This is a genomic window from Microbacterium sp. zg.Y1084 (assembly GCF_024623595.1).
GTDB classification, from domain to species: Bacteria; Actinomycetota; Actinomycetes; order Actinomycetales; family Microbacteriaceae; genus Microbacterium; species Microbacterium wangruii.
On record NZ_JANJGV010000009.1, the window covers coordinates 114324 to 228884 of the forward strand.

Sequence of the window (114561 nt, forward strand, 5' to 3'; positions counted from 1 at the left end):
GACGGTCGCCGGCTGGGTCGCCGCGCGCGGCGTCACCCTCATCGACGTCTCCAGCGGCGGACTCGTCGCCCACCAGCGGATCACCACCGGGCCCGGCTACCAGGTCGCCTTCGCCCGCGCCGTGCGAGCCGGTGTCGACGTGCCCGTCAGTGCGGTCGGCGAGATCACCGACGCCGCGCAGGCCCAGTCGATCCTCGCCGCGGGCGACGCCGACGCCATCATGGCCGGACGGGAATGGCTGCGGGATCCCCACTTCGCGCTGCGCGCCGCCGGCGAGCTGGGCGCCGACATGGAGTGGCCCGCTCAGTACGTGCGAGCGCGCCGCCGCTGACACCCGACGCCGCGCACCGAGGGGGATGCCGGCCGACCCGGCATCCCCCTCGGGTCAGCGCAGCCGCCGAGTGGCGTCCTGCACCTCGCCGACGAGTTCTTCGAGGATGTCCTCGAGGAACAGCACGGCGGTGGTGCGGCCTGTCGCATCGCGCACCTGAGCGAGGTGGCGGCTGGAGCGGCGCATCACCGCGAGCGCGTCTTCGAGGTCGGTCGTCTCGGACACCGGCACCATGTGGTGGATGCGCTTGGGCTTGACAGGCTCGGCCGTCACGACCGCGGCATCCGCCCCCTCGGCCTCGCGCAGCACGTCCTTCAGGTGCACGTAGCCCACCGGGGCGCCCTCGTCGTCGACGATCACGTAGCGGGAGAAGCCGTGCCTGGCCACTGCGCGCTCGATCTCATCCGGGGTGGTCGACTGCGGCAGGGTCACCAGCGCGGACAGCGGAACGGCGACGTCGCCCGCCTTCTTGTCGGTGAACTCCACCGCCGCCGCAACCGCGCCGGTGACGTCGTCGAGCACGCCCTCGATGCGGGACTGGTTGACGATCGTGGCGACCTCTTCGAGCGTGAAGGTCGAGGCCGCCTCGTTCCTCGGCTCCACCCGGAACAGCCGCACCGCATGGTTGGCGATCCAGTTGAGGGACACGATGATCGGGTGGAAGAGCTTGGACACCCACACCAGCGGGGTGGCCAGCAGCAGCACCGCACGATCGGGCAGCGAGAACGCGAGGTTCTTCGGCACCATCTCGCCGAACACGACGTGCAGGTACGACACCACCAGCAACGCGACCACGAAGGCGGTCACGTCGACCGCGGCCTCGCCCAGTCCGGTGAGCCCGAGCGGCACCGCCAGCAGGTGGTGGATCGCCGGCTCCGACACGTTCAGGATCAGCAGCGAGCAGATCGTGATCCCCAGCTGCGCCGTGGCGAGCATGAGCGTGGCGTGCTCCATCGCCCACAGCGCGGTCTTGGCCGCCCGGGACCCCTTCTCGGCGAGCGGCTCGATCTGGGAGCGGCGTGCGGAGATGACGGCGAACTCGGCGCCGACGAAGAACGCGTTGAACGCCAGCAGCACGACCAGCCAGGCGAGGCCTGCCCAATCACTCATCGTCTGCCCCTTCCGCTGCGGCATCCGGGGTCGGGCGCGGTGTGAACCTCACTCTGTCGACACGGCGGCCGTCCATGCGCTGCACGGTCAGCGTGCCGTCTTCCAGCTCCACTTCGTCGCCCACCTTCGGGATGCGCTCCAGCACGCTCATGATGTACCCGCCCACGGTGTCGTAGACATCGCCTTCGGGCACCCGGATGCCGGTGCGGTCGCGCACCTCGTCGGGGCGCAGATCGCCGGGGAAGGTCACGAGGTCGGCGGTGCGCACGATGCCGGCGCGACTGCGGTCGTGCTCGTCGAGCACCTCGCCGACGATCTCCTCGACGAGGTCCTCCAGGGTCACCACACCCGCCGTGCCGCCGTACTCGTCGACGACGACGGCCATCTGGTAGCCGCGGGCGCGCAGTTCCGTGATGAGCGCGTCCAGGTGCACCGCCTCGGGCACGCGCAGGGGCTCGGAGGCGATCGCGGCGGCGGGCACCTCGGCGCGCCGCTCCCGCGGCACGCTGACGGCGGCCTTCAGATGCACGACGCCGGTGATGTCGTCCATCGACTCGTCGTAGACGGGGAAGCGACTGTGCCCGGTGCGGCGGGCCAGCTGGATCACATCCTCGACGGAGTCCGACGCCGCCACGGCGTGCACGCTCGGGCGCGGCGTCATCACATCGGCTGCGGTCAGGCGGGTGAAGGTCAGGGTGCGCTGCAGCAGCGAGGCGGTGTCCTGCTCGAGAACGCCGGCGCTGGCGGAGCGACGCACGAGGCTCGACAGCTCCTCGGCGGTGCGAGCGCCCGACAGCTCCTCCTTCGGCTCGACTCCCATCGCGCGCAGCACGCCGTTGGCGCTGCCGTTGAGCAGGCTGATGGCGGGCTTGAACACGGTGGTGAAGCCCACCTGGAACGGGATGACGAGCTTGGCGGTCTGGCGCGGCACCGCCAGGGCGAAGTTCTTCGGCACCAGCTCACCGAGGATCATCGAGAAGATCGTCGCGATCGACACGCCCACGACCGCCGCGATCGGCCGGGACACCGCCTCGGACCAGCCCCACGCCTCGAAGACGGGTGCCAGCAGGTTCGAGATGGCCGGCTCCATCGTGTAGCCGGTCAGCAGGGTCGTCAGCGTGATCCCCAGCTGTGCGCTGGACAGGTGGGTCGAGGTGACCCGCAGCGCCGAGATGGTCATCGCCAGGCGGGACTCCCCCGCAGCCTGACGGGCTTCGAGGTCGGCGCGGTCGAGGTTCACCAGGGCGAACTCACTGGCGACGAACAGACCGGTGCCCACGGTCAGGAGCAGCCCGACGCCGAGCATCACGTAGTCGAGCACACGTCACCCCCGGTCGGAGGCGAGGAGAGTCGGTGGAGCGGGCGTCTGGTACTGGGAGGGTCGTCCATCGTAGAGGGATTCTACGACACGCTCCTCTCCTCTCCCCGGGCGTTTCCCCGCAGCATCCGCCGGCCGCGCCAGGGTCAGCGGCATCACCAGCTGACGGGCAGCGCCTTGCCTTCCTCATAGCCGGCGGCCGACTGCAGGCCGACCATCGCACGCTCGTGGAACTGCGTCACCGTGGCCGCGCCGGCGTAGGTGAACGACGACCGCACTCCTGCGGTGATCATGTCGATGAGGTCCTCGATGCCCGGGCGCAGCGGATCGAGGTAGATCCGCGACGACGAGATGCCCTCGGCGAACAGTTCCTTGCGGGCGAGCTCATACGGGTCCAGCCGACCGAAGCGCCCGTGCACCGCCTTCGTGGATGCCATCCCCCACGATTCCTTGTACGCGCGTCCGGACTCGTCCTCCCGCAGCTCCCCCGGCGCCTCGATCGTGCCGGCGAACCACGACCCGATCATCACCGACGAGGCGCCCGCCGCCAGGGCGAGGGCCACATCCCGGGGATACCGCACGCCGCCGTCGGCCCAGACGTGGGCGCCCTGTTCCGCGGCGGCCTGCGCCGTCTCGTGCACGGCGGAGAACTGCGGCCGGCCGACCGCGGTCATCATGCGGGTCGTGCACATCGCGCCCGGGCCCACCCCGACCTTCACGATCGACGCGCCCGCCGCGACCAGATCGGCCACGCCTTCCCCGGTCACGACGTTGCCTGCCGCGATGGGGAGGCCGAGGTCCAGAGCCGACACCGCGCGCAGCGCCCGCAGCATGCCGTCCTGGTGCCCGTGCGCCGTGTCGATGACGAGCACGTCGACGCCCGCTGCCGCGAGGGCACGGGCCTTGGCCGCCACGTCGCCGTTGATGCCGATGGCCGCGGCGACGATGAGCCGACCGTCACGGTCCACGGCGGGCCGGTACACCGCCGAGCGCAGCGCGCTGCGTCGCGACAGGGTCCCCACGAGCATCCCGTGGTGCAGAACGCACACGACGTCGGTGTCGGCCGCCACGATGAGGTCGAAAGCCTGCCGCGGGGTCTCCACATCGTCGGCGTCGATCGCTGCCGCCCGACCGCGCACCAGGTCACCCAGCTGCGCGTCGGCCAGGGCGGTCCCGAGCCGCGTGGCCGGCACCACGCCGATGACGTCGTCCATGAGGAGGCCGCCTCCGGCCGCCGACCCCGTTGCGGGCGCGACGACGATGCCGTGGCCCTCGGTCGCGGGCAGCAGCCGCCGCGCGTCGGTGACGGTGGCCTCGGGGGGCAGCACGAGCGGGGTGTCCCACCGCACCGGCTGGTCCTTGACCCACCGGATGGCGGCATCCAGCTCCTGGAGCGCCATGTCCTGGGGGAGCACGCCGAGCCCGCCGCGTCGCGCGAGGGTCGCGGCCAGTCGCGCCCCGGTGACGGAGTTCATGTTCGACGACACCAGCGGGATGGTCGCCGGGGTGCCGTCGCCGGGCGCGAGGTCGACCTCCAGACGGCTCTGCACCGACGAATGGCGGGGCACGAGGAACACGTCCGAATAGGTCAGATCCACGGAGGGGCGCTCACCGGAGAATCGCATGGTGCCACGCTAGCCGCGCACGTGCTCCGGCGGGCCAGTATCCGAATCACCCGAAAGGTCAGCACGGGCCTGAGATGGCCCGGCAAAAGGCGTTAGTCTTGACTGTTGTGTGCGCGCAGGCGACGACGAGGCCGCGCGAATCGGAACTTCACCGAAGAAAGCAGGCGATCCAGCGTGTCCAGCCAGGTGACCGGCGTCGGAACCTCGAGCGAAGGCGAGTTCGGGGCAAACGCCTGGCTCGTCGATGAACTCTACGAGCAGTACAAGGCGGACAAGAACTCCGTGGACAAGGCCTGGTGGCCGGTGCTCGAGGCCTATCAGCCCGGGGAGGCCGCGGGCGCAGCGTCCGCCGGGGCCGGCGCACCCGCGCCCAAGGCCGAGCCTCACCCGGTGACCGCTCCGATCCCGGTGATCGGCACGCAGCCGGTGGCGCGCACCACCGCGCGTCCCGCCGCGCCCCAGCCGATCCCCGCCCAGGCGCAGGACCGCAAGCCGCGCGAGGCGGAGCAGGCGGGCGAGGACGTCGTCACTCCGCTGCGCGGCATGACCAAGACCCTCGCGGCGAACATGGACGAATCGCTGACCGTCCCCACCGCGACGAGCGTGCGCACGGTGCCGGCCAAGCTCATGATCGACAACCGCATCGTGATCAACAACCACATGGCGCGCACCCGCGGCGGCAAGGTGAGCTTCACCCACGTCATCGGGTGGGCGATCGTGCAGGCGCTGAAGATCTTCCCCAGCCAGAACGTCGCCTACGCCGAGGTCGACGGCAAGCCGTCGGTCGTGGCCCCCGCCCACATCAACCTGGGCATCGCGATCGACCTGCCCAAGCCCGACGGCTCGCGGTCGCTGCTGGTGCCGAGCATCAAGCGCGCCGAGACCCTGACGTTCGGCGAGTACCTCTCGGCATACGAGGACCTCGTCACCCGTGCCCGCGCCAACAAGCTCACCGCAGCGGACTTCCAGGGCACGACCATCTCGCTGACCAACCCCGGCGGCATCGGCACCGTGCACTCCGTGCCGCGGCTGATGAAGGGCCAGGGCTGCATCGTCGGCGCCGGCGCGCTGGAATACCCGGCGGAGTTCCAGGGGTCGAGCGAGAAGACGCTGGTCAACCTCGGCATCGGCAAGACGATCACCCTCACCAGCACCTACGACCACCGTGTCATCCAGGGCGCCGGCTCGGGGCAGTTCCTCAAGATCGTGCACGAGATGCTCACGGGCGGGCACGACTTCTACAGCGACATGTTCGCGGCGTTGCGCATTCCCTACGCGCCCATCCACTGGGCCAACGACATCAACGTCGACCTCGCCGAGCGCGTGGACAAGACCGCGCGCGTGCAGGAGCTCATCAACTCCTTCCGCGTGCGCGGCCACCTCATGGCCGACATCGACCCGCTGCAGTACATGCAGCGCACGCACCCCGACCTCGAGATCGAGAGCCACGGCCTCACGTTCTGGGACCTCGACCGCGAGTTCGTCACCAACGGCTTCGCCGGCAAGCGCACCATGAAGCTGCGCGACATCCTCGGGGTTCTGCGCGATTCCTACTGCCGCACCCTCGGCATCGAGTACATGCACATCCAGGACCCCGCGCAGCGCACGTGGTTCCAGGACAACGTCGAGTCGAAGTACGAGAAGCCCACCCACGACGAGCAGCTGCGGGTGCTGAGCAAGCTCAACGAGGCCGAGGCCTTCGAGACCTTCCTGCAGACCAAATACGTCGGCCAGAAGCGCTTCAGCCTCGAAGGCGGCGAGTCGCTCATCCCGCTGCTGGACCAGGTGCTGCGCGGCGCGGCCGACGCCGGCCTCGACGGCGCGGCCATCGGCATGGCGCACCGCGGCCGGCTCAACGTGCTCACCAACGTCGCAGGCAAGACCTACGGCCAGGTGTTCCGGGAGTTCGAGGGCTCCGTCGCGATCGGCTCGAAGAGCGGATCCGGCGATGTGAAGTACCACCTCGGCACCGAGGGGACGTTCATCGCCGACAACGGCAAGGAGCTGCCGGTGGTGCTGGCGGCCAACCCGTCGCACCTCGAGACCGTGGACGGCGTGCTCGAAGGCATCGTCCGGGCCAAGCAGGACCGCAAGCCCATCGGCACCTTCTCGTGGCTGCCGATCCTCGTGCACGGCGACGCGGCGTTCGCCGGTCAGGGCGTCGTGGTCGAGACGCTGCAGATGTCGCAGCTGCGCGGCTACCGCACGGGCGGCACGGTGCACGTGGTCGTCAACAACCAGGTCGGCTTCACGACCCTGCCTCAGGATGCCCGCACGTCGGTGTACGCCACCGATGTCGCCAAGACCATCCAGGCGCCCATCTTCCACGTGAACGGGGACGACCCCGAGGCGGTCGTCCGCGTGGCGGAGCTCGCCTTCCGCTACCGCGAGGAGTTCCACCGCGACGTCGTCATCGACCTCGTCTGCTATCGCCGTCGCGGTCACAACGAGGGCGACGACCCCTCGATGACGCAGCCGCTGATGACCAACCTCATCGAGGCGAAGCGGTCCGTCCGGCGCCTCTACACCGAGGCGCTCGTCGGCCGCGGCGACATCACCGAGGAGGAGTACGAGCAGGCCAAGCGCGACTTCCAGGAGCGCCTCGAGATCGCGTTCGCCGAGACGCACGCCGCCGAGACCGGCTCCTCCCCCGTCATCGATGCGGCGACAGCCGCGTCCGCGGTCGAGCCCGCGTCGGGTGAGCCGGAGAGCACGGGCGTCTCGCGCGAGGTGGTGCACCTCATCGGAGACGCGTTCGTGAACAAGCCCGACGGCTTCACGGTGCACAACAAGCTGCAGCAGCTGCTGGACAAGCGCAACGACATGAGCCGGAACGGCTCGATCGACTGGGCCTTCGGCGAGCTGCTGGCCTTCGGCTCGCTGCTGCTGGAGGGCACCAACGTGCGCCTGGCCGGCCAGGACGCCCGCCGCGGCACGTTCGTGCAGCGTCACTCGGTGCTCCACGACCGCGCCAACGGCCAGGAGTGGCTGCCGCTGACGAACCTGTCCGAGAACCAGGGCCGGTTCTGGGCGTACGACTCGCTGCTGAGCGAGTACGCGGCCATGGCCTTCGAGTACGGCTACTCCGTGGAGCGTCCCGACGCACTGGTGCTCTGGGAGGCGCAGTTCGGCGACTTCGCCGACGGCGCCCAGACCGTCATCGACACCTATCTGTCGTCGGCCGACCAGAAGTGGGGCCAGCAGTCCAGCGTCGTGCTGCTGCTGCCGCACGGCTACGAGGGTCAGGGACCCGACCACTCCTCGGCACGCATCGAGCGCTACCTGCAGCTGTGCGCCCAGGACAACATGACGGTCGCGCGTCCCTCGACGCCGGCGTCGTACTTCCACCTGCTGCGGCGCCAGGCGTACGCCCGGCCGCGCCGCCCGCTGGTGGTCTTCACCCCCAAGGCCATGCTGCGCCTGCGCGGAGCGACCAGCGCGGTGGACGACTTCCTCACCGGCAAGTTCGAGCCCGTGCTCGACGACGACCGCGGGCTGGAGCGGTCGGCTGTCAAGCGCGTGCTGCTGCACTCGGGCAAGATCCACTGGGACCTCCGGGCCGAGCTGGAGAAGAAGCCCAACCCCGAGATCGCACTGGTGCGCCTGGAGCAGTTCGCCCCCGCGCCGATCGATCAGCTCAACGCCGTCATCGAGAGCTACCCCGACGCCGAGCTGGTGTGGGTGCAGGACGAGCCCGAGAACCAGGGCGCCTGGCCGTTCATCGCGCTCGAGGTCGTCAAGCACCTGCGCGGCCGCACGATCGCCCGCGTCTCCCGCTCGGCTGCGGCGTCCACCGCGACCGGGTCGTCGAAGAAGCATGCGATCGAGCAGGCCGAGATCCTGCGTCAGGCGCTCACCCTCTGAGGTCGGCGCCGTGGACGGTCAGTGCGCGGCCTGCGCCTCGCGCAGGCGCGCCAGCACCTGGTCGCGCAGCTCCTCGGGAGCCGTCTCCTTGCAGGCACGCGCCACGACGTCGGTCAGTGTCTTGGCGACCAGCGCCTCGTCCTGACAGGCCGGACAGTGGTCGAGATGCTCGGTGATATCGGCGTGCGCCGTCTTGCAGACCTCGTTGCGCAGGTACTCCTCGAGGTCCCGGCGAGCCTTCTCGCAGCCGCAGTCGGTCATTTCGCACTCCTCGTCGCGGTCGTGTCGATCCCGCGTTCTCTCGCATAGTCGGCCAGCAGCTCCCGCAAGAGGCGTCTGCCGCGATGCAGGCGACTCATGACGGTGCCGATGGGTGTTTTCATGATGTCCGCGATCTCCTGATACGCGAAGCCTTCGACGTCGGCGAAGTACACCGCGAGGCGGAAGTCCTCGGGAATCGCCTGCAGCGCCTCCTTGACCGCGGATGCGGGCATGCGGTCGATGGCCTCGGCCTCCGCCGAACGGGCGCTGGTGGCCGTGGTGGACTCCGCACCCCCCAGCTGCCAGTCCTCGAGGTCGTCGAGCGTTCCCTGATAGGGCTCCCGCTGCTTCTTGCGGTAGGTGTTGATGTAGGTGTTGGTCAGGATCCGGTACAGCCACGCCTTCAGGTTCGTGCCCTGGGTGAACGACGCCCACGAGGCGAAGGCCTTCACGAACGTCTCCTGCACGAGGTCGGCCGCGTCGGCCGGGTTGCGGGTCATGCGCATCGCGGCTGCGTACAACTGATCCATGAATGGGAGCGCCTGCTCCTCGAACTGGGCGCGTGCGTCCGCTGCGGCATCCACTTGGTCGCTCATCACCGGCCAGTCTACGTCCGCGCTCAGAACGCCCCACGGGGGTTCGTCAAGGGTGACGGACATCTTTCTCCATTTCCTGGCGCAAACGGCGCGTTTCGTTAGGGTAGAACGCGATGAGCGTCGCTGAGTATTCCTCCCCACCTTCTGCCGATGACGGCGGGTGGGCCGCGCCCACCGCTGAGGCCCCCCTGGATGCCGTTGTGAGCGTCCCCGGATCCAAGTCGCTGACCAACCGGGAACTGATCCTGGCGGCCATCGCCGAGGGCCCCGGGAGGCTGATCTCGCCGCTGCACTCCGATGACTCCGCGCGCATGATCGAGGCGCTGCGGACGCTGGGAGTGGAGGTGCAGGAGGTCGCCGGGACCGGCGACTTCGGGCCCGACCTCGTGGTCACGCCGATCAGCCCGCTGACCGGAGATGCGGTCGTGGACTGCGGCCAGGCGGGCACGGTGATGCGCTTCGTCGCGGCGATCGCCGGCTTCGCCTCGGGCGAGGTGACCCTGACGGCCCACGAGACGGCTCTGCACCGCCCCATGGGCGAGATGATCAAGGCCCTGCGCGCCGTCGGCAACGACATCGACGACGAGGGCACCTGGTCGCTCCCGTTCATCGTGCACGGCCATGGCCACGTGCGCGGCGGCGAGGTCGAGATCGACGCCAGCGGTTCCAGCCAGTTCGTCTCCGGCCTGCTGCTGGCGGCGGCACGCTTCGACGTCGGGCTGACCCTGCGTCACGTCGGGCCGCGCCTGCCCAGCATCCCCCACATCGACATGACGGTCGAAGCCCTCGGGCACCGCGGTGTGCACGTGGAGCGGCCCAGCGCGACGGAGTGGATCGTGCCGGCCGGCCCGGTGCGCGCCAAGGACGTGGCGATCGAGCCCGACCTTTCCAACGCCGCGCCGTTCCTGGCCGCGGCGATGCTCGTCGGCGGTCACGTCTCCGTGACCGGCTGGCCGGCGCACTCGACGCAGCCCGGAGCCCTCCTCACCGAGATCCTCCCCGTCATGGGTGCCCGCACGCAGCGGCGGGGTGGCGCCCTGACCGTCACGGCCGGTGCCGGCGGCATCCACGGCGTCGACCTCGACCTGTCCGCGGCCAGTGAGCTCACGCCCACCCTCTGCGCCCTCGCGGCTTTCGCCGACGGACCCACGACCATCACCGGGATCGGCCACATCCGCGGCCACGAGACCGACCGCATCGCCGCGCTGGTGGGCAACCTGCGCGCACTGGGCGGCGAGGCGCACGAGCTGCCCGACGGCATCCGCATCGTCCCCCGCCCCCTCACCGGCGGTGTCTGGCGCGCACACCACGACCACCGCATGGCGACCACCGGTGCGCTCATCGGTCTGCTCGTGCCCGGCGTCGTCGTCGACGACATCGGCACGACCGCCAAGACGCTCCCGCAGTTCCCGGAACTGTGGGCGGCGATGCTCGGCGCCGACGCGGCGGACACCGCGCGGTGACCGCAGGCAGGAGGAGCCCGCGATGAGCTGGCTCGACCCCGACGACGACGACGAGCCCGACTTCGAGGCCGATATCCGCACGCGGCCCAACCCCAAGGCGAACCGCCCGCGTACGAAGCGCCGCCCCGCCCACACCGACGCCCGCATCGCGCGGGTGCTGGGCGTGGACCGGGGGCGCTACACGGTGCTCGTTGACGAGGATGGTCCCGACGAGCACACCGCCTTGGCCGTGCGCGCGCGCGAGTTGCGCAAGACCCCGATCGTCACCGGCGACCTCGCCCGCATCGTCGGCGACACCTCCGGAGCCGACGGCACCCTCTCGCGCATCGTGGGGCTGCAGGAGCGCACGTCGCTGCTGCGCCGCTCGGCCGACGACACCGACCAGGTGGAGCGGGTCGTCGTCGCCAACGCCGATCAGATGCTCGTCGTCGTCGCCGCGGCCGACCCCGAGCCGCGAGAGCGCCTCGTCGACCGCTATCTCATCGCTGCACTGGATGCCGGCATCCGCCCGCTCCTCGTCGTGACCAAGACCGATCTGGCCGACCCGACCGCGTTCCTGTCCCACTTCGAGGGCGTCGAAGGGCTGCAGGTGTTCACCAGCGCCCAGGGCGCCATGCCCGTGGACGAGATCGGCAGGCATCTGGTGGGACACTCCACGGTGTTCGTCGGCCACTCCGGGGTGGGCAAGTCCACGCTCGTCAACGCGTTGGTCCCGGAGGCCCGCCGGGCCACCGGCCACGTGAACGAGGTGACCGGACGCGGCCGCCACACGTCGAGCTCCACGGTGTCGCTGCGCTACCACGGTGCCGACGGCAGCGGCTGGGTCATCGACACGCCCGGGGTGCGCTCGTTCGGCCTCGGCCACGTCGATCCGGCGAACATCATCGCGGCCTACACCGATCTCGCCGCCGCGGCGGCAGAGTGCCCGCGTGGCTGCACCCACCTGCGCGATGCGCCTGACTGCGCCATCGCGGAGGCACTGGCCGAGGGCCGGCTCGGACCCAACGGCGCCGCGCGCGTGGATTCGCTGCAGCGGCTGCTGGAGACCTTCGCCGAGCGGGACAGGAACGCCGCCTCACGTCCTTAGGCTGGAGGGATGAAGCTCCAGCCCGGCTCCCCCGCGCCCGCGTTCACCCTCGACGACCAGGACGGCACCCCCGTCTCGCTCTCGTCACTGCGTGGCCGTCGCGTGATCCTCTACTTCTACCCGGCCGCCATGACCCCCGGCTGCACGACGCAGGCGTGCGACTTCCGCGACAGCTTCCCGGCGCTGCAGGCGGCCGGCTACACCGTGCTCGGCGTCTCGCGTGACGAGCCGGCGAAGCTGCGCACCTTCCGCGAGCGCGACGGGCTCAGCTTCGATCTGCTCAGCGATCCCGACCACGCCGTGCACGAGGCCTACGGCGCGTGGGGCGAGAAGATGAACTACGGCAAGGTCGTCGAGGGCGTCATCCGCTCGACCTTCGTCATCGACGCGGACGGCGTGATCGAGCAGGCTCTCTACAACGTGCGCGCGACCGGACACGTCGCCCGTCTGCGCACGCTGCTGCAGATCGCCTGAGCCCTCAGGCGCCGGGCTGCGCGTCGTCGCGCGGGTGCCGCGCAGCCGCAGCCCGGACGCTCAGGATGAGCAGCACGAGGGTCAGCAGCGCGGGAGCAGCCAGGGCCAGCGCCAGCGCGCCGTCGCCGAATGTCCCGGTGGCCGCGCCGAGGGCCACGGCCAGCAGCAGCAGCTGCAGGACGATCCCGCCCGAGCGGCCCCACGACTCGTCGCGCAGCACCGCGAACGCGAACGCCCCCATCGCGACCGCGCCGAGGCCGGTGACCACCAGCAGGGCGATCGCCGTCGGCACCGAAAGCGTGTCGCCTCCGGCGAGCGCGGCCGCCTCCCACACGACGAGGGCCGCCACGCCCAGCGCCTGCAGAGCCAGCAGCACACCGGCGACGCGTTCGGCAGGGGTCAGAGCAGGCATTGTCGGCATCCTCGAGTCAGCTTCCGGAATCCAGCGGGTCGTTGTGTGAATCGTCAACCCGCTCCGCCACCGCACAGCAAGTTCCTCGGAACACCCCAGGCTTCACTCTTGCCCGGACTCGTCGCACTGTGAAAGCATTGTCAGGTTGTGTGCTCCCACAGCGCCGTGGGGCGAGCAGAGGCTCGCATTTCCCCAGAGTACCGGATACCCGATTCGGCACACTGACACGCACGTGAACATTCCCCCCGAATAAGGAGCATCCTGATATGGATTGGCGCGACAAGTCTGCCTGCCTGACCGTCGACCCCGAACTGTTCTTCCCTGTGGGCAACACCGGCCCCGCCGTGGAGCAGATCGAGAAGGCCAAGGCTGTGTGCGCCCGCTGCACGGTCACCGAGATCTGCCTGCAGTACGCCCTGGAGACCGGTCAGGACTCCGGCGTCTGGGGCGGTCTCTCCGAGGACGAGCGCCGCGCCCTCAAGCGCCGCGCCGCCCGCGCCCGCCGCGCCAGCTGACGCCGTGCCGTCGCGATGGTGCCGGGGGGCGCCATCGCGACGCAGCGGCATCATCGCTCGACGTCAGCCGGCACTGCGCTTGATGTAGCGCAGGGGGATGTCGATAGTCACCTCGGTGCCGCTTCCCACGATCGTGTGCCAGTCGATCGTGCCACCCAGTTCACCCTGGATGAGGGTGCGCACGATCTGCGTTCCCAGACCGCGACCCACCTGACCCTCCGGCAGGCCGATCCCCGTGTCGCGCACGCTCACCGCGAGTCGGTCATCGGACCGCTCGGCGGCGATCTCCACGTCGCCCTCCTTGCCGGCGAGCCCGTGCTCGACCGCGTTGGTCACGAGCTCGGTCAGCGCGAGGGCGAGCGGCGTGGCGTACTCGCTGGGCAACGTGCCGAAGCGGCCGGTGGTGCGCGTGCGCGCGCGTGTGTTCGGCGCTGCGGCGACCTCGGCGACGAGCTTGAGCACCCGCGCGAAGACGTCGTCGAAGTCCACGTTCTGGGCGAGGCCGCCGGAGAGGGTGTCGTGCACCACCGCGATGGCCGACACCCGCCGCATCGCCTGCGTGAGCGCCTCCCGCGCCTCGTCGGAATGCGTGCGTCGCGCCTGGATGCGCAGCAGCGATGCGACCGTCTGCAGGTTGTTCTTCACCCGGTGGTGGATCTCACGGATCGTCGCATCCTTCGTGATGAGCTCCTGCTCCTGGTGGCGGATCTCCGTCACGTCGCGGCACAGCACGATCGCGCCGATCCGCTGGTCGTGATCGCGCAGCGGAATGGTCCGCAGCGACACTGTGACGCCCCGTGCCTCGATGTCGGCCCGCCAGGGCGCGCGCCCGCTGACCACGACGGGCAGGGACTCGTCGAACTGCCGTGACGCGGGGAGGATGCCGGTGGTGACCTCGACGAGCGACTCCCCTTCCAGCTCCTCCTCGAAGCCCAGCCGGTTGAACGCCGACAGCGCGTTGGGGCTGGCGAACGTGGTCACCCCGTCGGGGTCGAGGCGGATGAGGCCGTCCGAGGCGCGCGGCGCGCCGCGGCGCGGCGAGGTGGGGGCGGTCAGGTCGGGGAAGTCGGCCGAGGCGACCATCGCGAACAGGTCGTCGGCGCAGTCGTTGAAGGTGATCTGCTGGCGCGACGGCGTGCGGGTCTCACCGAGGTTCGTGTGGCGGGTGAGCACGCCGAGCACCCGGGGGGGCTCATCGCCCGTGGCCCGTTCCCGCACGATCGGCACCGCCCGCACCCGCGTGGGGGTCTCCTCGAACCAGTCGGGCGAGGCGGAATCCACGATGCGGGCGCCGGTGAACGCGTCGCGCACCTGCGTGCGCCACTGCGGGCGCATAAGGTCGCCCACGATGTCACGGTAGAACAGCGTGGCCGCGCCGCTCGGCCGGGTGTGCGCCACCGCGATGAAGGAGCCGTCCGCGGTCGGAACCCAGATGACGATGTCGGCGAACGCCAGATCGGCCAGCAGCTGGCTGTCGCCGGCGAGGCGGTGCAGCCACTCCACATCGTCGGCGGTGGCCCATCCCTGGGCATAGACGAGATCGCTGAGCGTCGACATCCTTTCAGCCTAATCGGGTGCACTCAGGCGGTCCGCGCCGACGACCACCCCCTCCGGCCTGCGCGCTCGCGGCGCGGCCGTGCGGCGGGCGCGGACTCCGCAGCCACCGGCGCCAGCGCCTCGCCGACGAGCCGGCGCACCGCCGAGGACAGCGCGCTGCGCCCCGCCACCTCCCGCGCCGGCCGGGACGACAGCATCGCGGCATCCGCGGCGCGGGTGTCCAGCGGAACGAACCACACGTCGCGGATGCCGCAGAACCGCTCGAGCGTCGCCCGCACCTGTCCGCGCGCATCGACCCCCAGCGCACCGGCGCGCAGCCGATTCACCACCACGACCACCGGTGTGGCGCCGATCGTGGCTCGCAGGTCGGCGTGCCCTCGCACGAACCGCGCGATGCCGACGGGGTCTGCCGCGGCCACGGCCACCACGAGGTCGGCAGCCTGCAGCACCGCCAGTGTGGCCGCGTTGCGGCGCGGCCCCGCCAGGTCGCTGACGATCTCCTCGTCGCGCTCCAGCGACGCGGCCACGTCCACGACGATCTCGTCCGCCCACCGGCGGCAGACGTCCAGCGCCGCCGTGATGCGGTCGCCGGTGAGCTCCGGCCAACGGCCGGGGCGGTTCAGCCCGGTGAGCACCTCGACACCGCGGCCGAGCGGCACGCCGATCCGGCTGAGCTCGGCGGGGGTGAGCGTGGACTGCTCCGCCTGACGGCAGGCGGACGCGAACCCCGGCCCCTCATCGGCCAGCCCCAGAGCGAGGGCGAGCGACGGAGCGTGGGTGTCGGCATCGACCAGGCCCACCCTGCGGCCGTCGCGGGCCAGTTCGACGGCGATTTCGACGGCGAGCGTGCTGCGCCCCGGCGCCCCTGTCGGCCCCCACACCGCGATCACCCTGCCCGACGCCGCCGGCGCCGTCGGCGGGGCGGCCGGTACGGCATCCATCGCGAGGGCTCGCGGAAGCGCTTCGACGTCGGTCAGCGGCAGCGGTGCGGCCAGTCCGTAGAGCTCTGCCAGGCGGCCCTCCCCTGCGGCAGCGCACAGCGGCACGATGCGAACCCCGTGCCGGTCGCACAGCGAGACCAGTGCGGGGGCGATCGTGTCCCGCCGCAGCTCGAGGAGGAGCAGGTCGGCGGCGGTGACGACCGCCAGCAGCTCCCGCCCGGCATCGTCCAGAAGAGGGTCCGCCGCCGCGCGCGCGGGAGCGGCCGCGTTCACCGCCGCCGAGGCCTGCACGCCGTGCCGTTCCAGGCTCAGCGCGATGTCGGAGGCGGCGGCGCCGTCGACGGCCACGACCGCGGTGGTCACCGGCCACCGCCCGCCAGGGGCACGACCGACAGTGCGGCCCCACCGGCCACCGCCGCCAGAGCGGCCGCGACGTCGGCGCGCGGGATGATGAGTTCGAGCGCCGCCCCGTCGGAGCCGAGCACGGAGTCATCACGCGTGACGGTGGCGACGGTCGCGTCCGGCACGAGGATGCGGGGCTGATCGAACTGGCCGCGCTCCATCGCGGGCGCCGACCACACCTCGACCCGCGTGCCCGCCGCGACGCTCGCAGGCACATCGGTCGTGGATCGCAGCACCACCGAGGTGAGATCGCCCGACGACGCGGGGCCGACGGCGCTCAGCGGCACCAGCTCTCCCGACGTGATCGTGCGCGTGGCGATCGCGTCCGGCTCGAGCAGTCCCGGGGCGGCGTATGCCTCCCTGACCTGGCCGAGCGCGACGTCGACGACCTGCACGGCCGCGGCGTCGATGGCCTCACCCGGCACGATGGTGCGCACCGCGGCGAACACCGGCACCGTCTGTCGTGACGCCGACACCACGAACCAGACCCCGGCCACCGACGCGACGATCAGGACGACGCCGAGGGCGAACCTGACGTCGGCCCATGGCGCCCGCTTTCGCGCGGGCGGGATCTCCGGTGCGCTCATGCCCCCATCGTGACCCAGAGACTGAGGATGTGCCGAAGGTTATCCACAGCCCGGTGCGGGGGCGCCCGCAACGCCCCCGGACACCGATAATGAGGGCATGCCCCGCATGACCCCCTCCGAGGCGCGCCTGCTCGCCCCCGCGCAGGTCGCCGAGCTGCTGAGCGTGACCGTCGACGAGGTGGTCGCCCTCGTGCTCGACGGCAGGCTCCGCGGTATGAAGGTGGGTTCGCCGGCGCGGTGGCGCATCGAGCACGACAGCGTCGAGGAGTATCTCGACGCCCAGGCGGAGGAGGCGCGGCGCATGGCGCTGTGGCGGGAGTCCAACGCGGCGAGCTTCCCCGAGCTGTGGGGCCGGGGGACGGTGCACCGCCCGGACTGAGGCCCGCCGGCTCACCCCAGCGGGACCGTGGCGTCCAGCCGCACCCACGACACGGCATCGGTCGCGACGATGCGGTGTCCGCTGACCTCTCCCGCACGACGTGGCCGATCCCGATCGTGCAGGGCGAGGTCCAGATGGTCGGCCGCCGCACGGTCGATGGTGCCGGTGAGCACGCGGCCCGGCCCCACGCCCACGGCCACCGGGATGCGCCGTCGCGACAGGTCGCGCAGCACGAACCCCAGTGTCATCCGATCCGCCAGACGTGCGGCCGGCTGCCCGGGTCGCGCGGTGCGCAGCAGCTCTTCCTGCGCCAGCCCCAGCGCCGTCAGGGCCGCCAGCGGCACCAGCATCGCCGCACTGCGGCGGGTGGCCGTGTCCAGTGCGAACCAGTCCGCACCGACGGAAGAGACCGTGCCGGCGGCGACGGTGCCGTCGCGCAGTTCCGCGGAGACGGCGGCATCCGCCCCCGCGAGCGCGCGCAGCCGCTCACGCAGCGTGAGCTTGGACAGCCGCAGTCGCTCGGCCTCGGTGTCGAGCGCCGCCCGCTCGGCTTCCCATTCGGACGCGAGCTGGTCCTCGAGGTCCTCGAACAGGCGGTCCCAGCGCATTCCGCGAATGTAGCGCCCGGCCGCCGTGGTCCCTCCCGGTTGTCCACAGGTTGGAGCATTCTCATCCCGCGCCGTCCTGGCGCTGTGGTTCACTCGTGCCACTTCCCGCTGCGCGATCCGCCGAGAGAAAGGAAGCCCGATGCTCCCCTCCCCCTCTCCGGCGCCGCGAGCCGTCTCGACGAGCATCGCTGTCGACGACTTCCTCGCGCCGCAGCGCACCTCCGCCGAGGATCTTCCCGATCCCGAGCCGCTGCTGCGCAACCTCACCCGGGGCGTGCTGGAGGTGCTGGCGGGAGTGCGCGAAGTCGACCAGCTCGCGCGCTGGTTCACCGAGGAGACCTACCGCGCCCTGGTGACGCGGGCCAACCTCGCAGCGCGTGCCCGCAGCGCCCGCGGAGTGCCCGCCGCCCGCCCGGTGCACACCATCGGCACGATCCGGCAGTCCTCACCGCTGGACGGCGTCGTGGAGGCGGTGGTGGTGGTGTCCGGACCGGCACGCACGCGCGCGGTGGCGATCCGGCTGGAGGGGATGGACCACCGGTGGCGTGCCACCTCGCTGGCGCTCCTGTGACGTCGCGGCCTAACGGTCGCCGTCGTCGATCAACGCCAGCAGGGAGGCGAGCGCGTCGCGGATCTCCGCGTGATCGTACTGTCCGGCGCGACTCTCGCCGGAGATGACCCCGGAGCGGTGCACGCGCTGGAAGTCGCCGAACGGGAACGTGTAGGCCTTCTTGGTCTGCGCGTTCTCGCTGCGGTCGACGCCGAGGTGCCAATGGGAGTACTCGGTCCAGCCGGCCTTGTCGATGAAGGCGTTCTCCTCATCCGCATCGGGCGCGGCCTCGGACCAGTCGTCGCGCTCGTCGCGGACGACCTTGCCGTCGCGGATGAGGGCGCGCGCGTGACGCAGGGCGGGTCTGTTCAGCTCGATTGCCATGCGCCCGACGATAGGAAGCGGCGGCGATGGCCGGCAGAGGCTTGACGGGACGCGGGGCGTCCGCTCCGGTCACTGGCGGTAGGAGGACAGGAAGTTCCCCAGCCGCTCGATCGCCTCGGTGAGCACACGCGCCTCGGGGAGGGTCACGATGCGCAGGTGGTCGGGCGTGGGCCAGTTGAACCCGGTCCCCGGCACCAGCAGCACGTGCTCGGCGACGAGGAAGTCGTAGACGAGGCGGCTGTCGTCGTGGATCTCGTAGACCTCGGGGTCGAGTCGAGGAAAGGCGTACAGCGCGCCGGCGGGCTTGTGGCAGGTGACACCGGGGATCGCCTCCAGGCCCTGCCACGCGGCATCCCGCTGCTCGTGCAGCCGCCCGGACGGGGCGATGAGCGCGTCGATCGACTGCACGCCCGACAGCGCCGCCTGCACCGCGTGCTGCGCGGGGACGTTCGGGCACAGGCGGGTGGATGCCAGCAGCTGGATGCCCTCCAGGAACCCGGCCGCATGCTTCTTCGGGCCGGTGATGACCAGCCAGCCGGAGCGGTAGCCGGCCACGCGGTAGGTCTTGGACAGACCGTTGAAGGTCAGGCACAGCAGATCGGGGGCGAGGGTCGCGAGCGGGATGTGCTCGGCGCCGTCGAACAGGATGCGGTCGTAGATCTCGTCGGACAGCAGCAGCAGCGAGTGCTCGCGCGCGATGTCCACGATCCCCTGCAGCACCTCGCGGCTGTAGACCGCGCCGGTGGGATTGTTGGGGTTGATCACGACGATCGCCTTGGTGCGGGGGGTGACCTTGGCACGGATGTCCTCGAGGTCGGGCTGCCAGCCGGCGGCGTCGTCGCAGCGGTAGTGCACCGGCGTGCCGTCGGCGAGGCTCGTCATCGCCGTCCACAGCGGGTAGTCCGGCGCGGGGATGAGGACCTCGTCACCCTCGTCCAGCAGCGCCTGCATGGTCATCGTGATCAGTTCGGAGACGCCGTTGCCGAGGTAGACGTCGTCGGGATCGAACAGCGGGAATCCCGGCGTCTGCTCATAGCGGGAGACCACGGCCCGCCGCGCCGACATGATGCCGCGGCTGTCGCTGTAACCGTGCGCCTGGGGCACCGCCTCGATCATGTCCCGCACGATCTGGAAGGGCGCTTCGAACCCGAACGCCGCCGGGTTGCCGGTGTTGAGCTTCAGGATCGTGTGCCCGTCGGCCTCGAGCCGGTCGGCCTCCACAAGGGCCTGACCGCGGATCTCGTAGAGGACGTTCTTCAGCTTGCTCGACTGGTCGAGCGTGCGCAGCGGGCTCATCGGATCAGGATATCCCCGTCGCCGGGGCGTCTCCTTCGCCGGCGCCGCAGACACCACCGGCGCAGGAGGCTCCCGTGGGAGTCGTCCTGCGCCGGTGCGCCCTCCCGCCTGCGGCGGGCGGGATGCCTTCGGTGCTACTTCTTCTTGCCGGCGGCGCGGCGCTGTGCGCGGTTCTGCCCACCGCTCGCACCGGGGGCCGCGGCCTCCGTGCGCTGGCCGAACGCGCCGCGGGCGCCCTCCTGCGGCTCGGCGTCGACGACGGCGCCGGGCGCTCCGGCGGCCCGAGCCTCGCGCAGCCGGGCGGTCGCCGCCTGCTGCACCTGGCCGCGCTCGTTGCGCACCTCGACGTCACCGGAGTCGCTGGGCGCGGAGTACTCCAGCCGCGGCTGCTCGGGAGCGACGAGGCCCTTCGCCTCGACCTCGGCCTCCTGGCCGTCGGTGCGACGCACCTCGACCTCGAGGTTGTAGAGGAACCCGACCGACTCCTCCTTGATCTGCCCCATCATCGCCTGGAACATCTGATAGCCCTCGCGCTGGTACTCGATCAGCGGGTCGCGCTGAGCCATCGCGCGCAGGCCGATGCCGTCCTTGAGGTAGTCCATCTCGTACAGGTGGTCGCGCCAGCGGCGGTCGAGCACCTGCAGCACGACGCGACGCTCCAGCTCGCGCATCGCCGGCGAACCCAGCGACTCCTCGCGGCGCTCGTATGCGATCTTGGCGTCGGAGAGGATCTCGCGCTTGAGGATCTCCGGGGTGATGCGGCCCTTGTGGCCGGCTTCGGAGACGACCTCGTCGATCGTGACCGAGACCGGGTACAGGGTCTTCAGCTCCGTCCACAGAGCGTCGAAGTCCCAGCTCTCGGTGTGGCCCGACGAGGTGTGGTCGTCGATGACCGAGCCGATCGCATCCTCGATGAAGTGCGAGATGCGGTCCGACAGGTCATCACCTTCGAGCATGTGACGGCGGTCGGCGTAGATCGCCTCGCGCTGCCGGTTGAGGACGTCGTCGTACTTCAGGACGTTCTTGCGGATCTCGGCGTTGCGGGATTCGACCTGGGACTGGGCGCTCTTGATCGCCCGCGAGACCATGGTCGACTCGATCGCGACATCGTCGGGGAAGTTGGTGCGCGCGAGGATCGCCTCGGCGGCCCCCGACTGGAACAGGCGCATCAGGTCGTCGGTCAGCGACAGGTAGAACCGGCTCTCTCCGGGGTCGCCCTGTCGACCGGAGCGGCCGCGCAGCTGGTTGTCGATGCGGCGCGACTCGTGACGCTCGGTGCCCAGAACGTACAGGCCGCCGGCGGCGACGACCTTCTCGGCCTCCTCCGCGACGGTGTCGCGCACCGCGGTGTACACCGCGTCCCACTCCGCCTCGTACTCCTCGGGGGTCTCGGCGGGGTCGAGACCCTTGGCCTTCATCTCCTGCACCGCGAGGAACTCGGCGTTGCCGCCGAGCATGATGTCGGTGCCTCGACCGGCCATGTTCGTCGCGACGGTCACGGCGCCCAGGCGCCCGGCACGGGCGACGATCTCGGCTTCACGCGCGTGGTTCTTGGCGTTGAGGACCTCGTGCTTGATGCCCTTCTTGGCCAGCAGCCGGGAGAGGTACTCGCTCTTCTCCACGCTCACGGTGCCCACCAGCACCGGCTGCCCGGCTGCGTGGCGCTCGGCGATGTCCTCGACGACCTGGGTGAACTTCGCCTGCTCGTTCTTGTACACCAGGTCGGGCTGATCCTTGCGGATCATCGGCTTGTTGGTGGGGATCGGAACGACGCCGAGCTTGTAGGTCGACATGAATTCCGCCGCCTCGGTCTCGGCGGTACCCGTCATGCCGGCGAGCTTTTCGTACAGGCGGAAGTAATTCTGCAGCGTGACCGTGGCGAGGGTCTGGTTCTCGGCCTTGACTGGAACACCCTCCTTCGCCTCGATCGCCTGGTGGATGCCTTCGTTGTAACGGCGGCCGACGAGGATGCGGCCGGTGTGCTCGTCGACGATCATGACCTCGTCGTTCATCACGACGTAGTCGGCGTCGCGCTTGAACAGTGCGAGCGCCTTGATCGAGTTGTTCAGGAACGAGATGAGGGGTGTGTTGGCCGACTCGTACAGGTTGTCGATGCCGAGGTAGTCCTCGACCTTCTCGATGCCCGGCTCGAGCACGCCGATCGTGCGCTTCTTCTCGTCGACCTCGTAGTCGACTCCCGCTTCGAGCGTCTTGGCGATCTTCGCGAACTCCACGAACCACCGGTTCGCCTCGCCCGAGGACGGGCCGGAGATGATCAGCGGGGTGCGTGCCTCATCGATGAGGATGGAGTCCACCTCGTCGACGATGGCGAAGAAGTGGCCGCGCTGGACCAGGTCCTCCTTGCGCCAGGCCATGTTGTCGCGCAGGTAGTCGAAGCCGAACTCGTTGTTGGTGCCGTAGGTGATGTCGGCGGCGTACTGCTCGCGGCGCACCTGCGGGTTCTGGCCGGCCACGATCGTGCCGTAGGTCATGCCGAGCGCGCGGTAGACGCGGCCCATGAGATCGGCCTGGTAGGAGGCGAGGTAGTCGTTGACGGTGATGACGTGCACGCCCTTGCCGGCGATGGCGTTGAGGTACACCGGGAGCGCCGCGGTCAGGGTCTTGCCCTCACCGGTCTTCATCTCGGCGATGTTGCCGAGGTGAAGCGCTGCGCCGCCCATCACCTGCACGTCGTAGGGGCGCTGGCCCAGGGTGCGCTTGGCCGCCTCACGCACGGCGGCGAAGGCCTCGGGCATGAGCTGGTCGAGCGTCTCACCGGCCTCGTAGCGGGCGCGCAGCTCGGCGGTCTCGCCGCGCAGCTCCTCGTCGGTGAGCTGGGTGTAGTCCTCTTCGAGGGCGCCGACCGCCTTGACGACCTGCTGCAGGCGCCTGAGCACGCGCCCCTCACCGGCACGGAGCAGTTTCTCGAGAGGGTTGGCCACGGGGCATCTCCATCTGTCGTTCGGGCGCGGGTTGCGCCGGCACCGTCACGCTCGGGCGCGCGGGCATACATCGCCATGTTATCCGCCTGTGACCTCGGCGTCGCCCGAACGTCGCGTCGACCCTCTCGCCGTGAGCGAACCTCGGCGCGCGCAGCGGCTGCGCCTTTAGGATCATCACATGGCCGGATTCTGGGGAAAGCGCAAGCGCGAGCAGCAGGAGCTGCAGGAGCAGGACGCTGATCTGGCCCGACGCGCGGGAGCAGCGCTCGTGGCAACGGATGAGCGACTGCGCTCCATCAGCGACGAGCTCGTGTTCGCCGACGCCGAGCTCGGCGCCGACGCCACGGTCGAGCTCCGAGAAGCGCTGGCGGCGGTGCGTCACCACCTCGGCGAGGCGTTCCACCTCAATCAGCTCAACCACGACGACATCCCCGACACCGTCGAGGAGCTGCGCACGCGCAACGCCCGCATCGTCCAGCTGTGCGAGTGGGCGGACGATCTGATCGACGACCGCACCGGCGCCCTGGCCGAGCGCATCGAGCGCGCGCGCCGCGCCCCCGAGATCCTCGCCGGCATCCGTGCCGACGTCGCCCGCCTCACCGCGCGCCTGTCGACCGCCCGCGCCGTGGTCGAACGCGTCAACTCGCGCTACGCACCCGCTGCCGCGCAGCGGGTGTCGGGCAATCCTGACGAGGCCGCTGCGCTGCTGGAGTTCGCAGAGCACGGCGCCGATGTCGCCGAGCGCCGCCGCGACGCCGGTGAGCGCGGGCCCGCCAACGTCGCGCTCGAAGCGTCGATGGAGGCGGTGCGACGGGCGGGAACGCTGCTCGACGCCGTCGACGACTTCGAGGTCGAGGCTCTGCGCGCCCAGTCGACGCTGGCGGCCGTCGTGGCCGACTCCCGCGAGGACATCGTCGTCGCGCGCACCGCACCCCAGGTGCCGGCTGTCACCCGCGCCACGGCGGAGCTGGAGCGCGCCCTCAACGACCTCACCCCTGCCGGTGGCAAGGCCGACCCCTTCGCAGAGCTCACGGTGCTGCGTGAGAAGAACGCCGCGCTGGATGCCGCGATCGCACTGGCGCGCGAGCGGGCGGCGCGCCCGCTCCCCGACGAGGCGCACGTGCGTCACGCCATCGACGACGCCGACCGCCAGCTGGCCGTGGCCCGATCGGTCATCTCCGGCCACCGCGGCTGGATCGGGGCCGACGCGCGCACGCGCCTCGCCGAGGCCGAGAGCCTGCGCCTCGGGCTGGCGTCGGTCGCGGCGGGTCCGATCGCCGAGGACGACAGGGAGCGCGCTCTCGCCGATGCGCGCCGCTGCGGGCTGCTGGCCTCCGAGGCGCTGCAGTACGCCCAGCGCGACATCGACTCCTCCCGCCCCGATGCGGGATGGGGCGGCCCGCAGGGCGGCTGGGGCGGCGGACGCGGCGGCCCCGGCGGCAACAACGTCATGGGCGGAATCCTCGGCGGGCTCGTCATCGGCAGCCTCTTGGACGGCATGTTCGACTGAGCCCCGCGCAGGTCGGCTCCTTCACGGTGCGCCGCCGGCGCCCGCGGCGCTGCCTGCCCCACTCCCCTGCCCGACCCCGTGTCGGGTCGACGCCGGGCACAGAGAAGCGGGGGGGGGCGGGGGGGGGGGGGGGGCCCCGCCCCCCCCCGGGGGGCGGGGGGGACGCCGCCCCCCGCGGCGCGGGGCCCCCCCGCCGCCAACCCACACGCGCCGCCCGCGGCTCGCCTCCCCCCCCCCCCCCCCCCGCTTCGAGGTCTGCTGCTACGACGCAGCCGGCGGCGCGGCGGCGGTCAGCGAGATGACGCCGTAGTCCCAGCCCTTGCGCCGGTACACGACGCTCGGGTGATCGGTGCGGGCGTCGATGAAGAGGAAGAAGTCATGGCCGACCAGCTCCATGCGGTCGACCGCCTCTTCGACCGTCATCCACTCCGCGGCGAACTCCTTGGTGCGGATGACGACCGGGGTGTAGTCGGCTTCCTCCTCGGGGTCGGTCTGCACGGGCACGGAGCCGGTGGCGACGGCCTTGAGCACGTCGGCCGATGCGGGCTGCACGTCGATGCCCTCCAGCGAGCCGTTCTCCTTCTTGAAGGTCGCGCCGCGCGGCTTGTCGCGAGCATCCAGTCGCTTCTGCTTGGCGCGACGCAGCTGCTCGGCGAGCTTGTCGACGGCGAGGTCCAGTGCCGCGAACTTGTCACCGTCCGTGGCCTCGGCCCGCACCAGCGGACCCTTGCCGGTGAGGGTGAGCTCGACCGTCTCGTCTTCCATGCGGCCGTTGTGGTAGGCGCGGTGGGTCACCTTGACGTCCAGCCGCTGGGCCCGCGGAGCAAGGTGCTCTACACGCTGAGCCTTGTCTTCGACAACGGTGCGGAATCGATCGCTGATTCCCACTCCCACGCCGACAATGCTGGTATCCATCCTTGACCTCCTTGTTCCGGTCCGCCCGGCCAAGGGCGGACCATCAGTCGCCTTGTACCTGCAACGCTACCCTTCGGCCGCGCCGGTGTCACATCCCCGACAGGCGCGCGCCGTGCCGCGGCGTGGCGGCCACCGTCGCCGCCGCCACGACCTGCGCCCCGGCAGCCCGCAAGGCTCTCGCCGCCTCGGCGAGAGTGGCCCCGGTGGTCACGACGTCGTCCACGAGCACGACGCGCCGTCCTGCCGCGGCAGGCGCCGCCTCCAGCGATCCGGCGACGTTCTGCGCACGTGCTGCGCGGGTGAGGCCGCGCTGGTCGGCGCTGGCGCGCACCACCCGCAGCAGGCGCCACGGGCGGGCACCCGCGCGACGGGCGAGCAGTTCGACCGGCCGGTAGCCCCGCCGCCGCACGGCCGCCGCCGTCGAAGGAACCGGCACGACCGCGGTGCTCTCCCCGCACGATCCCAGAGCCGCGGCGAGCGCCGGGGCGAGGGCGGTGGCCAGGGTCGTCCGCCCCTCCTCCTTGAAAGCCCGCAGCACCCGCGCGGCTACGCCGTCGAATTCCAGGGCGCTGTGCACGTCGAGGCCGCCCAGCCTGCGGTGCGGGATCAGCCGGGGTGGTGCGAGGGCGGCGCGGCAGTCGGCGCACAGCGCCGTGTCGGGGTCGTCGCACCCCGCGCACCACGTGGGGAAGGCCAGCGCCAGCGCAGCGGCGAGCGCGTCACGCACGGACGGGTGGAGCGGGGCCATGCCCCAGTGTGCGCGGGGGTGACGGATGCCGGGACACGTTCTCCCCGGCATCCGCTGGTTTCCGCGCGATCTCCCTGCTGTGCAGGAGTCTCAGTCGGGGGCGCCCTGCACCGAGGCGAGGACACGCACCCCCGACGCGGTCGTGCCCCAATTGGTGCCGCGACGGACGTACATCGCGCCCTGGGCGTCGAGCAGCCGCGCGATCGAGACCTGGTTGGTCGCGGAGATGGCGACCGTGCGCGCCGGTCCGGTGACGGAGGTCGCAGGACCGCCGACCAGCTGCTCGACGATGGTGGTGTCGTCCTCGACCGCGGCGACGACGCCGAGATGACTGGCATCCATCCAGCCGACGTCGACACCGGTGCCCTCCAGCGGCGAGAGCGGGTGCGGCTCGCCGAGCCGCACGGGCACCCGTCCGTCACGGATGATGCCGGCCACCCACACGGCCGATCGGCCGCCCTCCGTGACGAGCGCTGCCACCCGGGTGCCGTCGCGCGACACCTCCATCGAGGTGATCCGGGAGGCGTCCGGCCAGGCATCCGCCACCTCGACCACGGTGCCGTCCGGCCCCGAGGCGCGCACGGCGCGAGGGTCGGTGCGCGGCACGCTCCACACCCACCCGTCGTTGTCGACGGACGGCGCGATGAGGTCGGGGCGGGTGTCCACCTCCGACCAGGTCCCCCCGTCCACGCGCGCCACCGCGCCGCCGGCGCGCAGCACCGCCGCGGTGCGCTGATCAGCGGTCACCTGCACGGCGGTGGGGGCGACGTCGAGGATGGCATCGGACAGCTGCGGGATCGGCTCGACGGTGTCGCCGCTGAGGAACCCGAACGTGTCGCCGACGAGCACGAGCGCCTGGGGCGGCACGCGGGTGGAGCGGGCCTCGACGCGCGTCGCGGCCAGCGGCTGACCGTCCACCGCCAGCTGCACGGCCGTCACACCTGCCCCGGCCAGACTCTCCTCCAGCTGCGTCTGCATGCGGTCGAGGGTCTCGCGGTCCAGGTCCAGCGCGCCCGCCGTCAGCTCGATCTGCGCCGTGCCGCCGTCGCGCCCCGGAACCCGGCGCGCGGCGAGGGGGACGCCGACCGGCCCCGCCCGGGCCCCGGCACCCGCCAGCCACGGACTCGGCTCGCCCTCCAGCAGCGCGCTGGCGATGCTGGTAGCGGGGTTGGTGGTGGTGAACCACCGCACGTCGGGCACGAGGTAGCTCCACGTCGGATCGAAGTACGCCAGCGCATAGCTGCGGAACACCACCTGGAACCAGGCGTCATCCATCACGATGCCGTCGGGCGCCTCGCTGATGCGCCACTGGCCGTCCTCCTTCGCCAGGCGGAACGGCAGTTCCAGCGCGATCCCGCCGACGTCCTCGTACTCCCCCGCCCCGTCGACCGTGGCGTCGGCGCGCACGCTGAGCAGGACGGCATCCTCCGACGCCTCGATGTACTGGCGCTCGGCGGAGTCGTCGACGGTGACGCCCGCGGTGGGGTCCCACTCCTCGCGCGCCTGCGAGGTGAGGTACTCGCGCGCGGTCGCCCACTCCCCGCGGGTGCCGGAGCCGGCGCGGATGAACCCCTCGACGATCTGCAACGGGGTGGCGCCGGGCTGGGGCGGGTCGGCGACGAACGAGATGTCCGGCGGTCGGGAATCGCCGTCCAGCGGCAGTCCGGGGTTGACCGGGCCGCTGGTGGGAAGGCCCGCGCAGGCCGACAGCACCAGCGCGGATGCCGTCGCGAACGCGAGCACGACGGCGCGCAGCGGTCGTCTCATCGTCTTTCCCTCCGGTCGGCGGGTGGGATCTCGATGGGCTGGGTCAAACCCAGCGTGTCGAAGGTGGCGTCGTCCCCCGGATCTGCGGGGATGGGGGACGCGCCGTCGAGATCGGCGTCGTGGCGCGGGATGGTCAGCACGAAGTGGGTGCCGCGCCCCAGCTGCGACCAGACGGCCAGCGTTCCACGGTGCAGCCGTGCGTCGCCGAGCGCGATCGAGAGCCCCAGCCCCGTGCCGCCGATCGTGCGGGTGCGGGCGGGGTCGGCGCGCCAGAACCGGTCGAACACCCGCTCGGCATCCGCCGCGGTCATGCCCAGCCCGTAGTCGCGGACCCCCAGCGCCACCGCGCGCTGGTCACTGTCGACGGTGACCACGATGGGCCGCCCCTCGCCGTGCTCGATGGCGTTGCCGAGCAGATTGCGCACGATGCGACGCACCCGGCGCGGGTCCATGTCCACCGGCGAATAACCCCCCGGCGCGATCAGGCGCACGTCGGTGCCGTGCTGGTCGGCGAGCTGCTGCATCGAAGCGATGACGTCCTCCGCCAGCTGGGCCATGCTCGTCGGCTCCGTCTCCAACTGCACGGAGCCGGCGTCGTATCGGCTGATCTCCAGCAGGTCTGTCAGCAACGTCTCGAACCGCTGAACCTGTGCGTGCAGCAACTCGGCGGCGCGCGCCGTGGCGGGGTCGAACTCGTCCCGCCGGTCGTTGAGCATGTCGGAGGCCAGCCGGATCGTCGTCAGCGGCGTGCGCAGCTCGTGCGAGACATCCGAGACGAACCGCTGCTGCACGAGCGACAGGTCGGCGAGGTCCTTGATCTGCGACTCGATGCTGTCGGCCATCGCGTTGAAGGAGCGGGCGAGGGTGGCCAGCTCGTCGTCGCCGCGCACCTGGAGGCGCACCCCGAGGTCACCTTCGGCGAGGCGCTCACTCGTACGCGCGGCATCCGCGATGGGTCGGGTGACCGAACGCAGCACGATCCACGAGATCGCTCCGAGCAGCAGCACCAGCACGCCGGCGACGATCCACAGGGTGGCCTGCACGAAACCGAGGGTCTGGGACGCATCGGCCAGGTCGTATCCGAAGTACAGCTCGTACGCGCCCACCTCGGGCACCAGCAGCTGCTGGCCCACGATGATGCCCGGCACCGTGCCGCCCTCCCCGTCGGGCAGCGCCACCGACTGCCACCACTGCAGCTCGGGTCCGTCCTGCACCGACGCGCGCAGACCCGCCGAGAGGTAGTCCTCGTTCAGCCCTCCGGTGGTGAAGCCCTGCGGGGCCAGCGGAGAGGTCGTGTCCGTGCGCAGCGCCGCGGTCATCTGGGTGGACGCCTGACGTGCCACGGTGCTGACGTTGACCAGCAGGTTGTCCACCGCGACGGGGTCGCCCGCGACCTCCGCGGAGTCCAGGGTCGCCTGGGCGGTCTGGGTCGTGCGGCTGGCGTCGTCGAGCACCTGCTCCAGGCGCGACTGGAACAGGTCGTTCTGAATGGCCAGCGCCATGAACACGAAGGATGCCAGCACCGCCAGGGCGCTCAGGCCGAGCGTGAGCAGCACGGTGCGGAAGCGCAGCGACCTGCGCCACGCGAACGCCAGTTCGGTGGGCCACGACCGCCAGTCCCGCAGGCGGGACTCCGCGTCCCGCGCGCCCGGGGACGCCATCGACCTCAGACCACCGCGCCGGCGCGGTAGCCCACGCCCCGCACCGTGGTGACGATGCGGGGGTTGTCGGGGTCGAGCTCGACCTTGGCGCGCAGCCGCTGCACGTGCACGTTGACCAGGCGCGTGTCGGCCTTGTAGTGGTAGCCCCAGACCTGCTCCAGCAGCATCTCGCGGGAGAACACCTGCTGCGGCTTGCTCGCCAGCGCCACCAGCAGCTCGAACTCCAGTGGCGTCAGGGCGATGACCTCGTCACCGCGACGCACCTCGTGGGCGGCGACGTCGACGGTGAGGTCGCCGATGCGCAGCGTCTCCCCCGCCGGCTGGCTCGCGGGGCGCAGGCGGGTGCGGATGCGGGCGACGAGCTCCTTCGGGTTGAAGGGCTTGACGATGTAGTCGTCCGCGCCCGACTCCAGGCCGCGCACGACGTCGGCGGTGTCGGTGCGGGCGGTGAGCATGATGATGGGCACGCCGGATTCGGCGCGGATGCGCGTGCAGATCTCGATGCCGTCGACACCGGGGAGCATGAGGTCCAGCAGCACGAGGTCGGGCCGTTCACTGCGCCATGCCTCGACCGCGGCCGCGCCGTCGGCGCAGAAGACGGGGTCGAAGCCCTCGGTGCGCAGCACGATGCCGATCATCTCGGCCAGCGCGGTATCGTCATCGACCACCAGGATGCGTGAGGTCATGGGTACGTGCTCGTCCTCCGGGTTCCCCGGCCCGCGCCGCGGACGAGCGGACGGGCTCCGCCTAGACTAGCCGACACCCCACGGACGTGGCGGCAGCGCCCCCGGCGGGCGCGCGCCCGACCTCGGCCGGTGTGGCACGATGGGACAACCCCAGCCGCACAGGGAGAGTCATGACCGCATATCCGGCCTGGACACCCGTCACCCGCCCGGGCATCATCCCGCTGCGTCCGCTGACGTTCGGGCTGGTCCTCGGCCGCTCGTTCTCGGCCCTGCGCCAGAACCCGCGGGTGCTGCTCGGATTCGCCGTCCTGGTGCAGTCGGTGGCCACGTTCCTCGGCACCACCGTCATCGTCGCGGTGAGTGTCCCCGCCTTCCTGCGACTGGACACCCTGCGCCCCGGCACCCCTGCGTTCGACCAGGTGCTCGCCGGGTCCGTCGCCATGGTCCTGGCTGCCAGTGTGCTGATCGGCCTGGCGCTGAGCGCCCTGAGCGTGCTCGTGCAGGGCGTCGTCGTCAGCGAGGTCGCCCATGCGGTGGTCGCCGAGAAGCTCACCCTGCGGGTGCTGTGGGCGCGGGTGAAGCCGGTGGCGTGGCGCCTCGTGGGCTACACGCTGCTGCTGTCGCTGGCGACGCTGGTGGTGCTGGGCGCGGTCGTGGCAGCCGTCGTGGCGCTGGTGTTCGCGGATGTGCTGTCGGGCGTGCTGCTGGGCGTCGGGCTGGGCCTCGCGGCGATCCCCCTCGTCCTGTGGCTGACGGTGAAGCTGCTGCTGGTGGCCCCCACGATCATCCTCGAGCACGCCACCATCCGCGGAGCCCTGGCGCGATCGTGGTCGCTCACCCGGGGACGCTTCTGGCCGATGCTGGGCGTCGTGGTGATCATCTCGATGGCGTTCGCCACCCTCGGTCAGCTGGTGAGCGTGCCGTTCTCCCTGGCGACGACGGCGGTGTCCACGGTGCTCACTCCCACCGGAGACCCCGAGACGTCGGGGTTCGTGCTCCTCATCGTCGGCGGCCTGCTGACGCAGGCGGTCACCGTGCTGATCCAGGCCGTCTCGCTCATCGTGCAGTCCACGGCCACGTCGCTGCTCTACATCGACGCACGCATGCGCCGCGAGGGCCTCGACCAGGATCTGCTGGCCTATGTGGAGCGCCGGGATGCCGGGGTGGCGGACCTGCCCGACCCGTACCGGCTGCACGTCGGGCGCGTCATCGCTCCGACCCCCGCCTACGCCTACGGCTACGCGCCGTCTCCCGGCTATCCGGGCTCGCCGGCCTACCCGCCATATGCCCCGTACCCGCCCGCGCCTCCGGCCGGTGCGGCGCCGGGATGGCCGACCGGTGCACCGGCGCCGACAGGGCCGACCGGCGCACCGGCGCCGGGCGTCGCCGCGCCCCCCGAGGGATGGACGGCACCCGACGGCTCCGCGCCGCCCGCCGAGGGACCCGCCCCGTGGGCACGCCCCTGAACCGGGCCGTGCCGCTGATCCCCGACGGCGATGAGGCACGGCGCTGGGCCGAGCAGGAGCTCGCCGACCCGGTGTACGACATCGCCGAGCCCACGCCGCTGGACCGGTTCGCGCACGCCGTGGCGGAGTTCTTCGCGAACCTGTTCGGCGGAGGCGTCCCCGAAGGCTGGGGGCCTTGGATCGCGGTGGTCGCGTCGGTGGTGGTCGTCGCGGTCGTCGTCATCGCACTGGCGGTCTGGGGCATGCCGCGGATGGCCGCCCGTTCCGCGCGCCCCGTCGACCTCTTCGGCGCGACCGAGCAGCGCAGCGCCGCGCAGCTGCGCGCCGCAGCGCAGAGCCACGCCGCCGCCGGGGAGTGGGACGCCGCGATCACCGAGCGCTTCCGCGCCCTCGCGCGCGCGCTGGGCGAGCGCGGCATCGTCGACGCCGCGCCGGGGGCGACGGTGCACGCCTTCGCCCGCGACGCCGCGCGCGCGTTCCCTGCCCTGGCCGACCGGCTCGACGCCGCCGCCGCGACCTTCGACGACGTGCGGTACCTCCGCCGCCCCGGCACCGCCGTGACCTACCGGGCCGTCGCGTCGGTGGACGAGGACGCGGCCGCGTCCGCACCCGCCCGACTCCAGCCCGCCGGCGTCGCCCTGTGACATCCACGACCGACGCGCCGGCATCGGCCACCCGCCGCCGCGCAGGCGCATGGGCGCTCATCGCCGCCGCGATCCTCGCGATCGGCGCGGGCTCGGCGGCGATGCTCGCCGCGGGCGAATGGACCGAGCGGGATGCGCTGGACCCCGCCTCCGTCGGGCCCACCGGCACGAGAGCGCTGGCGGAGGTGCTGCGCGGGCAGGGCGTGGAGGTGACCGTCGCCCGCGACCGGACGACGGCCGAGCGCGCCCTCGCCGCGGGCGGCGCCACGCTGGTCATCACCGACACGGCACCGCTCGACGACGCCACGCTGCGGGACATCGCCGGCGCCGCTGCAGACGTCGTGCTCGTCGACCCGCGCTCGCGCGATCTGCGACTGCTCCTGGGTGCCCAGAGCGCCGGGATCGGCGACGGTGCCGATGCGGAGCCGGGCTGCGCGCTGCCCGACGCAGAGCGTTCGGGAACCATCGTCCCCGGGGCGGTCTTCACCGCGCCTTCCGGCGTCACCGCCTGCTACCCGTCGGGCGACGGCTACGGTCTGCTGCTGGCGGAGACGGATGCCGGCCGCATCGTCGCCCTGGATGCGCGCGAGCTCTTCTCTAACGCCGGCCTCGCGGAGGACGGCAACGCGGCCCTCGCCGCCCACCTGCTCGGCCGCAACGACGAGGTCGTCTGGTACCTGCCCGCGCTCGGCGACGGCGCCCTGCCCGACACCGCCCCGAGTCTGGGCGAGCTGACACCCGACTGGGTCACCCCCGCGATCGTGGTGCTGCTGGCTTCGGCGTCTGCGGCCATGCTGTGGCGCGGGCGCCGCTTCGGCCCCCTCGTCGCCGAGACGCTGCCGGTCACGGTGCGGGCGTCGGAGACGACAGAGGGCCGCGCCCGGCTGTACGCCCGCGCCAGGGACGCCGTGCATGCCGCCGACCAGCTGCGCATGGGGACGCTGGATCGCCTCGCCCGCACGCTCGGGCTCGGCCCCGCAGCCGCCGCGCCCGAGATCGCCGACGCCGCCGCGGCGCGCCTGGGCATCGACCGGGCACGCGTACGCGGCATCCTGATGGACGACCTGCCCGCCGACGACGGGGAGCTGGTCGCGCTGGCCGACGCCCTGGAGAACCTGGAGACGGCCGTCCGCGACGCCGTCCGACCCGAGAGGAACCCGCAGTGACCCACCTCGATCCGCCGCCCGTGGCCCCCGCAGACCCCGCCGCGCCCGCGGTCACGACCGCTGTGTCGGACGGCGACCTCCGCGAGGCGATGAACCGCGTGCGACGGGAGGTCGGCAAGGCCGTCGTCGGTCAGGACGGCGCCGTCACCGGGCTGCTCATCGCGCTGCTCGCCCGCGGCCACGTGCTGCTGGAAGGAGTGCCCGGGGTCGCCAAGACGCTGCTCGTGCGCGCGTTCAGCCGCGCCATCGGCCTGGACACCACGCGGGTGCAGTTCACGCCCGACCTCATGCCCGGTGACGTGTCCGGGTCGCTGGTGTACGACGCCCGCTCGGGCGAGTTCGAGTTCCGCGAGGGCCCGGTGTTCACCCACGTGCTGCTGGCGGACGAGATCAACCGCACCCCGCCCAAGACCCAGGCGGCACTGCTGGAGGCGATGGAGGAGCGACAGGTCTCCGCCGACGGCGTCACCCGGCCGCTCCCGGACCCTTTCCTGGTCGCGGCGACGCAGAACCCCATCGAGCACGAGGGCACCTACTCGCTGCCGGAGGCCCAGCTCGACCGCTTCCTGCTCAAGCTCCTCATCGACGTGCCCGCGCGCGAGGCGGAGCTGGCGGTGCTCCGCCGCCACGCCGACGGTTTCCGCCCCGGCGACCTCGCGGCCGCGGGAATCGACGCGGTCGTCGGCGCGGACGAGATCCGCGCCGCGCAGCGGGCCGCGGCATCCGTCGCCGTCTCCGACGACGTGCTCGCGTACGTCGTCGACCTCGCCCGCGCCACCCGGCAGTCGCCGTCCGTGCAGCTGGGCGCGAGCCCGCGCGCCGCGACGGCCCTGCTCGCGGCGGCGAAGGTCTGGGCGTGGCTGGGCGGCTACCCGGCGATCACCCCCGACCACGTGCAGGCGATGGTCGTGCCGGCGTGGCGCCACCGCCTGCGGCTGCGCCCGGAGGCGGAGATCGAAGGGGTCTCGGTCGAGGCGATCCTCTCCGCCGTGATGCAGCAGACCCCCGTGCCGATCTAGACCGCCGCCGCCACCGAATCGGAATCCCATGTACGTCACCGGCCGCTTCCCCGTGCTCGTCGCCCTCGGCGTCGTGCCCGTCGTGCTGCTCGGCTCCGCGGGCATCCCGCCCTGGCCGGTGGCGGTGGTCTGGCTGGTGCTGTGCGCGGCGACCGCCGCGGTCGACTCCGCCGTCGCCCCTCACCCCCGCAGCCTGCGGCTGACGCGCACCGGTCCGACGCGCACCCGCCTGGGCGAACGGATCGACACCGCGCTCATGGTCGAGAACACCGGCGGTCGCCGGGTGCGCGGTCTGCTGCGCGACGCGTGGCAGCCCACCGCCGGCGCCCCGACGCAGCGCGCCGCGATCGACGTGCCTCCCGGGGAGCGGCGACGCGTGCCTGTGCCGCTGCAGCCCGTGCGCCGCGGCGAGCTGCGCTCCGGGTTCGTCGTGGTGCGCTCGCTGGGGCCGCTGGGGATGGCCGGGCGCCAGGCCCGGCTGGACGTGCCAGGCACGGTGCGCGTGCTCCCGGCGTTCGCCTCGCGTCGTCACCTGCCGTCGCGGCTCGCGCGGCTGCGGGAGCTCGACGGCAACACCAGCCTGCAGGTGCGCGGTCAGGGCACCGAGTTCGACAGCCTGCGAGAATACGTGCGCGGCGACGACGTGCGCTCGATCGACTGGCGGGCGACGGCCCGCGCGGGCACCACGATGCTGCGCACGTGGCGCCCCGAGCGCGACCGGCACGTGGTGATCGTCGTGGACACCGGTCGCACCTCCGCCGCGCGGGTGGGCGACGGGGTGCGCCTGGATGCCGCGATGGAGGCCGCGCTGCTGCTGGCAGCCCTCGCCACGCGCGCCGGCGACCACGTGCACCTGGCGATGTTCGACCGGGTGCTGCGCGCCCGGGTCACCGGCATCGACGGCGCCGCCCTGCTGCCGGCCATGGTCGAGGCGATGGCGCCCGTGCAGGCGCAGCTCATCGACACCGATTGGGATGCCGCCTTCGCGCAGGTGCGCGCCCTCACCTCGCGGCCGGCGCTCGTGGTGCTGCTGACCGCGCAGGACAGTCCGGAGGCCTCACGGGGCTTTCTGGGGTCGTTGGGCGCGGTGACGCGGCGTGCCCACGTGCTGGTGGGCACCGCCGCCGACGGCGCGGCGGAGGACCCCGTGACGCCCACCCCCACCGCGCGGCGCGCGACCCGGCGCACCGCCGACGACGTGTACCGAGCGGCATCCGCCGAGCGCAGCGCCCGCGACGCCGCGCGCGTCGCCGCCGCCGTGACCCGTGCGGGAGGCGATGCGCTCACCGCCTCGGCCGACGACCTGCCACCGCGGATCGCCGACCGGTATCTGGCGCTCAAGGCCGCCGGCCGGCTCTGAGCAGCCGGTGCGCGCCACCCCCTAGCAACTCAGGTTGACACTCCCTGTGCCAGCAACGTATGTTGACAGCATGCACGCTTCTCAGATCGCCGACGCCGCCAGCGACACGGCCGACCCTCGCGCTGGGCTGCGCGCCGTGGCATCCCTGCGGATCCTCACCGACCGACTCGAGCTGCGGCAGGTCGAGGCTGCGCTGCGCGCGGGCATGACGTGGCAGACCATCGCCGATGCCCTCGGCGTCAGCCGTCAGGCGGTGCACAAGAAGTACGCCAAACGCATCGACCCGGCCATCCCGGTGCCGCGGAGGCACGGCTGATGGCGACGTTCGGCGAGGCGGTCGCCACGAGCCACGTCCTGTCGCTGATGGCCATGGAGGAGGCCTCCCGTCAGGGCCTGCGCGAAGCGGACTGCGAGCACCTGCTCATCGCCCTGGCCCTCGACGGCGGCGTGGCAGGTCAGGTGCTGCGCAGCCTCGGCGTGACCGTCGAGAAGACGCGGGCCGCCCTGTCGGCGCAGCACACCGCGCAGCTGGAGTCTCTCGGGGTCGAGGCGCCGGCGGTGGAGCCCGGACGGATCGTCTTCCACGAGACGCAGGGGTACCACTGGAGCGGGCGGGCGCTGCAGGTCATGAAGGATGCCTCCCGCGCCGGCCGGGGCGGCGATGCGCCTGCGATCCTGCGCGCGCTGGTCGCCGAGCCGAGCGGGTTCATCGCCGCGACCCTGGAGCGGCTCGGGACCGATGCGGACGAGGTGGCACGACGCCTGGACGACGCCGACCGGCTGCCGTCGGCACCGCGGCGACGACGAGACCAGGCTCCTTTGTCGACCTCGACGACGGCGTTCGTTCCGGCGCCGCCGGAGCAGGTGTGGGCGCTGGTGTCCGACGCGGAGCGGATCCCCGAATGGGATGCCGTCATCGGCAGCGTGACCCGACCGCACGGCGGGGCCGGCGGCGATGTCTGGATCGGCCGGCCCCGCACGCACGCCCCCGACGGGCGACCGCTGCGGATCACACCGGCGATGCGGCAGCAGGAGATGCATCTCGTGTCGACACAGGAACCGGTGTCGGTCCAGTGGCGCTTCCGGTATCCGGACGTCGCCCGCAGCCACGCCCGTCGCGTGACGCTCTCGCTCGAGCACGCCGCCGGCGGCACGCACCTGGGCATCTCCTTGGCCTGGGAACCACCCGCGGAGCGCCGGCCGCGCCCCCTCGCCGCTCTCGTTCTTCGCCCCCTGTATCGCGCCATGCTCTGGATGCAGGTCTCCGTGCTGGCCGCCGCCATCAGTCGCGTCTTCCGGCAATGACCGACGCGCTCTCTCGCAGTGGCGCTATCGGGGCCCGCGGCGGCGGGCTACTGTGAGCGCGAAAGGAGGCACAGCCATGAGCAATGATCCCCGTCCGGAAGAACACGTCGCCCCCACGCCTCTCGACCACGCCGCCGCCCCCGGAGGACCGAGCATGGCGCCGCGGCTCGTCGCCGAGGCGATGGGCACGTTCCTGCTGGTCTTCGGCTCCATCGGCGCCGCCCTGTTCGCCGCCGATGCCGGCCTGGGGCCAGACGGCACCTCGCTCGGCATCGGCTACGTGGGCGTGGCGCTCGCCTTCGGGCTGACGGTCGTCGCCGGCGCGTACGCGTGGGGACCGATCTCGGGCGGCCACTTCAACCCCGCCGTCACGCTCGGGCTGGCCGCCGCCGGCCGTTTCCCCTGGCGCGAGACCGGCGCCTACATCATCGCGCAGATCATCGGCGGGATCGTGGGCACGACCCTCATCGTGCTCATCGGGCTCTTCGGACCCGACGGCTGGCTGCGCTCCGCCCAAGACGGCGGCTTCGCCAGCAACGGGTTCGGCGAGCACTCCCCCGGCGGCTTCGGCCTCGGAGCCGCGATCGTGGTGGAGATCGCCTTCACCGCGATCTTCGTGCTCGTGATCCTCGGCGTGACCCACCCGAGCCGGGGCACCAAGCTCGCCGGCCTGGTCATCGGTCTCACGCTGACCCTCATCCACCTGGCATCCATCCCGGTGGACAACACCTCGGTCAACCCGGCCCGCTCGATCGCGACGGCGATCTACGGCGGCGGAGACGCACTGCTGCAGCTGTGGGTCTTCCTCGTCTTCCCGATCGTCGGCGCGCTGATCGCGGGCTTCGCCCACCGCGCGATGTTCGACGGACGCGAACTCGGCTGAGCGCAACGACCGACGGCCCGCCCCCTTGCGGGGACGGGCCGTCGTCGTGTTGCGGATCAGCGCAGGTCGAAGCGGTCGAGCTCCGTGACCTTGCCCCACGCCGCCACGAAGTCGCGCACGAACTTCTCGTTCGCGTCGTCGCTGGCGTAGACCTCGGCGAGCGCACGCAGCTCGGAGTTCGAGCCGAACAGCAGGTCGACGCGCGTGCCACGGCCGACACGCTCGCCCGAGCCGTCCTTGATGCCCTCGAACGCCTGCGAACCCGGGTCCAGCGGCGTCCAGGTGGTGCCGAGGTCGAGCAGGTTCACGAAGAAGTCGTTCGTCAGCACACCGGGGCGGTTCGTGAGCACGCCGTACTCGGATCCGTCCCAGTTCGCGCCGAGCACCCGCAGTCCGCCCACGAGCACCGTCATCTCGGGCGCCGTGAGGGTGAGCAGGTTCGCCTTGTCGATGAGGTGGTGCTCCTGCGGGAGGAACGCCTTGGGTCCGTAGTAGTTGCGGAACCCGTCGGCGGCCGGCTCGAGGTAGCCGAACGACTCGGCGTCGGTCTGCTCCTGCGTGGCGTCGGTGCGACCGGGGTGGAAGACCACCTCGGCCTCGACACCGGCGGCGGCAGCGGCCTTCTCGACCGCGGCGTTGCCCGCCAGCACGATGAGGTCGGCCAGCGACACCTTCTTGCCGTCGGTGCGCCCGTCGTTGAACGACGCCTGCACCTGCTCGAGGGTCTCGAGCACCAGCTTCAGCTGCGGCGGGTTGTTGACCTGCCAGTCCTTCTGCGGGGACAGGCGGATGCGGGAGCCGTTGACGCCGCCGCGCTTGTCGCTGCCGCGGAACGATGACGCCGCGGCCCACGTGGTGGACACGAGCTGCTCGGTGGTGAGTCCGGTCGCCAGGATCTGCTGCTTCAGCGCGGCCGCGTCGGCGGCGTCGATGAGCGCGTGGTCCACGGCGGGCACCGGGTCCTGCCAGATGAGCTCCTCGGTGGGGACCTCGGGACCGAGGTACCGGGCGATGGGGCCCATGTCGCGGTGGGTCAGCTTGAACCAGGCGCGGGCGAAGGCATCGCCGAACGCCACCGGGTCTTCGAGGAAGCGGCGCGAGATCTTGTCGTACTCGGGGTCGACGCGCAGCGCCAGGTCGCTCGTGAGCATGCGGGGCTCCCGACGGGTCTGCGGGTCGTGCGCCATCGGCACCATGTCGGCGCCGGCACCGTTCGTGGGCCGCCACTGGTGCGCACCGGCCGGGCTCTTCATGAGCTCCCACTCGTACGCGTACAGGATGTGGAAGAACTCGTTGTCCCAGCGGGTGGGGTGGTAGGTCCACGTCACCTCGAGGCCCGACGTGATCGTGTCGTCGCCCTTGCCGGTGCCGTAGTTGTTCTTCCAGCCCAGGCCCTGCATCTCCAGGCCCGCGGCCTCGGGGTTGTCCTCGAGGTTGGAGTCGGGAGCGGCGCCGTGGGTCTTGCCGAACGTGTGGCCGCCGGCGATGAGGGCGACGGTCTCCTCGTCGTTCATCCCCATGCGGGCGAACGTCTCGCGGATGTCACGCGCCGAGGCGAGCGGGTCGGGGTTGCCGGCCGGGCCCTCGGGGTTGACGTAGATGAGACCCATCTGCACGGCCGCGAGCGGCTTCTCGAGGTCGCGCTCACCCGTGTAGCGCTCGTCGCCGAGCCACGTGGTCTCGGGCCCCCAGTACACGTCGTCGTCCGGCTCCCAGACGTCGGCACGGCCGCCGCCGAAGCCGAAGGTCTCGAAGCCCATCGACTCCAGTGCGACGTTGCCGGCGAGGATCATCAGGTCGGCCCACGACAGCGACTGACCATACTTCTTCTTGACGGGCCACAGCAGGCGGCGGGCCTTGTCGAGGTTGACGTTGTCGGGCCAGCTGTTCAGCGGCGCGAAGCGCTGCTGACCGGCGCCGCCACCGCCGCGACCGTCGGTCGCGCGGTAGGTGCCCGCACTGTGCCAGGCCATGCGGATGATGAGGGGGCCGTAGTTGCCGAAGTCGGCGGGCCACCAGTCCTGCGACGTGGTGAGCGTCTCGGCGATGTCAGCCTTGACCGCGGCCAGGTCGAGCGCCGCGAATGCGGCCTTGTAATCGAAGTCTCCGCCCAGCGGGTTCGCCTCGACCGGGTTCTTCTTCAGGATCCGCAGGTTCAGCTGGTTCGGCCACCAGACGTTGTTGGCGGAGCCGGTGGTGGGGTGCGGCTGACCGGCGGGGTTGGCCAGGCCGGCTCCCGCGCCGTGCACGACGGGGCAGCCACCGGCGGCATCCGCCTTCGCGGCCTGCTCGGCGTGCGCACTGTCGGTGTCGGTCACGGTGACGGACTGGTCGATGCCGGTCGCGTCTTCGCCGATCTCGGGGATGGTGTCGTCGGTCATGGGGTCCTTCCACTTGCTGGTTCGGGTTGGAGAGAGGGGGCGGATCAGGCCGCGGCGCAGGAGTCGCAACGACCCCAGAACGTCACTTCCGCGGAAGTGACCGCGAACCCGTGGGTCTGGGAGGGGTGCATGCAGGGGGCATGACCCACCGTGCAGTCCACGTCCTCGACCCGTCCGCACGAGGTGCAGACGAGGTGGTGGTGGTTGTCGGCGACGCGCAGCTCGAAGAGCATGGGGCGCCCGGCGGGCTCGATGCGGCGCACCAGTCCCGCATCGGCGAAGTCGCCCAGCGCGTTGTAGACCGACTGCCGACTCGAACGCGGCGCCCCGGCCGCGACCTCGGCGAACACGTCGTCGGCGCTGGCATGGGGGTGCGCTGCGAGAGCCGCGTAGACGGCCTGACGCGAGTCGGTCACCCGGAGCCCCGAGGCACGGATCGCGGCAGCGGCATCCGTGTCGTGAAGGGGGGAGGTCATGCCCTCCAGCCTAGCCGTTGTTTTGATCTGTTCAAAACTGATGCGGCGTCGTCAGCCGGCCACCAGGCGGGGTGTGCCGCTTTCGTACTCGGTGAGATCGCCCGTCGCGCCCCGCCGGGACGCCCGGCCACCGACCAGGAGCATGTAGGTCAGGAACAGCCCCAGCGCGGCGGCGCCGATGCCGATCTTCAGCGGCCACGGCCACGGCTGGGCGGTGACGAAACCCTCGATGAGCCCCGCGACGGCGAGCGCGAAGACGAGGCCGATCGCCACCGTGGCCAGCGACCGCCCGGCGGCGGCGAGCGCTTCGCCCCGCCCTCGCGGGCCCGGGGCGACCCACGCCCAGAAGATGTGCAGACCCGCGGCGCCGGCGACGAAGATGCAGGTGAGCTCCAGCAGACCGTGCGGAGCGATGTGCAGCAGGAAGATGTCGCCCCGATCGAAGGCGAAGAGCACGGCGGCGGCGGTCCCCACCCCCACGGCGTTCTGGATCAGCACCATCACCGGCCAGAGGCCTGTGATGCCGAACAGCACGCACTGTGCGGCGATCCAGGCGTTGTTGGTCCAGACGGTGCCGGCGAAGACGGCGGCCGGGTTCTCGCTGTAGTACTGCGTGAAGTCGTTCTCGGCATACTGCTCCAGCTGCGCCTGGGAGCCCAGCGCCGCCAGCGCCGCCGGATCCCCCGCCACCCACGTCGCGACGATCGCCGCGATGACGATGCACCCCACGGCGATGGCGAGCGTCGTGTACCGCAACCGGTACAGCGCCGCCGGAAGCTGCTGCAGGAAGAACCTCGGCACCTGCCGCAGCACGTTGTCAGAGGTGCCCGTCAGGCGCAGCCGCGCCCGCGACAGCAGCGTCGACAGGTAGTCACCCTCGGGCGTGCGGCCGGCGGAGGTCTTCAGCTCGGCGAGGTCCGCCGAGGCCGCCCGGTAGCGGGTGACCAGTTCGTCGGCCTCCGCCCCGCTGAGACGCCCACGGCGGCCGAGTTCGTCGAGCCGCGCCCACTCCTGGCGCCGGGCGGCGGTGAGGGCGTCGGCATCCATGTGATTCACTGTAGCCATGCCGACGCCCGGGCCCGCCGTGGAGATCCACCAGGACGAGATCCTCACCGGCGAGGCGGTGGCGCTGGACGTGCAACCCGTCGGGTACTTCCTGCGGGCGCTCGGTGTGCTCATCGACATGCTGGCCGGCGTGGCGCTGTTCCTGCTGCTGGCCGGTGTCACGTCGTGGATCGCCGGGCAGAGCCTGCTGAACGCGGCTCTGTCGCCGGCGTTGACCATCACGGTGCTCGTGCTGGTGACGGTCGTCCTCCCCACCGTGGTGGAGACGGCCACGCGCGGGCGCAGCCTCGGCAAGCTCGTGGTCGGAGGGCGCATCGTGCGCGTCGACGGCGGGGCGTCGGGGTTCCGGCAGGCGTTCATCCGGGCGCTGGTGGGGGTCTTCGAGCTCTGGTTCACCCTCGGCGCCGTCGCCGGCATCGTCGCGGTGTTCACCCCTCGGGCGGAGCGGCTCGGCGATCTGCTGGCCGGCACCTACAGCGAGCGCACCCGCGCCCCGCGACTGCCGCCGGAGCCGCCGGGCGTGCCGCCGGCACTGGCGGGCTGGGCCGCCATCGCCGATGTGGGGCCGCTGCCCGACCGCACCGCGCGCCGCATCAGCCAGTTCGTGCGGCAGGCCGGGGACCTCGATCCCGCGGCGCGCGCACGCACTGCTGCCGCCCTCGCCGGCGAGGCCAGCACGTTCATCTCCCCCGTCCCGGCGGCCGATCCGGAGACGCTGCTGCTGGGCGTCATCGCCCTCCGGCGCGAGCGGGAGCTGCGCGCCCTGCGCGGCGAGGACGAGCGCACGGCGGCGCTCACCTCCGGAGTCACCGGCGCCCCGCGGGGGTTCCCGCAGCGCTGACCCCGCCCCGCGTGCCCGCCCGCGGCGCGTGCCCGCCTCGCCTGCCCCGCAGCGCCCGGCGGGCAGCGCCCGGCGGGCCGCTCGAGTGTCACTTCCGCACAGTGCGCGGTGACCTCACCCACCACACGCGACACCGGAGCAGCGCGCTTGCGGCACACGCCGACGCCCGGCGCCGCTCGAGTGTCGCTTCCGCACAGTGCGCGGGCACGCCACCCACCACACGCGACACCGGAGCGGCGCGTTTCAGGGAGGGGGCGCGGCGGCACGGGCGCGGCGGCACGGCGCCGCTCGAGTGTCGCTTCCGCACAGCGCGCGGGCACCCCACCCACCACACGCGACACCGGAGCAGCGCGCTTCAGCGCCGGGGCGCGACGCCCGGGCGCGAGCGCGAGCACGGCGGTCAGTAGCGGTAGTGGTCCAGCTTGTAGGGGCCCTCGACCGGCACGCCGATGTAGGCGGCCTGCGCGGGGGTGAGGGTGGTCAACTGCACACCCAGGGCATCGAGGTGCAGCCGCGCCACCTTCTCGTCGAGGTGCTTGGGCAGGGTGTGCACCGCCGTCGCGTAGACATCGCGCCGCGTGAACAGCTCGATCTGGGCCAGCACCTGGTTCGTGAACGACGCGCTCATGACGAAGGACGGATGCCCGGTGGCGTTGCCGAGGTTCATCAGCCGTCCCTCGCTGAGCACGAGCACGCTGCGGCCCGTCGGCAGTCGCCACTCGTGCACCTGCGGCTTGATCTCCACGCGCTGAGCCCCCGGCAGCGCCTCGAGTCCCGCCATGTCGATCTCGTTGTCGAAGTGCCCCACGTTGCCGACGACGGCGAGGTGCTTGAGCGAGAGGAGGTCCTCGACGGTGACGACGTCCTTGTTGCCGGTGCCGGTGATGAGGATGTCCACCTGGTCCGCGACGTCGGCCAGGCGCGCCACCTGGTAGCCGTCCATCGCGGCCTGCAGCGCGCAGATGGGGTCGACCTCGCTGACGATGACGCGGGCACCCTGCCCGCGCAGCGCCTCGGCGGCGCCCTTGCCGACGTCGCCGTACCCGCAGACGAACGCGACCTTGCCGCCGATCAGCACGTCGGTGGCACGGTTGAGCCCGTCGGGCAGCGAGTGGCGGATGCCGTATTTGTTGTCGAACTTGGACTTCGTCACCGAGTCGTTGACGTTGATGGCCGGAAAGAGCAGATCACCGGATGCCGCGAGCTCGTACAGCCGGTGCACCCCCGTCGTGGTCTCCTCCGTCACCCCGAGGAGGCCTTCTGCCATGCGGGTGAACCGCTGCGGGTCGCGGGCGAGGCTGCGCCGCAGCACGTCGAGGACGACCCGGTACTCCGCGGGGTCGTCGGGCGCGGCATCCGGCACTCCCCCGGCCTTCTCGAAGGCGACCCCCTTGTGCACGAGCAGCGTCGCGTCGCCTCCGTCGTCGAGGATGAGGTTGGGGCCGTCGAAGCCCTCGTCGCTCCAGTCGAAGATACGGTCGGCGAGGTCCCAATACTCCTCGAGCGTCTCGCCCTTCCACGCGAACACGGGGACGCCGCGGGGCTCGTCGACGGTGCCGTCGGGTCCGACGACGACGGCGGCGGCCGCCTCGTCCTGCGTGGAGAAGATGTTGCAGCTCGCCCAGCGCACGTGGGCGCCGAGGGCGACGAGCGTCTCGATCAGCACGGCGGTCTGCACCGTCATGTGCAGGGATCCGGCGATGCGTGCGCCGGCCAGCGGGCGGGTGGGGCCGAACTCCTCCCGCAGCGCCATGAGCCCCGGCATCTCGTTCTCGGCCAGCCTCAGCTGATGGCGGCCGGCCTCGGCGAGGGAGAGATCGGCGATGGCGTGACGGAGAGCGGGCGTCTGGGTCGGCATGCCGTCATTGTGCCACGCAGGGGCCCGCCGGGATCCGGCTCAGACGCGCAGCGTCTCATGCCGCACGACGACCCACCCCTTGGGGACCGACAGCCGGTCGGTGTGGATGGCGCACAGGTCGTGCGCGTGCGGATCGCCGCCCGCGCCGAGGGGTCCGAGGGCGGCCATCTGATCGCCGTAGTCGAACGTCAGCGTCGTGACGGCCTCGCGGGCGCAGCCCACCTTGGAACACAGTCTCTCGCGCATCGGGTCCACGCTAATGCCGACGGACGACGACGGATGGATGCCGCGCGGGGTGCTCAGAAGAAGCGGAACCGCTCGGGTCCGAGGTCCCAGGGATCCTTGTCGAGGTACTCCGCAGCGGCGCGGAAGACGGTGCTCTCGATGATCATGCGGCGGTGCAGCTCGTCCTCGCGGTGCGGCCGGCTCAGCCGCTCGATCGGCAGTCGGTACAGGATGATGCGCTTCTGTTCGGGCACCACGTGCCAGCGCGGGATGCCGTCGGCATCCGGGACGTCGGGCATCTCGCCGATCTCGAAGCGCACGTCCCGGAGGTCTTCCCACGCGCTGCGCAGGAACTCGGCAGCGGCTCCCACGGCCAGGTCGAACCGCTCGACGCGGCTGTCCAGGGGCGGCAGCGGCGGCCGGACGACCGGGCTGCGACCCTCGCGGCCGTGCCGGCCGTGGCGCGCGGGGCGGGGTCGGGCGACGGTCGCGCTGCGGGTCCGACGACGCATCATGCCCTCATCCTAAGCGGGTGTCGCCGCCGCGAGCGCCGGGCGGCGCACGGCAGGCACGGCACGGGCGGCCGGCGGCAGGGAGAGCGACCGACCGCGCCGCGGCTGGCCCCGGGCGGGGTCAGGGGTGGACGACCAGCGGCGACGCCGCGGCGTCGGCGGGCCACACGGCATAGGCCGCGACCGCTCCCTCGCCGGTGAAGCCCACCGCGGCATGCACGGGCCCCGTGGGGTCCAGTCGGTAGACGGCCCCCGGATCCACAGCGATGCGCGTCTCGCCACCGGCGGCGACGGTGATCTCGCGTGCGGCACCGGCACCCGCCTCGGCGACCAGGGCGACGGTGACCGCTTCCCCGCCGGGGTTCGCCACCGCCAGTGTCGGCGACGGCCCTGGGGCGACAGCCAGGAGCGCAGCCCCGTCCAGCCGGGGTGCAGCGACGTGCCAGCCGAAGTCGTCCCCGTCACCGAACCCGGTGGTCGTCCACACCGCCCCGACCACGGCTGCGCCGGCATCGACGTCCACCGTGTACGACCCCGCCGGCAGCCCGCCGAGGTCGAGCTCAAGGGGCAGTCCCGCCTCCAGCGGCACCTCTCGTGTCTCCACGTCGCGCCCGTCCGCGCGCACCGCGACGGTCGCCGTCGTCGACACCGTCGGGGACAGCAGCCTCAGGATCGTCGCCGGGTCGGACGCGCCCTCGGGGCCGGGCTCCGCGGTGACCGCCAGCCCGGGGATCACCACGCGCCGCTCGGGGGCGAGCTGAGCGCCGATCTGGTCGACGCCGCCGGCCAGCAGAGTGCGGGTGATGCTGGCCTGCAGACTGGCCTGCACCGGCGCGCCGGTCGAGACGATGTGCAGGATGGGGGCCTCTTCGCCGCGGGCGAGCGCCGCCAGCGGCACGATGCGCTGTGTGCCCGGCGCGACGACCAGCGCACCGGCCGGCGGGTTCTGCGCACCGGCTGCCCCGTAGGAGGTCACCTGCACGGTGGCGGGCACCTCACCCGGGTTGGCCAGCAGCAGCAGTCCCGACGAGCCGGTGGATGCCGCGCCTCCGACGATCCACGATTCCAGCAGGGGCGGGGCGCAGGATGCCGCGGCGAAGCCGGAGAGGTCCTCCTCCGCCACCTCCGCGGACGATGCCGCTGCGAGGTCGGTGCGGGTCTCCCCCCGCCGGCGGCGCGGCGAAGGAGGGAGGCGTGGAGCCGGCGACCTGCGGGACGACGAGGGCGGCCTCGGCGAACGGCGGCTGACCGGCGCCGGATCCGGCGACGGTCGTGGCGCCGGCGGCGAGATCGATCGCGCCGGCGATGCCCGCGTCGCGGCCGATGGCCAGCAGTCCGCCGGGGCAGGCGAGCACGGATTCGGAGGGCGCAGGGTTGGCCACGACGCTGATCGGCGCGCGATCGTGGGACGGCCAGGCGACGGCGGCGGCGGTCACGGTGCCGGCCACGAGGGCGACGGCGGCCAGCGTGCCGCCCGCGAGGCGGGCGCTGGTCGCCCAGCGGAAGGTAGTGGTCATCGTCCCTCCCCGGCACGCAGTCCCACGACCCGCGGCACCCGGCGGGCATCCCGGCGGGTCTGGGAGGTGGGGATCGCCAGCAGCAGGGCGATCGTGAGCACGACCAGCTGCCCCATCGCGATGCTCCGCGCCGTCGCGACGGTGACAGCGGACGCGTCGGCGCGGGGGGTGATCTCACCGGAGATCCGCCAGAGCGACCCCCGCGCGGTCTCCCCCACCGGCTCGAGGCGGTTGCGCTGATCCAGCGCGATCGCCGCCGTGCGGCGCAGCGACTGCGCCGCCTCGGTGGCCACGTCCGACGCCGGGGCGAGGAGCACGAAGGCGATGCCGCGCTCCGCCAGCGGTGCGACCGGGTCGTCGGCGGCATCGGTGACGAGGTCGGCCACCAGCTCCGCCGTCTCACGGTCGGCGGCGGTCGGTGCGATCCGGGTGCTCTGCACCGTGCTCTGCCCGCCGAGGGTCTCACTCGCCCCCCACACGACCTCCGCGGCGACGGACCCGTCGTCCAGCGGCGCCAGCACGATCGTGCCGAGCGACGGCGATCCCCGTCCCTCCGCCGCCACGTACGCCGGCAGGGTGCTCGCCGACCCCTCCCGCAGCGCCGCCGCGTCACGGGTCTGCGCCGTCAGCGCCGGAACGGCGCACACCGCCAGCGCTGCCATGACGGCCGTGGCCGCCATGGCCCGCGCCGCGGAGGCGGCCGGGACGACGTCGAGGGTGACCAGGGCGGCGGCGATCACGCCGAGCCACGCCAGGCTGAGCCCGGCGCCGGGCCAGACCACGACGGGCTGGGCGCCGGCGGTCACGGCGACCGACACGGCGACAGCGGCGAAGGCCGTCGCGATGCCGAGCGCCGCCACCGTCAGCAGGACGATGCCGGCAGGCCACCGCACCGTCAGCGGCGCGATGAGGGCGAGCACAGCGGGAAGGGCGACCAGCAGGGGCACCCACCACACCGGGCCCCCCGAGAACTGTCCCCATCCACCGGGATCGGCCGTGGGGAATCCGGCCGCCAGCAGCGCTCGGCCTGCGGCGTCGGCCGCGGCGACCGGGCCGGCCCAGGGCACGCCGGGGTCGGCGAGCAGCCCCCACGGGTTGCCTGCGGAGAGCTGCTGCCAGACCAGCGGTGCGCTCATCGCCGCCGCCGGCACGACGAGCCAGGCGACACGCGCCGCGCCGCGGCCGCCGGCGCTCACCGCGGCGATGGCGAGCGCGATCAGCCACAGCGCGAGCAGCGCGGGCACGAGCGAGGGTGCCGCGGCGACGACGCCCGCCAGCACGAGCGAGGCGACGCCCGACGAGGCCCACGACCGATGAGCGACAGAGCCGGCGTAGAACAGCCATGGCAACAGCAGGTGGGCGACGACGGCCGCCGGACGCGGCTGCACGAGCGCGGCGAGGAATGCCGGCGCCAGCGCCCAGGCCACGCCGCCGGTGATGCGCAGCAGCGAGCGGTCGGTCACCCGCGTCGCGGCGAACCACCCGCCCAGCACCGCTAGCGGCAGCGCGAGCACCCACAGCACGACGAGCGCCTGCGAGGGGGCGGCGGGCGACATCGTTCCGATGAGGGCGACGACGCCGGCGAACGGGTCGGCGGCCGCGACGGTGTCGAGCCCCAGCGCGCGCTGACCGTAGGCGGCATCCGCCCACAGCTGGGTCACGGTCTCCCGCAGGGGCGCGAGGGCGCCGCCGCCCAGCACCGGCCACGCCAGCAGCGCCGGGAACGACGCGACCGACACCACGAGCGCGGCGAGCACGGCCCACGCGCCGCCGCCGCTGAAGAACCGCAGCTCGGTGCGGCGCGCGTCGGCGAGACGATCGGACTCGTCCGTGAGGGCGAGGTTGGTGCGCAGGTCAGCGCGGCCGGTCCGCAACGGCGCCAGGGCCTGCCACGACACCCGACGGGTGCGACGGATGCCGCTGCGCGCCCGGGCGACGGCGGGGATGCGCGCCATGGCGGTGACCGCCGCGGCCCATTCCGGCCAGATCTGACCCGGCTGCTTCGCGATGAGGTGCACGATGCTGCGCCACAGCGCGATCGGCAGGATCGCCAGCCACTGCAGCGGCAGTGCGGCCGCCGGCGCATAGACGAGCCTGCGGTGCAGCTGAGCCGTGCGCGCGGAGAAGACGCGTCGCAGGCGTCGACGCGACCCGTAGACCTCCGGGAGGCCGGCTACGCCGTCGCCGGCGACGGCGACCAGCGCCGAGGGGACGAGGGTGACGCGGCCCCCGGCGAGGCGGGCGCGCACGCCCAGATCGAGGCCCTCGTCCGCTCCCGAGAGCCCGCGGTCGAGCCCGCGCAGCTCTCGCCACAGGGCGGTGCGCACCAGGATGGCGCGGACGTCGGCGGCCAGCACGTCCTGTCCGGCATCGTGCTGCCCTTGATCGAGCTGGCCGTCGGCGAGGCCGACGGTGCGCCCGAGGGTGGTCATCGACACCCCCAGCGAGACGATCTCGCCGCGGTCGTCCCACCGCACGAGCTTGGGTGCGGCGAACGCGACCGAGGGTGCCAGCTCGAGCGCGCCGGCGAGGCGTGCGAGGGCGGGGGGCTCGGGTGCGGTGTCCTGCGCGAGCAGCCACACCGCGTCGCCCTGCACGCGGTGCGTGGCCAGCGCAGCGGCCTCCGCGTAGCGGGTCGTGCGCGGGGCTGAGATCACACCCTCGGCGCGCGAGTCCGCCGCGATCTGGCGCAGGTTGTCGTCTTCCCCGCAGAGCACGATCGTGAGGGCGTCGACGGGGCGCGTCTGCGCGTCGAGGGCCGCGAGCGTGCGCCGCAGGTGGAACGCGGCGGGAGTGCGACCGTCGGGGCGCACGACGAGGATGGCGTGAACTCGGGCGGGCATGACGGAGAAAGCCTATGCGCGTGTCACCGGCATGCCGGTGCGCCGCGCGCAGGTCGGACGGATCGGCTCAGGAGGCCTGTCGCTTGAGCTTGCGACGTTCGCGCTCGCTCAGCCCGCCCCAGATCCCGAACCGCTCGTCATTGTGCAGCGCGTACTCCAGGCACTCGGTGCGCACGTCGCACGAGGCGCAGATGCGCTTGGCGTCGCGGGTCGAGCCGCCCTTCTCGGGGAAGAACGCCTCGGGGTCGGTCTGCGAGCACAGGGCGTCGGTCTGCCACGCGAGGGCGCCGTCGTCGTCTGCCTCGACCGCACGGCGCACACCGGGCACACCGAGCTGCACCGGGTCGACGAACCAGTTGTCGGGAACGCCCGAGCGATACTGCGAACCAGTCATCTCGTCCCCCGCCTGCCGAATCCGTGCACCGTGTGTGCTGACACCTAATTACACCGGTGTGATTCGCTGCGGTCAAGTCGCAGATCGTAAACCCTCAACCGTCGCTTCAATCTTCTTGCGACTCCTCGGCGTGTCGCCTCGGCGTGTCGCGAATCCGATCCGGCGTCAACGGGACCCGGGTTGGGCGATGAAGACCTCGCCGTCGCCGGAGAGGAGCAGCGTGCGCTCGGCGGTGTCGGCGAAGACGGCGTGAGCCGGCTGCAGGCGATGGGATTCCCCTGCAGCGCCCGATACCGTCACCTCGCCGCTGACCACGAGGGCGATGGCCGGCGGACGCACGTCCACACGCGTGGACCCCTGGACGGCCACACGAAGCACCGCGAAGTCGGGGATGCCGACGTCGTACCGACCATCGGCGGGCACGAGGACGGGGACGGGCGCGGGGGTGGTGTCGACGACCCGCATCAGCTCGGGCACGTCGATGTGCTTCGGGGTGAGACCGCCGCGCAGCACGTTGTCGCTGGCCGCCATCACCTCCACCCCCAGTCCGTCCTGATAGGAGTGGAGCACGCCGGCGGGGGCGAACAGCGCCTCGCCGCGGCGCAGTTCGACGACATTCATCAGCACCGCGACGACCACCCCGGCGTCTCCGGGGAACTCGTCGGCGATGCGGCGGTACACGGCCAGTTCCGGCGCGAAGCCGGGCACCTCGGTGGTGCGCACGGCGGCGCAGACGTCGTCGACCGTCTCCTGCGCCCCCGCGGTGAGCAGCCACTCCAGCGTCCCCCGCAGCGCCTCTCCATCGTCGGCCGAGCTGTCGAGGTGCGCCATCAGCGCCGCGATGCCGGGACGGTCGCCGAGCGCCGCGAGCAGCGTGCGGGTCTGCGCGAGGGGCCGCAGCCCGACGAGCGCGCGGAACACGTCGCTGAGCGCGACGATGATCTCCGGCTTGTGGTTGTCGTCGCGGTAGGTGCGCTCAGCGGCATCCCTCGGAACACCGGATGCCTCTTCACGACCGAACCCCGCGCCGGCCTGCTCCTTCGAAGGGTGGACCTGGATCGACAGCGACGAGCCGGCAGCCAGCAGCTTCATCAGGAACGGAAGCGGGGCTTCGCCGTGCGCCCGCAGCCATTGGTCGAGCGTGCGGCCGGAGCCGTCGACCACGGTGCTGGGGCTGCCGGCGTGGTCGCCGTACCAGATCTCCGCCTCCGGGGCACCGGTGGGCGGCCGGCCGGTCAGGTCGGGCAGGAGCGTGGGCGACCCCCAGGCGTAGTCGCGGGGGCTGTTGAAGATCGGGACCAGCACGGCGCCAGCCTACGCGCGCGCCCGCGCTGCACGCGAAGTGGCGAGCGGTAGCCTGAACACACCATGGCCGTCCACACCACGCATCCGGTCGCCGCGCCCCCGGCGGCCCCTGCGCGTGAGCGGACCGGGGTGCTGCTGGTGCGGGCGTGGGCGGTGCTCGTGCTGCTGACCACGATCTGCGGCACCGCTCTGGTGCTGGCCTTCGGCGAGACCGTCGCCGCCGTGATCGGGGTGGCCACGGTCGTCGTGTCGGCCGCGGTCTGGGTCGTGGCGCGGCCCATCGTGCAGTGGCGACGCCTCCCCTGGTTCGCCCTGGCCTACGTCGCCTTCGCGGCGCTGTCGCTGCTGTGGACCGCCTGGCCGGAGACCACCGCGCTCACGCTGGCGCTCCTCGCGGTGACGACCTTCCAGGCGCTCTTCGTCGGCGCGATCCTCACGTGGCCCGAACTGGTGCGCGCCCTGTCGACGGCGTTCAAGTGGGTCGTGGTCCTCTCGCTCGCGTTCGAATTGTGGGTGTCGCTGTTCGTGGGCGGCCCGGTCCTTCCGCGGTTCGTGATCCCGCTGACTCCCGCACCCGACCCGATCGTCTACTGGTCGCGCGACAACCTGTTCGACGGCGGCCGCATCCAGGGCATCTTCGGCAGTGCCAACCCGCTCGCGTACGCCGCCCTGTTCGCGATCATCGTGTTCGCCGTGCGCTACGCCGCCCGCGTGCCGCACCGCGCCCTCCTCTGGGGGTGGATCGCCGCCGCGGCGTTCCTGTTCCTGCGCGCCGACTCCGCCACCGCCTACCTGGCGGCGCTCATGGTCGTCGTGGTGCTCATCACGGTGCTGATCATGCGCACCACCCGTCGCCCCGGCGAGCGCACCCGGTACTACATCGTGTACGCGGCCGTCGCCCTGGGCGGCCTGGCCGCCGCCTGGCTGCTGCGGGATGTGGTGTTCGGGCTGCTGGGCCGCACCGCCGACCTCACCGGCCGCGAGGGCATCTGGCAGAGCGTGCTCGAGCGCGCCGCGGAGCGCCCCGTCGCGGGATGGGGCTTCGCCTCGCCCTGGCTCCCCTGGGATCCGGCGTTCGACGGGTGGATCATCGACCACGGCGTCTCGGTGCTGCAGGCCCACAACATGTGGATCGACGTCTTCATGCAACTGGGCGTGATCGGCGTCGTGCTCTTGGCGACGACCTACCTGGCGTTCATCTGGCGGTCCTGGTTCTTCGCCGTGGACCGGCCCCGCTGGGATCTGCGCGCCGACCGCCCCTACTCGCCGCTCACGCTGCTGCCGACGCTGACCGGCGCTGTGCTGCTGGTGCAGGGGTTGGCCGAGTCCGGTCCGCTGGTGCTGTGGGGCTGGATGGCGGTGGTGCTGTTCGCCTTCAAGGTCAAGCAGGCGCCGCTGGTCGGCGTCGGTCCCGCCGAGCAGACGTTCGCGCACGAGCGCGGCGACCTGCCGCCGCGGGCGGCATGACCGGCCTCATCCCGCTCGCCGGCGGGCGAGGACCGGCGGGACTGCTGGCATCGGCCGCGATGGCCAGCGCCTACACCCACGCCGCGCTCGGGGCCGTGTTCGCCGGCTATGTGATCGAGCGGCTCTCCGGCCGCGTGACCTACCTCACGATCATCGGGGGGCTCTGCATCGTGGGGGCGGCGATCCTCGCCGCGCGTCGCCGCGAGCTCTCCGCGCTGCGCCTGGCGCCCACCACCCTGATCGTCTTCCTCCTGTGGCTGCTGGCGAGCGTGTCGTGGAGCCAGGATGCCGCCGGCACGATCGCGGCATGGCTCGGTATGACGGGACTGGCGTTCATCGCCGTCGTCATCGGCCATGTGCGCGACACCCTCCAGACCGCCCGCGCCCTGGGCGATGTGATGCGCGTGCTGCTGACGGTGTCGCTGGCGCTCGAGATCCTCTCCGGCATCCTGCTCGACATGCCCCTGAACTTCATCGGCGTCGAGGGGAACATCGCCCAGCTGGGACCGATCGAGGGCATTTTCGGCACCCGCAACTCGCTCGGGTTCGTCGCGGTGCTGGCCCTCATCACCTTCCTGGTGGAGTACCGCACCCTTTCGGTGCGACCGGGGGTGTCGCTGTACTCCGCCGTGCTGGCCGGCTCGCTGGCGGCGCTGTCGGACTCCCCCACCGTGCTCGTGCTGGCGGTCGCCGTGGCCACCGCCACCGGCGCGCTCGCCGTCGTGCGGCACACCCCCGCCGCGCGGCGCCTCTCGGTGCAGTGGGCCTTCGGTGCCGCGCTCGCTCTCGGACTCGTCGTGGCCTACCTCGGGCGGCACACGATCATCGCCTGGATCGGTGCCGCTCGCGACTTCTCGACCCGCTCCGACCTGTGGGCGCAGATCGTGGTGTTCGTGCGGGCGCGGCCCATCCAGGGGTGGGGCTGGACCGGCGCGTGGACCGACGACTTCCCGTTCGGCACCATCAACTACATCCTGCGCGAGGGTCACCTTTCGGCGCTGAACGCCTATTTCGACGTGCTCCTCCAGGTCGGCTGGGTGGGGCTGGTGCTGTTCGCCGTGTTCGCGGGACTCGCCTTCGTGCGCTCCTGGGTCGTCGCCGGCGAGCGGCGATCGATCGTCTACGCCTGGACACCGCTGATCCTCGTGGCGCTTCTGGTCGACTCGGTGTTCGAGAGCTTCACCCTCTCCGGCTACGGCTGGCTGATGCTCGCGCTGTGCGCGCTGCGGGCCGGACAGTCCCGCTCATGGCGCGAACGCATCGACGAGGCGTCCGCAGGAACCGACCTCCCCCCGGCGGTGGACCTCCCAGACGGCTCCCGGGGCGGGGCGGGGTAGGATCGACGCGCCATGCCCTCCGTTCCCGACGCCCCCGCCTCCGCGCCCTTCGACCCCGCTTCGGCGACGATCGCGGTCGTCACCTACAACCGGTCGGGCCTGCTGACGCGGCTGCTCGAGAGCATCTCGAACATGGAGCCCAAGCCCGGTCACCTCGTCATCGTCGACAACGCATCGACCGATGACACCACCGACGTCGTCGAATCGTTCCGCGACGGCATCGGCACCGAGATCGTGTACCGGCGCCTGGACACCAACACCGGCGGCTCCGGCGGGTTCAGCGAGGGGATGCGCATCGCCTACGAGCTGGGATCGACGTGGATCTGGCTCATGGACGACGACGTCGAGGTCATGCCCGACGGCCTCGCCCGCATGGGCGCGTGGGCCCCGCGGTTCAAGTCCATCCAGGGGCGGCGCTACGACTACGACGGCAGCGAGTTCTACTGGCAGTACCGCATCGCCGAGTCGATGGCCATTCCGATCCCCTTCGCCCCTGCCGGATTCGACGACTCCGGCTACAAGGTGATGAACTCCGGCTGCTTCGAGGGGATGTTCATCCACCGCGACATCGTCGCGCAGATCGGCCTGCCGGATCCGCGGTTCTTCATCTACTGGGACGACCAGATGTACGGCTGGCTGGCCTCGCGAAAGACCACCGCCGTCATCGTCGACGAGTTCGTGCTGCGCCGCACGCGTGAGATCCGCCAGTGGGACATGGGCATCCGCCACATGAACGCCTCCAGCGACGCCTACCGGTACTACATCATGCGCAACCGCGGTCATATGAAGCAGTACTACCGGGCGCTGGGCGTGTACCAGCCCGTGCTGTTCGGGCTCGGAACCGCGCTGACCTTCGGCAAGGAGCTCATCCGGCTGCTGTTCGTCGAGCACACCGTCCGTGGCACGTCGAACCTGTTCCGCGGTCTCCGCGACGGGCGCAAGATCGCCAAGGATGCCACGTGGAAGCCGATGCCTCCGCTCGCGGTCTCCGCTCCGACCGACCACTGACACCGAGGAGGCCCCTCGTGGCTCACGTGCTTCAGACCGCCGTCCTGCCCTTGGACCGGGATCCCGACCTGCTCCCCCTCTACGTCGACCCCGAGACGTGGACGTCGATCGATGAGGAGCCCGTGCGGGTCAGCTCGGTCGCCCAGCTCGGCAACATCCTCGGCCGCCACCGCGCCCGCATCGTCGCCGGCCGCCGGGTGTCGTTCGGAACCTACTTCAACGCGTTCCCCGCCTCGTACTGGCAGCACTGGACCGCGGTGCGTGACGTGACGCTGACCGTGCGCACCGACGGCCCGGCGACCATCCTGGTCTACCGCTCAAACGGCACCGGCGTGAAGCAGCGCATCGAGACGCGCGAGGTCACCGGCTCCTCGACCACGCACTTCACGCTGCGACTCGATCAGTACAGCGACGGCGGCTGGATCTGGTTCGACATCGCCGCCGACGAGACGGATGCCGTCTTCGAGGGGGCCGACTGGTCCACCGAGCAGGAGCCGGTCCGCGCGGGCCGGGCATCCATCGGCATCACCACCTACAACAAGCCGGACTACTGCGTCGGGACGCTGCGCGACCTCTCCGAGTCCGGAGACCTCCTCGAGCTGGTCGACCGCGTCTTCCTCATCGATCAAGGCACGCAGCTGGTCGCCGACGAGGAGGGCTACGACGAGGTCGCCGGCGCCCTCGGCGACACCCTCCAGGTGATCCGTCAACCCAACCTCGGCGGCTCGGGCGGATTCGCGCGCGCGATGCTCGAGACCCTCGACCGCCCCGACAGCGACTTCGTCCAGCTGCTCGACGACGACGTGCGCATCGAGCCGGAGTCGCTGCGCCGGTCGATCGTCTTCGGCCGCTACGCCTCGACGCCGACGATCGTGGGCGCCCACATGTTCGACCTGCTCGATCGCGCCAAGCTGCACGCGTGGGCGGAGGTCGTCGACGACGAGCCGTTCATGTGGCGCACGCTCTACCAGGAGCGCATGCCGCACGATTTCTCGGTGGCGAACCTGCGGCAGTCGCCGACGCTGCACATGCGCCTGGACGCCGACTACAACGGCTGGTGGATGTGCCTCATCCCGGTGGAGGTCATCCGCGCCGTCGGGCTGTCGCTTCCGGCCTTCATCAAATGGGACGACGCGGAGTTCTGCCTGCGTGCACGCGACGCCGGCTACCCCACGGTGTCGCTGCCGGGCGCTGCCCTCTGGCACGTGTCCTGGGTCGGCAAGGACGACTCGATCGACTGGCAGGCCTACTTCCATGCGCGCAACCGCATCGTCGCCGGCTTGCTGCACTCGCGCGCGCCGGGCGGTGGAACCCTGCTGCGGCACAGCCGTCGGGTGGACCTGAAGCACCTGATGATGATGCAGTACTACCCCGTGGCGCTGCGGCACAAGGCGCTGCGCGACGTGCTCTCCGGCCCTGCGCACATGACGCGGACGCTGGCCACGGCGATGCCGGAGGCCCGGGCACTGGCTCCGAGCTTCCCCGAGACGGTCGTGCACAAGGACGACGGCGTCCCGCTGCGCTCGCGTCGCGGTCGCCAGGTCTTCCGCTGGTCCCGGCGAAACGACTACGACAACCCCACCGGCTGGCGGCTGCGGCTGTTCACCGCGTCGACCCTCGTCGCGCACTGGCTGCACGCGCCCCGCCCGGAGAACCTGGCGATGCCCGAGGTCGAGTTCGGCAAGAACGACGCGCACTGGTGGCGCCTGCCCCGCTACGACAGCGCGCTGGTGAGCGCCGCCGACGGATCCGGGAAGAACATCTACACCCGCGACCGGGCCAAGTACCGCCGGATGCTGGTGGACAGCGTACGCCTGCACCGCCGGCTGCGGCGGGAATGGCCACGACTGTCGGCGCAGTACCGCGCCGCGCTGCCCGAGATCACGGGCGAGCAGTCGTGGCGCGAGGTGTTCCGCGACCGCTGAGCGTCAGCGCTTCGGCGTTCCGTAGTCCTCGTCATAGCGCGCGAGCACCTCCTCGATGGGCGCGTCCATCACCAGACGCCCACCGTCCAGGTACAGGCCGCGCGTGCAGAAGCGGCGCAGATCGCGCTCGTTGTGGCTGACGAAGAACAGCGTGCGCCCCTGCGCGAGCAGTTCGTCGATGCGACGGTAGCACTTCTCGCGGAAGGCTTTGTCCCCGACCGCCAGCACTTCGTCGACCAGCAGTATCGGCTCTTCGAGCTGGGAGACGACGGCGAACGCCAGTCGTACCTTCATTCCGCTGGAGAGGTGCTTGTAGGGGGTGTCCACTGCGTCGGCGAGTTCGGCGAACGCGATGATGCCGTCGAAGCGACGGCTCACCTCCGCCCGCGTCATCCCGTGCAGCCCCGACGTCAGGTAGACGTTCTCGCGCACCGTGAGGTCGCCGACGAACCCGCCCGTGATCTCGATGAGGGGCGCCACACCTCCGTTCACGACGACCTCCCCCACGTCGGGCAGCAGCACCCCCGCGACCAGCTTCAGCAGCGTGGATTTGCCCTGACCATTGCGACCCACGACGCCGATCGCCTCACCGGGGCGCACGGTGAACGAGACATCTTTGAGCGCCCAGAACTCCCCCGGCCGGCTGCGACGCGAGCGCCCGGCGAACAGGTCCTTGAGATTGCGGCCGCCACGGCGGCCACGGCGGAAGCGCACCCCCAGATCACGGGCTTCTATCGCGAAGTCGACGCCCATCACAGCTCCTTCAGCACCGCGGGCTCGAGGCGCCGGAACACCAGCACGCCCAGCACGAGCACCAGCACACTGACGCAGGCTGCGCCGATGACCGCCGCGGTGTCCCACTGATCGGGGAAGAAGCCGACGCGGTACAGCGTGAAGATGCCGGCCAACGGGTTGATGACGGCGAGGTCGGCGAAGGCGCCGGGAAGGTCCTTCACACCGTAGATCACCGGCGAGGCGTAGAAGAGCGCCCGCAGCACCAGACGCGTGGTCCGCTCCAGATCCGCCCACAGCACACACAGCGGCGCGACGATGAGGCCGAGTCCGACCAGCAGCATCGCCTGCAGCAGCACGGCCAGCGGGAACCACAGCAGGCCCCAGCCGGCGTGCGCTCCCGCGAACACAGCGAAACCGATCAGCACGGGCAGCGAGCAGAGGAACTCGATCCCTTTGCTCAGCACGATGCGGTTGACCCAGATCGACCTGGGGATCGAGGTGGAGCGCACGAGCCGGGCGTCCTTATTGAACGCCCTCGTGAAGTCACTCATGGAGGCGTTGAACCACACCCAGGGCAGAAGCGCGGTGATCAGGAACACGATGTACGGGTCCTCGCCGACACCGCGGTTGAAGATCTGCGTGAAGACGAACCAGTAGATTCCGCTCATCACGAGCGGATCGAGCACCGACCAGAGATACCCCAGCGCGCTGGTGGCGTAGCGGACCTTCAGATCACGCGCGGACAGCAGCCAGAGGGAGTGCAGGTAGCGCCGCGGCGAGCCGGGCGCACCGACGGTGGCTGTGGTCACTCTGTCGATCCTAGGCCGTCCGTCCGCTGGGGCAGCGCCGCACGGTGCGTGTCCCGCTCGGCACCCGGGGTAGGCTCGTTTGTACCGGTGTCGACGATCGAAGCGCCGCCGCCATCAGCCACACACGGAGAAACGCGTGCTAGACGATCCCACCTTCGATCCCCCCTCTCGCCCGTGCACGAGAGTGCGCCTCCCGAGGCAGCGGGATGACGTCGCGCGGGGTCGGGTCTCATGACGCGCAGACTGGCAGTCGTCGCGCACTTCAATGCGCTCGGCGAGGTCGCACCGCATGTCGTACGCCAGCTGCGGATGCTGACCGGATCCTTCGATCGTGTGATCGTCGCCTCCACCAGCCCTCTCTCTTCCGCGGCGAAGACCGAGATCGGCCCCTACGCCGAGGTGGTGGAGCGTTCGAATCTCGGCCAGGACTTCGGGTCGTGGCATGAAGTCCTGGAAGACACCGGTCTCGCGGCGGGGTTCAACGAGGTTCTCCTGACCAACGATTCGTATGTCAGCGTGATCGACGATCTCGAGCCCGTCATCGGGCAGATGGCTCGCCGTCCCGTGGAGATGTGGGGCCTCACGAAGACCTGGCGGCATGCCGAGCACATCCAGAGCTACTTCCTCTTCATCCAGGAACCCGTCCTGCGGTCTCTGGCCTTCACACAGTTCTGGTCGGACTTCCGCCCGGCGCCGGACCGCACATCCGCGATCATGCACCAGGAGGTGGGGCTGAGTTCCGCCATGCGATCGGCGGGCTTCCGGTTGGGGTCTTACTTCGAGCCCAGCGATGCCGAGCGTCGCCTCGCCAATCTCCGGGGCGTCCACTGGCTCATCCGCCGCAGAAGGGCCTTTCCCGCGCGCTTCCACGGTTTCGGCGACCACTTCCACATGCGACGCGCATTCGATCCGGCTGAAGCAGACAACCTCAACTGGGCCACCGACTTCGCCGACTTCGTCTTCGACGATCAGCGATATCCGGTCGTCAAGTTCGACACTCTCCGGTACGACCCGCACTGGCTCGGCTCCGACAGGCTGCTCGCCGGCTGCGAGCGAGCGTTCCCCGAGCACTTCGATGGAGTCCGTGACTACATGAACCGCACGGCCCACGCCTACCCAGGACGTCCCTACGAGAACGACGGGCCCGCGAAGCTGGACCCTCTGACCCGGCGCGTGGTGGGCTACCGGACTCGGACTCCGCGACGGGTGCGAGGAGGACGAGCATGAACGGCCCGTTCGACGCGGCGGTGAGCGCGCTCCGCGAGCTCCGTCGCCTGCCGGGACTCCGGCGCGCCTTTGAGTCCACGGACGACCTCCGCCGCATCCGACGCCTCGCCGCGTCCGGTCTCATCGACACGAACCTGTATGCCGCTCAGCTCGGGCTCGATACGGTCTCCCTCGACGAAGCTGCCGCGCACTACGTCCGGTGGGGCCACGCAGCAGGGCTGACCATCAATCCGCTTCTGGATCACGGCACCCTCCGTGGCCTGTTCCCCGGGTCGAACCGCCCCGCCGCATACGACTACATCTGGCAGCGCCTCTGGGATGCCCCGGTGAGCCCACTGTGGGACGTCCGGCGATACATGCAGGACAACCCCGGTGCACGCGAGCATAGACTCGGCCCGGTGGGGCATGCCTGGGACAGCGTGAGAGCGGCGCCTCGCACCGCCCTGCCCACTCACGTCGGCGACGCCATCGCCTGGGAAGACCTCGTCGAAGTCAACCGGAACGCTCTCGGCGCCTGGGGTGAGGGCGATGCGCTCCGCCGCGCGCGTCGCGTCCACCCGCATTTCCATGGAGTTGAGAGCCTTGGACGATGGGATGAATCTGCGGCGCGTCCGCTGATCTCCGTGGTCCTGGCCACCTGGAACAGGTCGGGAGAGCTGCGCCGGGCGGTCGAGTCGGTGCTCGACCAGTCATGGCCGAACTGGGAGCTGCTGATCGTCGACGACGGCTCGTGGGATGACACCCCCACGATCGCCGGGCTGCTCGCCGAGCGGGACCCGCGAATCCACTACCTGCCCCGCGAGCACCGTGGCGTGAGCGCGGCGCGCAACAGCGGTATCGCTGAGGCATCCGGCCGCTACATCACCTTCCTTGACAGCGACAACGCATGGCAGCCGTCGTTCCTCGAGAACATGATGATCGCCATGGAGCGGGAGGGCGACGCGGTCGCCTACGCGACCATCGAGCTCGACAACGGCAGGCGCGCCATGTTCCGGGAGGCCGCCGCGTCGCCGGAGAACCTGGATCTGGGCAATGTCGTCGACCTCAACACCCTCATCGTGCGGCGAGATGCTCTCACGGAGGTGGGCGGTTTCGACGAAACCCTCCTGCGAGCCGTGGACTACGATCTCATCCTCCGACTCTCGGCTCGGTTTCCCTTCACCCACGTGCCCGTTCTCGGCGCGATCTATGAGAATCGCGCGGAGGGCCGCGACCGCATCTCGACGTCGCAGCCGCTCGGCTGGAACACGTTCGTCCGACTGAAGAACGCAGTCGACTGGAACACCGCCACGTCGCGGTCGCTGTCCGCCGGAGCGACTGTCCTGGTGCTCGCCCACCGCGAGGACCCGTGGCTGACCGACCGGCTTTCCGCCGCAGCCGAGCTCGCCAACTCCTCCGAGAACACCGTCGTGTTCGCGATGATCGACCCGACACCCTCTGACTGGCTGCGCGTGGTCGAAGCCACCCGGCGCGAGCCTGGGCTCAACCCCTGGCTTCTGCCGAACACGGAGCCGTTCGCGTACGCCGTGAACCGGGTCCTCGCCGAGGCGCAGCGCGAGATCTTCGTGGTGACCGACCCGGCGAGCCGCTTCGAGTCCGATTCGGTCCGGCGACTCATCGCGGCTGTGAACGACCGGGAACGAACGCTGGCCTTCCCTCTCCAACTCCACCCTGATGCGACCATCGTCTCCGTCGGGGCGGGATTCCCGCAGCACGGTGCGGCCCCCGTCGAACTGCTCAGCCGCCACCCGCGCGAGGACGCTCGGATGCTGGGGGCGGAGTTCGTGGCGCCTGCGGCGTCGGGGCGGACGTTCGCCGCATCGACGCGCGACCTCCAATCGCTGCAGGGGCTCAACCCGCTTCTTTACAACGAGTACGAGACCACCGAGCTGACGCTGCGCCTGCGCGAACGGTTCGGCGCGTACGACTCCGTCGTGCTGACCGAGGTCGAGCACCGTCGGATCGATCTGCCGCACGACTTCGACCGCGCAGATCCACTCGGCAGTCTCGCCGTCATCCGCGAGGCCACCGCCTCGACATCGCCCACCGACTTCGACGCTCTGCTCCGCCCGCTCGGGCTCACGGTCGACCACTTCCGGTCGGTGTCACCGCGCGATGCGGGCGGAGAATGGGTGGACACGCCCGCCGGCACGTTCCACGCCGCGCGTGCGCCACGTCATCTGCACCCGGTCGTCACCCGCTCCCGCCAGTACATCGACATCGATGGCGTCCCGACGCCCCGGCTGCGGTGGGCGCTTCGCATCGCCTCACCGGCGTGGCCCACCGGAGGCACGTGGGGCGACACGCATTTCGCGGAGTCGTTGGCGTCTGCCCTGCGGTCGCTCGGGCAGGAGGTGGTCATCGACCACCACGAGGTCGACCAGCGACCCACGGCATACCTCGATGACGTCACGCTCGTGCTTCGGGGACTCGATCGCGTCGAGCCCTCCACGGGCGGCGTGTCGATGCTCTGGGTGATCAGCCACCCTGATCAGGTGACTCGTGCCGAGGCAACGCGGTACGACCGCGTGCTCGCCGCGTCCACCCTCTGGGCAGACCGTGCACGCACACTATGGGGTCTGCCGGTGGAACCACTCCTCCAGTGCACGGACCCGATGTTGTTCCACCCGCACACGCCTCCGCTCGAGCGCAGCGATGACATCGTCTTCGTCGGCAAGAGTCGGGGCGTCGCGCGGCCGTCGGTGGTCTACCCCGTCCGCGCCGGCATCCCCGTTCGGGTGTTCGGGAGCGAGTGGGACGGCATCCTGCCCCCGGATTCGGTCGAGGCCGCCTACGTCCCGAACGACGAGCTCGGGAATCTGTACGGATCAGCCGCCGTTGTCCTCAACGACCACTGGAACGATATGCGCCGCGATGGATTCATCTCGAACCGTCTGTTCGACGTGGTCGCATCGGGTGGGCGCGTCATCTCGGATGAGGTGGAGGGGATCGAGGAGATCTTCGGCACCGCTGTAGCCACGTTCTCATCACCGCAGGAGCTCATCGACATGCTGACCGGCCCCCTCGATTCGCTGTTCCCCTCCGAGGCGGAGCTGCTCGACATCTCAGAGCGGGTTCGACGCGAGCACTCCTTCCTCGCGCGGGCGCGACAACTCTTGGACATCGCCATTGAAGAACTGCCGCCGTATCGCCGCGCGCCGCAGAGCGCGCTGTGAGCGCGGCAACGACCTCCAGGGCCTCGCTCCGGCAGCGCTCCTGGAGCCCGGGACGCGCCCCCTGGTCGATCTGGATCCTCACGGTCGCCATGGCGCTTCTCTGCGGGACGTGGGCCCTGCTGACGCCACAGTTCCTGTCACCCGACGAATCCGCTCACTTCTCGACGTCGGTCCGCGTCTCTGAGGGGTTCACCTGGCCGGAGCCCGGTGCTGCAAGGTTCCCTGCCGCGGTCGAAGCCGCTCAGGCGGAGCGCCGGACACCGCATGATCAGCGGAGCACGCTTGCCAGGCTGATGGCCACTCAACCCGGCAACGGGGAGCGCGTCGATCAGATGACGCAGCACCCTCCGCTGTACTATCTGCTCACCGGCGGGGCCCTCGCGGTCCCCGGCGTCAAGGATCTCGTCTGGGACCAGTCGATGATGATCACGCGCCTGCTCGGCGCGCTGCTGGCCGCCCCGCTGGTCTGGTTGTCGTGGAACGCGATCGCGACGCTCACACGATCGCGGGCAATGGGGCTCGTGGGTGCCGTCGCCGTCTTCGCGGTTCCGCAGTTGTCTCAGACGATGGCCGCAGTCACCAACGACAGCCTGGCTGTACTCATGGCCTGGACGGTCACCTGGCTTGCGATCAAGGTTCTCCGTGGCGACCGGCGCCTGACCACGCTGATCGCGCTGGGCCTGGTGTTCGGCGCCGGATGCCTCGTCAAGGGCACGGTCGTCCCGCTGGGTCTGCTCGTGGCCCTCGCCCCATGGTTCAGTGAGGGCGGCGCAACGAGCTGGACTCGGCGACTTCGCGACTCAGCCATCCCGCTCGTCGTCGCTTTCGCCGCAGGAGGGTGGTGGTGGGCGCGCAACCTGCTGCTGTACCGCACGCTTCAGCCACACGGTTTCATCGCCGAGAGCAAAGGCTGGGAGGAAGGAGCCGGGCCTAACCTCAGCGAATACATCGACGAGGTATGGCGGGTGACCCCGACCACTTTCTGGGGCTGGTTCGGGCGAGTGAACGTCCCACTCTCGAACATCCTGGTCGACACGCTCACCGTCAGCTGCCTGCTTCTCCTGGCCATCGGGCTCTTCCGCAAGCAGATGCGCACACTGGCCCTCGTTCTCTCCGCGCCTGTAGCAGCTACCGCGCTGCTGTTCATCCGTACGAGCTGGTCGACGTATGCCGAGGGCGGAACTGTGCGCGGTCTGCACGGGCGCTACTTCTTCACCGTGCTGCTTCTGCTGATCGCGCTGGCTGCCATCGCGGCCTCGAACGTCATCAGGGATCGCTCCGCTCGCGTCGCGCTGGCAATGGTCGTCTGCGCGGGCACGGCAATGCTGACGCTGGCCGCACTCGCCATCGCGGGGCTGGGGTTCTACGCGGACAGTGATCTCTCGGCGTGGTTGGAGGGGCTGAAGCTGTGGCTGGACTCCTACTCACCGCTGCCTCGATGGGCCACCCTCGCTGTGCCAGCCGCGACGGTGCCGTTCCTGGTCCTCGGCACCGCGCTCGCTGCACGCACCATCCTCCACGAGAACAGTGCGACTTCGCCGCAGACCGCACCCGCGGTGAGGGTCTGACTGCGGGGGAACGCACAGGCCGCGACGGTCGAGCAAACCCGGCTGCGTAGGGCATCTCACGCGGGGGTCGACGACAAGCGCGCACCTCTACCCGAGGCCGGCTGCCTCCCCTACGCGGAGAGGCGGCCAGCTGGGGGCTCAGGCGGGCGACTGCGACTCGCGGATGAGCTCAGCGATGAGATCGGCCTGGTGGATCGAGCGCGCTTTCACCGCAGGAAGGCGGGACGTGAGCTGTGCGGCCACCTCGTCGCGTCGGGCATCCAGCGCGGCGAAGCGATCAGCCAGATGCTCCGGCGTGAGCTCATCGTGGCCGAACGCCCACTCCTCGAGACCGAACATCTCGAGGACCTCACGGTACTTGTGGCTCCAGCCGATGACGAGCGTCGGGACGCCCATGGCCAGCGAGGAGACCATGGCGTGGAATCGGCTGGCGATGAACACCTGGCAGCGTCCGATGAGGTAACGCAGCTGCTGCGACGACAGCTCCCGGTCAACGAACAGGAGGTCGTCCCCGAGCCGCAGCCGCGAATGGATTTCCCTACACAGGGGGAGGTCGTTGTTGTGGGTCTTCTCGGTGCCGGTGCGCACGCTGTGCGGCACGAGCAGCACGCTCTTCCCCTGGGCCCGCAGGCCCTCGATGAATGCGGCGATCTGGCCGATGTAGTCGCCGCCGCGGGCCTCCACCTTGCGCTGCAGCACCACGCTCGGGCACACGCCGACCACGTCACGATCGAAGAAGGTCAGATCAATGTGGTCGGCGACTTCGCTCTCCTCGGTCCCGCTCAACTCCAGAGCGAAGGCGAAGTCCGCGCCAGCCGAAAGGTTGGTCAGCCCGAGTTCCTCGGCGTACTCGTGGGTGATCCTCCCGCGAGTGACGATAGTGCGCACCCGGGGAAGGAACGTGCGCGCAGCCCAGCGGTTCAGGGGGTGGCGGAAGGGACCGACGGCCTGGGCGCACTTGAACACGGGTGTGCGCGTATTGAGGGCGGGCAGAATGGAGGCGACGTTGTAGAGCAGGAATTTCTCGCGCCCGTCGGTGAAGGTGATGCCGCCCTGGTCGAGGAGCACGGACGACGAGGTGAGGGCGGCGATCGCCCGGGAGCGACGCCGCAGCGTGCCCCGCAGGAAGGGCGTCACCCGGTAGATGAGCGCGAGCGTGTTGATCGTCACCCCCAACTGGCGTGGGTTCGCAGGGAGGATCTCAAGGTTGGGATGGGAGTTCTGTGCCGCGTCCTCCGCGGGGTACATGCTCAGGAGGGTAAAGGAGGGTGCGTCCAGACGCTCACCGAGAGACTGGATAGCCGCTTCCAGCATGGCGGACGCGCCTTTGTTGCCGGACAGCGCGGAACCGATGATCGTGATGTGCGGAGAGGTCATGGGCGATGCTCCTTGGCGATGGTGCGACGGGTGAAGAGATAGATCGCAGCGACGAGGAGGTCGGCGACGGTGCTCAGGAGCCTGGCGAGCAGGCTGATGATGATCGCCTCAGCGACCGAGATGTACTGGCTGAGCACGAGCACGATGACCGCTTCCCGCACACCCAGACCGCTGGGGACGAAGAACGCGAGGATGCCGATCGCGCCTGCAAGCACGTAGGCGGCGGCGAAGGGCAGCCAGTGCTCGATGGGCACGGAGGCCACCGTGGAGGCAATCATGACGAACGCGACGCCGTTGAGTACCCGCGGTCCGACGAACTCGCCTATGAATCGGAGCACCTGGACACTGCCCAGAAAGTACTGCGGCGGGATGTCGTGCTTGAGGATGCGGCGGACCGGGAAGTTGACCAGCCCGTGGAAGAACGGCTTGTACATCATCATCAGCAGCGGCACCAGCACGACGACCGGCGTGATGAGCAGCGCTGCGTTGTCACCGAACAGGCCAGGTCCGAGGCTGATCAGGAGGATGACACCGGCGGGCACGATCGAGGCGATCTGTAGGAAGACGTTCTCGTAGACAAACGTGATCACCACGAGCGAGCGACTGATTCCCTTGCGCGCGGCCCACGCCACCTTGTTGACGACCGAGCCGACCTGTCCGGGGATGTACTTCAGCAGCCACGACGCGCACTGAAGCGCCACCGCTTCGCGTGCCGCGAGCGTGACGCTCGGACTGAGGACGCGCAGCATCCGCGCCCACAGCAGGCCGGTCAGCGGCACCGCGACGGCGAAGATCGCCGTCGCGGGGAGCCAGAGCCAGTCGGGGTTCAGCTGCTCGGCCGCGACACGATCCCAGTTGTCGACGAGCGCCAGCCCGAAGAAGACGGCCACCGTCGCGAGCACCGCGACGGTGATGGCCCAACGCAGTATGCGGCGACCGCGACGTGGCGAGGGAGTGTCCATCGTCAGGGTAGTCAGTTGAACCGGCGGAAGGTGTCGAGTTCCTTCTTCTGAGAGAAGGGCACCATGCCGTCGGTGTCGGCGTACCCCACGGCGATGAGCATGACGACGCGATCGGTGATCTTCAGATCGAGCGTCCGCTGCATCTTCTGCTCGAGCGGCTCGAAATCGGGCCAGTTGATGATGGAGGAACTCAGCCCGAGCGTCTCCAGGGCGAGGATGAACTGCATGGCCGCGAGCGAGCTGTCCACATAGATGGCGTGTCGATCGCGCGGGCTGAAGTAGGACTCCAGCTTGCCGACGACGACGATGATGGTGGGGATGTTCTGCGCGTAACCCGCCGCACCGAACGGGATGGAGGCGACCTCACGGACCATCGCTGGGTCGTCGAACACCCGGAACTCGTACGGCAGACGGTTGCAGGCGGTCGGCGCCTGCCGGGCGACGGTCAGCGCGCGGTCGATGTCCTCTCGGGGGACCGCCCGTTGCTCGAACCATCGCACGCTGCGCCGCTGGGTGACGAGGAGCTCGAGATCCTCGTAGGCGATGTCGGAGAGCTTCTCCTTGGGATGAGGGATCTTGTGTGTGGACTCCCTCTCCCCCGTTGCCGCATGGAACCTATCGCGCGCGGCAGCGATCGTCGCGTCCGGGCCGGTGGCCACTCGGAAATACTCCGCGAGAACGTCGTGCGCCCACTCGATCTCGCTCGCTTCCATCGAGTCCGGCCGCGCTCGATGCTGAGCGGCCGCTTCCTCATAGAACTCGATGGTCTCCGTGATGTAGTCACGAGCGAACACATCGCGCCGAGGGCGCATGATGAGTCCCTTCTCCAATCGGTGGATGTTGCGCCGCAGCTCGACGTGAGAGACCCGGTCGCGGTGCTTGTTGCGGTAGTAGTCGCGACGACCCCGGAGCACCGCGGACTGCTCACGGTTGAAGGTCATGAAGCTGACGACATACCAGATCTGGGTCAGTGCGCGACTCGAGCCGAAGGTCTCGAGGACGGCTCGATTGCCGAACTCGTACACGCGACGGATCCAGGTGATCGCAAGCAGGTCCTTCGCGATGCGCTTGAGCGTGGTCAGCACGCGGTGCCTTTCTCGTTCGGTCGCTGATGGGTTCTGTAGAGCGCCACCAGGGTCACGACCGCTCGTCGGCGGTCATCTCGTGCTCTCGAGCGACCCTGCTGACGGGTGCGGTCGGCGACGTGGCGCCCTCGACGGCACGGACGCTCACGGGCAGGGATGGATGCTGCGCCGCGTGGGCGATGTCGGCCACATTCGGATCGAGCGTGTTCTCCGGCGCGTACTGAAGCAGCTTCACGCGTTCGAGCGCGTCTTCCATCAGTGTTCGATTCGTCCGGAGCATGTCGGAGATCACGAGCAGGGCGAAGCTCAGCAACGAGCCCACCAGCATCGCGGATCCGAAGATCAGCGACTGGATGTGCTCCCCCGCGACGCCCAGCAGCGTGAGCACGAGGAACCTTACGAATGGCACCGCTGCGCCGATGAGGAACGCGACCGCGAGCGTGAGGAACACCGCGTGGGGCTTGAACATCACGTAGCTGCGCATGATCGCCTGCGCGGAGCGGCCCATGTGCTGGAAGATGTTCTTGAAGAGCCTGGACTCGCGGGTCTTCGGGTTGGTCCTGATGGGAACGCTGGCGATGCGCAATCGCTTGTTCCCTGCCTGGATGATCGTCTCCATGCAGTAGCTGAACTGCGTCACCACGTTGAGCCGGATGAGCGATTCCCGCGAGTATGCGCGGAAGCCACTCGCGGCATCCGGGAGGTCCGTCTCCGCCGCGAAGTTCACGACGCTGCTACCCACCCCCTGCATCAGCTTCTTGAATGCGGAGAAGTGGGCGATCGTCTTGGTCTGCCGGTCGCCGATGACGATATCCGCCTCGCCCCGGAGAATCGGCTGGACCAGGTCTCCGATCCGATCCTGCGGATACTGATTGTCGCCATCGGTGTTCACGACCACGTCTGCGCCGTGCTTCAGCGCGTAATCGACGCCGTCGCGGAACGAACGGGCGAGACCCATGTTTCGCGTGTGGACCACGAAGTGCTTGACCCCGTGTTCACGCGCGACCTTCACGGTGGCGTCCGAGGACCCGTCATCGACGACGAGCACATGAATCTCGTCGACGCCGTCGATCTCACGCGGGATCCCTGCGAGAACCGAAGGGAGCGTGTTTTCCTCGTTGAGGCAGGGGATCTGGATAAAAAGGCGCATGGGTCTTTCGCGTTCGCTTCACGCGTGTCGGTAGGTCGGCGGGTCGCCGGGCGGTCCGGCTTCGGTCGCGGAACGTCCTAACGAGTCTAGCCGAGGAGCCCGCCGCCCCTTTGCGTGGGACCCTCAGGAACCGCTCGGCCGAAACGAGAAGTCAGGCGAGCGCGTTGTTCCACATCGACAGCGCGGCGCCGATCGCCATGTGCATGTCGAGGTACTGATAGGTGCCCAGGCGGCCGCCGAAATACACGTCCCGCTCACCCTTGGCCAGCTCCCGGTAGGCCAGCAGACCCGCACGGTCGCTCGCGGTGTTGACCGGGTAGTACGGCTCGTCGTCACGCGTGGCGAAGCGCGAGTACTCGCGCATGATGACCGTCTTGTCCGCGGGATAGCGGTCCCCGCGCTCGGGGTGGAAGTGCTTGAACTCGTGGATGCGGGTGTACGGCACGTCCGCGTCGGCGTAGTTCATCACCGGGGTGCCCTGGAAGTCCCCGATGTCGAGCACCTCCTCCTCGAAGTCGAGCGTGCGCCATGACAGCGCCCCCTCGGCGTAGTCGAAGTAGCGGTCCACCGGACCGGTGTACACGATCGGCAGCTGGCCGACGGTGGCCTTCTTGTTGAGCGGCTGGCCTTCGTCGAAGTAGTCCACACCGAGCTTCACCTCGATGTTGGGGTGGTCGGCCATGCGCTCGAGCCAGCGGGTGTACCCGTCGACGGGCAGACCCTCCCAGGTGTCGTTGAAGTACCGGTTGTCGTAGGTGTAGCGCACGGGGAGGCGGCTGATCACCTCTGCGGGGAGATCCTTCGGATCGGTCTGCCACTGCTTCGCCGTGTAGTCGCGGATGAAGGCCTCGTAGAGCGGCCGCCCGATCAGTCCGATACCGCGCTCCTCGAGGTTCTGCGCGGTCTGCGGATCGAACTCGCCCGCCTGCTCGTGGACGAGCGCACGGGCCTCCCCCGGGCTGTATGCCGCCTGGAAGAACTGGTTGATGGTGCCGAGATTGATCGGCAGCGGATACACGACCCCCGCATGGTTGGTGTAGACGCGGTGGACGTAGCGGGTGAAGTCGGTGAAGCGGTTGGCGTACTCCCACACGGTGGCGTTGGAGGTGTGGAAGAGGTGCGCACCGTACCGGTGCACCTCGATTCCGGTGGTCGCCTCCTCCTCGCTGTAGGCGTTGCCGCCGATGTGGTGGCGGCGATCGATCACCGTGACCTTGCGGCCGGCCGCGGCCGCCCGCTCGGCGACTGTCAGACCGAAGAAGCCGGAGCCGACGATGAGGATGTCCATGAACCGCGCCTTCTGCCGGCTGATCGGAGCCGACCAGAAGATTCTATTAGACGGCCTCTGCGGCGCCGCGCGCGACGGCGAGACGGCGGGCGTGCGCCACGCGGTAGACGGCGAGCGCCGACGCCACGATGAACAGCCCCACGGCGGCCCCGATGAGCCCCCAGAGCCCGATGAGCAGCGCCATGAGCGGCACCCCCAGGATGGCGGAGGCGAGGGAGGAGACGGCCAGCTGACGCGCGCCCCCGAGGGCGACCAGCGAGGACAGCCCGACGATCTGCGCGACGCACTCCCCCAGGAACGCCGCACCGCAGATCACACTGATGATCCACGGCATCGTGGCCTCGTCCAGGGTGAGCACGGCGGAGACCGGTGTCGCGAGCGCGGCCAGCAGGACGCCGCCGAGGCCGCCGACCCCGATGCTGACACGCACCGCCTGCAGCGCGCGCGTGCGCACCTCAGCCTGGCCCGCCTCCGGCACCCATCCTTGGACCGCCTGCAGCACCGGGGCGAGCGCGAGCACCCCGTATTTCATGAATCGGTCGACCACGGCGTACACCGGCGCGGCGGCCGGAGCCAGCGCCTGCACCAAGACGAGCGGCGCCGCCGTCCAGACGCTCGCGGACATGGTGCTCGAGACCCCGGCGAACTGCGAGCGGACGAGGTCGGTCGTGGGCGTCGGCGCCACGCCGCGCACCCTGCCGTCCGAGCGGCGGGTGAGGACGTAGATCGCCGAGCCGACGGCCCCACCGACCCCGGCGATGGCGGTGCACAGCAGATACGCCCAGAGTTCGGGGACGACGAGCACCACGAGCAGCCCGGCGACCTGGCCGAGGATCGCCGGGAGGGCGTCCCAGAAGAACAGGGCCACCGGCCGGTTCGTGCCCACCAGGTACCAGGCGGCGCTGAGCCCCGGGGTGACATAGCTGACCGCCGCGAGGGCGACCACGGCGGTCGGCTGGCCCGTGAGGAGCAGGCAGGTGATCGCCGCGACAGGCGCCAGCACGAGAAAGAGCACACCGCGGAACGCCAGGGACTGCCGGAACACCGATTTGCGCTGATGGGCCGGCAGCGCCGAGACCATGCTCGGGCCGGTGGCCCCCCAGCCGAACGCGACGAACACCGCGAAGAACTGGCAGGCGACCTGCATGACCGCCAGCAGCCCCCACAGGTCTGCACCGAACCGGGAGATGAGCACCGGAATGGAGAACAGCCCCACGAGGGTGGATGCCACGATCGAGATGCCGAACAGCGCGCTTCGTCGGACCAAAGCATGCCCGAACAGACGCCTCACGAGGATCGCCGCCCCCGGATGCGGGCCTCGGTCGCTCCGGGGATCCGTCCCAGCCGCTCGCGCGCACCGTCCCGGATGCCGAGGGAGAGGGCGCGCAGCTGCGCGGCCCGGTCGGGCGAGAGCGCGACGCAGCCGACGATCATCTCGGTCATCTTCCACGTGCGCCACACCATCCAGCGCGCGCGGCCGCGCCGGTGGCGTCGGATCAGCACGACACTGTTGCGCGCCATGTAGTACGTGCGGAAGGGGGCGTGGTAGAGCACGTGGCGAGGTCGGCCGGCCAGCACCACCCGTCGACCGAAGACCATCAACGGAACCAGCTCGCCCAGGCCGTGCCCGATGGCCGAGCCTTCGGCGACGACGAACTCGTAGCCGAGATTCTCGGCACGGATGGTGAAGTCGGAGTCGACGGCGTCGATGAACAGCTCTTCGGCGAACGGGCCGACACGGTCGAGCACCTCGACGGGGATCAGTTGCCCGGCCTGGATCGGGTCGAACGCATATGCGGACCCCCTGCGGCGCATCACATGCTGGGTCCCGACCGTCTCGGGAACCACCGCCGCGACCCGGACGCCCGCAGCCCGCGCGTTGTCGAGTGTGGCGATGGCGCGATCCACGTACCCAGGGGGCGCCGTGGAGTCCTGGTCGAGCGTGAGGATCAGATCGGCGCCGGCGCTCTTGACGGCTTCGATGCCCACGTTCAGTGCGCGCGCGATCCCACTGTTCTCGGCGAGGGAGATCTGCGTGATGCGAGGGTGATCGATGGCCAGAGCGGCGAGACCGCCGCTGCCGTCGTCGACGACGACGACGTGGTCGATCTCGTCGGCGAGCGCCTGCACCCTCGAGCCGAAGTCCGCGGGCGGTCGGAACACGGGGACCACGGCGGCCACCCTTCGTGACATCTCGCTCCCCCAACAGGACTCATGTGCGCCAGCCGCAAGCACCCGATCCTACGTCATGCAGATTGGAGAACATCTTCGTAGACACCCCTCAGCCGCCCACCGAAAGCGCGGAGACCGTAGTGGTCTTCCGCCCATCGGGCCGCCCTGGCCGTGGCGTCGACGTCAGGAGAGCGAAGGGTCCCCACCACCGCTGACGCGAAGATGTCGGCGTCGTCCGTGACCGCCGCGAACACGTCGGGACCGTCGATCCCCTCGGCCCCCACCGGCGTCGCGACGATGGGGACGGAGCGCAGCATCGCGTCGATCGTCTTGAACTTCACGCCCGCGCCGGTGAAGATCGGCGCCACGAACACCGTGGCCGATGCGTAGTACGGCTCGAGCGAGTCGACGAATCCGGTCAATTCGACCCGCGGCAGGCGGTCGACGAGGCGAGCGAGCGCCGGCCGCGGATGTGCGCCGGCGATGACGAAACGCGCGGACGGCGCCTCTGACGCGACGCGCGGCCACACCTGCTCCAGGAACCACACGACCCCGTTGTGGTTGTCGGCGCGGTTCAGCGCACCGGTGAAAAGCACGACCGGCGCCGCGGGATCCTCGTTGCGCACGACGGCGTGTCCGGGCAGCGGTCCCAGCCCGGGCAGCACCGTCTCGACCCGGACCGATGGCTCCATCTCCCGGATCAGAGCGGCATCCTTGTCGCTGAAGGCGATCACCCGGTCGAGTGCGGAGAATGACCGCGTCTCCCTCGGTGCACTGCGCCGCGCCGCCATTCGATACGCGACACGCATCGGGCCTGCCGAGGTCTGCGCCGCACGGTTCCACCGCTGCGTGATCACATCGTGGGCGATGCCGACCAGCGGGGTGCGGGGCAGTCGAGCGCGCACGAGCGGCGCCAGCGCCATCATCTCGCTCCACTGGAACTCGATGAGGTCCGCTTGCTCCAGCACGCGCCACGGTGCGTCTCCATGGGCGAATGCGGTGCGCACGTTCCGGGTGACGGCGCTTCCCGCCCATGCGGACTCGAGGTCGCCGAGCAGCTTGAACCTGCCGCCACGGAGCAGACCGCGCCCGGTGACCAGCGCGGTGCGCTCGCCCTGCCCGAACAGAGTGGACGCCGACCTGTTGTCCGACGTGTCCGGCGCGATGAACCGCATGTCGAACTCGGACTGCAACGCCGAATAGTGACTGAGCAGGTACTGTCCGCCCGCATGGGGGATGCCGGCATGCGGGATATACTTGGTCACGCTGGCGAGCATCGGTCGAGACCCGCTTCCGAGTGCATTCGACGTCATGAAAGCATCCTCCGAGACAGGTTCGAGCGGGACACGCACTATGGAACAGTACGCCACCGTCGTCATCAGCTATCGCCGCCCGGAGCTGGTCGCCGCCGTGCTCGAGGCTCTCGCGCGACAGTCACCCCCACCTGCTCATGTCGTCGTCGTCGACAACGCCGGAGACCTCAGCGAACGGGTCCTCACCGACTCCAAGCTCGCCGACCGCTGCACCCTCGTGCGGCGCCCCGACAACCCCGGATACTCCGCTGCTGTCAACGAGGCGCGCGTCGTCGCCGCCGGCCTCGGTCTGCCTCACCTCCTCGTCCTCACGCACGATGCGCGGTTCGAGGATGACCTGGTCGCCCAGCTCGCCCAGGCGTTCCAAGACGATCGAGTGGCTGCGGCGGCTCCCGTGCTGCGCCTGGCGTCGGACCCGGCACGTGTCTTCTCGGCCGGCGGCCGACTCACTGCGGGCGGACGGGCGTGGAACACCACCGTCCCCGCTTCACACGTCGAGCCTTATCCCGTCGACTGGGTCGATGGGGCGATCGTGCTGTACGACGTCGCCGCACTGGATGCGATCGGGGGCATGGACGAGCGGTACTTCCTGTACTTCGAAGACGTCGACACCGCCTGGCGGCTGGCGCGCTCCGGCCGCCGCACCGTGATCGTCCCGACCGCGATCGCCTACCAGCAGCCCGGCGCCCACCCCCTCTACCTGGGGGTCCGCAACATGACGCTGTTCGCCCACGTGGCCGGCGTCCCGTCGTATCGCAGCATCCCAGCGGTCCTGCGTCGCGTCGCCGAGGAAGCAGCCTGGGCCGTGCTGCACGCACGCCGCCCCGCTCTCGGAGCCGCCTGGCGCGGCTGGCGCGACGGCAGGCGCGGGCTGTCGGGGCATCCGCCCGAAGGCCGCGCATGACCGGCCGCTTCGATGTGATGCTGCCCTTCTACGGCGAGATCTCGCAGTTCAGGGCGGCCGTCGACAGCGTGCGCGCACAGACCCACCGAGAGTGGCGCCTGGTCTGCGTGGACGACCACTACCCGTCGCTCGAGCCACGGGACTGGCTGCTGTCGCTGGACGATCCGCGCATCGAGTACATCCGCAACGACGAGAACCTCGGCGTGGCGCGCAACTTCAGCCGGTGTCTGTCGCTGGTGCGATCCGACCACTTCGTCGTCATGGGCGGAGACGACGTGATGCTGCCGGACTACCTCGCGACCGTGCAGCGGCTGGCGCACCGCCACCCCGAGGTCGACGTCATCCAGCCCGGCGTCGCCGTGATCGATGAGAGCGGCCGGCCCTCACGCCCGCTCGCCGACCGGGTGAAAGCCGTCCTCCGCCCCCGCGTGACGGGCGAGGACCGCGTTCTCGATGCGCACGAGATGGCGACCAGCCTCATCCGGGCCGACTGGGCGTACTTCCCGTCCATCACCTGGCGAACCCGGTCCGCGCAGGCGATCGGGTTCGACCACCGGTATGACATCGCGCTCGACCTGGCGCTGCTGATGGACATCGCACTACGCGGCGGCTCGATGGTGATCTCCGACGACGTGTGCTTCCTCTACCGTCGGCACCGCGCCTCCGCCTCCGCCGTCACGGCGAGCGCCGGCCTGCGGTTCGTCCAGGAGCGAGAGCTGTTCGACGCCTACGCGCAGCGTTTCGACGAGGCCGGCTGGCGCGACGCCGCGCGCATCGCGAGGCGTCGCGTGGTGTCCCGGCTCAACGCCGGCAGTGAGGCGGCAGCCGCGCTCCTCAGCGGCCATCCCCGGCAGGCGGGCCGCCTGCTCCGTCACGTCGTGGGCTGACCCGGGGCATCGTCGCTGGAGGCGTCTGCCTCCAGCACGGCGAGGCGTTGCTGCACCGCTTCGAGGTCCGCCCGCAGCAGCGCCGACTCTTCGGCCACCCGGCGGATCTCGTCTTCGGCACGCGAGAGCTCCCACGAGAGGTGGAGGGCCACTCCCAGCAGCAGAAGGATCGCCAGGCCGAAGATCAGGTTGGACGGCAGTGCGACCCCGAGCCACCGAGCGACGGTCGCCAAGAGCCCGGGGAACAGTCCCAGGATCAGCACCAGCACGCCGATGGCCAGCCACAGGACGGCGTACTTCTCGCGCAGGGCACGGGTGATGAGCAACCACATCACCACGCCGATGATGACGGATGCGAGCAGGATCCCGATGATGACCGTCATGCGCTCGCTCCCGCCACGCGCTCGGGCCGGCGCAGCAGCGCGAGGCTCAGCGCGAAACCGGACCGCAACAGGTAGATCATGGCCCGCAGCGGGCTGTGGCTGGGGCGTCCCGTGGCTCGTGGTCGCATGGCGACGCCGACCTGGGTCACCGTGAGTCCGGCGTGCACGGCAGCCACCAGGGAGTCGATCGTGTCGCCGAGATACTCCGCGGGGTAGTAGCGCACATACTGATCGATGGCCCGGCGGTTCGCCGCGCGGAACCCGCTCGTGACGTCGGTGAGCTTGGTGCGGGCCACGCGTGACAGCACTCCGGCCAGGACCACCATCGCCCAGCGCCGCGGACCCTTGACGGTGTACTCCCCGACGTCGGCGAAGCGCGCCCCGATCGAGATGTCGGCATGCTCCAGACCCGCGACGACCCGCAGGACGTCGTCGGGGTTGTGCTGCCCGTCGGCGTCCACCTGGATCGCACGCTGGTAGCCGTGACGCTGCGCGAAGAGGAAGCCGGTGCGCATCGCGCCCCCCACGCCGAGGTTGAACGGCAGCGGAATGACCTTCGCCCCCGCCGCTCGTGCGCGCACGGCGGTGTCGTCGGTGGACCCGTCATCGACGACGACCACGTCGAGCGAGTCGTGCGCCCGCAGGATCGCGGTGACGGTGTCACCGACCCCGTCGCCCTCGTTCCACGCGGGCACGATGACGAGGATGCGATCCGGGGAAACCATGTCGTCGATCATGTTACCCACCGCGGCGCCGCTCACTCGCACCCCACGACGCGGTAGAGCTTCGCGTCGCCTTGCTGATCGACCAGCTCGACCGCCGCCGAATCGGCGAGCCCGTCCAGGCCCGGGTAGCGCCGACCGTCGAAGCCAGGGGGCACCTCGCGTGTGCCGAAGTCCAGCACGTACTCGACTCCCGTCTCTTCGACGGCGTCGCAGACCTCGTCGCCCTCCACGGCATCCGCGAGTCCGCCGTTGATCTCGCGGATCTCCTCGGTCTCGTACATGAGCGTGTGCGGCATGAGGACGGGGATGCCGGCGAGCGCGTACGCCAGCGCGGCGCCCGTCCACGGACTCCCGGCGATGACGGCGTCCCGCGGCACGAGCTGATCGAGCCGATCGAGGAGAGCGAGCTCGTCCGTGCTGAGCAGTGCGGAGTGCCCGCTGAGTGCGAAGTGCGCTTCATGACCCTTGCGGACCGCCGCGGGCATGGGCCCCACCTGCGCCACCGCCACGAGAGCCGCCGTGGCCGCCACCGCCCCGGTCCACCACAGGGCCGACCCGTGCGGCAGCACGCGGCTCGCCTTGCTCGTCGACCATGACCAGATCGCCTGTGCGCCCCGTGCCGCCAGTGGCACGGCGGCGATGGGCAGCAGAGCGGCGAGTCGAGGGATGTTGTTGTACCAGCTCCCCGTCAGAACGTCACGGATGACCCACACGGAGCACCCGGCGACGACGACGTACAGCAGCACCGCGATCGCCCAGATGCCGACGGCGGCGATGTCACCGGCCGAGCGGCGGCGCAGCGACACCGCGACACCGAAGAGGGCGAGCGCCGCGACCAGGTAGGCGGGCACGAACCCGTACGCCCCGAGCGTGAGAGCATCCAGCAGCGCGCCAGGGAGCGAATCGGTGGGCGGCCAGCCGCGCGCCTCGGCCGGCGGGCGCAGGAGCTTCACGAGCACCACGCCCGCAACGAGATAAACCGCGAAGGCACCGAGCAGCGCCGCCCGCCGCACGCTCGTGCCCGTGCGCAGCGCGCGCACGAGCGCGACCACGACCAGCGGTGCGCCGAGGGCCAGCCACGCCACGAAAGCGCCCGGGTGGGCCACGGCGAGTCCGGGGAGCAGTCCGGCCACCAGCACCGCGCCCCATGCCGCGGGGACAGTCCTCGTGCGCGAGGGGCCGATGCCCAGCGCGAGCGCGAGTGCCGCGAGCGCGCCCGGGAGGAGGGCGAAGCCGAGTTGGAGCGGGTAGAGCACGCCGTACTGCATGAGCAGCAGCGGGAACTGCGGCAAGGCCGTGGAGACCACCGCCGTGGCGACCATCAGCGCGGTCCCGCCACCGAAGAGCGTTCGTGCGAGCAGCATCGCGCCGATCGGCCAGACGAGGGCCGCCACCACGATGGTGACGGCGTTGACCGCGAGCGGGATCGATGCCCCGGTCAGCTGCACGACCAGTGCCACGAGGGCGTGCCACTCGGCCGGGTAGAACGACTGCAGACCGGCAGGAGTGGTCAGCAGCCCCACCGACATCGACGACGCGTCAGCGGTGTCGAGGATGAAGCGCACGGCATTCAGGTGGAAGATGTTGTCGAAGGTCTGGGAGATGGCCTCGGGGTCGCCGAGCGTCTGCCCTACGCGCCACGACAGCAGCCCTGCGGCCAGGAGCACGCCGATGCCGACGACCCACGGCAGACGCAGCGACGGAAGCGCGAAACGCCCGCCGCGCGCCAGCACGAAGCGGAGTCCCGCGACGACCGCCCCCAGGACGAGGGTGGCTGCGGCGAGCGCGAGGGGCGACCACGCCAAGCCCACCAGCGGTGCGGCCGTCGCCGCCACGGCGACGGTGGACGCCCCGAACCCGGGTGCCAGCGCGAGCAGCAGCATGCCGCGCAGCCCGGCCAGCCAGCCGAGGATCGCGCCGGGCAGCCAGAGAACGATCGCGGCGACGGGCACGGCCAGCGCCAGTTGTATCCAGTCCACAAGGCCCTCCACGGGCGTTCGGTGCCCTGTCCTGGAACCCAAGCGTAATGACACGCCGCCTGAACGAGTGCTGACACGGCGGGAGGTCTCCGACCGCCATCCAGCGGGGGCGTGCGCTACTATGCCCTGCACCGCCGAGGGGCTGGGTAGGGAGAACAGCATGCCAGCTGTCGCACCGAACATCGCGTCCCCGGCGACGACGGGCGGCGATGCGGGCCTCCCGGAGCCGCCGGCCCGATCGGACGATGCCATGACGCGACCGGGGCCGCGCCCGCGCCGCTCCCCCGGCACGCCGCTGCGGTGGGACCGGATCGGCTGGGGCCTCCTGGCCGCGCTGCTCGGCGGTGCCGCGTTGCGGCTGGGTGGCGTCGCCTGGGGTTTGCCGGTCTCGCTGCATCCCGACGAGTGGGTCGTCGTGGAAGGCGCGATCGACATGGCGCAGCGCAACTCGTTCGAACCGCCCTTCTTCATGCGGCCCGACCACCTCGAGATCCAGTTGAGCTACCTGCTGTTCCAGGCGTGGAGCCATCTGGTCGCAGGCGCGTCCCCCGAGGTCGCGTTCACCGCGGATCCCGCCCCCTTCTACGCGCTCGCACGCACGGTCACGGCGGTCCTCGGCACCGCGATGATCCCCGTCGCGCACCTCATCGGGCGTGAGTACGCCCGCTCGGTCGGCCTGGTCATGGCTGTCGGGGTGGCGATCTTCCCGCCGTTCGTGGAGCACTCCCGGTATGCGACCCCAGACATCCCGCTCACCCTCGCGGTCATGATCGCCGTACTGGGCGCCATCCGGTACGCGCGGACGCAGTCGTGGCCGGACCTGACGCTCGCGACCTTCGGCGTGGCGGTGGGGGTGACGGCGAAGTATCCCGCGATCATCGCGGCCGTAGCCGTGGGCTACGCGGTCGTCTACGGCGCCGCACGCAGCCGGCGTCCTGCGCTCGTGTTCACGCGCGGCCTGGGGGCGCTGGGATTGTTCCTCCTCATGGTGTTCCTGCTGTCACCGACGCTCTTCACCAACATCGCCCAGGTGCGCCGGGAACTGTTCCAGCAGAACTCAACGGGCCACCTCGGCGCCGATGGACTGGACTGGGCGGGCAATCTCGCGTACTACGCGCAGGGCTTCCTCACCGAAGGAGGCTTGCTGCTCACGCTCTTCGCCGCCGCCGGCCTCGTCGTCATCACGTGGCGTCGATTGTGGAGCGCGGTTCCGCTGCTGGTCGGCGTGGTGTTCTGGATCGCGATCAGTGCACTGGCGCTGCACTGGGCGCGGTGGGCGCTGCCGATGTACCTCACCCCCGTGCTTCTGGCGGGTTTCGGCGTCGTCGCCGCATACCGCCTCGCGGGAGGTGTCCGCCCGCCCGCCCGCCGACCTGCGAAGGCGGCGGTCATCGCGCTCGTCGCGCTGTCCGCCGCGAGTCTTCTGCTGAGCTCGGTGACCTCGCTCGTCACCGCGCTCGCCCCCGACACCCGCGCCCTGGCTGCTCGAGACCTCGCCGCGGCCGGCATCACGGCCGAAGACGTCATCTCCGACGGCTACACCGCGTTTCTCCCCGACGTCGTCCGCACCGTCGCCACCGACCTCTTCGTGGAGGACGGCGTCCTCAGACCCCGGGTGGCCGACGACGCTCGCGCCTACGTGCTGACATCGTCCGGCATGGCCGACCGGTACCTGAAGATGCCAGGCACCGAGGGCGCCGCCGTCTACACGGCCATCGCATCTCAACTCATCGCAGAGCAGAGCTGGGAGCCCGTCCGCGATCTCCCCTCGAGTCCCTGGGAGCCGGTGGACATCGTCCAGGACGTCGCCCAGCTCATCGCGGTGTGGGACGGCGGCGCGTCCGGTCCGCGTCTCGTGCTGTATCGGTTCCCCGCCCCATGATCGCCGCACGCGAGTTCGGTGCTGGTCCGCCCCACATCAGGTGGGATGGCCTCGGATGCCTTTCGCGCGACGACGAGGCGCTGATCATCGGACGGGTGGGCTGATCTGTGGTTGAGAAGGACGAACCGCCGAGGCCCCCCGCAGACGAGTCCGTCAACGTGGCTGGTGGGATGAGCGGGCCTGACGGGCCCCTTCTGCGCCTGGTGAAGGACCGGCGCATCGCGTTCCTGATCGTCGGAGCCGTCAACACCCTCGTCGGCTTCGGATGGTTCGCGTTCTTCGATCTCATCATCGGGCATCTCTGGGGCTACATGGTGACCCTGCTGTTCGCACACGTCGCCAGCGTGTTGTGCGCATTCGTCCTGTACCGCCGGTTCGTCTTCCGGGTGCGTGGACATGTCTGGGTTGATCTCGCGCGGTTCGAGACGGTCTATCTCGCGGCACTCGGAGTCAACGCCGTTCTGCTGCCGCTGCTCGTGGAGCTCGCCCACCTTGAGCCGCTCGCAGCGCAGGCGCTGATCGTCGTCGTGACGACACTGATCAGCTACCTCGGCCACAGCCGGTTCTCCTTCCGCCGGCCCAAGGGGGCAGCGTGAACCCGAGCACTGCACTGAGCGTCGTCGTCCCCGCGTACAACAACGCGGCGACGATCCGCGAGACCATCGAGTCGATCCTCGCCCAGGACGGTGTCGACTTCGAACTCGTCATCGCCGACCATGCGTCCTCAGACGGCACCCGGCGCATCGCCGCCGAGTTCGCGCACGACCGCCGCGTCCGCATCATCGACACGCCCGCCGGGGGCGGCGCTGCACGCAACTGGAATCGCGTCACCCAAGCCGCCAACGGCATCTACCTCAAACTCGTCTGCGGCGATGACGTTCTCCGGCCCGGCGTGCTGGCGCGACAGGTCGCGCTGCTGCAGTCCTCGGATGCCGTGCTCACCGCGAGCCGACGCGACATCATCGACGCGCGCGGGCGCACCGTGATGAGCGCGTGGGGATTGCGCGGCATCGACCAGCCGCTGAGAGGGACGGAAGCTGCCCGGCGCGCGCTGCGCGCCGGGTCGAACGTGTTCGGCGAGCCGGCCTCGGTGATGATGCGCCGCAGCGCGCTGGTCGATGCCGGCGGGTGGTTCGATGCCTTCCCGTACCTCATCGATCAGGCGACCTACACGCGGGTGTTGGAGTCGGGAGGCTTCATCCCCGACCCGCAGGTCGGTGCCACCTTCCGGCTGTCCAGTGGGCAGTGGAGCGTGGCGCTCACGCGGTCCCAGGCTCGGCAGGCTCGCGCGTTCCATGCGTGGTTCCGCGATCGACGACCCGACATCGTCTCCCGACTCGACCTCATCCAGGGCGACATCCGCGCCACCACGATGGCGCACCTGCGCAGACTCTCGTACACCGTTCTCAAGAGGAGGATGTGATGACCGCAATGGAGCCGTTCATCCATGGGATCAGCATCGTCGTGCCCGTCTATCAAGGCGAGAGGACGTTGCACGCCGTCCTGGAGGAGCTGCAGCCGTACGTCGACGGCTTCACCACGCCTGACGGCCACTCCGCCCGGGTCCGTGAAGTGGTCCTCGCTCACGACCGGGGCCCGGATGCATCGGACGTGGTCATCCGCGAGCTCGCCGACGCGAGGGACTGGGTGACGCCCGTCTGGCTCAGCCGCAACTACGGACAGCACGCGGCGACGCTCGCCGGCATCGCCAGTTCGGGCGGAGACTGGATCGTCACGATCGATGAGGACGGCCAGCAGGACCCCGCGTTCATCGGCACGCTCCTGGACACGGCGCTGCGCGAACGCGCCGACGTCGTATACGCCGACCCCCTCAACCGCCCGCCGCACGGCTTCGTACGGAACACCGCCTCACGCGTATCCAAACGCGTGCTCGAAGTGGTTTTCGGCGGCGGGAGGGCCACTGACTTCAACAGCTACCGCCTGATCCTGGGCGAAGTCGGCCGCAGCGTGGCCGCCTATGCGGGGCAGGGCGTGTACCTGGACGTCGCGCTCGGCTGGGTCGCGGGGCGCATCACGACCGCACCCGTGCTGTTGCGCGAAGAAGGCGACCGCCGGTCGGGGTACTCGTACCGCCGACTGCTCGGCCATTTCTGGCACATGATCCTCACCTCCGGCACCCGTGGCCTGCGCATGGTCACGATCACCGGTCTGCTGTTCTTCCTCGGCGGCATCGGCTTCGCGATCTACCTCGTGCTGTCGCTGCTGGTCGGCGGCGGCGCCCCCGAGGGCTGGACATCGCAGATGGTCCTCACCGCGGTGGGTACCGGTGTGATCCTCGTCTCCCTGGGCATCATCGCGGAGTACCTCGGAGTCGCGGTCAACGTCGCGCTGGGAAAGCCGGCCTATCTGATCGTCCGCGACCCGCAGGCCGGGCCATTCGGACGCGTCACCCCACCCGACTCCGGAACCCGAGATGCCGACCGCCGCTAGGTGGATCATCGGGCACGGGCTGCTGGGCGGCGCCCTCGACCGAGCGCGCCGCGAGCCCGCCCGGCACTGCGTCGTCCGATGGCACGACCCGGACCTCGCCACGGCGGATCTCCTCGGCGAACTCCGCATTGCGACCGAGGGCGCGTCCGACCTCGAGATCTACTGGTGCGCCGGGAAGGGGGTGACCTCCACACCGGCAGCGCAGCTGAACGCCGAGGTGACGGTCTTCGCACGCTTCCTCGACGAGCTCCTCAGCGTGGATGCGCGCGCTCTCGAACGCGTCACCTTCTTCCTCGCCTCCTCCGTGGGCGGCGCCTATGCCGGCACGCCTTCACCCCCGTACAGCGAGAGCAGTCCGACCGCGCCACTGTCGGACTACGGGCGGGCCAAGCTCCGCATGGAGTCTCTCCTCACCCAAGCCACTGCCGAGGGGGCCTGGCGATCGTTCATCGCGCGGATCACCAACCTCTACGGCCCCGGACAGAACGCCGCGAAGGCTCAGGGCCTGATCTCCGTGCTCGCGAACGCCGATGTCACGGGGCGCCCGGTGAACGTCTACGTCTCCCTCGACACGCTGCGGGACTACATCTACGAGGACGACGCCGCCCGTGTCGTGGACGCAGCGATGCTCCGGCTGCGGGGTGTCGCCCCGGGAACCACGGTCATGAAGCTCGTGGGCACCATGCGCGCGGTGTCGATCGGCGCGATCCTGGGCGAGATCAACCGGGTCCGCCGGCGACGTGGGGCGGTGGTCCTCGGGCAGGGTGACGCCACAGGGCAGGCGTCGGATCTCCGGGTCAGGTCCGAGGTCTGGAACGATCTCGATGCCCTCGTGTCGACGACGTTCCCAGAGGGCATCGACCGTGTCTTCCGCGCCGCGCTCTCGAACCGTGCGCACGGCGCCTGAGCGCGCCGGAGGGGCTGCCCTCAGCGACCGATCACGACGCATGGCAGGATAGATCGTTGTGAAGGGCATCATTCTCGCCGGGGGCTCCGGCACGCGTCTGCATCCGATCACTCTCGGCGTCTCCAAGCAGCTGATCCCGGTGTACGACAAGCCGATGGTGTACTACCCGCTGTCGACGCTGATGCTCGCGGGCATCCGCGACATCCTGGTGATCACCACGCCCCACGACGCGCCCCACTTCGAGCGCCTCCTCGGCGACGGGTCGCAGTTCGGCATCCGGCTCACCTTCGCCCAGCAGCCCTCGCCCGACGGGCTCGCGCAGGCCTTCACCATCGGCGCCGACCACATCGGCGACGACAAGGTCGCGCTCGTGCTCGGCGACAACCTGCTCTACGGACCCGGCCTCGGCACGCAGCTCAAGCGCTACGACGACGTCGACGGCGGCGCGGTGTTCGCCTACTGGGTGGGCGAGCCCACCGCTTACGGCGTCGTGGAGTTCGACCAGGCCGGCCGCGCGGTCTCCCTCGAGGAGAAGCCCGCCGTCCCGAAGTCGAACTACGCCGTGCCCGGCTTGTACTTCTACGACAACGACGTCGTGCAGATCGCCCGCGAACTGCAGCCCTCCGCCCGCGGCGAGTACGAGATCACCGACGTCAACAAGGCCTACCTCGAGGCCGGCAAGCTGCAGGTCGAGGTGCTGCCGCGCGGCACGGCCTGGCTGGACACCGGGACGTTCGACCAGATGCTCGACGCCGGCGAGTACGTGCGCACCATGGAGCGACGCACCGGCATGCGCATCGGCGTGCCCGAAGAGGTCGCATGGCGCCAGGGCTTCCTCACCGACGAGCAGCTCGAACAGCGCGGCACCGCGCTGAAGAAGTCCGGATACGGCTCGTATCTGCTGGAACTGCTGGAGAGAGGGCACTGAAGATGCCGCGCAGACTGCTCGTGACCGGTGGAGCCGGTTTCATCGGCTCCAACTTCGTGCACCACGTCGTGGAGCACACCGACGACCACGTCACGGTGCTGGACAAGCTGACGTACGCCGGGAACCGCGCCTCGCTGGCGGGCCTTCCGGAGGACCGCGTGCGCTTCGTGCAGGGCGACATCGCCGACGCGACCATCGTCGATGAGCTCTTCGCCGAGACGGATGCCGTCGTGCACTACGCCGCCGAGTCGCACAACGACAACTCGCTGCACGACCCTCGCCCGTTCCTCGACACGAACATCGTGGGCACGTACACGCTGCTCGAGGCGGCGCGCAGGCACGATGTGCGCTTCCACCACATCTCCACCGACGAGGTGTACGGCGACCTGGAGCTGGACGACCCCGAGCGGTTCACCGAGAACACGCCCTACAACCCCTCCTCGCCCTACTCGTCGACCAAGGCGGGAAGCGACCTGCTGGTGCGCGCCTGGGTGCGCTCGTTCGGCGTGCAGGCGACGATCAGCAACTGCTCCAACAACTACGGGCCGTACCAGCACGTCGAGAAGTTCATCCCCCGCCAGATCACCAATGTCCTGCGCGGCATCCGCCCCAAGCTCTACGGCAAGGGCGAGAACGTCCGTGACTGGATCCACGCCGACGATCACTCCTCGGCCGTGCTGACCATCCTCGACAAGGGGGTCATCGGCGAGACCTACCTCATCGGCGCCGACGGTGAGAAGAACAACAAGGACGTCGTCGAGCTCATCCTGACCCTCATGGGGCAGCCTGCCGACGCGTACGACCACGTCACCGACCGGGCGGGGCACGACCTGCGCTACGCCATCGACTCCACGAAGCTGCGCACCGAGCTGGGCTGGACGCCGCGCTTCGAGGACTTCGAGGCCGGCCTCGCCTCGACCATCGACTGGTACCGCGAGCACGAGGACTGGTGGGCACCGGCCAAGGACGGCGTCGAGGCGTTCTACGCGGCGAAGGGCCAGTAGTGACCGAGTACGGCAAGGCGCTCGCTCCCACCGAGACGCCGATCCCCGGGCTGGTCATCTGGGACCTCCCCGTTCACGGCGACAGCCGGGGCTGGTTCAAGGAGAACTGGCAGCGGGAGAAGATGACCGCGGCCGGGCTTCCCGACTTCGGACCGGTGCAGAACAACATCTCCTTCAACGACGCCGTCGGCACGACCCGCGGCATCCACGCGGAGCCCTGGGACAAATGGGTGTCGGTGGCCACCGGCCGGATCTTCGGCGCCTGGGTGGACCTCCGGGAGGGGCGGACGTTCGGCGCGGTCTTCACCGCCGAGCTCGATCCGTCGAAGGCGATCTTCGTGCCGCGCGGCGTGGGGAACTCGTACCAGACCCTCGAACCCGACACCGCCTACACGTACCTCGTCAACGACCACTGGTCGCCCGAGGCGCACTACACGTTCCTCAACCTGGCCGATGAGACCGCCGCCATCGCCTGGCCGATCCCGTTGGATCGGGCAGAGCTGTCGGCGAAGGATGCCGCCCACCCGCGGCTGGCCGACGTCACCCCCGTGCCGCCGAAGAAGGTGCTCGTGCTCGGCGCCGGCGGTCAGCTCGGTCGCGCGCTGCGTGCCGAGTTCGGCGAGGCCCCGCACATCGAGTACGCCGACCGGGCCGAGCTCGACCTGACCGCGCCCGGCCTCGACACGGCCCGCCACTGGCGCGACTTCGACGTGATCATCAACGCCGCCGCCTACACCGCGGTCGACCTCGCCGAGACGGCGGAGGGACGGGCGGATGCCTGGGCGGCGAATGTGACCGGTGTGGGCGCGCTGGCCCGTGTGGCCGCCGCCAACGGCATCACGCTCGTGCACGTCTCCAGCGACTACGTCTTCGACGGCACGAAGCCCGGGCCCTACACCGAAGACGACCCGATGGCCCCGCTGGGTGTCTACGGACAGACCAAGGCCGCGGGCGATGCCGTGGTGGCCACGGTCCCCCGCCACTACATCGTGCGCACCAGCTGGGTCATCGGCGAGGGCGGCAACTTCGTACGGACCATGGCTTCCCTCGCAGAACGCGGCATCGACCCGAAGGTCGTGGGCGACCAGGTGGGTCGCCTCACGTTCACGACGGACATCGCGCGCGGCATCCGCCACCTGCTCGACACGCGTGCGGCGTACGGCGTGTACAACCTCACGGGCACGGGCGACCCGACGTCGTGGGCGGAAGTGGCGCGTCGGGTGTTCGAGCTGACCGGCCATGATCCTGCGCGCGTGACCCCGGTGAGCACCGAGGACTACTTCGCATCCGCCACCGGACCGGTGGCTCCGCGCCCCCGCAACAGTGTGCTCGCGACGGCGAAGATCGAGGCCACCGGATTCACCCCGGACGCCGCCGAGGCCTCACTTTCCACCTACCTGCAGGAGCGTTCCTCATGAAGCTGTCCGTCATCGGCTGCGGTTACCTCGGCGCCGTGCATGCGGCGGCGATGGCCTCGATCGGCCACGACGTGGTCGGCATCGACGTCGACACGCGCAAGATCGATGCGCTCTCGCGCGGTGAGGCTCCCTTCTTCGAACCCGGGCTGCAGGAGATCCTGACCGACGGCCTCGCCTCCGGGCGGCTGCGATTCACCACCGACATCGCCGAGGCCGCCGGCGCGGCCGTGCACTTCATCGGCGTGGGCACCCCGCAGCAGAAGGACGGCTACGCCGCCGACCTCACCTACGTCAACGCGGCTGTCGACGCGCTGATCCCGCACCTCAGCGCGGGGGACATCGTCGCCGGCAAGTCCACGGTGCCCGTGGGCACCGCCGCCGCTCTGGCGGAGCGGGTGCACCCCACCGGGGCGACGCTGGTGTGGAACCCCGAGTTCCTGCGCGAGGGCTTCGCGGTGCTGGACACCATCGACCCCGACCGGCTCGTCGCGGGCGTACCCGCCGGCCCCGAAGGGGAGCGCGCGGCCGAGGCACTGCGCGAGGTCTACCACCCGTCGGTGGCCAAGGGCACCCCGTTCATCGTGACCGACTACGCCACGGCAGAACTCGTCAAGGTCGCCGCCAACGCGTTCCTCGCCACGAAGATCAGCTTCATCAACGCGATGGCCGAGATCGCCGAGGTGACCGGCGCGGACGTCACGACCCTGGCCGACGCGATCGGACACGACGTCCGCATCGGCCGCCGATTCCTCGGTGCCGGGATCGGCTTCGGCGGCGGCTGCCTGCCGAAGGACATCCGTGCCTTCTCGGCGCGGGCCGAAGAACTCGGCCGGGGAGAGTCGGTGGCGTTCCTGCGCGAGATCGATGCGATCAACCTGCGCCGCCGCGACCGGGCCGTGGACCTCGTGGCTTCGGCGCTGGGCGGCTCCGTCTTCGAGAAGAACGTCACGGTGCTGGGCGCGGCATTCAAGCCCCACTCCGACGACATCCGCGACTCCCCCGCTCTCGATGTCGCCGTGCGCCTGCACGGCCTGGGTGCCCGCGTCACCATCACGGATCCCGAGGCGATCGACAACGCCCGGCGCGCCCACCCGCAGCTCAACTACGTCGCCGACCGCGACGAGGCTCTCCGCGGCGCGGACGCCGTCATCGTCGTCACCGAATGGGACGAGTACCGGCGGGAGCTCTCCCCCGAGCACGCCGCCTCCCTCGCCGCCGGACGCGTGATCGTCGACGGCCGCAACTGCCTGGATCCCGCCGCCTGGCGCGCCGCCGGCTGGCAGTACCACGGCATGGGCCGGCCGTGACCACCGATCCCCAGGTCGCGGTCGTCGTCCGCACCAAGGATCGTCCCCACTTCCTGCGGCGCGCGCTGACCAGCATCACCGCGCAGACGATGGGCGATTGGGAGTGCGTCATCGTCAACGACGGCGGCGACCCCGGTCCCGTCGAGACGCTCGTCGACGCCCTCGCCCCCGAGCACCGTGCCCGTGTGCGGATGATCCACTCCGAGCAGTCACGTGGGCGCTGGAAGAGCGCCAACGCGGGTGTGCTGGCCACGAGCGCTCCGCTGCTCGTCCTCCACGACGACGATGATTCCTGGCATCCTCACTTCCTCGACGATGCTGTGCGCTACCTGGACGCCCATCCTGAGCGGGACGGCGTCGTCGGCAGGATCGAGATCGTCTGGGAGCGCCGTAACGGCGACGACTACACCGCTGTTCGGCGGGAGATCTTCCAGCCGGAGCTGCAGGATGTGCTGCTCAGCGACGCCCTGCTGTTCAACCGGTACGTCCCCATCGGCTTCGTCTACCGTCGCCGCCTGCACGAAGAGGTGGGGCTCTACGACGACTCCCTCCCCGTGATCGGAGACTGGGCCTTCAACCTCAAGGTGCTCCAGCGCGGCGCCCTGGAGTACCTCGGGGAAGAGCCACGGGCGTACTGGCATCAGCGCGAAGGGGACACCGGGGCCGACGCGAACAGCGTGATCGGTGCGCGCAACGACCACTCCCGGTACGACGCGCTGCTGCGCGACGACGCGCTGCGCGCCTACGTCGGCACCGAAGGATTGGGGCTGGCGCTGTACCTGACGAAGTTCATCGACCAGCGCTTCGTCGATGTGGAAAACGGCATCCGCGCGGAGATCGTGGAGCGCTCCCCACTGCGGATCGCCCGCAGGGCCGTCGGCAGGGTCGGCCGACGCCTTGGCCTCCGTCGCTGACGCTGCCCGGGCGCAGATGTCATGACGGTCAGGTCCGCAGGCGCTCCACGGCTTCTGCGACAGGGCCGTCGAACACTTTCTTGCCCTTGACGATGACGATGCCTCGGTCGCAGAGTTCCTTGACCATGTTCATGTCATGACTCACGACGAGCATGGTGATGCCTCGTGCAGTGAGCTCCTTGATCTTCGCCGCGCATTTCGCTCGGAACGGTGCATCGCCCACCGAGAGCACCTCGTCCACCAGCAGGATGTCGAGATCGACGTGGATGGCCACGGAGAAGGCGAGGCGCATGAACATGCCGGACGAATAGTGCTTGACCTCCTGATCGATGAAATCACCGATCTCGGAGAACGCGACGATCTCATCGAAGCGCTCCTCGATCTGCTTGCGCCCCATCCCCAGAATGGCCGCGTTGAGAAAGACGTTCTCCCGCCCTGACAGATCAGGATGGAAGCCGGCGCCCACCTCGATGAGACCGGCGACGCGGCCGCGCGTCAGAACGCGCCCGGCATCCGGTTCGAGCACACCGGATACCAGCTTCAGAGTGGTCGACTTGCCTGAGCCGTTGAGCCCGAGTACCGCCACCGCCTCGCCCTCGCCCACCTGGAAGCTCAAGCCGTCCAGCGCGGTGAACGAGTCGGCGCGCACGCGCTTGCCCTTCACCCACCCGATGAACGCTTCCTTGAAGGAGTGCGAATTGCGCTTGAGGAAGCGCTTCGACACATCGTCGACGATGATCGACGGTGGCGTCGAGGTCTCAGCCAATAGGGGCGTGTTGGTCATCAGAGGTCCTGAGCGAAGGATCGTTCGAAACGGCGGAACGTGATCTGGCCGACGACAAGCATCACAACGCAGATCAGCGCAGCCGCAAGGGTGTATACCGCGAAGTGGGGCGGCAGCCCGTGGCTCTGCTCGACGGTGCGCGACCAGAAACCGTAGTGGAACAGCTCAGCAGCCACCGTCAGCGGGTTCGTCATGTAGATATGAAAGCCCCACGACGGGAGTGCTGCGGCGACGAGCGTCCACGAGTAAAGGACCGGCGACGTCCAGGTCGAGAACATGCGGATGATCTCGACGACGTTCTGCGCGTCACGGTAACGGACGTTGATACCGCTGAAGAAGAGCCCCAGCCCGAGCGCGAACATGATGACCAGCAGGGCACCCACGATCACCGCGACGACGGCCGTCAGCGACGGCGTGTACCCGACGAGCAGGCAGATCACGAGCAGCACGGCCAGCTGCGGCAGGAAGTGGATGAACGCGACGATGATCGAAGCGACAGGGAACAACTCGCGCGGGAGATAGATCTTCTTGACGAGGGACCCGTTGTCGACGATCGAATTCGTGGCGTTTCCGAACGCCTCGTTGAAGAGGTTGAGGATGACGACACCGGCGAACAGGTAGATCGCGAAGTTCTCGATCTCCCTGTGAAGGTTCAGGACGATGCCCATCACGAAGTAGTAGACGACGAACTGCGAGAGGGGCTTTACGTACGACCAGGTCCAGCCGAGGACCGAGTTGCGATAACGCGTCGCCGTCCCTTTTCGGACCAGCAGCCGCAGAAGGTAACGCCAGCGCACCACGTCCAGGATGCCGCGCCCTCGACCCGGAACGTCGTATGCGCTGGTGTCGATGATCGTCACAGCAGTTAGAACCTTCTGTCGGAAGAAGCATGAGCGGCCATCGGGAAGGCCCGTCTCATCATAGATGAGCGCGCTTGGTGATTGCTGAACTCAGCGCCAGGGGCCCCCCATCGGGAGGCGCGCGATCGTCCCCGGACTCACCGACAGCACGGGTGGACGCACCCCGCCCCCGAGCGCGGCGAGGGCGGCCGGCGAGGTGACGTGTCGGTACACGCCCTGATCTGCCAGGTAGACGGCGGACTGGCCGACACCTTGGACGAAGACACGGGACAGCACCGCCTGCTGCGATCGGGGCAGCATCGCGCAGGTGGCAGCGTCAAGCCGGGTCGGGTCGAAGCCCGTGGCGGCTGCAGCGGCAATCGCATGGTGTGATCCGCCGGCAGCCACGACGGCGTCGGCGCCGCAGGTCGCGAACAGGCCGAGGCGGCCGTCGACGCGCAGTCTCGACAGGATGCCTTCGCTGACGACGGTGACCTTGCGGTCGGGAAAACCCCACTCGTGCGCTATGTCCCAGGACGGCAGGTAGATCGCCCGGCCATCCGCCGTCGCGAGATACGTCTGGCTGGACCCGGACGAACGGATCATCTGCCCAACCGGCGTGCCACTCGGAGCGGGCGCGGGGGCTGGGGGCGGCGTCGGAGCGGGCGGTGCCGGCCGCATCGGCTCTCCCTTCGGCATCCTGTCGACAACGGCGGCGGCCAGCGGCAGGATGCGGGGCATCGCTCCGCCGCCGAGGGAGCGCAGGAGCGACGGCGAAGTGACGTGGCGAAGCACGCCGTTCTCAGCGAGGTACACCGCGCTATGGCGGGGCGCCTGCACGAACACCCTGTCGAGCGTCGGTTCGGACGACACCGTCAGCGCACCGCACGTCGGCGCGTCGAGCACGGAGAGAGCGAATCCGTTGAGCGCGGAGCTCGTGGTCGGATAGAGCACGCCACCGGCTGCGAAGGCCGTCACGTCGCCGCAGCGCACTGTCGGGGCGAGGGAACCGGCCTCGGTGTGGCGCGAGAGGACTGCGGGGTCGACGGTGCGGTAGGTGCTCGACGGCAGTCCGAGCTCGGCTGCGATAGCCCAATGCGGCAGATAGATCAGGCGGCCGTCCGTTGTGGGAAGGTACACACGCGTCGAGGTCGTCGTGCGGATGAACTGCCCCGCAGTGAATCGGGTGGGTCCGAGGGTGTACCGCGCGGCTGTCGCCGAGCCCATCACCGCGGCGTACGGCGCGGAACCGCCGTTGTGAGCGGTCGCGGCGGCTGCGTCATACATCGGAACCAGCTGGTTGCCCTCGATGAGCGAAATCGGGCCGTCGGCGGTCAGCCGCGCGAACCAGGTCATCTTGGCGCCTTCGCGGATGCGCGAATAGTCCTCGGGCGCGAGGATGACCGCGCCCGTGTTGCAGTGGCCGCCCCACGCGGCGACGAGGGCGCAGGACCCGAACCAGTGACTCATGCCGCCTTGCAGGTAGGCGACCTGACCAGTCTTGGCATTGCGCACGACAGCCCCGGCCGCGCCCTTCAACTCCCACTGATCGAGATACTGCTGACTCACCGGCACCGGGTTGCCGAAGACGCGCGTGTACTCCGCCAACTGCGAGGGCGGGATCCCGTAGCGCAGCCCTCCAGAAACCACGAAGATGTGGCCCGAGCGTGACACGAGGCCTCTGGTGACGCCCTGCGTCGACCCGAACCAGTCCTCGAAGTACTGGTAGAAGTTGCGGTTGCCGTAGGAGGAGCAGCCGTCGCCCTCGCCGTAACCGGCGCGCAGCGCGGCCGTATTCGGCTGATATGGCGTGTAGTAGTAGAGCGCGGCGGTGGCCCGGTTGGTGATGTACACAGGCGACGAGCCGCAGGACGCGTTCGGATGCCAGCGCACGTTCCACGTCTTACCGGGGGCGTACCACGTGAAGTAATTGCTGGTCCCGGGCGGGTTCGCATAACGCTTGAGCTGCCACGCTGCGCCGTAGACCTGGTTGAAGAAGCCGAAGTAGCGCGAGTCGCAGGCCGCCGTGTCGGGGCACCCTTGACCCATCGCGATCTTGTACTGCGAGTCCACCGGCCAGGTGTCGGTGACGAGGCCCTGCTCCTTCTGGAGCATCACGATCAGCGCCTGCGGGTTGATCCCGCACGCCTGCGCCACCTTGAACAGGATGCGGGCGGCAGACTCGACTCCCCCGCCGGTGTAGGCGCTGCACATCGGGTCGGCGGCGATCGCGCGCGTTCGGTCCGTCTTGTCCTTCAAGCAAACATGCCCCGAGCGGCATGTCGTGACCTTCGAGTTCAGGAAGGACTGGATCTGCCCCTCGGTCATCGATCCCGAGTTGTAGAAGACGGCATCCGAGACGATGTTGCCCGCTTGGAACTTCGTGAGATCGGCGGCTTTGACGATCCCTGTGGCGGCGGGGCCCGTCCCTACGACCGCGGCCGTCTCCACCGCGCGCGTGGCAGCGGAGGGCGCGGCTCCTGCCCCGGGCACGGCCTGCGCGGGCGTGGCGACCACGAGCCCGGCGACCATCAGGAGGACGGACGCGACGGCGGTCGCGGCTTTCGAGCGCAGGCGAAGCCGACGTGCGTGGGGGCGCAGCATGTGACCAGTGTTACGGAAGTGTCCAGATAATATCAACGGCGCGCCCAGAGAGGCCTGCTATGGGGTCACAGGTCGGCGTGCAGCTGCCATACGCGCTCCGCAGCGCCGGCCCACGAGAACGCACGGCCGCGATCGCCGGCGAGGACAGCGGCGCGGGAACGTGCGGCATCCGAGCCCAGCAGCTGCGACAGGGCCTCACCGATGGCGTCGGCCGACGGCTGCGCGAGCGCTCCCCCGTCGACGACCAGCTCGCGGTTCGCGGGGGTGTCGGCGACCACGACGGGAAGGCTCAGGGTGAGCGCCTCGACGACGGCCCAGGGAAACCCCGTCACGGTCGAGGGCGAAACCAGCGCGGTCGCCCCGGCCAGCACCGCGGCGCGATCCGCCGCGGTGAGCGGTCCCGGCACGCGCAGGCGCGACTCATCGAGCCCCGCTGCCGCGCCCGCCTCCCGGATGGCCGCGGCACGATCGTCCGGCACGTTCATCACGACGACAGGAAGGTCCGCGCCGGAGGCCATCACTCCGGCGAACGCGATTTCCGCTCCCGGCCCCGCACCGTCGATGACGACATACTCCCCCGGCAGCTCCAGCGAGCGCCGCCGCCCCACTTCGTCGGTCGGCGCGGCGAAACCCTCCGGCGCCGCCCCGGCGATCACCCGGATGCGATCCCCCAGCTTCGGTGCGACCTGCCGCAGCGCATCGGCGTGGGCATGGCTGGGAACTACCACGGCGTCGGCGTGCTTGACCGCCCGCTTGAGCATGGCCTTCTGCCACATCACGCCCGCGCGCCCGAGCTCCTCCGGAGCCTCCCAGGCGGTGAGGTCCCACAGCGTCACGACGGTCTGCTCGTGGGCGTAGACCCGGTCGTGCCGCACCAGCGGGGCGAGGAACGTGGGCGAGTGGATCATGCCGCCGGCGACCCCGGCGGCGACGCCGAGCTGCCATGATGCGGCCAGTTCGCGCCGCGGCAGCGGAGCGGCAGCGACGTCGGCGAGCCCGGGCACGTCGATGTGCAGGCGCGAGATCTCGTCGTCTGCGATGGCGGGCACCACCGCCGCCACCTCGCACGCCGGCGGCGCTGTGCGCACCAGCGCCCGCGCAAGCTGACGCGCGGCCTCGGCCGGCGCATCACCCGGGGCCGCGGGAGCGTCGAGCACCACGCGCAGCGTCGTCGTCATCGCTCAGCTCTCCGGCTCGGGCGTCGGCGGGTGCAGGGCGTCCCGCACGATCTCGTGCACCCGGTCGTAGTCGGGGTCGTCGGGGTCGATGCCGATGCCCATCGGCGTCAGCTCCAGGCTCGCGACGGGCTGCTCCTTGGCCTTGAGCGCCAGCTCGACGAAGGTCGGGAACATCGACTGCGGCACGTCCGTCTCGATGAGGTCCTGCCCGGCCGCCGCGATGTCGTTGAACCGGGTGAGCACCGTGGCCGGATCCAGCTGGGCGAGCATGGCCTGCTGCAGCTGACGCTGACGCTGCATGCGGTCCCAGTCGTTGGTGGTGTAGCGGGAGCGGGCGTACCACTGGGCGGTGTCGCCGTCCATGTGCTGCTCGCCCGCCTCGATCCAGCCGATGGCCCAGTCGTCGACGGGCTGGCCGTCGTACGCCGGCCCGCCGCCCTTCGGCAGTCGCTCGGCGACGGTGATGTCGACGCCGCCGAGAGCGTCGATCATGTCCGCGAAGCCGTGCATGTCGACGAACACGTAGTAGGGGATCTCGATGCCGAGGACCCCCTCCGCGGCATCCTTGGTCGCTTCGACCGCCGGGGTCGAGCCCACGGACTCCGCGTCGGGGTACAGGCCCGAGCCGTCGCGGCACACCTCGACCGCGTTCATGAGCTGATTGATGCCGGCGCCCCAGCCGCAGGTGGCATCCCCGTGCCCCTCGAAGCCGTCGGGATACAGGTCCTGCATGGGGCCGGCGGAGAACGGCGGGTTCTGGATGTCCCGCGGGATGCCGGTGATCGTCACAGCGCCGGTCTCGGCGTTGATCGAGACCACCGAGATGCTGTCGAACCGCATCGAGTCGCGGCCGTCGCCGCTGTCCGCCCCCAGCAGCAGGATGTTGTAGTAGCCGTCCGAAGGCGGCACGCTGGGGCCGCTCTGCCCGAAGATGCTGCCGAACGCGCCCCGCAGCGTGCCCACCGAGTAGGCCGCATACGCGGTCGTGCCGCCGGCGAGCACGAGCAGCGCCACCGCCAGTGCGGCGATGCCGACGCGGGCGCGCGGTCGCGTGCGGACCAGACGGGCCAGCCGCAGCGTGTCGACGGTGAGCACGACCCACAGCACGACGTAGGCGATCAGCACGACCTGCACCAGCGTGAGCACGAACCAGTTGGTGCCGAGCGTCGTCACGGCCTCGCGCCAGAGCAGCGCGCCGAGCGCCGCCACGACGATCAGCACCCACATCGTGAGCGTGGCGGCGACGCCGACGCGGCCGAGACGTCGATTGCCGGCCAGCACCTGGGCGGAGCCGGGCAGCAGGAAGTTGAGCACCACCAGCCACCAGGCCCGTCGGGTCATCACCTCGGCGGAACCGGCATCCGGATGCCGCATCGGGCGCTCCTGCAGCAATGAGTGGCGGCCGGATGTCCGGGAGCCGGCGGTCCGCGGCGGACTGGCAACGCTCACAGGGAGTCCTTCAGCCGCCGGTTCTTCTCCTCGACCTGGGCCTCGAGGTCGCGGGCATACCCCTCGATCCGGTCGGCGAGGCGGTCATCGCCGACACCGAGCATGCGCACGGCGAGGAGACCGGCGTTCTTCGCGCCGTTGATGGAGACCGTCGCCACCGGGATGCCCGCGGGCATCTGCACGATACTCAGCAGCGAGTCGAGTCCATCGAGCGTGGCCAGCTGCACCGGCACACCGATCACCGGCAGCGACGTCACCGAGGCGAGCATGCCGGGCAGGTGGGCGGCGCCTCCGGCACCGGCGATGATCACCTTGACACCACGGGCGCGGGCCTCGCGTCCGTAGCGGAGCAGCTTGTCAGGAGTGCGGTGGGCGGAGACGACCTCGACCTCGTGGGGCACGGCGAAATCCGACAGCGCCTGCGATGCGTCGCTCATGACCCGCCAATCGGAGTCTGAGCCCATCACGACGCCCACGAGGGGTTCTTCAGAGGAATGCAGCGGCCGGGTCACCCGTCAAGGCTAGGGCGCAAGCCTGCAAGTTGCCCGCAACGGCGCGCGTCCGCACTCCCCCGCTCCCGCCCGGAGGGGGCGGTCTTCACTCGAGGAAGTGCGCGGCGGCGGCGCGCGACTCGTACACGACGTCGTCGAGGTGCGCGCCGGCCACCGTCACATGGCCGACCTTGCGTCCGGGCCGAGGGGCCTTGCCGTAGGTGTGCACCTTGGCGGCAGGGTGCGCGTCCAGTGCAGCGGCGAACCGCTCCTCGAGGCCACCCTGCGCCGGACCGCCCAGGATGTTCACCATCACCGACCAGGGCTCGCGCGGCCGGGTATCGCCCAGCGGCAGATCGAGCACCGCACGCAGGTGCTGCTCGAACTGTCCCGTCACGGCGCCGTCCTGGCTCCAGTGGCCGCTGTTGTGCGGCCGCATGGCCAGTTCGTTGACCAGCAGACGGTGATCACTGGTCTCGAAGAGCTCGACGGCGAGCATCCCGGTGACGCCGAGACCCGTGGCGATGGCCTCACCGATACCGCGTGCCACCTCGACGAGCCTGTCGGCGGCGTGCGGGGCGGGGGCGATGACCTCAGCGCACACGCCGTCCCGCTGCACGGTCTCGACCACCGGGTACGACCTCAGATCGCCCGAGGGGCGGCGGGCCACCTGCTGCGCGAGCTCGCGGGTGAAGTCGACGAGCTCCTCCACCAGCAGCTCGCCGCCGCGGGCGTCCTCGGCGAGCGCCGTGAACCAGTCCTCCGCCTCGGCCGCGGACGAGACGACCCGCACGCCCTTCCCGTCGTATCCGCCGCGGGGCGTCTTGACCACGGCGCGCCCGCCGTGGGCGTCCAGGAACGCCTGAAGCCCGGTCGCATCGGCGACGGCGGCCCAGTCGGGCTGCGGCATCCCGAGCTCGTCCAGGCGCGCACGCATGAGCAGCTTGTCCTGCGCGAAACGGAGGGCATCGGGGCCCGGGTGCACGGCGACCCCGGCGTCGACGAGCGCGCGCAGCACGTCCTGCGGCACGTGCTCATGGTCGAACGTGACCACATCGACGTCGCGCGCGAACGCGAGCACCGTGTCGGCGTCGCGGTAGTCCCCCACGGCGGTCGCCGCGAGTGCGGCGGCCATGCCCGGCTCTTCGGCCAGCACGCGCAGCTCGACACCGAGCTCCACCGCCGGCGCGATCATCATCCGGGCCAGCTGCCCGCCGCCAACGACTCCGACACGCAGCGCCATGCCGCTCCTTCCGACTCTTTCATCTTCCCGCATCGCGCGCGGGCTGTGACGCCGCGCGCCTGGAGGCCGCTGCGCGCCTCAGCGTCCGGGCAACGGCGGCGGCGGCCCGGGGTCGCCCACGGTGGGGATCGCGTGCGAGTCCCGGTGGGCCAGGATCTGACTGACCTCCACCTGATCGGCGAGCACCTCGTGCACGAGCATGACGGCGGGGATGTTCTTCATCACCAGCGGCGCGTCCACGCCGTTGGAGAGGATCAGCGTGCCCGACCCCCACAGCCGCTGCAGGGGGCCGCGCCGCTCACGGATCGAGTACCCGCGGGCGTGCGGCAGCTCGCTGCGATGGGTGGTCAGCAGTCCGGAACGGGCGATCACCCGACGGGTGGTGATCGTGTACGTGCGCGACAGCCAGGTGAAGAACGGCATCACGACCAGCAGCAGCACGACCGCGGCAGCCGCGGTGGGCAGCATCCACGTCTCGAAGGGTGCCGGGAGGTTGTCCCAGTAGTACCCGACCGCTCCGGACACGGCGATGAGCACGAGCGCCGGCCAGACCAGGCGGCGGGCGTGGCCGCGCACACGCGCGACCTTGCGTTCGGGTGTGGGCGCTCCGGGCGCCGGGGTGAGGGGGCGCCCGGCGAAACTGGTCGGCTGGGTCACACGCCCATTGTGGCGGGCGCCGCCGACGTCGGCGCCGCGGCGCGCGGACCGCGGTTCAGCGCACGTGCACGACGTCGCCCGCGGAGACGGCCGTCTCCACCCCCGCGACGTCGACGACGAGCTGTCCCGCCGGATCGAGCCGCACCGCCTGACCGCGCAGCACGCCGCCGTCGGGCAGGCTCACCGCCACCTCACGACCGATCGTGTCGCAGCGCTGCTCGACGTCGACGGCGACGCCGGATGCCGTCGCGTCGCCGTCCGCCGCGGCGAGCCGACGCAGCAGGTCGTCGAGCACGGTGAGGTAGCGGGCGAGGAGATCGTCGAGGTCGACGTCGACTCCCACGGCCGCGAACGAGGTGGCGGTGGGGACCGGCAGGTCCGCCTCGCGCATGGCGGTGTTGACCCCGGCGCCGATGACGACGGCATCCGCGTCACCCGGGACGACCTCGGCGAGGATGCCGCACACCTTGCCGCCGTCCAGCAGCACGTCGTTGGGCCACTTCAATCGCACGTCGTGCGACCGCCCGCTCATCACCTCGGCCAGGGCCCGCACCATCGCCGCCCCGGCGCAGAGCGGGATCCACCCGCGCGCGGAGGCCGGGATGCCCGGCACCCGCACGAGCACCGACACCGCCAGGGCGGTTCCCGGCGGCGTCGTCCACGACCGGTCGAGCCGTCCCCGCCCGGCGCGCTGGTCGTCGGTGAGCAGCACCGACAGATGCGGATGCCCGGGAACGTCGGCAGCCGCGTCGCGCAGCAGATCGGCGTTGGTGGAGTCGGTGGTGGCGACGACCTGCAGTCGAGGTGAGACGGCTGCAGCCAGCGGGAAGCCTTCGGTGGGGAGCGTCATGGCGACACCCTACGCCGACCACTGTCACCCACAGCGGATCCGCTGACCTGTTGTGCCCACCCTCCAACTCCCGCGGGTGCGCGGTCGCTAGGGTGGAACGGTGACGGACCAGCCCGACCTCTCCACGACCGCCGGCAAGATCGCCGATCTGCGCAACCGCTATCAAGAGGCGGTCCTCGACGCCGAGGCCACCGCGCGCGAGAAGCAGCATGCCAAAGGCAAGCTCACCGCCCGCGAGCGCATCGAACTGCTGGTGGATCCCGGATCGTTCGTCGAGATCGACGAGTACGTCCGCCACCGCACCACCGCGTTCGGCATGGATCGCTCCCGCCCCTACGGCGACTCGGTCGTCACGGGTACGGGCACGATCCATGGCCGCACCGTCGCGGTGTACGCGCAGGACTTCTCCACCTTCGGCGGGTCACTCGGCGAGGTCGCCGGCGAGAAGATCATCAAGGTGATGCAGCTGGCTCTGCGGGGCGGGATGCCGATCATCGGCATGCTGGACTCCGGCGGGGCCCGCATCCAGGAGGGCGTGGTGGCCCTCGGCAAGTACGGGGAGATCTTCCGTCTGAACACCGCCGCCTCCGGCGTCATCCCTCAGATCTCGATCATCATGGGCCCGGCGGCCGGTGGCGCGGTCTACTCCCCTGCGCTGACCGACTTCGTGATCATGGTCGACAAGACCAGCCAGATGTTCGTCACCGGCCCGGACGTCATCAAGACCGTCACCGGCGAGGACGTCGGCATGGAGGAGCTCGGCGGCGCGCACACCCACAACACCCGCTCGGGCGTGGCGCACTACCTCGCAGAAGACGAGGACGACGCCCTCGACTACGCCCGCACGCTGATCGGGTTCCTGCCCGACAACAACATGGCCGAGCTGCCGGTGTACGAGAACGAGTTCGAGTGGGAGACGACGGACTCCGACCGCTTCCTGAACACGATCATCCCGGACTCGGCGAACCAGCCGTACGACATCCATCAGGTCATCGCCCACCTCGTCGACTCCGGCGATTTCCTCGAGGTGCAGCCGCTGTTCGCCCCCAACATCGTCATCGGGTTCGGGCGGGTCGAGGGCCGCACCGTCGGCATCATCGCCAACCAGCCCTCTCAGATGGCGGGCACCCTCAACATCGAAGCCGGCGAGAAGGCGAGCCGCTTCGTGCGCTTCTGCGATGCGTTCTCGGTGCCGATCGTCACCCTCGTGGACGTCCCGGGCTACCTTCCCGGCACCGACCAGGAGTGGACGGGCGTCATCCGCCGCGGTGCGAAGCTGCTGTACGCCTACGCCGAGGCCACGGTGCCGCTGGTGACCGTGATCCTGCGCAAGGCCTACGGCGGCGCGTACATCGTCATGGGCTCCAAGCAGCTGGGCGCCGACGTGAACCTCGCCTGGCCGACGGCCGAGATCGCCGTGATGGGCGGTCAGGGCGCGGTGAACATCCTCTACCGGGGCGAGATCCGCCGCGCCCAGGATGCCGGCGAGGACGTCGCCGCCGTGCGCGCGCGTCTGGCATCCGAGTACACGTACAACGTGGCATCCCCGTTCCTCGCCGCCGAGCGCGGGGAGCTGGACGGCATCATCGAGCCGGCCCAGACCCGCGTGGCGGTGGCGAAGGCGCTGCGGTCGCTGCGCGGCAAGCGCGCGAGCCTGCCGCCGAAGAAGCACGGGAACATTCCGCTGTGACCGCCCAGACCCCCGGCGATGCCCGCATCCGCGTCGACGTGCGCCGCGGCAGCCCGACCGAAGAGGATCTCGCTGCCGTGGTCGCCGTGGTCACCGAGGCGTACCACCGCGAGGCGGCCGCAGCGGTCGTCGACGATCCGCCGGTGCGTCCCGGGTGGGAGCTGGCCGCGCGCGGCCTGCGCCGCCCGCTGCACCGGGCTGCGGGCTGGCGCGGCGGAGTCGGCTGACCCCGCACCGGCGGTGTCCCCCAAAGTACCTACAGACATCCGCTTGCACGGTCTCGCATACTGAAGGAGCTGAACGCAATTCTGCGTCGGTCGACTCGCTTCGAATCTTCGAATCCGAGATCCGGCCCACCCGCGGAGAGGTTTTCGGGTAACCGCTCCGCACGGCGAGGGGCGGGCGGCTTCGCCGCCCCTCGCCTTCTCTCTTCCCGCGCCGTTCGTCCGGCGCGACGGACCCCTCCCGCCGGATGCACGGCATCGCCGCGAGGGGCGGGCAGCCCCGCTCTCAAGAGTCGCGGCCCGGCAGCTCGATCTCCCGCCACAGGTCCACCGTGTCCTCGCCATCGGAACGGGAGCGCCCGACCACCGTGACGGCCACCGTCTCGTGCGGCGCGGTGCGGATGTAGATCCGCTCGGATCCGGCGTTGCGCAGCACGTCCGCCAGCTGCGCCCGCACCTCCCGGAGTCCCCGCTCCCCGAGACCGTCCAGGCCGCCCTCGTCGAGCACCGTGACGTTCGCCCCGCGCTGGCGCGCCGCCTCGAGCACGCCGCGCACGTCGTCGTCGAGCAGTCGCCGCCCGCGCAGCTCGTCGCGCAGCCGCCCTTCGGCCAGCCTCGCCAGCTCACGCTCCTGCGGGTCGAGGTCGCCGCCGGCGGCGATCGTCCGTGTGAGGACGGGACCTGCCACCGCCAGCGCCCGCTGCACCTGCACGCGCCGCTCGCGCTGGCGTCCGGCCTGCGAGGCGAGCCACTCGGATGCGGCGCGCTGCAGTTCGCCGAGCTGCGTGCTCTCACGGGAGGCACGGTCAGTCGACCACATCAGCAGCTGGGCGGTGGCGGTCCACATCACCGACCCCACCAGTCCGAGCGACAACGCAGGCAGCGGCCCGATCCACGCGAAGCTCTGCGCGGCGAGCAGGAGGATGCCGGTGAAGCCGATGAAAGGTCGTCGACGCACGACGACGATGACCATGAGTGCGCCGATCGCCCCGATGGTCCACGTGGCGTGCAACTGATCCCGTGCGTCGGGGGCGACGCCCGTCCAGATGAGAGCGGGGACGACCACCGTCGACACGAGCGCGAGCACCCCCACCCAGGTCGGGAGGCGGGTGGGGCCGCTGACGCCGGTCGTCATGCCGGTGTCCTCCCCCGACGGAGCATGGGTTCGCCGCGCGAACACGCTCGGCTCCCAGAAGATGCACAGCCACGACGTGGCGAGGTAGAGCGCCACCGCCGCCGCCACCACCCAGCCGTTCGCGGCGTCGCCGTCCCACCATGGCCAGCCGAGACCGAGATAGGTGGTGAAGGCCACCCCGAGCGCGGACAGCACCGTCCGAGGCTGCAGTCTCATGTCGACGGACCCCATTCCAGCGTGACGCAGGTACCGGTGGCGGCGGACTCGACCTTGGCGACTCCCCCCACCGCCGCAACCCGGGCATAGATGGACGCGCGGATGCCGAGCCGGTCGTCGGGGACGGTGCCGAGGTCGAAGCCGCTGCCATCGTCGCGCACGACGATCCGCACGCGACCCGGCGTCTCCCCGTCGGCCACGGTGACGGCCAGCCCGGCCCCCGCAGCGTGCTCCACGGCATTGGCGACGGCCTGGGTCGCCGCCAGCACGAGCGCACGCGCCACCCGACCGGGCACCGTCAGGCACGGGTCCGTCAGCCGACGCTCCACCTGCAGGTCCAGCCCGACTTCCCGGCCGGCCGCCTCCAGGCGGTCGATCAGCTCGGCCGCCGGCAGCGGCACATCCGGCCCTTCACCGACGTCTTGCTCGGCGTTGGCCAGCCGCGTGAGCGCCTCCTGCGCCATGGCCACGGCCAGTGCCTGCTTGCGCGGGGTGTCGGCGCGTTCCGCGGCGATGAGCGCCGCCAGCACGCTGTCGTGCATGAGCGCGGCCACGGCCACCCGCTCGCGCTCCGCGGCATCGGCGGCGGCCGCCGCGGCGTAGGAGGCCACCGCCTCGCCACGAGCCCGGTCGACGCCGGTCGCCACGGCACGGTACACGCGGTCCAGGGTCAGCAGCACGGTGGCGAGGATGATCGCGTAGACGACGTCCAGCAGCACCGGCGCGACGAAGTCCGCCGCGAAGCCCACCTGCGTCAGCCGCACGACGCCGTACTCCACCGGCACCAGCACCGCCCACACCACCTGCAGCGGCGGCGGGAAGGCGAGGATCGCGGCGACCGTGGCGACGTTCAGGAGAAGCCAGATCCACGGCCCGCCCTCCGGGGAGGTCGGCATCGATGTCGCCGCCAGCGGCCAGGCCAGCAGCGCGAGCGGGTAGGCCACCGCGAAGACGCCGGTGGTCAGGCGCACGCCGCGACCGATCAGGCATCCGACGATCATCGCCAGCAACGGCACGAACACCACGATCATGAGCGCCGTGCGCCAGTCCGACTGCTCCTGCGTGGCGGACAGCGCGGTCACCAGCGCCTGGATGCCGAGGGCGATGCATCCCGCGCCGACGGTCAGCGAGGTGAACCGCTCCACCCGGGCGCGGGTGAACGTGGCCATGCCGGCCACGGTGTCGGCGGCGTGAGGGAACGTTCCGTGCGCCTGTGCGAGCACACGGCGCGTGGCCTCAGCGGACACCGGGGATCTCGTTGGGCTGGGTGAGGAGCCCGTCCTCCATCGCGCGGCGCGCGAGATCGACCTTGGTCGGCGCCGGGCGGCCGACCTCGACGTACTTGTATCGCACGCGCGTGATGTTCTCCTTCGCGGTGGAGTACGCCACCCCCAGCCGGTCGGCGACGACCTTCAGCGGCAGGCCCGCAGCGTACAGGCGCAGCACGTCGCGCTCGCGCGCGGACAGCTGCGCGTCGGCGAAGGCACGGTCGCCCTCGACGGCACTGGCCCACTCGACGTTGTCGAGGTGGTGACCGTCTGCGACCGTCTGCACGGCTTCGATGACCTCGTCGATGGGGCTGGCCTTGCTGATGACCCCGACGGCGCCGGCGGCGAGTGCCTCGCGCACGGTCGCGGGTCGGTCGGCGACGCTGTGGATGATGATGCTGGAGCCGTCGGCGACCAGGCGGGAGACGTTCTCGGTCACGGTGGCGCCGTCGCCCAGGGTCAGGTCGAGCACGACGACGTCCGCCGGCGCCTGCCTGCTGTACCGGCGCCAGTCGAGGTATTCGGTCACGGTGCTGCCGGAGAAGACGACGTGCTGCGTGCCGGAGCGATGCGAGGCGGCCTCCAGCCCGAGGCGCACCGACTCGTGGTCGTCGATGAGTGCCACGCGGATCATGCTGGCCATGCTAGCGCCGCGGTCGCGTGCGATTGAGTGTGGCGACCGCCTCGACATGGTGGGAGTGGGGGAAGATGTCGAGCGCATCGATGCGCGATGCCTCGTAGCCGGCGTCCCGGAAGGTCGCGATGTCGCGGGCGAGGGCGACGGGATCGCATGCGACGTAGACGACCGTCTCGGGTTCGAGGGACGCCAGCGCGGTGACCACCTCGCGTCCCGCCCCGGAGCGCGGCGGGTCGAGGACCACCACGCCGCGTGCGAGACGCTCCCGGTCACGGGGCGACGCGTCGCTGCTCCAGCGCTGCAGCCACCGGTCGACGCGACCGGTCTCGGCACGGGCGCCCACCCACGACGAGAGGTTCTCTCCCGCGTGCTCGGTGGCCCGCTCATCGGCTTCCACGCTGATCATGCGGGTCGCCGGGCCGCCCAGGTCGCCGATGACGGCGGCGAACAGTCCCACGCCGCCGTAGAGGTCCAGGTGCAGCGCATCGGCGTCGAGCCCGTCGGGCGCCGCGGCGCGCAGGTGCGTCCCGACGAGCCCGCCCAGTGCGTCGGCGGCCTCGCGGTGCACCTGCCAGAAGCCCCCGGCGTCGACCCGGAAGTCGCGGCCGCCTGCCCGCTCGAGCACGACCTCACGGGCCGGGTCGCGGCGCGCCGCGGCGGGACGGGGGGCAGGGCGTCGCGCCCCGCGGCCCGGGCGTCGCGGCCCGGCCGGGCGGGACCGCTCGGGACGCGGCAGCACCCGCACCACGCCGTCGGCGGGCAGGACGAGATCGATGCGGCCCGGCTCGGACGCGGTCAGCCGCAGCGCGGCCTCCGCCAGGGCAGGGGCCGCCAGGGGGTGGTCGTCGACGCTCACGACGTGGTGGGTGCGTGCGGCGTAGGGGCCGACGCGCCCGTCGGCATCGACGTGCAGGCTCACCCGCGTGCGCCAGCCGGTGCCGTCGCCGTCGTCGACGGCGGCCACGGTCACGGGCAGGGAGAGCCCGCCCATGCGCTGGAGGGCGTCGGTCAGCACGCGCTGCTTCAGCTCGCGCTGGTGGGCGAGCTCGATGTGCCCGAAGTCCGCGCCGCCGGGCCGCTCGGAGGGATCCACGTCCACGTCGGCCTGCCGCCAGACGTGCGGCCTGCGGTGGGGTGAGGCCTCGAGGACCTCCAGCACCTCGCCTCGCCAGTACGAGGCCTTGCCGACGTCGGTGAGCCGCACGCGCACCCGCTCACCCGGAAGGGTGTCCGGGACGAACACGACCCGGCCCTCGTGGCGACCGACGAACACCCCGCCGTGCGCCACGTCGGTGATGTCGAGATCGATGAGGGCGTCTTGTGCGCCCGGGGAAACGGCCATCCTTCGATGCTCGCACACCGGGCTGAGGGGCACCCTACGCTGGGACGATGCGCGTGTGCCTGGCATCCACCTCCCCCGCCCGTCTGATGCTGCTGCGCCAGGCAGGTGTCGAACCGCTGATCGTCGCCCCGGAGGTGGACGAGGAGGCCGTCATCGCCGAAGTCGAGCGGTCCGAGGCCCGGACGCTCCCCGCGGATGAGCACGTGCTGCTGCTGGCCCGGCGCAAAGCCGACGACGTCGCCGCGCGGGTCGCGGCGAGCGGCTTCGACGGCCTCGTCATCGGCGGCGACTCGATGTTCGAGCTCGACGGAGAGATCCTCGGCAAGCCCTACACGGCCGAGGCCGCGATCGCGCGCTGGCGGGGCATGCGAGGGCGCACCGGCATCCTGCACTCCGGCCACAGCGTCGTGCGCGTCGGCGGCGGGCGGCCCGCCGCGCAGGCGAACGCTGTCGCCGCGGCATCCGTCACCTTCGCCGCCGACATCGACGACGCCGAGATCGAGGCGTACGTCGCCACCGGCGAACCGCTGCACGTGGCCGGGGCCTTCACCATCGACAGTCTCGGAGCACCCTTCATCGACGCGATCGACGGCGACCCCTCGACGGTGGTGGGCATGTCCCTCCCGACCGTGCGCCGCCTCGCCCGCGAACTCGGCGTGCCGTGGCACACCCTCTGGGCTTGATGGATCTCCACAGACGTTTTCGGAATTTTCTTGTGCGACGGATCCAAAGAACACCCCTCCAGCCTCGCTAGGCTGACATCCATGCCTGCTATCGCCAAGGTGCTCATCGCGAACCGCGGCGAGATCGCCGTCCGCATCATCCGTGCCGCTCGCGACTGCGGCAAGGCCTCCGTCGCGGTCTACGCCGAGCAGGATCGCGACGCCATGCACGCCCGCCTCGCCGACGAGGCATACTCCCTGGACGGCGCCACGAGCGCCGACACCTACCTGTCGATCGAGAAGATCCTCTCGGTGGCGCGGCGATCGGGAGCGGATGCCGTGCACCCCGGCTACGGCTTCCTCGCCGAGAACGCCGAGTTCGCCCGCGCCGTCATCGCGGCGGGCCTCGTCTGGATCGGACCGTCGCCGGAGGCCATCGAGGCGCTGGGCGACAAGGTCACCGCGCGCCACGTCGCCGAACGGGTGGGCGCACCGCTGGCTCCCGGCACCCCCGGTCCGGTCTCCAGCGCCGACGAAGTGACCGCCTTCGCCCGTGAGCACGGGCTGCCCATCGCCATCAAGGCCGCCTACGGCGGCGGCGGCCGCGGCCTGAAGGTCGCACGGGAGTTCGACGAGATCGCCGAGCAGTTCGCCTCCGCCACGCGAGAGGCCATCACGGCCTTCGGCCGCGGCGAGTGCTTCGTGGAGAAGTACCTCGATCGCCCGCGTCACGTGGAAACGCAGTGCCTGGCCGACTCCGCAGGCACCGTGGTGGTCGTCTCCACCCGCGACTGCTCGCTGCAGCGGCGCCACCAGAAGCTCGTCGAGGAGGCGCCGGCCCCCTTCCTCACCCCGGAGCAGAACGAGGTGCTCTACTCGGCGTCGAAGGCGATCCTCGCCGAGGTCGGCTACGTCGGCGCGGGAACGTGCGAGTTCCTCATCGGCGCCGACGGCACCATCTCGTTCCTCGAGGTCAACACACGGCTGCAGGTCGAGCACCCGGTCTCCGAGGAGGTCACCGGCATCGACCTGGTGCGCGAGCAGTTCCGCATCGCCGAGGGCGGCCTGCTCGACGGGGTCGACCCCGAGCCGACGGGCCACTCCATCGAGTTCCGCATCAACGGGGAGGACCCCGGGCGCGGCTTCCTCCCCCAGCCCGGTCGCATCCACGTGTTCAAGACGTTCGGCGGCCCCGGCATCCGTCTCGATTCCGGCGTCACCGCCGGTGACGTGGTCTCGGGCGCGTTCGACTCGCTGCTGGGGAAGATCATCGTGACCGGCCGCGACCGGGCGGAGGCGCTGGAGCGCGCCCGCCGCGCGCTGGACGAGTTCGAGGTCGCCGGCATGCCCACCGTGCTCCCCTTCCACCGCAAGGTGGTGCGCGACCCGGCCTTCACCGCGGCGGACGGCCGGTTCGGCGTGTTCACCCGGTGGATCGAGACGGAGTTCGACAACGACATCCCGCCGTGGGACGGCGAAGCGGATGCGACCGGCGCCGGAGAGGACCGTCACACCGTCGTCGTGGAGGTCGCCGGCAAGCGGCTGGAGGTGAGCCTTCCCGATCGCATCGCCGTGCCGACGAAGGTGGGCCGGCCCGCCGCCGTGCCGCCGTCACGGCGCACCCACGCCCCGACGGTCGTCGCGGGTGCCTCCGGTGACGCGGTGACATCGCCCATGCAGGCCACCATCGTCAAGGTCGCCGTCGCCGACGGCCAGCAGGTCGTCAAGGGCGATCTGGTGGTCGTGCTCGAGGCGATGAAGATGGAGCAGCCGATCCAGGCGCACAAGGACGGCGTCGTCTCGGCGATCGACGCAGAACCCGGCTCGACGGTGGCGGCCGGTCACCTGCTGCTGACGATCATCTGACCCGGCTGGCCCACGCCGGCCGGAGTCGCTCCGGAACCGGCGCCGGATGCCGCGATGCAGCTCAGCCGGCGCGCTCGGCTGCGCGCCTGATCAGCCGCGCGCTTCGGGCGTGCGGTCGACGATGTGCATCGCGCGGGCGGCATCGGTGATGGAGCCCGAGAGCGAGGGGTACACCGCGAAGACACGCGAGACCTGGTCGACGCTCAGGCGGCGCTCCACCGCGATGGCGATCGGGTAGATGAGCTCGGAGGCGCGCGGGGCGACGATGACGCCGCCGAGCACGGTGCCGCTGCCCTGGCGCGCGATGAGCTTGACGAATCCGTCGCGCACGCCCATCATCTTCGCCCGCGGGTTGGCCGCCAGCGGCAGCTTGTGCACGACCGCGTCGACCAGTCCCGCGTCGATGTCGGCCTGCTGCCACCCGACGGTGGCGATCTCCGGGGCGGTGAAGATGTTCGCGGTGATGCGCCGGCGCTCCAGCGGGATCACGGTGTCGCCGAGCGCGTGGAAGACGGCGGTGCGCCCCTGCATGGAGGCGACCGACGCGAGCGGCACGAAGGTGGTGCAGTCGCCGGCGGCGTAGATGTTGGGCACGGACGTGCGCGCAACGCGGTTGACCCGGATGTGGCCGGACTCGGTCAGCTGCACTCCTGCTTCCTCCAACCCGATCCCGGCGGTGTTGGGGACCGAGCCGACGGCCATCAGACAGTGGCTGCCTTCGACGGTGCGCCCGTCGGAGAGCGTCACCCGCACGCCGTCGGCGGTGCGCTCGACCTGCTGGGCGCGGGCCTTGGAGAGCACGTGCATCCCGCCCCGCGTGAAGACCCGCTCCAGCACCGCCGCGGCATCCGGGTCCTCGCCCGGCAGCACGTGGGCGCGGCTGGAGACGAGGGTGACCTCGGCGCCGAGGTTCATGTAAGCGCCGGCGAACTCCGCGCCGGTGACACCGGAGCCCACCACGATGAGGTGCTCCGGGAGCACCTTCATGTCGTAGAGCTGGGTCCACGTGAGGATGCGCTCCCCGTCGGGCGGCGCGGTGGGAAGCTCCCGCGGAGAGGAGCCCACCGACACCACGAGCGTGTCGGCCTCGACGCGGTCGAAGTCGGTGCCGCCGGGGCCCGTGGACACCACCACGGCACGATCACCCTCGAGACGCCCGTACCCGGAGACGATGCGCACCCCCGCCTCGGCGAGGCTGATGCGCATCTCGTCGGACTGCTGGCGCGCCAGCGCGAGCAGGCGCTTGTTGACGGCCGCGAGGTTGATCGCGATCTCCGGCTTGAGCGGCCGGCCATCACCGCCCCGGGCGAACAGCTGCACGCCCAGATCGCCGGCCTGGGAGATGGCGACGGCGGCATCGGCCGTGGCGATGAGGCTCTTGGAGGGGACGACGTCGGTGAGAACCGCCGCGCCTCCCACGCTCGCCCGCTCCACGAGCGTGACCTCGGCCCCCAGCTGCGCGGCGGCCAGCGCCGCCTCATAGCCGCCGGGGCCGCCACCGAGGACGGCGACGGTCTGGGTGCGCTCGAAGCTCAACGACATGCCCCTATTCTTCCAGCACTCGTCGGGCCCGCCTGCCGCAGTGGCCGCCCCGCCTCCGAGTTCTAGAGTGGGGGCATGTCCGACACGACTTCCCATCCCCTTGACGACCCCGCCGCCGACCCGTTCGGCGTGGCCGCCGACGCCGCCGCCGACATCGCCCGCATCACGGGCGTGGAACGGCACGACATCGCCCTCACCCTCGGCAGCGGGTGGGGCAAGGCCGCCGAGCTGATCGGCGAGACGACCGCGGTCTTCCCCGCGACCGACGTCACCGGCTTCAGCCGCCCCGCGCTGGAAGGCCACGTGGGAACGTTGCGCAGCGTCCGCACCGAGGCGGGCCGCAATGTGCTCATCATCGGCGCACGCACCCACTTCTATGAGGGACACGGCGTGCGTCGCGTGGTGCACAGCGTGCGCACCGCCGCCGCGACCGGGGCGAAGACGATGGTCCTCACCAACGGGGCGGGGGGCCTGCGACGCTCGTGGAAGCCGGGGCAGCCGGTGCTCATCAGCGATCACATCAACCTCACCGGCGCCTCGCCGCTGGAGGGCGCCACCTTCGTCGACCTCACCGACCTGTACTCGCCGCGACTGCGCGAGCTCGCCCGCGGCATCGACCCGACCCTCGACGAGGGCGTGTACTGCCAGTTCCGCGGGCCCCAGTACGAGACGCCCGCAGAGGTGCGCATGGCGGGCATCATCGGCGGCGACATCGTCGGCATGTCCACGGCGCTCGAGGCCATCGCCGCGCGGCAGGCCGGCATGGAGATCCTCGGATTCTCCCTCATCACGAACATGGCCGCCGGCATCCAGGAGACCCCCCTCAGCCACGGTGAGGTGCTCGAGGCCGGCCGCGAGGCCGAGCCCGTCATCTCGTCGCTGCTGGCCCGCGTGATCGGATCGCTGTGAACGGCCCGATCGACGCCGCGCGCGCCTGGCTCGCGCAGGACCCCGACCCGGTGACCCGCACCGAGTTGGAGCAGCTGCTGGAGCGGGCGGATGCCGGCGATGCCGCGGCATCCGCCGATCTGGCCGACCGTTTCGGCACCAGACTCGCGTTCGGCACGGCCGGCCTGCGCGGCCGGCTGGGCGCCGGCAGCAACCGCATGAACCGGGTGCTCGTGGCCCAGGCAGCCGCGGGGCTCGCCGCCTACCTCACCGAGCGTGCCGCGGCGGGCACCACTCCCACCGTCGTGATCGGCTACGACGGGCGGCGCAACTCCGACGTGTTCGCCCGCGACAGTGCGGAGCTGTTCGCAGGTGCGGGGCTGCGCGCGGTGCTGCTGCCGCGCATGCTGCCCACCCCGGTGCTCGCCTTCGCGGTGCGCCACCTCGGCGCGGCCGCCGGCGTCATGGTCACCGCCAGCCACAACCCGCCCGACGACAACGGATACAAGGTGTACCTCGGCGGGGACGACGACGGCGCCCAGATCGTGCCGCCGGCCGACGCCGACATCGCCCGGCACATCCAGCGGGTGGCGGATGCCGGCGACATCGGCTCGCTCCCCCGCTCGACCGACTACGCGATCGCCGATGAGTCGGTGGTCGACGCGTACATCGACGCCACGGCCGCAGTCGCACCCGCCCCTCCGGGAGCGGGCGGCATGACGTGGGTCTACACGGCGATGCACGGCGTGGGGTGGGAGACCTTCTCGCGCGTGCTCCAGCGGGCGGGCTACCCGGCTCCCACGACGGTGAGCGAGCAGATCGAACCGGACGGCACGTTCCCGACGGTCGCGTTCCCCAACCCCGAGGAGCCCGGCGCGATGGATCTGGCCTTCCAGGCGGCACGGGAGGCGGGGGCGGAGTTCGTCATCGCCAACGATCCCGACGCCGACCGCCTGGCCGTCGCGATCCCCGATCCCGAGGACCCGGAGGGCTGGCGACGGCTCACCGGCAACGAGATCGGCCTGCTGCTGGGATGGCGTGCCGCGCGGCGCGCCGCCGCGGGCGGGGCCGACCGCACGGCATCGCTGGCCTGCTCGCTGGTGTCGTCGCCGGGGCTGGCCGTCGTGGCCGAGCGGTACGGCCTGTCCTCTCACGCGACCCTCACCGGCTTCAAGTGGATCTCCCGCGCCCCCGGCATCGTGTACGGGTTCGAGGAGGCACTGGGCTACCTCGTCAACCCCGAGACGGTGCGCGACAAGGACGGCATCTCGGCTGCGGTCGCGATGCTCGGGCTCATCGCCGAGGCGCGCGAGCAGGGTGCCCAGGCCGGTGACCTGCTACGACAGTTCCAGGCCGAGTTCGGGTACTTCGACAGCGGCCAGGTGTCCCTGCGCGTCGACGACCTCTCGGTGATCGGCCGCATCATGGCGGCTCTGCGTGCCACACCGCCTGCCGAAGTCGGCGGGGTCGCGGTGACGCGCATCGACGACCTGCTGACAGGCGTCGACGGCGTGCCGCCGGGCGACGTGCTGCGCTTGTGGCTGGCCGACGGGTCGCGGGTCATCGTGCGTCCGAGCGGCACCGAGCCCAAACTCAAGGTCTACCTCGATGTGCGGGGCGAGTCCGCGTCCGACGCGCGGTCCCGGCTGCAGACACTGGAGGCCGGCGCGACCGAGCTGCTCGCCCGGGGCTGACGGACCCACCGCCGCCCGCGGGGCGTGTCGGTCGTGCGTGCTAATGTCCGTGCCGCAGGAGCACGCGGCGACCAGGGAGACGGCAGATGCGCGACGACGACGCGCCCCCGCGGGGCGATGACGACCATGGCGCGTCGGCGCAGCAGGCGCCGTCCGTCGAGGTGCCCGCGGGCACGGACGCGGCTGCTGTTGGGGGTGAGGCCGCGAACGCGGCTGCGGATCCGGCCCACTGGCTGCGCAACGTCGTGCTGTTCCTGGGCGGGCAGACCGTGAGTCTGTTCGGCTCCATGCTCGTGCAGTACACCGTCTTCTGGTACCTCACGCTGACCTACCAGCGCGGCGACATCATGGCCCTCGCCGCGGTGTTCGGCTTCCTGCCGCAGGCCATCGTGTCGATCTTCGGCGGGGTCTGGGCCGACCGGCACAACCGCAAGTACCTCATCATGGCGGCCGATGCCGCGATCGCGCTGACGACGCTCGCGCTGGCCGTCATCATGATGACCGGGTACGACGGGGTGTGGCTGATCTTCCTCACCCTGGCGATCCGCTCGGCGGGCGCGGGCATCCAGACCCCGGCGGTCTCCGCGCTCATCCCGCAGATCACCCCCGCGCGCAACCTCATGCGCATCAACGGGATCAACGGGTCGATCCAGTCGGCGATGGCGCTGCTGGCGCCCGCCGCTGCCGGCGCCGTCTTCGCGTGGGCGGCGACGGCGTGGGGTGGATCGGCGGCCTCGCTCATCCCGATCTTCTTCATCGACGTGGTCACCGCGGCCATCGGCATCCTGCTGCTGGCCTTCGTGCCCGTCGCCGCGGTGCGCCGCGCCGCCGACGCCCCGACCGGCTACTTCGCCGACCTCGTGGAGGGGGTGCGCTACGTCGCTCACCACGCGTTCCTCCGGTGGCTGCTGGCGCTGTTCGCGATCATCTTCCTGCTCACGGTGGCGCCCTCCAACCTCACCCCGCTCATGCTCGTGCGCTCCTTCGACGCCGGCGAGCAGCAGAACATCACGAACCTCGCCGTGCTCGAGATCGCCTTCAGCGTGGGCATGATGCTCGGCGGCATCGTCGTCGCCTCGTTCTTCGCCAAGCGCAGCCGCATCGGGATGATCGTCACCTCGGCGCTCGTGTTCGGCCTCCTGGCGGTGGGGATGGGACTCTCCCCCAACGTGTGGGTCTTCTTCGCGTTCATGTTCCTCGTGGGCCTGGCCGTTCCGTTCTTCTCGACGCCGTCGTTCACCCTGCTGCAGGAGACCGTCGAGCCGGAGCGGCAGGGACGCGTCTTCGGCTTCGTCGGCATCGTCATGGCCGTGGCGATGCCGCTGGGCATGTCGGTTCTGGGGCCGCTGGCCGACGTCGTCGCCATCGAGGTGCTGCTCGTGGCCACCGGCATCCTGACCTTCGTCGTGGTGGCTGCGGCGGTGGGACTTCCCGTCGGGCGACGGGCGGTGCAGGCCGCGCGCGATGCATCCCGCGCCGAAGACCCGGTGGCTGCGGCCGCCGCCGCCGACGTGGCGATGCACGACGGGCGATGACCCGCCGGAGCGGATCCGCCGCTCTCGCTAGGCTCGGAACGTGCTGCTGATTGACCCCATCGTCCTGGAGAACGCCCACGTGCGCCTGGAGCCCCTGGACGATCGGCACGCGCCCGACCTCGCGGCGGCATCCGCAGGGCTCGAGCACACGTGGTACACCTCCGTCCCCACGCCCGCCGGCATCGACGACGAGATCGCGCGACGTCGCGCGATGCAGGATGCCGGGACGA

100 protein-coding genes (2 of these 100 running past the window's edge) are annotated in these 114561 nt (G+C 70.8%); 45 read left to right on the plus strand and 55 right to left on the minus strand.

From position 1 onward, the window contains the following. Nucleotides 1-331, plus strand: partial view of an NADH:flavin oxidoreductase/NADH oxidase gene (locus NQ165_RS10945; RefSeq protein ID WP_374679351.1) — the end only. The gene continues 764 nt to the left of window position 1, outside the view; the window shows 331 of its 1095 coding nt (coding positions 765-1095); its start codon lies beyond the left edge, outside the window; the stop codon is at nt 329-331. A gap of 54 nt (nt 332-385) precedes the next feature. On the opposite strand, the gene NQ165_RS10950 is transcribed toward NQ165_RS10945, so the two are convergent. From NQ165_RS10950 to NQ165_RS10960, 3 genes are all read right to left on the minus strand, one after another. Continuing rightward, nucleotides 386-1441 carry a hemolysin family protein gene (locus NQ165_RS10950; RefSeq protein ID WP_257526601.1) on the minus strand — a complete coding sequence of 352 codons (1056 nt, stop codon included), beginning with the start codon at nt 1439-1441 and terminating at the stop codon, nt 386-388. Continuing rightward, a complete protein-coding gene (locus tag NQ165_RS10955; RefSeq protein ID WP_257533562.1) occupies nt 1434-2747 on the minus strand; it encodes a hemolysin family protein in 1314 nt (437 codons plus the stop codon). Before NQ165_RS10955 ends, NQ165_RS10950 begins: the two co-directional genes overlap by 8 nt. Nucleotides 2748-2914: 167 nt before the next feature. Further along, complete coding sequence (locus tag NQ165_RS10960; protein WP_257526600.1) at nt 2915-4384, minus strand: GuaB1 family IMP dehydrogenase-related protein; 1470 nt, start codon at nt 4382-4384, stop codon at nt 2915-2917. A 174-nt stretch (nt 4385-4558) separates the two neighbouring features. On the opposite strand from NQ165_RS10960, the gene NQ165_RS10965 reads away from it, so the two are divergent. After that, a complete protein-coding gene (locus NQ165_RS10965) occupies nt 4559-8248 on the plus strand; it encodes a multifunctional oxoglutarate decarboxylase/oxoglutarate dehydrogenase thiamine pyrophosphate-binding subunit/dihydrolipoyllysine-residue succinyltransferase subunit (RefSeq protein WP_257526599.1) in 3690 nt (1229 codons plus the stop codon). Nucleotides 8249-8266: 18 nt separating this feature from the next. Here the strand turns inward: NQ165_RS10965 and NQ165_RS10970 are convergent, their stop codons facing one another. Together NQ165_RS10970 and NQ165_RS10975 are read right to left on the minus strand one after the other, a co-directional pair. Next, the gene (locus tag NQ165_RS10970) at nt 8267-8509 is read right to left on the minus strand and encodes a zf-HC2 domain-containing protein (RefSeq protein WP_257526598.1); all 243 of its coding nucleotides are present in this window, start codon (nt 8507-8509) and stop codon (nt 8267-8269) included. After that, nucleotides 8506-9105: a sigma-70 family RNA polymerase sigma factor gene (locus NQ165_RS10975; RefSeq protein ID WP_257526597.1), complete on the minus strand. Its 600-nt coding sequence runs from the start codon at nt 9103-9105 to the stop codon at nt 8506-8508. The genes NQ165_RS10970 and NQ165_RS10975 overlap by 4 nt, the downstream gene beginning before the upstream one ends. A 113-nt stretch (nt 9106-9218) precedes the next feature. On the opposite strand from NQ165_RS10975, the gene aroA reads away from it, so the two are divergent. The 3 genes from aroA to bcp are packed head-to-tail and all read left to right on the plus strand — an operon-like array spanning nt 9219 to nt 12129. Beyond that, complete coding sequence (gene aroA, locus NQ165_RS10980) at nt 9219-10568, plus strand: 3-phosphoshikimate 1-carboxyvinyltransferase (protein WP_257526596.1); 1350 nt, start codon at nt 9219-9221, stop codon at nt 10566-10568. A 22-nt stretch (nt 10569-10590) separates the two neighbouring features. After that, nucleotides 10591-11655 carry a ribosome small subunit-dependent GTPase A gene (gene rsgA, locus NQ165_RS10985; RefSeq protein ID WP_257526595.1) on the plus strand — a complete coding sequence of 355 codons (1065 nt, stop codon included), beginning with the start codon at nt 10591-10593 and terminating at the stop codon, nt 11653-11655. A 9-nt stretch (nt 11656-11664) separates the two neighbouring features. Further along, complete coding sequence (gene bcp, locus NQ165_RS10990) at nt 11665-12129, plus strand: thioredoxin-dependent thiol peroxidase (RefSeq protein ID WP_257526594.1); 465 nt, start codon at nt 11665-11667, stop codon at nt 12127-12129. 4 nt (nt 12130-12133) lie between these two features. On the opposite strand, the gene NQ165_RS10995 is transcribed toward bcp, so the two are convergent. Next, nucleotides 12134-12541, minus strand: a complete 408-nt coding sequence (locus NQ165_RS10995; RefSeq protein ID WP_257526593.1) for a histidine kinase — start codon at nt 12539-12541, stop codon at nt 12134-12136. A 266-nt stretch (nt 12542-12807) separates the two neighbouring features. Here NQ165_RS10995 and NQ165_RS11000 point away from each other — a divergent pair, with 266 nt between their 5' ends. Beyond that, nucleotides 12808-13056 (plus strand): WhiB family transcriptional regulator, encoded by a 249-nt coding sequence (locus tag NQ165_RS11000; RefSeq protein ID WP_191718336.1) that lies wholly within the window; start codon nt 12808-12810, stop codon nt 13054-13056. A 63-nt stretch (nt 13057-13119) separates the two neighbouring features. On the opposite strand, the gene NQ165_RS11005 is transcribed toward NQ165_RS11000, so the two are convergent. From NQ165_RS11005 to NQ165_RS11015, 3 genes are read right to left on the minus strand one after another with little or no spacing between them, the layout of a single operon-like run. After that, complete coding sequence (locus tag NQ165_RS11005; RefSeq protein ID WP_257533455.1) at nt 13120-14613, minus strand: sensor histidine kinase; 1494 nt, start codon at nt 14611-14613, stop codon at nt 13120-13122. A 23-nt stretch (nt 14614-14636) separates the two neighbouring features. After that, nucleotides 14637-15917 (minus strand): P-loop NTPase, encoded by a 1281-nt coding sequence (locus NQ165_RS11010; protein ID WP_257533457.1) that lies wholly within the window; start codon nt 15915-15917, stop codon nt 14637-14639. Further along, entirely contained in the window at nt 15914-16543 is a 630-nt protein-coding gene (locus NQ165_RS11015) for a hypothetical protein (RefSeq protein ID WP_257526590.1), read from the minus strand. The genes NQ165_RS11010 and NQ165_RS11015 overlap by 4 nt, the downstream gene beginning before the upstream one ends. Nucleotides 16544-16640: 97 nt before the next feature. On the opposite strand from NQ165_RS11015, the gene NQ165_RS11020 reads away from it, so the two are divergent. Further along, the gene (locus NQ165_RS11020; RefSeq protein WP_257526589.1) at nt 16641-16922 is read left to right on the plus strand and encodes a helix-turn-helix domain-containing protein; all 282 of its coding nucleotides are present in this window, start codon (nt 16641-16643) and stop codon (nt 16920-16922) included. A gap of 11 nt (nt 16923-16933) precedes the next feature. On the opposite strand, the gene NQ165_RS11025 is transcribed toward NQ165_RS11020, so the two are convergent. Then, nucleotides 16934-17530: a hypothetical protein gene (locus NQ165_RS11025; protein ID WP_257526587.1), complete on the minus strand. Its 597-nt coding sequence runs from the start codon at nt 17528-17530 to the stop codon at nt 16934-16936. A 139-nt stretch (nt 17531-17669) separates the two neighbouring features. Between NQ165_RS11025 and NQ165_RS11030 the strand changes: the two genes are divergently transcribed. Next, nucleotides 17670-18101: an Rv3235 family protein gene (locus tag NQ165_RS11030; protein ID WP_257526586.1), complete on the plus strand. Its 432-nt coding sequence runs from the start codon at nt 17670-17672 to the stop codon at nt 18099-18101. 9 nt (nt 18102-18110) lie between these two features. Here NQ165_RS11030 and NQ165_RS11035 read toward each other — a convergent pair whose 3' ends face one another. The 3 genes from NQ165_RS11035 to secA form a co-directional block, all read right to left on the minus strand. Continuing rightward, complete coding sequence (locus tag NQ165_RS11035; protein ID WP_257533459.1) at nt 18111-18464, minus strand: hypothetical protein; 354 nt, start codon at nt 18462-18464, stop codon at nt 18111-18113. A 69-nt stretch (nt 18465-18533) separates the two neighbouring features. Beyond that, the gene (locus NQ165_RS11040; RefSeq protein ID WP_257526584.1) at nt 18534-19760 is read right to left on the minus strand and encodes a pyridoxal phosphate-dependent aminotransferase; all 1227 of its coding nucleotides are present in this window, start codon (nt 19758-19760) and stop codon (nt 18534-18536) included. 134 nt (nt 19761-19894) lie between these two features. Next, nucleotides 19895-22702, minus strand: coding sequence for a preprotein translocase subunit SecA (gene secA / locus NQ165_RS11045; protein ID WP_257526583.1), 2808 nt, complete (start codon nt 22700-22702; stop codon nt 19895-19897). A 178-nt stretch (nt 22703-22880) separates the two neighbouring features. Between secA and NQ165_RS11050 the strand changes: the two genes are divergently transcribed. Beyond that, nucleotides 22881-24212: a hypothetical protein gene (locus NQ165_RS11050; protein ID WP_257526582.1), complete on the plus strand. Its 1332-nt coding sequence runs from the start codon at nt 22881-22883 to the stop codon at nt 24210-24212. Nucleotides 24213-24473: 261 nt separating this feature from the next. Here the strand turns inward: NQ165_RS11050 and hpf are convergent, their stop codons facing one another. The 5 genes from hpf to mtrA all read right to left on the minus strand — a co-directional run bounded on the left by hpf (nt 24474) and on the right by mtrA (nt 29989). After that, on the minus strand, nt 24474-25127 hold the full coding sequence (gene hpf, locus NQ165_RS11055) for a ribosome hibernation-promoting factor, HPF/YfiA family (protein WP_257526581.1): 654 nt from the start codon (nt 25125-25127) through the stop codon (nt 24474-24476). A gap of 88 nt (nt 25128-25215) precedes the next feature. Then, on the minus strand, nt 25216-25875 hold the full coding sequence (locus tag NQ165_RS11060) for a ComF family protein (protein WP_257533462.1): 660 nt from the start codon (nt 25873-25875) through the stop codon (nt 25216-25218). A 90-nt stretch (nt 25876-25965) separates the two neighbouring features. Then, nucleotides 25966-27642, minus strand: coding sequence for an LpqB family beta-propeller domain-containing protein (locus NQ165_RS11065; RefSeq protein WP_257533464.1), 1677 nt, complete (start codon nt 27640-27642; stop codon nt 25966-25968). After that, nucleotides 27639-29303 (minus strand): MtrAB system histidine kinase MtrB, encoded by a 1665-nt coding sequence (mtrB, locus tag NQ165_RS11070; protein ID WP_257526578.1) that lies wholly within the window; start codon nt 29301-29303, stop codon nt 27639-27641. Before mtrB ends, NQ165_RS11065 begins: the two co-directional genes overlap by 4 nt. Nucleotides 29304-29308: 5 nt before the next feature. Next, nucleotides 29309-29989, minus strand: a complete 681-nt coding sequence (gene mtrA, locus NQ165_RS11075) for an MtrAB system response regulator MtrA (RefSeq protein WP_257526577.1) — start codon at nt 29987-29989, stop codon at nt 29309-29311. Nucleotides 29990-30159: 170 nt separating this feature from the next. Here mtrA and NQ165_RS11080 point away from each other — a divergent pair, with 170 nt between their 5' ends. The 8 genes from NQ165_RS11080 to aqpZ all read left to right on the plus strand — a co-directional run bounded on the left by NQ165_RS11080 (nt 30160) and on the right by aqpZ (nt 37832). Further along, a complete protein-coding gene (locus tag NQ165_RS11080) occupies nt 30160-31455 on the plus strand; it encodes a glycerophosphoryl diester phosphodiesterase membrane domain-containing protein (RefSeq protein ID WP_257533466.1) in 1296 nt (431 codons plus the stop codon). Then, nucleotides 31440-32099: a DUF4129 domain-containing protein gene (locus NQ165_RS14670; RefSeq protein WP_257526574.1), complete on the plus strand. Its 660-nt coding sequence runs from the start codon at nt 31440-31442 to the stop codon at nt 32097-32099. Before NQ165_RS11080 ends, NQ165_RS14670 begins: the two co-directional genes overlap by 16 nt. Then, a complete protein-coding gene (locus NQ165_RS11090) occupies nt 32096-33265 on the plus strand; it encodes a DUF4350 domain-containing protein (protein WP_257533468.1) in 1170 nt (389 codons plus the stop codon). The genes NQ165_RS14670 and NQ165_RS11090 overlap by 4 nt, the downstream gene beginning before the upstream one ends. Nucleotides 33266-33354: 89 nt before the next feature. After that, nucleotides 33355-34284 carry a MoxR family ATPase gene (locus tag NQ165_RS11095; protein WP_257533564.1) on the plus strand — a complete coding sequence of 310 codons (930 nt, stop codon included), beginning with the start codon at nt 33355-33357 and terminating at the stop codon, nt 34282-34284. A gap of 28 nt (nt 34285-34312) precedes the next feature. After that, nucleotides 34313-35644, plus strand: coding sequence for a DUF58 domain-containing protein (locus NQ165_RS11100; RefSeq protein WP_257526571.1), 1332 nt, complete (start codon nt 34313-34315; stop codon nt 35642-35644). A 70-nt stretch (nt 35645-35714) separates the two neighbouring features. Next, entirely contained in the window at nt 35715-35960 is a 246-nt protein-coding gene (locus NQ165_RS11105; RefSeq protein ID WP_257526570.1) for a helix-turn-helix domain-containing protein, read from the plus strand. Further along, nucleotides 35960-36949: an SRPBCC family protein gene (locus NQ165_RS11110; RefSeq protein WP_257526569.1), complete on the plus strand. Its 990-nt coding sequence runs from the start codon at nt 35960-35962 to the stop codon at nt 36947-36949. Before NQ165_RS11105 ends, NQ165_RS11110 begins: the two co-directional genes overlap by 1 nt. Before the next feature lie 76 nt (nt 36950-37025). Continuing rightward, complete coding sequence (gene aqpZ, locus NQ165_RS11115; RefSeq protein WP_374679350.1) at nt 37026-37832, plus strand: aquaporin Z; 807 nt, start codon at nt 37026-37028, stop codon at nt 37830-37832. Between the two features lie 56 nt (nt 37833-37888). Here aqpZ and katG read toward each other — a convergent pair whose 3' ends face one another. The 3 genes from katG to NQ165_RS11130 are packed head-to-tail and all read right to left on the minus strand — an operon-like array spanning nt 37889 to nt 41736. Continuing rightward, a complete protein-coding gene (katG, locus tag NQ165_RS11120; RefSeq protein ID WP_257526568.1) occupies nt 37889-40213 on the minus strand; it encodes a catalase/peroxidase HPI in 2325 nt (774 codons plus the stop codon). Between the two features lie 44 nt (nt 40214-40257). Beyond that, nucleotides 40258-40689, minus strand: a complete 432-nt coding sequence (locus tag NQ165_RS11125) for a Fur family transcriptional regulator (RefSeq protein ID WP_257526567.1) — start codon at nt 40687-40689, stop codon at nt 40258-40260. Nucleotides 40690-40740: 51 nt separating this feature from the next. Continuing rightward, nucleotides 40741-41736, minus strand: coding sequence for a stage II sporulation protein M (locus NQ165_RS11130; RefSeq protein WP_257533470.1), 996 nt, complete (start codon nt 41734-41736; stop codon nt 40741-40743). A 16-nt stretch (nt 41737-41752) separates the two neighbouring features. Here NQ165_RS11130 and NQ165_RS11135 point away from each other — a divergent pair, with 16 nt between their 5' ends. Beyond that, nucleotides 41753-42595 carry an RDD family protein gene (locus NQ165_RS11135; protein WP_257526565.1) on the plus strand — a complete coding sequence of 281 codons (843 nt, stop codon included), beginning with the start codon at nt 41753-41755 and terminating at the stop codon, nt 42593-42595. A 400-nt stretch (nt 42596-42995) separates the two neighbouring features. On the opposite strand, the gene ahcY is transcribed toward NQ165_RS11135, so the two are convergent. The 7 genes from ahcY to manA all read right to left on the minus strand — a co-directional run bounded on the left by ahcY (nt 42996) and on the right by manA (nt 51249). Then, nucleotides 42996-44453 carry an adenosylhomocysteinase gene (gene ahcY, locus NQ165_RS11140; RefSeq protein WP_257526564.1) on the minus strand — a complete coding sequence of 486 codons (1458 nt, stop codon included), beginning with the start codon at nt 44451-44453 and terminating at the stop codon, nt 42996-42998. 39 nt (nt 44454-44492) lie between these two features. Continuing rightward, entirely contained in the window at nt 44493-44699 is a 207-nt protein-coding gene (locus tag NQ165_RS11145; RefSeq protein ID WP_257526562.1) for a DUF3499 domain-containing protein, read from the minus strand. A gap of 53 nt (nt 44700-44752) precedes the next feature. Further along, entirely contained in the window at nt 44753-45193 is a 441-nt protein-coding gene (locus NQ165_RS11150; protein ID WP_257526561.1) for a metallopeptidase family protein, read from the minus strand. A 118-nt stretch (nt 45194-45311) separates the two neighbouring features. Next, nucleotides 45312-46313 carry a DUF5719 family protein gene (locus NQ165_RS11155; protein WP_257533472.1) on the minus strand — a complete coding sequence of 334 codons (1002 nt, stop codon included), beginning with the start codon at nt 46311-46313 and terminating at the stop codon, nt 45312-45314. 390 nt (nt 46314-46703) lie between these two features. Beyond that, a complete protein-coding gene (locus NQ165_RS11160) occupies nt 46704-49550 on the minus strand; it encodes a glycosyltransferase (RefSeq protein WP_257533474.1) in 2847 nt (948 codons plus the stop codon). 67 nt (nt 49551-49617) lie between these two features. After that, a complete protein-coding gene (locus tag NQ165_RS11165; RefSeq protein ID WP_257526558.1) occupies nt 49618-49944 on the minus strand; it encodes a WhiB family transcriptional regulator in 327 nt (108 codons plus the stop codon). A gap of 165 nt (nt 49945-50109) precedes the next feature. Then, on the minus strand, nt 50110-51249 hold the full coding sequence (gene manA, locus NQ165_RS11170) for a mannose-6-phosphate isomerase, class I (protein WP_257526557.1): 1140 nt from the start codon (nt 51247-51249) through the stop codon (nt 50110-50112). A gap of 63 nt (nt 51250-51312) precedes the next feature. On the opposite strand from manA, the gene NQ165_RS11175 reads away from it, so the two are divergent. The 4 genes from NQ165_RS11175 to NQ165_RS11190 are packed head-to-tail and all read left to right on the plus strand — an operon-like array spanning nt 51313 to nt 56986. Beyond that, the gene (locus NQ165_RS11175) at nt 51313-52716 is read left to right on the plus strand and encodes an O-antigen ligase (RefSeq protein ID WP_257526556.1); all 1404 of its coding nucleotides are present in this window, start codon (nt 51313-51315) and stop codon (nt 52714-52716) included. Further along, nucleotides 52713-54053, plus strand: coding sequence for an O-antigen ligase (locus tag NQ165_RS11180; RefSeq protein ID WP_257526555.1), 1341 nt, complete (start codon nt 52713-52715; stop codon nt 54051-54053). The genes NQ165_RS11175 and NQ165_RS11180 overlap by 4 nt, the downstream gene beginning before the upstream one ends. Nucleotides 54054-54065: 12 nt before the next feature. Next, nucleotides 54066-55061: a glycosyltransferase family 2 protein gene (locus NQ165_RS11185; RefSeq protein ID WP_257526554.1), complete on the plus strand. Its 996-nt coding sequence runs from the start codon at nt 54066-54068 to the stop codon at nt 55059-55061. Nucleotides 55062-55078: 17 nt separating this feature from the next. Beyond that, a complete protein-coding gene (locus NQ165_RS11190) occupies nt 55079-56986 on the plus strand; it encodes a glycosyltransferase (RefSeq protein WP_257526553.1) in 1908 nt (635 codons plus the stop codon). Nucleotides 56987-56989: 3 nt separating this feature from the next. Here NQ165_RS11190 and NQ165_RS11195 read toward each other — a convergent pair whose 3' ends face one another. Both NQ165_RS11195 and NQ165_RS11200 read right to left on the minus strand, forming a co-directional pair. Next, complete coding sequence (locus NQ165_RS11195) at nt 56990-57739, minus strand: ABC transporter ATP-binding protein (RefSeq protein ID WP_257526552.1); 750 nt, start codon at nt 57737-57739, stop codon at nt 56990-56992. Then, nucleotides 57739-58530, minus strand: a complete 792-nt coding sequence (locus NQ165_RS11200; protein ID WP_257533476.1) for an ABC transporter permease — start codon at nt 58528-58530, stop codon at nt 57739-57741. The genes NQ165_RS11195 and NQ165_RS11200 overlap by 1 nt, the downstream gene beginning before the upstream one ends. Nucleotides 58531-58761: 231 nt before the next feature. Here NQ165_RS11200 and NQ165_RS11205 point away from each other — a divergent pair, with 231 nt between their 5' ends. The 3 genes from NQ165_RS11205 to NQ165_RS11215 all read left to right on the plus strand — a co-directional run bounded on the left by NQ165_RS11205 (nt 58762) and on the right by NQ165_RS11215 (nt 64501). After that, nucleotides 58762-59757, plus strand: a complete 996-nt coding sequence (locus NQ165_RS11205; RefSeq protein WP_257533478.1) for a rhamnan synthesis F family protein — start codon at nt 58762-58764, stop codon at nt 59755-59757. Next, nucleotides 59754-62933 carry a glycosyltransferase gene (locus NQ165_RS11210; protein WP_257533480.1) on the plus strand — a complete coding sequence of 1060 codons (3180 nt, stop codon included), beginning with the start codon at nt 59754-59756 and terminating at the stop codon, nt 62931-62933. Before NQ165_RS11205 ends, NQ165_RS11210 begins: the two co-directional genes overlap by 4 nt. 89 nt (nt 62934-63022) lie before the next feature. Continuing rightward, nucleotides 63023-64501 carry a DUF2142 domain-containing protein gene (locus NQ165_RS11215; protein ID WP_257533482.1) on the plus strand — a complete coding sequence of 493 codons (1479 nt, stop codon included), beginning with the start codon at nt 63023-63025 and terminating at the stop codon, nt 64499-64501. A 138-nt stretch (nt 64502-64639) separates the two neighbouring features. On the opposite strand, the gene NQ165_RS11220 is transcribed toward NQ165_RS11215, so the two are convergent. From NQ165_RS11220 to NQ165_RS11255, 8 genes are all read right to left on the minus strand, one after another. Continuing rightward, nucleotides 64640-65878, minus strand: coding sequence for a polysaccharide pyruvyl transferase family protein (locus tag NQ165_RS11220; protein ID WP_257533484.1), 1239 nt, complete (start codon nt 65876-65878; stop codon nt 64640-64642). Beyond that, entirely contained in the window at nt 65875-66840 is a 966-nt protein-coding gene (locus NQ165_RS11225) for a lysylphosphatidylglycerol synthase domain-containing protein (protein WP_257533486.1), read from the minus strand. Before NQ165_RS11225 ends, NQ165_RS11220 begins: the two co-directional genes overlap by 4 nt. Nucleotides 66841-66851: 11 nt before the next feature. Beyond that, nucleotides 66852-67925: a nitroreductase family protein gene (locus NQ165_RS11230; protein ID WP_257533488.1), complete on the minus strand. Its 1074-nt coding sequence runs from the start codon at nt 67923-67925 to the stop codon at nt 66852-66854. 52 nt (nt 67926-67977) lie between these two features. Then, entirely contained in the window at nt 67978-69075 is a 1098-nt protein-coding gene (locus tag NQ165_RS11235) for a glycosyltransferase family 2 protein (protein ID WP_257533490.1), read from the minus strand. Between the two features lie 151 nt (nt 69076-69226). After that, on the minus strand, nt 69227-70363 hold the full coding sequence (gene glf, locus NQ165_RS11240) for a UDP-galactopyranose mutase (protein ID WP_257526547.1): 1137 nt from the start codon (nt 70361-70363) through the stop codon (nt 69227-69229). Between the two features lie 46 nt (nt 70364-70409). Next, nucleotides 70410-71630, minus strand: a complete 1221-nt coding sequence (locus NQ165_RS11245; protein ID WP_257533492.1) for a hypothetical protein — start codon at nt 71628-71630, stop codon at nt 70410-70412. Between the two features lie 20 nt (nt 71631-71650). Then, the gene (locus NQ165_RS11250; protein ID WP_257526545.1) at nt 71651-72535 is read right to left on the minus strand and encodes a glycosyltransferase; all 885 of its coding nucleotides are present in this window, start codon (nt 72533-72535) and stop codon (nt 71651-71653) included. A gap of 74 nt (nt 72536-72609) precedes the next feature. Continuing rightward, nucleotides 72610-73800, minus strand: coding sequence for a glycosyltransferase (locus tag NQ165_RS11255; protein ID WP_257526544.1), 1191 nt, complete (start codon nt 73798-73800; stop codon nt 72610-72612). Nucleotides 73801-73888: 88 nt separating this feature from the next. Between NQ165_RS11255 and NQ165_RS11260 the strand changes: the two genes are divergently transcribed. Next, nucleotides 73889-74752, plus strand: a complete 864-nt coding sequence (locus tag NQ165_RS11260) for a glycosyltransferase family 2 protein (protein WP_257526542.1) — start codon at nt 73889-73891, stop codon at nt 74750-74752. Beyond that, a complete protein-coding gene (locus NQ165_RS11265) occupies nt 74749-75639 on the plus strand; it encodes a glycosyltransferase family 2 protein (RefSeq protein ID WP_257526541.1) in 891 nt (296 codons plus the stop codon). The genes NQ165_RS11260 and NQ165_RS11265 overlap by 4 nt, the downstream gene beginning before the upstream one ends. On the opposite strand, the gene NQ165_RS11270 is transcribed toward NQ165_RS11265, so the two are convergent. Genes NQ165_RS11270 through NQ165_RS11280 form a run of 3 tightly spaced genes read right to left on the minus strand, consistent with a single transcriptional unit; the run spans nt 75624 to nt 78738 of the window. Further along, entirely contained in the window at nt 75624-76022 is a 399-nt protein-coding gene (locus NQ165_RS11270; protein ID WP_257526540.1) for a DUF2304 domain-containing protein, read from the minus strand. The two genes, NQ165_RS11265 and NQ165_RS11270, sit on opposite strands and share 16 nt — an antisense overlap. Further along, nucleotides 76019-76747, minus strand: coding sequence for a glycosyltransferase family 2 protein (locus NQ165_RS11275; RefSeq protein ID WP_257526539.1), 729 nt, complete (start codon nt 76745-76747; stop codon nt 76019-76021). Before NQ165_RS11275 ends, NQ165_RS11270 begins: the two co-directional genes overlap by 4 nt. 32 nt (nt 76748-76779) lie before the next feature. Further along, nucleotides 76780-78738, minus strand: a complete 1959-nt coding sequence (locus tag NQ165_RS11280) for a DUF6541 family protein (protein ID WP_257526538.1) — start codon at nt 78736-78738, stop codon at nt 76780-76782. Nucleotides 78739-78976: 238 nt separating this feature from the next. Between NQ165_RS11280 and NQ165_RS11285 the strand changes: the two genes are divergently transcribed. From NQ165_RS11285 to NQ165_RS11330, 10 genes are all read left to right on the plus strand, one after another. After that, on the plus strand, nt 78977-80608 hold the full coding sequence (locus NQ165_RS11285) for a glycosyltransferase family 39 protein (RefSeq protein ID WP_257533494.1): 1632 nt from the start codon (nt 78977-78979) through the stop codon (nt 80606-80608). Nucleotides 80609-80778: 170 nt separating this feature from the next. After that, nucleotides 80779-81204, plus strand: coding sequence for a GtrA family protein (locus tag NQ165_RS11290; protein WP_257526535.1), 426 nt, complete (start codon nt 80779-80781; stop codon nt 81202-81204). Then, the gene (locus NQ165_RS11295; protein ID WP_257526534.1) at nt 81201-82031 is read left to right on the plus strand and encodes a glycosyltransferase family 2 protein; all 831 of its coding nucleotides are present in this window, start codon (nt 81201-81203) and stop codon (nt 82029-82031) included. Before NQ165_RS11290 ends, NQ165_RS11295 begins: the two co-directional genes overlap by 4 nt. Next, nucleotides 82031-83059 carry a glycosyltransferase gene (locus NQ165_RS11300; protein ID WP_257526533.1) on the plus strand — a complete coding sequence of 343 codons (1029 nt, stop codon included), beginning with the start codon at nt 82031-82033 and terminating at the stop codon, nt 83057-83059. Before NQ165_RS11295 ends, NQ165_RS11300 begins: the two co-directional genes overlap by 1 nt. Next, nucleotides 83043-83966 carry an NAD-dependent epimerase/dehydratase family protein gene (locus NQ165_RS11305; RefSeq protein WP_257526532.1) on the plus strand — a complete coding sequence of 308 codons (924 nt, stop codon included), beginning with the start codon at nt 83043-83045 and terminating at the stop codon, nt 83964-83966. The genes NQ165_RS11300 and NQ165_RS11305 overlap by 17 nt, the downstream gene beginning before the upstream one ends. Before the next feature lie 58 nt (nt 83967-84024). Then, the gene (rfbA, locus tag NQ165_RS11310) at nt 84025-84894 is read left to right on the plus strand and encodes a glucose-1-phosphate thymidylyltransferase RfbA (RefSeq protein ID WP_257526531.1); all 870 of its coding nucleotides are present in this window, start codon (nt 84025-84027) and stop codon (nt 84892-84894) included. Between the two features lie 2 nt (nt 84895-84896). Further along, nucleotides 84897-85898 (plus strand): dTDP-glucose 4,6-dehydratase, encoded by a 1002-nt coding sequence (gene rfbB, locus NQ165_RS11315; protein ID WP_257533496.1) that lies wholly within the window; start codon nt 84897-84899, stop codon nt 85896-85898. Then, nucleotides 85898-87316, plus strand: coding sequence for a dTDP-4-dehydrorhamnose reductase (gene rfbD / locus NQ165_RS11320; protein ID WP_257533498.1), 1419 nt, complete (start codon nt 85898-85900; stop codon nt 87314-87316). The genes rfbB and rfbD overlap by 1 nt, the downstream gene beginning before the upstream one ends. Continuing rightward, nucleotides 87313-88623, plus strand: a complete 1311-nt coding sequence (locus NQ165_RS11325; RefSeq protein WP_257526528.1) for a UDP-glucose/GDP-mannose dehydrogenase family protein — start codon at nt 87313-87315, stop codon at nt 88621-88623. The genes rfbD and NQ165_RS11325 overlap by 4 nt, the downstream gene beginning before the upstream one ends. Next, entirely contained in the window at nt 88620-89537 is a 918-nt protein-coding gene (locus NQ165_RS11330; protein ID WP_257533500.1) for a glycosyltransferase family A protein, read from the plus strand. Before NQ165_RS11325 ends, NQ165_RS11330 begins: the two co-directional genes overlap by 4 nt. A 28-nt stretch (nt 89538-89565) precedes the next feature. Here the strand turns inward: NQ165_RS11330 and NQ165_RS11335 are convergent, their stop codons facing one another. From NQ165_RS11335 to NQ165_RS11375, 9 genes are all read right to left on the minus strand, one after another. After that, nucleotides 89566-90321, minus strand: coding sequence for an ABC transporter ATP-binding protein (locus NQ165_RS11335; protein WP_257533501.1), 756 nt, complete (start codon nt 90319-90321; stop codon nt 89566-89568). Further along, complete coding sequence (locus NQ165_RS11340; RefSeq protein ID WP_308495341.1) at nt 90321-91181, minus strand: ABC transporter permease; 861 nt, start codon at nt 91179-91181, stop codon at nt 90321-90323. The genes NQ165_RS11335 and NQ165_RS11340 overlap by 1 nt, the downstream gene beginning before the upstream one ends. Nucleotides 91182-91271: 90 nt before the next feature. Then, nucleotides 91272-93764: a hypothetical protein gene (locus tag NQ165_RS11345; RefSeq protein WP_257533503.1), complete on the minus strand. Its 2493-nt coding sequence runs from the start codon at nt 93762-93764 to the stop codon at nt 91272-91274. Between the two features lie 65 nt (nt 93765-93829). After that, complete coding sequence (locus NQ165_RS11350) at nt 93830-94942, minus strand: glycosyltransferase (protein ID WP_257533505.1); 1113 nt, start codon at nt 94940-94942, stop codon at nt 93830-93832. A gap of 3 nt (nt 94943-94945) precedes the next feature. Next, nucleotides 94946-96391, minus strand: coding sequence for an LCP family protein (locus NQ165_RS11355; protein ID WP_257533507.1), 1446 nt, complete (start codon nt 96389-96391; stop codon nt 94946-94948). Beyond that, on the minus strand, nt 96388-96855 hold the full coding sequence (gene purE, locus NQ165_RS11360) for a 5-(carboxyamino)imidazole ribonucleotide mutase (protein ID WP_257533568.1): 468 nt from the start codon (nt 96853-96855) through the stop codon (nt 96388-96390). Before purE ends, NQ165_RS11355 begins: the two co-directional genes overlap by 4 nt. Before the next feature lie 133 nt (nt 96856-96988). Further along, nucleotides 96989-98125: a 5-(carboxyamino)imidazole ribonucleotide synthase gene (locus NQ165_RS11365; protein ID WP_257533509.1), complete on the minus strand. Its 1137-nt coding sequence runs from the start codon at nt 98123-98125 to the stop codon at nt 96989-96991. A gap of 78 nt (nt 98126-98203) precedes the next feature. Then, nucleotides 98204-98782, minus strand: coding sequence for a PH domain-containing protein (locus NQ165_RS11370; RefSeq protein WP_257526518.1), 579 nt, complete (start codon nt 98780-98782; stop codon nt 98204-98206). 55 nt (nt 98783-98837) lie between these two features. Then, nucleotides 98838-99632 (minus strand): biotin--[acetyl-CoA-carboxylase] ligase, encoded by a 795-nt coding sequence (locus NQ165_RS11375; RefSeq protein ID WP_257526517.1) that lies wholly within the window; start codon nt 99630-99632, stop codon nt 98838-98840. A 100-nt stretch (nt 99633-99732) separates the two neighbouring features. Here NQ165_RS11375 and NQ165_RS11380 point away from each other — a divergent pair, with 100 nt between their 5' ends. Together NQ165_RS11380 and NQ165_RS11385 are read left to right on the plus strand one after the other, a co-directional pair. Next, the gene (locus tag NQ165_RS11380; RefSeq protein WP_257526516.1) at nt 99733-101322 is read left to right on the plus strand and encodes an acyl-CoA carboxylase subunit beta; all 1590 of its coding nucleotides are present in this window, start codon (nt 99733-99735) and stop codon (nt 101320-101322) included. Beyond that, complete coding sequence (locus NQ165_RS11385; RefSeq protein ID WP_257526515.1) at nt 101319-101549, plus strand: acyl-CoA carboxylase epsilon subunit; 231 nt, start codon at nt 101319-101321, stop codon at nt 101547-101549. The genes NQ165_RS11380 and NQ165_RS11385 overlap by 4 nt, the downstream gene beginning before the upstream one ends. 283 nt (nt 101550-101832) lie before the next feature. Here the strand turns inward: NQ165_RS11385 and NQ165_RS11390 are convergent, their stop codons facing one another. Genes NQ165_RS11390 through NQ165_RS11405 form a run of 4 tightly spaced genes read right to left on the minus strand, consistent with a single transcriptional unit; the run spans nt 101833 to nt 106144 of the window. Further along, entirely contained in the window at nt 101833-102897 is a 1065-nt protein-coding gene (locus tag NQ165_RS11390) for a hypothetical protein (protein ID WP_257526514.1), read from the minus strand. After that, entirely contained in the window at nt 102894-104144 is a 1251-nt protein-coding gene (locus tag NQ165_RS11395) for a sensor histidine kinase (RefSeq protein WP_257526513.1), read from the minus strand. The genes NQ165_RS11390 and NQ165_RS11395 overlap by 4 nt, the downstream gene beginning before the upstream one ends. Next, nucleotides 104134-104799, minus strand: coding sequence for a response regulator transcription factor (locus tag NQ165_RS11400; RefSeq protein WP_257526511.1), 666 nt, complete (start codon nt 104797-104799; stop codon nt 104134-104136). Before NQ165_RS11400 ends, NQ165_RS11395 begins: the two co-directional genes overlap by 11 nt. Before the next feature lie 10 nt (nt 104800-104809). Continuing rightward, nucleotides 104810-106144, minus strand: coding sequence for a class I SAM-dependent RNA methyltransferase (locus tag NQ165_RS11405; protein ID WP_257533511.1), 1335 nt, complete (start codon nt 106142-106144; stop codon nt 104810-104812). 47 nt (nt 106145-106191) lie between these two features. Between NQ165_RS11405 and NQ165_RS11410 the strand changes: the two genes are divergently transcribed. Together NQ165_RS11410 and NQ165_RS11415 are read left to right on the plus strand one after the other, a co-directional pair. Beyond that, entirely contained in the window at nt 106192-106827 is a 636-nt protein-coding gene (locus NQ165_RS11410; protein WP_257526509.1) for a nucleoside triphosphate pyrophosphatase, read from the plus strand. Nucleotides 106828-106908: 81 nt separating this feature from the next. Next, nucleotides 106909-108672, plus strand: coding sequence for a biotin carboxylase N-terminal domain-containing protein (locus NQ165_RS11415; protein WP_257526508.1), 1764 nt, complete (start codon nt 106909-106911; stop codon nt 108670-108672). Between the two features lie 90 nt (nt 108673-108762). Here the strand turns inward: NQ165_RS11415 and NQ165_RS11420 are convergent, their stop codons facing one another. Beyond that, a complete protein-coding gene (locus tag NQ165_RS11420; protein ID WP_257526507.1) occupies nt 108763-110214 on the minus strand; it encodes an NAD(P)H-quinone dehydrogenase in 1452 nt (483 codons plus the stop codon). Between the two features lie 75 nt (nt 110215-110289). Between NQ165_RS11420 and NQ165_RS11425 the strand changes: the two genes are divergently transcribed. From NQ165_RS11425 to NQ165_RS11440, 4 genes are all read left to right on the plus strand, one after another. Next, nucleotides 110290-111123 carry a purine-nucleoside phosphorylase gene (locus NQ165_RS11425; RefSeq protein WP_257533513.1) on the plus strand — a complete coding sequence of 278 codons (834 nt, stop codon included), beginning with the start codon at nt 110290-110292 and terminating at the stop codon, nt 111121-111123. After that, on the plus strand, nt 111120-112796 hold the full coding sequence (locus tag NQ165_RS11430; protein ID WP_257533515.1) for a phospho-sugar mutase: 1677 nt from the start codon (nt 111120-111122) through the stop codon (nt 112794-112796). Before NQ165_RS11425 ends, NQ165_RS11430 begins: the two co-directional genes overlap by 4 nt. An 86-nt stretch (nt 112797-112882) precedes the next feature. Then, nucleotides 112883-114331: an MFS transporter gene (locus NQ165_RS11435; protein WP_257533517.1), complete on the plus strand. Its 1449-nt coding sequence runs from the start codon at nt 112883-112885 to the stop codon at nt 114329-114331. Between the two features lie 40 nt (nt 114332-114371). Further along, a protein-coding gene (locus NQ165_RS11440; RefSeq protein ID WP_257526503.1) for a GNAT family N-acetyltransferase crosses the window boundary here: on the plus strand, nt 114372-114561 show its start. The gene runs 389 nt beyond the window's last position; 190 of the gene's 579 nt are visible here — the first part of the coding sequence; it begins with the start codon at nt 114372-114374; the stop codon falls past the right edge of the window.

What these genes read in the sequence shown, in the direction of transcription:
- NQ165_RS11375 (WP_257526517.1), bottom strand. Translation starts at nt 99,632, where the DNA reads ATGACGCTCCCCACCGAAGGCTTCCCGCTGGCTGCAGCCGTCTCACCT.
- NQ165_RS11345 (WP_257533503.1), bottom strand. Translation starts at nt 93,764, where the DNA reads ATGCTGCGCCCCCACGCACGTCGGCTTCGCCTGCGCTCGAAAGCCGCG.
- hpf (WP_257526581.1), bottom strand. Translation starts at nt 25,127, where the DNA reads ATGGATACCAGCATTGTCGGCGTGGGAGTGGGAATCAGCGATCGATTC.
- NQ165_RS11220 (WP_257533484.1), bottom strand. Translation starts at nt 65,878, where the DNA reads ATGACCTCTCCGCACATCACGATCATCGGTTCCGCGCTGTCCGGCAAC.
- NQ165_RS11050 (WP_257526582.1), top strand. Translation starts at nt 22,881, where the DNA reads ATGGCCGGATTCTGGGGAAAGCGCAAGCGCGAGCAGCAGGAGCTGCAG.
- aqpZ (WP_374679350.1), top strand. Translation starts at nt 37,026, where the DNA reads ATGAGCAATGATCCCCGTCCGGAAGAACACGTCGCCCCCACGCCTCTC.
- NQ165_RS11020 (WP_257526589.1), top strand. Translation starts at nt 16,641, where the DNA reads ATGCCCCGCATGACCCCCTCCGAGGCGCGCCTGCTCGCCCCCGCGCAG.
- glf (WP_257526547.1), bottom strand. Translation starts at nt 70,363, where the DNA reads ATGGACATCCTCATCGTCGGCTCCGGCTTCTTCGGTCTGACAGTCGCC.
- NQ165_RS11275 (WP_257526539.1), bottom strand. Translation starts at nt 76,747, where the DNA reads ATGGTTTCCCCGGATCGCATCCTCGTCATCGTGCCCGCGTGGAACGAG.
- NQ165_RS11005 (WP_257533455.1), bottom strand. Translation starts at nt 14,613, where the DNA reads ATGTCGACGCTCAGCGATCTCGTCTATGCCCAGGGATGGGCCACCGCC.
- NQ165_RS11285 (WP_257533494.1), top strand. Translation starts at nt 78,977, where the DNA reads ATGACGCGACCGGGGCCGCGCCCGCGCCGCTCCCCCGGCACGCCGCTG.
- NQ165_RS11110 (WP_257526569.1), top strand. Translation starts at nt 35,960, where the DNA reads ATGGCGACGTTCGGCGAGGCGGTCGCCACGAGCCACGTCCTGTCGCTG.
- NQ165_RS10970 (WP_257526598.1), bottom strand. Translation starts at nt 8,509, where the DNA reads ATGACCGACTGCGGCTGCGAGAAGGCTCGCCGGGACCTCGAGGAGTAC.
- NQ165_RS11300 (WP_257526533.1), top strand. Translation starts at nt 82,031, where the DNA reads ATGACCGCAATGGAGCCGTTCATCCATGGGATCAGCATCGTCGTGCCC.
- NQ165_RS11325 (WP_257526528.1), top strand. Translation starts at nt 87,313, where the DNA reads ATGAAGCTGTCCGTCATCGGCTGCGGTTACCTCGGCGCCGTGCATGCG.
- bcp (WP_257526594.1), top strand. Translation starts at nt 11,665, where the DNA reads ATGAAGCTCCAGCCCGGCTCCCCCGCGCCCGCGTTCACCCTCGACGAC.
- NQ165_RS11350 (WP_257533505.1), bottom strand. Translation starts at nt 94,942, where the DNA reads ATGACGACGACGCTGCGCGTGGTGCTCGACGCTCCCGCGGCCCCGGGT.
- NQ165_RS11060 (WP_257533462.1), bottom strand. Translation starts at nt 25,875, where the DNA reads ATGGCCCCGCTCCACCCGTCCGTGCGTGACGCGCTCGCCGCTGCGCTG.
- NQ165_RS11105 (WP_257526570.1), top strand. Translation starts at nt 35,715, where the DNA reads ATGCACGCTTCTCAGATCGCCGACGCCGCCAGCGACACGGCCGACCCT.
- NQ165_RS11205 (WP_257533478.1), top strand. Translation starts at nt 58,762, where the DNA reads ATGACGCGCAGACTGGCAGTCGTCGCGCACTTCAATGCGCTCGGCGAG.
- NQ165_RS11130 (WP_257533470.1), bottom strand. Translation starts at nt 41,736, where the DNA reads ATGGATGCCGACGCCCTCACCGCCGCCCGGCGCCAGGAGTGGGCGCGG.
- NQ165_RS11290 (WP_257526535.1), top strand. Translation starts at nt 80,779, where the DNA reads ATGAGCGGGCCTGACGGGCCCCTTCTGCGCCTGGTGAAGGACCGGCGC.
- NQ165_RS11100 (WP_257526571.1), top strand. Translation starts at nt 34,313, where the DNA reads ATGTACGTCACCGGCCGCTTCCCCGTGCTCGTCGCCCTCGGCGTCGTG.
- NQ165_RS11025 (WP_257526587.1), bottom strand. Translation starts at nt 17,530, where the DNA reads ATGCGCTGGGACCGCCTGTTCGAGGACCTCGAGGACCAGCTCGCGTCC.
- NQ165_RS11095 (WP_257533564.1), top strand. Translation starts at nt 33,355, where the DNA reads ATGAACCGCGTGCGACGGGAGGTCGGCAAGGCCGTCGTCGGTCAGGAC.
- NQ165_RS11390 (WP_257526514.1), bottom strand. Translation starts at nt 102,897, where the DNA reads ATGAGACTGCAGCCTCGGACGGTGCTGTCCGCGCTCGGGGTGGCCTTC.
- NQ165_RS11150 (WP_257526561.1), bottom strand. Translation starts at nt 45,193, where the DNA reads ATGATGCGTCGTCGGACCCGCAGCGCGACCGTCGCCCGACCCCGCCCC.
- NQ165_RS11265 (WP_257526541.1), top strand. Translation starts at nt 74,749, where the DNA reads ATGACCGGCCGCTTCGATGTGATGCTGCCCTTCTACGGCGAGATCTCG.
- purE (WP_257533568.1), bottom strand. Translation starts at nt 96,855, where the DNA reads ATGGGCTCAGACTCCGATTGGCGGGTCATGAGCGACGCATCGCAGGCG.
- NQ165_RS11065 (WP_257533464.1), bottom strand. Translation starts at nt 27,642, where the DNA reads ATGAGACGACCGCTGCGCGCCGTCGTGCTCGCGTTCGCGACGGCATCC.
- NQ165_RS11160 (WP_257533474.1), bottom strand. Translation starts at nt 49,550, where the DNA reads ATGCCCGCCCGAGTTCACGCCATCCTCGTCGTGCGCCCCGACGGTCGC.
- NQ165_RS11210 (WP_257533480.1), top strand. Translation starts at nt 59,754, where the DNA reads ATGAACGGCCCGTTCGACGCGGCGGTGAGCGCGCTCCGCGAGCTCCGT.
- NQ165_RS11015 (WP_257526590.1), bottom strand. Translation starts at nt 16,543, where the DNA reads ATGAGCGCACCGGAGATCCCGCCCGCGCGAAAGCGGGCGCCATGGGCC.
- NQ165_RS10995 (WP_257526593.1), bottom strand. Translation starts at nt 12,541, where the DNA reads ATGCCTGCTCTGACCCCTGCCGAACGCGTCGCCGGTGTGCTGCTGGCT.
- NQ165_RS11195 (WP_257526552.1), bottom strand. Translation starts at nt 57,739, where the DNA reads ATGGGCGTCGACTTCGCGATAGAAGCCCGTGATCTGGGGGTGCGCTTC.
- rfbB (WP_257533496.1), top strand. Translation starts at nt 84,897, where the DNA reads ATGCCGCGCAGACTGCTCGTGACCGGTGGAGCCGGTTTCATCGGCTCC.
- NQ165_RS11235 (WP_257533490.1), bottom strand. Translation starts at nt 69,075, where the DNA reads ATGCGCCTTTTTATCCAGATCCCCTGCCTCAACGAGGAAAACACGCTC.
- NQ165_RS11415 (WP_257526508.1), top strand. Translation starts at nt 106,909, where the DNA reads ATGCCTGCTATCGCCAAGGTGCTCATCGCGAACCGCGGCGAGATCGCC.
- NQ165_RS11125 (WP_257526567.1), bottom strand. Translation starts at nt 40,689, where the DNA reads ATGACCTCCCCCCTTCACGACACGGATGCCGCTGCCGCGATCCGTGCC.
- NQ165_RS11165 (WP_257526558.1), bottom strand. Translation starts at nt 49,944, where the DNA reads ATGACTGGTTCGCAGTATCGCTCGGGCGTTCCCGACAACTGGTTCGTC.
- NQ165_RS11030 (WP_257526586.1), top strand. Translation starts at nt 17,670, where the DNA reads ATGCTCCCCTCCCCCTCTCCGGCGCCGCGAGCCGTCTCGACGAGCATC.
- NQ165_RS11035 (WP_257533459.1), bottom strand. Translation starts at nt 18,464, where the DNA reads ATGGCAATCGAGCTGAACAGACCCGCCCTGCGTCACGCGCGCGCCCTC.
- NQ165_RS11040 (WP_257526584.1), bottom strand. Translation starts at nt 19,760, where the DNA reads ATGAGCCCGCTGCGCACGCTCGACCAGTCGAGCAAGCTGAAGAACGTC.
- NQ165_RS10960 (WP_257526600.1), bottom strand. Translation starts at nt 4,384, where the DNA reads ATGCGATTCTCCGGTGAGCGCCCCTCCGTGGATCTGACCTATTCGGAC.
- mtrB (WP_257526578.1), bottom strand. Translation starts at nt 29,303, where the DNA reads ATGGCGTCCCCGGGCGCGCGGGACGCGGAGTCCCGCCTGCGGGACTGG.
- NQ165_RS11225 (WP_257533486.1), bottom strand. Translation starts at nt 66,840, where the DNA reads ATGGACACTCCCTCGCCACGTCGCGGTCGCCGCATACTGCGTTGGGCC.
- katG (WP_257526568.1), bottom strand. Translation starts at nt 40,213, where the DNA reads ATGACCGACGACACCATCCCCGAGATCGGCGAAGACGCGACCGGCATC.
- NQ165_RS10975 (WP_257526597.1), bottom strand. Translation starts at nt 9,105, where the DNA reads ATGAGCGACCAAGTGGATGCCGCAGCGGACGCACGCGCCCAGTTCGAG.
- NQ165_RS11365 (WP_257533509.1), bottom strand. Translation starts at nt 98,125, where the DNA reads ATGGCGCTGCGTGTCGGAGTCGTTGGCGGCGGGCAGCTGGCCCGGATG.
- ahcY (WP_257526564.1), bottom strand. Translation starts at nt 44,453, where the DNA reads ATGCCGACCCAGACGCCCGCTCTCCGTCACGCCATCGCCGATCTCTCC.
- NQ165_RS11080 (WP_257533466.1), top strand. Translation starts at nt 30,160, where the DNA reads ATGACCGCATATCCGGCCTGGACACCCGTCACCCGCCCGGGCATCATC.
- NQ165_RS10950 (WP_257526601.1), bottom strand. Translation starts at nt 1,441, where the DNA reads ATGAGTGATTGGGCAGGCCTCGCCTGGCTGGTCGTGCTGCTGGCGTTC.
- NQ165_RS11000 (WP_191718336.1), top strand. Translation starts at nt 12,808, where the DNA reads ATGGATTGGCGCGACAAGTCTGCCTGCCTGACCGTCGACCCCGAACTG.
- NQ165_RS11135 (WP_257526565.1), top strand. Translation starts at nt 41,753, where the DNA reads ATGCCGACGCCCGGGCCCGCCGTGGAGATCCACCAGGACGAGATCCTC.
- NQ165_RS11215 (WP_257533482.1), top strand. Translation starts at nt 63,023, where the DNA reads ATGGCGCTTCTCTGCGGGACGTGGGCCCTGCTGACGCCACAGTTCCTG.
- NQ165_RS11270 (WP_257526540.1), bottom strand. Translation starts at nt 76,022, where the DNA reads ATGACGGTCATCATCGGGATCCTGCTCGCATCCGTCATCATCGGCGTG.
- NQ165_RS11435 (WP_257533517.1), top strand. Translation starts at nt 112,883, where the DNA reads ATGCGCGACGACGACGCGCCCCCGCGGGGCGATGACGACCATGGCGCG.
- aroA (WP_257526596.1), top strand. Translation starts at nt 9,219, where the DNA reads ATGAGCGTCGCTGAGTATTCCTCCCCACCTTCTGCCGATGACGGCGGG.
- NQ165_RS10955 (WP_257533562.1), bottom strand. Translation starts at nt 2,747, where the DNA reads ATGCTCGGCGTCGGGCTGCTCCTGACCGTGGGCACCGGTCTGTTCGTC.
- NQ165_RS11420 (WP_257526507.1), bottom strand. Translation starts at nt 110,214, where the DNA reads ATGTCGTTGAGCTTCGAGCGCACCCAGACCGTCGCCGTCCTCGGTGGC.
- mtrA (WP_257526577.1), bottom strand. Translation starts at nt 29,989, where the DNA reads ATGACCTCACGCATCCTGGTGGTCGATGACGATACCGCGCTGGCCGAG.
- NQ165_RS11335 (WP_257533501.1), bottom strand. Translation starts at nt 90,321, where the DNA reads ATGACCAACACGCCCCTATTGGCTGAGACCTCGACGCCACCGTCGATC.
- NQ165_RS11305 (WP_257526532.1), top strand. Translation starts at nt 83,043, where the DNA reads ATGCCGACCGCCGCTAGGTGGATCATCGGGCACGGGCTGCTGGGCGGC.
- NQ165_RS11260 (WP_257526542.1), top strand. Translation starts at nt 73,889, where the DNA reads ATGGAACAGTACGCCACCGTCGTCATCAGCTATCGCCGCCCGGAGCTG.
- NQ165_RS11145 (WP_257526562.1), bottom strand. Translation starts at nt 44,699, where the DNA reads ATGCGCGAGAGACTGTGTTCCAAGGTGGGCTGCGCCCGCGAGGCCGTC.
- rsgA (WP_257526595.1), top strand. Translation starts at nt 10,591, where the DNA reads ATGAGCTGGCTCGACCCCGACGACGACGACGAGCCCGACTTCGAGGCC.
- NQ165_RS11185 (WP_257526554.1), top strand. Translation starts at nt 54,066, where the DNA reads ATGCCCTCCGTTCCCGACGCCCCCGCCTCCGCGCCCTTCGACCCCGCT.
- NQ165_RS11400 (WP_257526511.1), bottom strand. Translation starts at nt 104,799, where the DNA reads ATGATCCGCGTGGCACTCATCGACGACCACGAGTCGGTGCGCCTCGGG.
- NQ165_RS11425 (WP_257533513.1), top strand. Translation starts at nt 110,290, where the DNA reads ATGTCCGACACGACTTCCCATCCCCTTGACGACCCCGCCGCCGACCCG.
- NQ165_RS11410 (WP_257526509.1), top strand. Translation starts at nt 106,192, where the DNA reads ATGCGCGTGTGCCTGGCATCCACCTCCCCCGCCCGTCTGATGCTGCTG.
- NQ165_RS11180 (WP_257526555.1), top strand. Translation starts at nt 52,713, where the DNA reads ATGACCGGCCTCATCCCGCTCGCCGGCGGGCGAGGACCGGCGGGACTG.
- NQ165_RS11405 (WP_257533511.1), bottom strand. Translation starts at nt 106,144, where the DNA reads ATGGCCGTTTCCCCGGGCGCACAAGACGCCCTCATCGATCTCGACATC.
- NQ165_RS11175 (WP_257526556.1), top strand. Translation starts at nt 51,313, where the DNA reads ATGGCCGTCCACACCACGCATCCGGTCGCCGCGCCCCCGGCGGCCCCT.